Consider the following 115,343-nt stretch of genomic DNA (forward strand, 5'->3'; position numbering starts at 1 on the left):
TGAGGCTGACGTTGAACTGCGGATACTTGGCCAGCGCGTGAGCCGCCGCCTTGATCATGAACGGCAGCGGCGTGAGCTTGGCACCTGCCGCTTCCGCCTCGGCCTTCATGGACTTGCGGAAGGCCTCGAGCTCGGTGATATCGGCTTCATCGAACTGGGTCACGTGCGGGACGTTGAGCCAGCTGCGATGCAGATTGGTGGCACCGGCCTTCATCAGGCGGCCCATCTTCTTCTCTTCGATCTCACCGAACTGGCTGAAGTCCTGATCCGGCACCTGCGGGATACCGGCACCGCCGGAGGCCTGCGCGGCAGGGGCTGCCGGTGCGGACTTGGCCTTCTGCACCATCTGCTTGACGTAGGCCTGGACATCTTCCTTCACCACACGGCCCTTCGGACCGCTGCCGGAGACATCCGCCAGGTCGACACCGAACTCACGTGCCAGCAGGCGAACCGCCGGCCCTGCGTGGACCTTGGCACCCTTGCTCGGCTTGTGAGCGGCCATCTGGGCTTCCGGACTCGGCGCACCAGCCGGTGTCGGAGCCGGCTTCTGCTCGCTCTTTTCCGCCTTGGGCGCACCCGGCGCTTCGGACTTGGCAGCCTTCGGCGCAGGCGCGGCACCCGCGACCTCGATGTAACCGATCAGGTCACCCTCGGAGACGGTGTCACCTTCCTTGACGGAAAGCTCCACCACCTTGCCCTTGTAGGGGCTCGGGATGTCCATGGTCGCCTTGTCGGACTCGAGCGTGATCAGCGCGTCTTCCTCGTTGACCTCGTCACCGACGGCCACGGCCATCTCGATGATTGGCACGCTGTCGCTGCCGGACAGATCCGGGACACGCACTTCCTTGCGCTCCGGCTCACCGGAGGCCGGCGCTTCTTCAGCAGCCGGTGCCTCGGAAGACGCATCCTCAGAGGCGGACTCGGAAGAAGAGGCCTGCTCGGCCGGCGCAGAATCAGACGCGCTGTCACCGCCTTCACCGGCGATTTCCATCTGACCGATGACATCACCGGAGGAGACACTGTCGCCCTCCTTGACGGTCAGCTTGACGATCTTGCCCTTGTGCGGGCTCGGGACGTCCATGCTGGCCTTGTCGGATTCCAGCGTGATCAGCGCATCTTCGGCGTCGACTTCGTCGCCTTCGGAGACGGCCATCTCGATGATCGGCACGGCTTCGGAGTCGCCCAGGTCCGGCACGACGATGTCGACGGTCCGGGTGCCACCGGAAGCGGCCTTCGGTGCAGAAGCGTCTTCCTTCGGCGCTTGCTCAGAGGCTTCCTGCTTGGGCGCCTCTTCCTTCGGCGCTTGCTGCTCGTCAGAAGCGTCAGAGGAGGTGTCACCACCGCCTTCGGCTTCCAGCTCCAGGATATCGTCGCCTTCGGAGACGGTGTCGCCTTCCTTGACGAGAATCTTCACCACCTTGCCGCCCTTCGGTGCCGGCACATCCATGCTGGCCTTGTCGGACTCAAGAGTGATCATGGTGTCTTCGGCGGAGATGACATCTCCCACCGCCACCGCTATCTCGATGATCTCGACATCGGAACTACCGCCAATGTCGGGAACCTTGATGATTTCGCTGCTCAAGATCGTGCTCCTTCCAAAACGTGCACGGGGAGCGACACCCGAATCACCTGCGCATCATCATGATGTCGAGGAGGGAGTGCCGCTCGCCTGTTCCGCGATCTCCGCTCAGACGTTCAGCGGATTCGGCTTGTTGGGGTCGATGCCGTAGGTCTTGATCGCTTCCGCGACCACCTTGCGGTCGATCTCACCACGATCCGCCAGCGCCTTCAGGGCCTGGACGGTGACGAAGTTGCGGTCGACTTCGAAGAAGTGACGCAGCTTCTCGCGGGTATCGGAACGACCGAAACCGTCGGTACCGAGCACGTGATAGTCAGTCGGGACCCAGGCGCGAACCTGGTCAGCGAACAGCTTCATGTAGTCGGTGGCAGCCACGACCGGGCCGTCACGACCTTCCAGACACTGGGTGACGTGCGGCTTGGCCGGAGTCTCTTCCGGCTTGAGGAAGGCCTGGCGATCCAGTTCCAGCGCTTCACGACGCAGCTCGTTGAAGCTGGTGACGCTCCAGATGTCGGCATCGACACCGTAGTCTTGCTTGAGCATCTCGGCGGCTGCCTCGACTTCACGCAGGATGGTGCCGGAACCCAGCAGCTGAACGCGTGCCTTGCCGTCCTTGCCACCTTCCTTGAGCAGGTACATCCCCTTGATGATGTCCTCTGCGGGCACCGTCTCGAGTTCCGGCTGCTCGTAGTTCTCGTTCATCACCGCCAGGTAGTAGAAGACCGGCTCGTGCTGCTCGAACATGCGCTTCATGCCGTCCTGCACGATCACCGCCACTTCGTGAGCGTAGGTCGGGTCGTAGGTGCGGCAATTCGGGATGGTCGAGGCCAGGATATGGCTGTGGCCATCCTGGTGCTGCAGACCTTCACCGTTCAGGGTGGTACGACCGGCAGTACCGCCGACCAGGAAGCCACGTGCCTGCAGGTCACCTGCGGCCCACGCCAGATCACCGATGCGCTGGAAACCGAACATCGAGTAGTAGACGTAGAACGGCATCAGCGGCAGGTTGTGGTTGGCATAGGACGTTGCCGCCGCCACCCACGCAGACATGGCGCCTGCCTCGGAGATGCCTTCCTCGAGGACCTGACCCTTCTGGTCCTCGCGGTAATACATGATCTGGCCCTTGTCGACCGGCTCGTACTTCTGGCCTGCCGCGGTATAGATACCCAGCTGACGGAACATGCCTTCCATGCCGAAGGTACGCGCTTCGTCAGGAATGATCGGCACGACACGCTCGCCGAGGGTCTTGTGCTTGACCAGACCGTTGAGCACGCGCACGAAGGCCATGGTGGTGGACACTTCGCGGCCGTTGGAGCCCTTGAGCTGGGACGCGAAGATCTTGTCGTCCAGCGGCGGGATTTCCAGCGTTTCATACTCGGTGCGACGCTGCGGCAGGTAGCCGTTCAGACGTTCGCGCATGAGGTGCATGTACTTCATTTCCGGGCTGTCATCCGCCGGCTTGTAGTACGGCACTTCCTCGAGCTGCTCGTCGGTCAGCGGGATGCCGAAGCGGTCGCGGAATTTCTTCAGCGCTTCGTGCTCCATGGTCTTGACCTGGTGGGCTTCGTTGGCGGCTTCGCCATCGCCCATGCCCATGCCGTAACCCTTGACGGTGTGCGCCAGGATGACGGTCGGACGACCATTGGCGTTGTTGACCGCCTCGTGGTACGCCGCATAGACCTTGTACGGATCGTGGCCACCGCGGTTCAGACGCCAGATGTCGTCATCTGACATGTCCTTGACCAGTTCGGCCGTCTCCGGATACTTGCCGAAGAAGTGCTCACGGGTGTAAGCGCCGCCATTGGCCTTGTAGTTCTGGTAGTCGCCGTCGACCGCCTCGTCCATGCGCTTCTGCAGGATGCCTTTCTTGTCCTGCTCGAAGAGCGGATCCCAGAAGCGACCCCAGGTGACCTTGAGCACGTTCCAGTCGGCACCACGGAAGACGCCTTCCAGCTCGTCCATGATGCGGCCGTTGCCGCGCACCGGACCGTCAAGACGCTGCAGGTTGCAGTTGATGACGAAGATCAGGTTGTCGAGGTTCTCGCGACCCGCCAGCGAGATGGCACCCAGGGATTCCGGCTCGTCACACTCGCCGTCACCCATGAAGCACCACACCTTGCGGTCGTACATGGACTTCAACTCACGCGAGTTGAGGTACTTCATGACGTGCGCCTGGTAGATCGCCTGGATCGGGCCCAGACCCATGGAGACGGTCGGGAACTGCCAGTAATCCGGCATCAGCCACGGGTGCGGGTAGGAAGACAGGCCATTGCCGTCGACTTCCTGACGGAAGCTGTCCATCTGCTCCTGGCTGAGACGACCTTCCAGGAAGGAACGGGCGTAGATGCCCGGCGCCACGTGGCCCTGGATGTAGAGCAGATCGCCCTCGAAATCTCCTTCCGGTGCACGGAAGAAGTGGTTGAAACCTACGTCGTAAAGCGTCGCACTGGACATGAAGCTCGAGATGTGACCGCCCAGGCCCTTGTGGGCACGGTTGTTGCGGATCACCTGAGCGATGGCGTTGTAACGGATAAGCGAACGGATACGACGCTCCATGAACAGATCGCCCGGCATGCGCGCTTCGCGGTGCACGGGGATACTGTTGCGATGGGGCGTGGTCACCGAGAAGGGCACCTGATGGCCATCACGACGCAGACGATCTGCCAGACGTGACATCAGGTACTGGGCGCGATCCTCACCCTCACGATCCAGGACCGATTCCAGGGAGTCCAACCATTCCGTGGTTTCGATCGGATCGAGATCTTCTCTTGCCTCCAGACTCATAGACGTCTCTCCGAGTGAAGAAATTTTTTGTCAGACGTTTCGACGAACAGCGATATCGAAACCAGTGGCGCTCTTCAGTGTGGGCACGACCTTCTGGGTGGGTCGCATCTCCGATAAACCTGCCGTGACCGGGTCTTGCCGGCCGTCAATCTCGACGCGCATCCTGCGCCAAAGCAGGTCACAAGATGCGGTCATTTGGCGTGAAAGATACCGCAAACACCCCCGCGTGCCAATTCAGGGCAGCCAGACTCACCGGGCAGGTGCAACGCTTGGCTGCCCCGCGGCAGCACTGGCCTCATGCGCCTTGCGGTCGGGACTCATGCGCCAGACTGAGCCGACCTCGACAGCCATGATGTAGTAAAACTACCAACGCGGCCCGCCACTGGGCGTTTCCTGCTCGGCGACGCCGCATGATGCTGCAACGCACCATCGCGAGGCGCCTGCGATCTTAGTCCTGAATGCCACCCAGCAGGCGATCGAAGTAAGCCCAATCGAAGGCTGGGCCTGGATCCGTCTTGCGCAACGGCGCAATCCGCGCATGCGAGGTGATGCGCTCACGCGTCAGCGCGGGATAGCTCGCCATCAGGCCGGCCACGGTGCGTGCCAGGGTGCGGTACTGGACATCGCGATAGGGATGCACCTCATCGCCTTCGAGCTCGATGCCGATGGTGAAGTCATTGAGCTCGACACGTTCACGCTGACCGTCATGCCAGCGCGAGCGACCGGCGTGCCAGGCCCGACGATCAAAGGGTACGAACTGCACCAGTCGACCGTCGCGCTGGATCAGCACATGCGCCGAGACGCGCAGCTGATGGATATCGGCAAAATAGGGATGGGCACCGGGATCGAGCTGATTGGTGAACAGCTGCTCGATGGCCGGCCCGCCAAAGCGGCCGGGCGGCAAGCTGATGGAATGCAGCACCAGCGCCGAGATTTCTCCTTCGGGACGCGCATTGTGATTGGGAGACGGTACCTGACGGGCGCTCTCCAGCCAGTGCTCAGGGGTGACCGCCAGACGCGTCAGGTGACCCGAGCGCGGGGAAGAGGACAAGGGGGGCATCGAAGACTCCAGACGGGAAGGTCATCGCACGCGGGGACTGACCGCTCGCGTGGCTTTTCCTATAATGGCGCACATTATGGCATGCTCGGCAGCCACGGGTCTGTGCCACTGCCCCGGCACACGCACAGACCCCGGCTCCGGCAGCACTCTTCGTACAAGGATCAGACGCGCATGAACTTCCACGACGCCCTCGCCGAGGATATCCGTACCAGCGCCGCCCGCCTGCTCGCCGAGGATGTCGGCGGTGGCGATATCACCGCCGAATTGATTCCGGAGCGCCAGTGGGCCAAGGCACGCGTGATCAGCCGCGAGCCGGCCATCCTGTGCGGTGTGGCCTGGGTCGACGAGCTGTTTCGTCGTCTCGACCCGCGCGTCAGCCTCAAGTGGCTGGCCAGCGATGGCGATCGCCTCGAGGCCGACGCGCCCTTCCTGGAGCTGGAAGGCCCGGCCCGCTCGCTGCTGACCGGCGAGCGTGCGGCGCTCAACCTGCTGCAGACCCTCTCCGGCACCGCGACCCGCGCCAACCACTATGCCTCACTGGTCGAGGGCAGTGGCGTGCGCCTGCTCGATACCCGCAAGACCCTGCCGGGCATGCGGGTCGCCCAGAAGTACGCCGTCAGCTGCGGCGGTGGCCACAATCATCGCATCGGCCTCTATGACGCCTTCCTGATCAAGGAAAACCATATCGCTGCCTGTGGCAGCATCGCGGCAGCGGTGCGTGAGGCGCGCGACATCGCCTCCGACGTCACCTGTGAAGTGGAAGTCGAGAATTTCGAGGAACTGACCCAGGCGCTGGATGCCGGAGCCGACGTCATCATGCTCGACAACTTCGACAACGATCAGCTCATCGAGGCCGTGGCGCGCAACAAGGCGCATGCCAAGCCGGCCGTGCTGGAAGCCTCCGGCAACGTCAGCGAAGCGACCCTGCCGGGTATCGCCGCCACGGGCGTGGATTGCATCTCGATCGGCGCGCTGACCAAGGACGTGACCTCCATCGACCTGTCGATGCGCATCTACACTGTCGAGACCCGCTAGCCAACGACAGGTGAATGCCTTCCTGCTGGCCAGCTCCTGTCCTGCAGAAGTCGCCGCTGACGCCGGCCCCTCTGTCACGACGCATTGCCATGCCGCCAGGGAGGCGTCCCATGTCCCCGCCATCTCCTCATCAGCATCCGCCTGAAGCCCCCAGGGCATCAGGCGGATGCTGGCAGACGCGCCGATCTACGACCGTGTGGCCGCCCGTATCCTGCGCTCCGCGCGGCGGGAGGCCATCGCGACTCTCGATATCCAGGCGGGCACCCGCGTGCTGCTGCTCGGCGGCGGCACCGGGCTCGACCTGCCCTTCCTGCCCCGTGACATCGAACTCGAGGTGATCGACGCCTCCCCCGCCATGCTGCGCCGCTGTCGCGAGCGTGCCGAGACGCTGGGCTTCGATGCCAACGTCAAGCCGGGCGACGCCATGGCGCTCGACTTCCCCGATGGCTATTTCGATGTCGTCATCGCCCACCTGATCATCGCCGTGGTGCCCCGACCCCAGCGCGCCTTCGATGAAGCGCTGCGCGTGCTGGCCAGTGATGGCGAGCTGTCACTGCTCGACAAGGGCCTGCGCGGCAATCGCCCGGCCGGGCGGCTGCGGCGCCTGCTCAATCCACTGGCCCGGCTGGTGGCGACCAACCTCAATGTGCCGCTGGACAACCTGCTGGAGGGCCATGCGGTGCAACGACTCGAGGACCGCGACCTCGGCCCCGGCGGGGTGTTGCGCCACATGCATCTGCGCAAGCGCTGAGGCATCGACCGGCCATGTGGCCCCGATCAAGACACATCCCCCCATCAAGACACATGCCCCCGCCGGAGACCCGGCGGGGGCATGTCTGCCATCTGCCTTCACAGGAGGCGACGCTCACTGATCGAGACGCTTCTCGAAGCGCTCACGCTTGAGGCATACGTCATCGCGCTTGATGTGCTCAAGTCCCAGACTGTGCCAGCCACGGCGGGCCAGGCCCGGTGACAGCGTCAGACTGGCCTCCAGGCTCACCACCCGTACCTTGCGCTCGCGCAGGTCGCGCTCGGCCGCCGCCAGCAACTGGCTGCCGATGCCCTGCCCCATCAGACTCGGGTAGACGTAAAGCATCTCGATGCGTGCCAGCGGCCATTCGGGGGCGTACTCGCAGAAGCCGATACAGCGACCATCACGCTCCGCCACCAGCACCTCGAAGCGATGCTGACGCGCGGCCCAGCGTTCGGCGTCGCGCGGGACACGCGCGGCCCACTGCTGGCGCTGCGCCAGATCATAATGACCGGCAGCGCCCTGCATGACGGCCTGATAGAACACCTCGGCCTGATCCGCGGCATGCTCCGGCTGCGCCGCCACGATATGAACACGCTCCCTGGCCACTTCACGGCTATCGGTCTGGCTGTGCAATCGTTCGTCCTCCTTGTGTCCTCGAACGAGGACGCTGTATTCATGGAAAACCTGAAAGGCTTCACGGCTGACAACTGCCACTGAAGCGTCCTGCTCAGCCGCTGAAGGACACCTCATCGAAGCGGCTGGCCCGGGGATGATCTCCGGTGACCATGTCCGGCTCCCGCACCAGCTGCCAGGTATGGAAACCGGCGGCTGCGGCGGCGTCCAGCTCGGCGACGACATCCGACAGGAACAGGATCTCCGCGCCCGGAATGCCCAGCTGACCGGCGATACGGCGATAGCTCTCGGCTTCCTGCTTGGGGCCCGTGGTGGTGTCGAAGTAGCCGGCAAACAGCGGAGTCAGATCGCCGACATCGGAATGCCCGAACAGCAGCTTCTGGGCCTGGATGGAGCCTGAAGAGTAGACATACAAGGACAGTCCGCGCTCCTTCCAGTCACGCAATCCCTTCACGGCATCAGGATAGACATGGCCGGTAAAGTCACCGTCCGCGTAGCCCTGCGCCCAGACCATGCCCTGCAGCGCCTTGAGCGGCGTGGCCTTGCGGTCGGCGTCGATCCAGCCTTCCAGAATGGCGATCACGGCCTCGAGATCGGCCTTCGGTGCCTCGGCCAGCTCGCGGGTAGCAGCCAGCTGCTCGGCGACGTCCTCACGCTCGGCATTGGCGCGCACGAAATCGCCCAGATTGGCACGCGCATAGGGAAACAGCACCTGATGCACGAAGCGAATCGAGCCGGTCGTGCCCTCGATGTCGGTGACGATGGCGCGAATCATGCGGACTCCTGGGAATGCGGGGCGGCGGTCTGGGTAAAGTGCTCGGCCAGCGCTTCATGACGCGGGAAGCGGGCGGCGATGTCATTGTCGGTGAAGTTGGCGATCCAGCCTTCCGGATTGGTGAACAGACGGATGGCGGTGAAGTCCGGCGTCGGCCCCATGTCGAACCAGTGCGGCGTGCCGGCGGGCACGGCGATCAGGTCATCCTTCTCGCAGCCGACCGCCAGCACGCGCTCGCCCAGATGCAGATAGAAGATGCCGCTGCCGCGAACGAAGAAGCGCACCTCATGCTCCGCGTGGCGGTGCTCATCGAGGAACTTGCCGCGCAGGGCATCGCGGTCAGGGTGATCCGGCGTCAGGCCGATCACGTCGGCGGTGACGAAACCGCTCTCGGACTTGAGACGTGCGACGTCGTCGGCGTAGGCCGCCAGCACCTGGGCCTGGTCGGTGGGATCACGCATCTCGCAGCCCGCCGTCCAGCGCTCGAAGCGGATGCCTTCAGCCTCGAGTTCGCTGGCGATCTGCGCGCCATCATTGGTGATCAACTGCGGACGCGAGGCGTCCTGCTCGGCGTAGATGGCCAGAAAGCTCATCGCTGTCTCCTCAGTTCCAGTTCACAACCCATCAGGAAGTCGAGCGCTTCGACGTGGCGGCGGCAGGCCGCCATGCTGCTGGCCCAGGTATAGAGGCCATGGCCGCGGATCAGGTAGCCGTGCAGACCGGCATCGGCGGCCAGTCGGGCACGCACATCCAGCGCCAGCGCCTCGATATCCTGAGTATTGTCGAAGACGGCCAGACGTACCGCCGTCTCATGACTCTTGACGCCTTCCAGCGCCTTGTTGAGTTCGAAACCCTCCAGGCTCAGGGTGTCGCCCTCATGGCACAGCGACAGCACGGTGGCGGCCCGGGAGTGGGTATGCAGAATCGCCTGCGCGTGGGGCAGGTCTTCGTAGAGCTGGCCATGCAGGCGCGCCTCGTCAGAGGCCTTGCGGGAAGTGCCCTGCAGCCTGACGGCAAAATCGCTGACCAGAATGTCGCCGCTGGTCAGGCGGCCCTTGTGGCAGCCCGAGGCGGTGACCGCCATCAGACGATCACTGAGACGACAGGAGAAGTTGCCGCCGGTGGCCGGCACCTGTCCGGCAGCGTCCAGCGCCTGACCGGCCTCGATCAACTGTTGGCTCGCCAGTGCAAGGCGGTCGAGGTCCAGTGTCGACGGCAGGCCGTCGGCAGTGGCAATGGCGATGGGGTCTGACATGATCAAAGTTGCCCTCAAGAGTCGCGCGGGGCCTTCACGCCCCGTCGCCAGCATCACGATTCAGCGCCATGCAGCGCTGCTCTCGCGGCAGACTACACAAGCCGACCCAGTGAGACCAGTCATGCCGTGCGACGACGAGCATGGCATCATGGCGGCCTGGAATGTCACACGACATTCTGCGCCATCATCACTTCAGCCTCTGCCACGGTCCTGCCATGTCCTCTTCCGATCAGCCCGCCAGCCCCCACCCGACCGCCGACACGGCCGAGCGCCCGATGAGCGACGCCGCACTGGCCAGGCGCCTGCCGCTGCTGCCCCCTCATCTGCGTGAGCAGGCCGCGGCGCTGGGGCAACAGGCCATGCAGCCGGTGGGCATCATCGAAAGCTGCTACCCGGACAAGTTCGGCATTCCCCGCCAGCCGGGACTGGCGCGTCATGCGAGTGCCATCCTGCACCTGCTGCCACCCTTCGATGACCCGGACTGCGTGCGCGACATCGAGGGCTTCAGCCATCTGTGGATCCACTTCCTGTTCCACGCCAGCCCCACACGCTGGACGCCCTTGATCCGTCCGCCGCGCCTGGGGGGCAATGCGCGCACCGGCGTCTTCGCCTCGCGCAGCACCCACCGTCCCAACCGACTGGGGCAGTCGGTGGTCGAACTGGCAGGCGTCGAGACGGCGACCAATACCACGCCGGATGACAGGCAGCCGGGCAAGCGCAACGGCGTGCGCCTGCTGCTGCGCGGCCACGACCTGCTCGATGGCACACCGGTAATGGACATCAAGCCGTATCTGCCGTGGGTCGATGCGGTGCCCGAAGCGCGTGCCGGCTATGCGCCTGCGCCACCGCCGCGCCACGCCGTCGTCTTCTGCGCTCAGGCCGAACAGACACTGGCAACGCGGGCCGACAGCGCCACGCTGCGCGCTCTGATCGAGGAAGTGCTCGCCCAGGACCCGCGCCCCGCCTATCACGCCGCCAGGCCCGCCGATGGCAAGCGCCAGTATGGCGTACGGCTGGTGGACGTGGATGTGCGCTTCACGGCCCGCACACAACCCGATGGCCACTTGACGATGGAGGTCGCGGCCATCGTGGCCGTCTGATCAAGCCCCTGCGCGGACCAGAGCAGCGCCTTGGCCAGTGGGGGGCCACGCCTTGCATGAAGCGGATCGAAGGATTGCGCGCGCCAGATCAAGACAATGCCAGATTGAATTGGCAAACCGTCACGAGACCTGACCATACTGGGCGTGCGTTCCTTCATCTCCACTCGTTTCACCGGGAGTCCGCCGCATGAGTATCCGTCTGCTTGCCTTTGCCGCCAGTACCCGCAAGGCCTCCGTCAATCGACGCCTGATCGAGCGCTTGGCGCACCACGCCCGGCAGGAAGGTGCCGAGGTCAGTCTGCTCGATCTCAACGACTTCCCGATGCCGCTCTACGATGGCGACAGCGAAGAGGCCAATGGCCGTCCCGCCAGCGCCGACCGCCTGCAGGAGATGCTGGCCAGCCATCAGGGGCTGTTGCTGGCGACGCCGGAATACAACGGCTTCTTCAGTCCGCTGCTCAAGAACACCTTCGACTGGCTGTCACGCCCGGCGGCGGATGGCCAGAGCGGCATGGATGCCCTGCGCGGCATGCCGGTCGGCATCGTCTCAGCCTCACCCGGTGCCATGGGCGGCATGCGCGCACTGCCCTTCGTGCGCCTGTACCTGAACAATCTCGGCATGCTGGTCGCGCCCCAGCAGATCGCGGTCTCGCGTGCCGCCAGCGCCTTCCACGAGGATGGCAGCCTGGATGACGAAGGCCAGGACCACGCCCTCGCGGCTGTCGCCCGTCAGGTGATCGACCTGGCCAGCCTGCGCGCGTCCTGAGCGCCACGCCTCTTTCCTCACAGCTACGCTCCCGGCCAGACAATTGACGCCTACCAAACACGAACGGCCCCCTGCCACTGGCAGGGGGCCATTCCTTGATGCACTGTCTGCGTGACGTCGGGGCCTCAGGGCCCCTGTCTGTCACCCAGGCTCAGGCTCAGGCTCAGGCCGAGAAATCGATACCGATACGGCGACCGACTTCCTCGTAGGCTTCGATCACGCCGCCCAGCCCCTGGCGGAAACGGTCCTTGTCGAGCTTCTCGCGCGTCTCGGCATCCCACAGACGGCAGCCGTCCGGCGAGAATTCGTCACCCAGCACGACCTCACCCTTGAAGACGCCGAACTCGAGCTTGTAGTCGACCAGCAGGATGCCGCCGTCGAGGAACAGCTGCTTGAGGATGTCGTTGACCTGGAAGGTCAGTTCCTTGGCGCGCGCCAGGTGCTTGGGCTCTGCCCAGCCGAAGGTCTCGACCAGCGACTCGTTGATCATCGGGTCGCCCTTCTCGTCGTTCTTGAGGAACAGCTCGAAGGTCGGCGGATTGAGCTCGAGGCCTTCCTCGACCCCCAGACGACGCACCAGCGAACCGGCGGAGATGTTACGCACCACGCACTCCACCGCCATCATGTCGAGACGCTTGACCAGGCACTCGTTGTCGCTGACCAGACGCTCGAAGTGGGTCGGGATACCGGCCGCCTTGAGTTTCTCCATGATGAAGGCATTGAACTTGTTGTTGACCATGCCTTTGCGGTCGAGCTGCTCGATACGCTTGCCATCGAAGGCGCTGGTATCGTCGCGGAATTCCAGCAGCAGAAGATCCGGGTCGTCAGTGACGAAGACGGATTTGGCCTTGCCAGCGTAGAGCTCTTCACGCTTTTCCATGAGATTCCCCCTGATGACGCTAGACGCGTCGAGTGTTGAGGCGGTCGACGATGAATCGATCACGCTTGAGTCTGTCACGCCCAGCCGAGAGGGACTGTGGCGTTGGTGTATGACGTGATTCGAGAGCTGTCCATCTGGTCAGCTCATCCAGAATCACGAACGCCCGATCGCGAAGCGACCGGGCGTCATGAAAATCAGGCGATGGCCTGCCAGCCAAAGCCGCTGTCCTGCGCGGCGATGATCAGGCGACTATCGTCATCCGCAAGCCAGGGGGCCAGTGCTTCCCGGGCCAATGTCGGATGGTTGTTGCTCTCCGACAGGTGCGAGGCCACCAGCCGCTGCAGGCGCGCCAGCCCCAGATAGGGCAAGGCGGCGCACGCCTGGGCATTGGCCAGGTGACCGAGCCGCCCTCCGACCCGCCGCTTGAGGCTGGGCGGATACGGCCCGCTGGCCAGCATCTGCGGATCGTGATTGAACTCCATCACCAGCGCATCGCAATCGGCAAAGCACTGCAGCACATGCTCGCTGACATGGCCGAGATCGGTCAGCACGCCGAGGCGACGCGCGGCCGTCTCACCGCGCCGGTTGAACACGAACTGCACCGGCTCGCGCGCATCGTGGGGCACCGTGACCGGCAGAATCTCGAGATCCTTGATCGCGAATTCCTGCTGCGGCGTGATCAGATGCCGGCTCGGCAACGTGCCCAGCTTCTTCGCGCGCCCGGCAAGCCAGGTGCCGGTAGTCAGGTGCACCGGCACAGCGTGGCGACGCGCCAACGGCCCCACGCCGCTCAGATGATCACCATGTTCATGGGTGACCAGCACGGCGTCCAGCTGCGAGGGATGCACACCAAGGCGCGCCAGACGGGCCTCGGTCTCCTTGAGGGTGAAGCCGCAATCGACCAGCACCAATGCCTCGCGGGTGCGGATCAGCGTGCCGTTGCCCTTGCTGCCGCTGCCCAGCGAAGCCATCGCCATCACGCCCTGAGCGTCGTCACTCGGCCCACGGGCGGCCGTCAGGCCATCCGCCAGCGCCCCACTGCCTGCTACCGGGAGGGGGATCTGAAACGACGCAGCCGCCTCACCCGACGAGTCGTCAGATGAGGCGGCGCAAGGCGTGTCGAGCCACATGCTCAGCGCAGTGTCGACGCCACGGCGTCGAGCAGCTCACGCGCCAGTGCCGGCGTGGTCTCTTCACCATCGGCACGGGTCGCCGTGACCAGGGTGTGGTCATTCTCGGCGCGCAGCTTGAGTATCATCGGCACCGGATCACCATCGCCCCCGATACCCAACCAGCCGCCATCACGCTCTTCACGCGGGATGTAATCGACCATGAACTCGCCACGCGAGCGGTCCTGATCGGTCAGCGTCTGGTAGTCAGTGTTGAAGTTCTTCTGCAGCTGATAGAGCAGCTCGGCCCAGCTGCGCTCGATGTCCAGCGCCAGATCGACCTGCCAGGTGCCATCGCGGCCTTCCAGGCGCACGCGGTCATCACGACTGAGCGACTGGGCTGCCAGCGAGACACCGCTATCGGCGGAAGACGCGGCCAGATAGCCGCTCAGCGCGTTCAGGCAGCTGCCGGCGACATCGTCGCCCTGCTGACAACGCACTTCGGAGGCATCGGCACGCAGCCCCTGGCTGACGCTGATGATGCCCTGGGCCGTGGTGATCTCGCCCTTGCCGGCATCGATGCTCTGCACATCGAGGCCCTGGTCGCGCACGAAGGACTGCAGACGTGTCCACACCGCTGCCGGCGCGGCGTTCACGGCCAGCCAGCGGGCATCGCCGCTCTGACGCATGGCGACGAACTCTCGCCCGCCCTGCTCGCTGGTCGCCAGTGGCTGGGGACGCGGCGCCTCGAAGTCGTCGCTGGCCAGGAAGTCACTGCTGGCCTGCGGTACCGGCATGGAATCCTGGTAATCACCACGATTGATCGTGTCCGGCAGCTCCAGCGGCGGTGCGATGCTGGCATCGGCATACTCGCTGTTGCGATCGTAGTAGTAGCCATCACTGGAACAGCCTGCGACCGCGAGCGCCGTCAGCAGGGCCAGTGGCACGAAACGCTGACTCATCAGTTGAGCACCTCGGCCAGTTGCAGTGCTTCCTCGACCGTGGAGTGGTACTGCTCGGACAGCCAGGTCAGCGGCAGACGCACGCCGGATTCCGGCGACAGGCCCATGCGGTGCATGGCGAACTTGACCGGGATCGGGTTGGACTCGACACCCATCGCGGAGTGCAGCGGCATCAGGCGCGTGTTGATCTGGTGAGCGCGCTCGGCATCGCCGGCCACGGCGGCTTCACACATCTCGTGCATCAGGCGCGGCGCGACGTTGGCCGTCACGGAGATATCGCCGTGGCCGCCCATCAGGATGAAGTCACAGGCCGTGGGGTCATCGCCGGAGTAGAGCGCGAAGTCGGTGCCCTTGAGACGGTCGATCAGTTCCTGACCACGCTCCAGGTTGCCGGTGGCATCCTTCAAGCCGACGATGTTGTCGAGCTCGGCGAGGCGGAAGACCGTCTCGTTGTAGATATCGGAGCAGGTACGACCCGGCACGTTGTAGAGAATGACCGGAATACCGGCCTGCTCGGCGACGGCCTTGAAGTGCTGGTAGAGCCCTTCCTGGGTCGGCTTGTTGTAGTACGGCGCCACGGAGAGGCAGTAATCCGCACCGACTTCCTTGGCGTAGCGAGCCAGTTCGACCGCTTCGGAGGTGGCGTTGGCGCCCGTGCCGGCGATGACCGGAATCTTGCCGGCGACCGTCTCGACCACACAGCGGATGACATCGAAGTGCTCCGCGAAGGACATGGTGGTCGGCTCGCCGGTAGTGCCGGCGGCGACGATGGCATCGGTGCCATTTTCGAGGTGGAAGGCGACCAGCTGGCGCAGGGCGTCCCAGTCGATCTCGCCGGTGGCCTTCATCGGGGTCGCCAGTGCGACAATGCTACCTGTGATCATCCCTCGAATTCTCCTCTGGTGCCTGATGTGCCAGGCGTGTCCCTGCGCTGTTGAAACAACGGATCCCGGGGACAGACATCTGACATAAATTGGTTGACGCAGGACTCTGATTGCGTGGGCACGCCGACACGCGAGTCGCGACAAGGGTGATGATGTTACAAAGACCATCGAAGCCTGTACAGACGCCATCTGCACCCGTTGTGCAAAGCGGTGGATTCCCTCGCCTGTCCGCGGGGCAGATGCACGGTGGATGGCCACGATGGCGTTGGTCGCCAAGACGGTGAAACACAAGAGTTCTGCCCCGTCTTTGACAAGTCAGGACGCCCTGCGTGTAATGCAGGACACACCGCAGAAGCGGGCAAGCGCGATGCCCATCACTGCCGGTTTCTTTCATCATCCAGCACTGTCAGCCGCCACATGGCCATCAGTCATCGCCAGGAGAGCACGATGAGCGTCAGCCTCGGTCAGCCAATTCCCGACTTTACCGCCCAGGCCACCAGTGATACCGAAGTCACTCCGGCCAGCCTCAAGGGCAAGCAAGCCGTCATCTATTTCTACCCGAAGGACCACACGCCGGGCTGCACCACCGAAGGCGGTGACTTCCGCGACAACCTCGAGGCATTCGACGCGGCCAACACCGTGATTCTCGGCGTTTCCCGCGACAGCCTGCGCACCCACGAGAACTTCCGGGCCAAGCAGGGCTACCCGTTCGAGCTGATCAGCGACCCGGACGAGACCCTGTGCAAGATCTTTGACGTCATTCACATGAAGAAATTCATGGGCAAGGAAAGTCTCGGCGTGGTGCGCTCCACCTTTCTGATCGACGCCGATGGCAATCTGGCGCGCGAATGGCGTGGCGTGAAGGTCAAGGGCCACGTCGAGGAGGTGCTGGAAGCCGCCCGTGAGCTCAACGCTGCCCGCTAGTCTCGAGTGGCAGTAGCCCGCGTGACAGCAGCTCGTGGCGAAACAGCTGAGCAGAGAGCGCCTGCGCGCCAGCCGCCTCAGCCATGAAAAAGCCCCGCCGATTGGCGGGGCTTTTTCGATCAGGCGCTCTTGTCCGCGACCCGATTCTCCTCGGCGCGCGCCCGGCGCGGCCAGGCGTAGAGCAGCGACTTCATCAGGGTCGCCAGCGGGATGGCGAAGAACACCCCCCAGAAGCCCCAGATGCCGCCGAAGAACAGCACCGCGAGGATGATCGCCACCGGATGCAGATTGACCGCCTCCGAGAACAGCAGCGGCACCAGCACGTTGCCATCCAGCGCCTGGATGATGCCGTAGGCGATCATCACGTACATGAAGGTATCGCCTAGCCCGTAATGAAAACCGGCGACGGCGGCGACCGGCAAGGTTGCCCCTGCCGCGCCGATGTAGGGGATCAGCACCGAGAAGCCGACCACGATCGCCAGCAGCGCCGAATACGGCAACCCGAAGGCGACGAAGGTGACGTAGCTGACGCCACCGACGATGACGATCTCGATCACCTTGCCACGCACGAAATTGGCGATCTGATCATCCATCTCGTTCCAGACCCGGTTCATCAGCAGACGCTTGCGTGGCAGCAGCGCCAGCGTGAAGTCCACCAGCCGCTCGCGGTCCTTGAGCATGAAGAACACCAGGATCGGCACCAGCACCAGGTAGATCACCACCCCCATCAGGTTGCCCAGCGACGCCAGCGACAGCGATACCGCGCGCTGCCCGAACTGGGTCAGCTCTCGCCCGGCGGCGCCTACCCACTGCTGGACCTGCTCCGGCGTGATCAGGCCGGGGAAGCGCTCCTGCAGCTCGCCCAACCAGCGCTGTCCTGAAGCGAACATGCCGGGAATCTCCTGGATCAGATTGGCCAGCTGATGCCAGACCAGCGGCAGCAGAATCAGCGCACTGGCCAGCATGATACCCATGAACACCAGCGTCATCAGGCTGACCGCTGCCAGACGTGGCAGGCCGCGGCGCTCCATCCAGCTCACGCCGCTCTGCAGCAGGAAGGCGACGATCAGGGCGGTGAAGAATGGTGCCAGCATGCTGCCCAGCCAGATGACGGCGGCGAACACCAGCACCAGCACCAGAAACAGCACCACCGCTTCTTCGTCGGAGAAATAGCGCTCGATCCAGCCACGCAACAACGTCTTCATGGTCATGACGGATCTTCCTCGCACAGCGCCTTGATCACGAAGCGATAATCGCCCTCTGGCGTCTCTTCACGCGAGACCAGCGCGTGATCGCTCAGCGCCAGATAGGCAGGGATATCGCCCCAGGCGCCGGCGTCGCTGGCGAGGACCTCGAGTTGCTCGCCGGCACCCATGCCAGCCAGTGTGAGCTTGGTGCGCAGCAGCGGCAACGGACAGTGCAGGCCGCGCGCATCCAGCGTCTGCAGGTGGGTATCGGCCGTGGAGTCAGCCATCGGATTCGCAGTCTCAGCGCCAGGTCGTTCGAATGCCATCTGCCCTTCCGTTCTCGTTATGATGTTCTGCCGCACGCCGTGGAGAGTGCAGCTTGAAAACGCCCCGATTTAAGGGCACCTTGCCTGACAAAGCAACTTTCCGCCCTGCGCGGCTGCGTCTTGCCCGGACTCACGCAGGGTCGTCAACGCCAGTGCGGCGCCCGGCAATCCTGCGAGCCGACCGCACCTTGCGCCATATCGAAGAGGATTGCCTGCATGTCGTTGCTGCCCCCCTTGAGCGGACGCGTTCGCATCGGACGCCGCGGGCTTGCCACCCTGTCGAGCGCCCTGCTCGGCCTGTTGCTGATGGGCGCGCCGGTCGCCAGTGCACCAGCCGCATCCCAGAACGACTATGGACTGCCGGACCTGGGGAGTGCGAGTGGCGGCATCTCCAGCAACGATGAATATCGTATCGGTCGCGCCTGGCTACGTCAGTTCCGCGCCCATGTGCGTGAATGGGATGATCCCATCACTCTGGACTGGATCGGTAGCATCGTGCGTCAACTGGCGCCGTGGAGCGAGCTGGATGACCGCGATTTCATCATCACGCTGGTCGCCAGCAGCCAGCTGAATGCCTTCGCCGTGCCCGGCGGCGTGGTCGGCGTCAATACAGGGCTGTTCGCCTTTGCGCCGGACCGCGACGCCTTCGCCTCGGTGCTCGCCCACGAGCTGGGCCACCTCTCTCAGCATCACTTCGCGCGCAACATGGAGCGCCAGGCCGAGACACGCCTGCCGACACTGGCCGGCTTCCTCGCCGGCATGGTGATCGCGGCGGGCGGTGGCGGCTCAGCGGGCATCGCGACCATGGCCGGCACCCAGGCCGCTGCCATTTCCGACCAGCTGGCCTATTCGCGCCGCTTCGAGCAGGAGGCCGACCGCGTCGGTATCGATGCGCTGTCACGCGCCGGCTTCGACCCCGAGGCCATGCCGCGCATGTTCCGCGCCATGCAACGCATGGCCAGCCTGCAGGGCGGCAACGCACCGGAATTTCTGCTCACGCACCCGGTGACCGAGGCGCGTATCGGCGACACCCAGGCGCGTGCCGACGCCATGCAGAAGGTAACACCCGACCCGCTCGCGCAACTCGCCTACGCGATGATCCGTGCCCGCGCCCTGCTGGCACTCAATCTGCGCCAGCCCGAGCAGGGGCTGACGACACTACGCGAAGACAACCCCGACCCCGACGCGATTGCCTACTATCAGGCGCTGGCCGCGGCAGAGCACAACCAGGTCGACAAGGCACTGGCCGCGCTGGATCGCCTGCATGACAAGCATCCTGACCTGACCCTGATCAGCGCCAGTGCGGTCGAGGTCGCGCGGGATGCCCGGCGTTATGAGGAGGCGACCCGCCGCGCCAGACGCCTGCTGCGCCTGCAACCCGACTACCTGCCGACTCGCCTGGCCATGGCGGAAGTCGCGTTGCAACAGGACCCCGCCGCCGCGCGCCAGCAGCTGGAGGACATGCGCCGCGATCATCCCGATGACCCCAAGGTCTGGAGCCTGGCCGCCGAAGCCAGTGGGCGCAGCGGCCACACCGCCGAAGCCTTCCTGTATCGCGCCGAATTCGACCAGCTGGAGGGGCGCATGGACAAGGCCTTCGCGCAGCTCAAGCTGGCCGACGAGGCCGCGCGCAAGAACGGCGACTTCAGCATGGCCAACCGTATCAGTTCACGCCGGGAGGACTTCAAGCGCTACCGCAACGCCATCGAGGAGTTCTGAGGCACCTTCCCTCTCGCTGCACCAGGCAAACAAAACCGCCGCTCCGAGGAATCGGGAGCGGCGGTTCTGGTTCATGCAGGCAGCAATCGGTGGCGATCAGCGTCAGCGCTCAGCCGCGATTGAATTCCAGCATCCGCGTCAACGGCTTCAGGGCGCGCTCACGCAGGCCATCATCGACGAAGACTTCCTCGGCATTGGCTTGCGCCGGATCGCGACGCAGCACGGCGGCCAGATTCTCCAGGCCGTTCATCGCCATCCACGGGCAGTGCGCACAGCTCTTGCAGGTCGCGCCATTGCCGGCGGTCGGCGCCTCGTACAGCTGCTTGTGCGGCGCGGCCTGCTGCATCTTGAAGAAGATGCCACGATCGGTCGCGACGATCAGCTGCTGATTCTCGAGCTCGACGGCGGCCTTGATCAGCTGCGAGGTGGAACCGACCACATCGGCCAGCTCGACCACTGACTGCGGTGATTCCGGGTGCACCAGCACTGCGGCGTCCGGGTAGACCTTGAGCAGGTCACTGATGCCCTGGGCGCGGAACTCGTCGTGGACGATGCAGGCACCGTCCCACAGCAGCATGTCGGCACCGGTCTGCTTCTGCACGTAGGCACCCAGATGCTTGTCCGGCGCCCAGATCAGCTTCTCGCCCCGGGCATGCAGGTGCTCGATGACATCGACGGCGATCGAGGAGGTCACCACCCAGTCGGCACGCGCCTTCACGGCCGCCGAGGTATTGGCGTACACCACCACGGTGCGGTCGGGATGGGCATCGCAGAAGGCCGCGAACTCGTCTTCCGGGCAACCGAGGTCCAGCGAGCAGGTCGCCTCCAGCGTCGGCATCAGTACGCGCTTCTCCGGCGACAGGATCTTGGAGGTCTCGCCCATGAAGCGCACGCCGGCGACGATCAGCGTCGAGGCGTCATGGCGGGCGCCGAAGCGCGCCATCTCGAGCGAGTCGGCGACGCAGCCACCGGTTTCCTCGGCCAGCTGCTGGATGGCGTCGTCACAATAGTAATGCGCGACCAGTGCGGCATCACGCTCGATGAGCAGCTGCTTGATCTCGTCGATCAGCGCGACATCTTCGGCGGCAGGGCGTGTCGGGCAGTAAGCGCGGGCCAGATGCTCGCGCACCTGCTCACGGACGGCATTGTGGGCCTCACGACCCGGCATGGCATTAGTCAGGCTGTTCATGTGTCTCTCACCTAGCCCACAGGGGCTCCCCCTGTGCTGAGTGGGTCAGGACTCGGCCCGGACACGAACGGCCCGTGGCGGCCCTGCCAGCGCTGCAGCTGGGCTCCCCAGACTGCGGCGTGTGCCTTGGGCGTCTATCGCCCGCAGCGTCGTCCGCACTGGGCGGACATGAGCCTTGGCTCGCCCACAAGGATACGCCTGGCGCGATCGCGGCTCCAGTCGACTTGGGGGCAACGGACTCTTTCCTTTCGCGTAACAAAAATTGCCCCGCGCCAATGAAGGCACGGGGCAAGATCTGGTGGGTCGTGAGGGATTCGAACCTTCGACCAATTGGTTAAAAGCCAACTGCTCTACCACTGAGCTAACGACCCAAAACTGGGTGGCGGATGGTGGGTCGTGAGGGATTCGAACCTTCGACCAATTGGTTAAAAGCCAACTGCTCTACCACTGAGCTAACGACCCGCCGCCGGGTGCTTTGCAAGAGACCATTCCAGAGAATGGTGGGTCGTGAGGGATTCGAACCTTCGACCAATTGGTTAAAAGCCAACTGCTCTACCACTGAGCTAACGACCCTTGCGAAGCGGGACGTAAGATACCGCCGATCCCGTTTCGACGCAAGCCTTTTGCAAAAAAACTTCAAGTAAATGACCAGCTTGTCCGCTGGCACCCCACGAAACGCCCGCGCCAGCGCATGGACCAGCCCCTGTGACAAAGACACGCAAGCCCGCGATGGGCGCGGGCTTGCGGGCTACCACTTAGGTCGCACGAGCTTGTGGCAAGTCCACGATCTCATGCCATGTCAGTGAATGACGGCGCATCGCCGCCCTCACCGACTGCGCCATCAGCGCGGCTTGCGCGTACGCTGCGGCGGCTTTTTCATGGCGCGCACCGGACGACGCTTCTGCTTGTCGCGGCTCCAGCGGTTCTGCTCGTCCGGCGTCAGGGCCGGCGCCTTGCGATGCTCGAGACCTGCCAGCGTGGACAGTTCATCGATCTCGCTCTGCTCCATCTCTACCCACTCACCGGCGCGAGCGCGCTTGTCGAGGAAGATGTTGCCGTAGCGCACGCGCTTCAGGCGGCTGACGGTCAGCCCCTGGGAGTCCCACAGACGACGAACCTCACGGTTGCGGCCTTCCATGATCACCACGTGGAACCAGCTGTTGATACCTTCACCACCGAATTCCTGCACATCGGTGAAACGCGCCGGGCCATCTTCGAGCATCACGCCATTGACCATGTTGACGACGTGCTCGCGCTTGACCTCACCCATGACACGTACGGCGTATTCACGCTCGATCTGGGTCGAGGGGTGCATCAGACGGTTGGCCAGCTCACCATCGGTGGTGAACAGCAACAGACCGCTGGTGTTGATGTCGAGACGACCGATCGCGATCCAGCGCTCGCCTTTCAGACGCGGCAGGCGCTCGAAGACGGTGCGGCGGCCTTCCGGGTCCTTGCGCGTGCACAGCTCACCTTCCGGCTTGTTGTACATGATGACGCGACGCGCCGTCTCTTCCGCGCCTTTCAGGCTCTGCGGGCGATCATCGAGGCTGACCTGGTCACGCGGGCCGACGCGGTCACCCAGCTGGGCGACCTTGCCGTTGACCTTGACGCGGCCGGCGCTGATGGCGACTTCCATCTCACGGCGGGAGCCGAAACCGGAGCGCGCCAGCACCTTCTGCAGCTTCTCGTCCTCGACCAGCTTGTCGCCCTTGGCCTGCGGCGGCAGCGGACGCAGTTCCGGCGCATCACCGGCAGCCGGCTTCTTGCCGACATTGGCCTTGCTGCCGCGCGTGGACTTACCGGTCGCGGCCTTGCCACCGGCATGCTTGTTGCCTGCCTGGCTGCTACCGGGGAGAGAGGTCTTGCGCTTATCAGAGTCTGTCTTGCTCATGACATGAACCATTTCATCTATAGGAGTTTCGCCTACGCAGGGTCGTCATCATCGACGGTCCCGGCAGCGGAGGAGTCGTGCGGCTGCGCATCGGCAGCGTCGTCATCCTCGTCTGCACCGCGCAAACGTTGGCTGAGGCGCGCTTCAAGTGTGGCGAAGTCGAACCCCGAGCCGGTGGACGCCATCCCGGCGTGGTCATCTTCCGCCTGTGAGGCGGAGGGTGCTGCTGTGTTCGGTGTGTCAGCCGAGGCGCCGGCGGTATCGAGTGCGCGCGTCTTCAGCGCCTCTTCCAGCTGCTCGGCGGTGACGTCCGGCGGTTGCCAGTCGTCGGGCACCGGGGTGCCGGTGTCGGTCTCAAGACCTGACTCAAGACCTGATTCAAGACCTGTCTCAGCGCCTGATTCAGTCTTTTCCCCAGTCTCTGCGTCAGGTGCTGACTCAGCCGCTGTCTCATGCTCTGGATCAGCTCCTGCATCAGCGCCGTCCGCCGGTGCCTCCTCCGTCTCGCCGTCCGGGTCGTCCGGCAGCGGCAAGGTCTGAGAGGGCGGCACATCATACAGGTCTGCCTCGAGCTGTTCGAGTCCTTCGAAGCCTTTCAGTTCATGCACCGGCGGCAGCTCTTCCAGCGTCTTGAGCCCGAAGTCATCGAGGAACTGACGCGTGGTGGCGAATACCGCCGGACGCCCCGGCACATCACGGTGGCCGACCACTCTCACCCAGCCGCGCTCGACCAGGGTGCGCATGATCGAGGAGCTGACCGTCACGCCACGCACCTGCTCGATATCGCCGCGGGTCACCGGTTGACGATAGGCCACCAGCGCCAGGGTCTCCAGCAAGGCGCGTGAATAACGTTGCGGACGCTCTTCCCACAGCCGCGATACCCAGGGGGAGTACTGCTGGCGAACGCGCAGCCGCCAGCCACTGGCGGTCTCGATCAGCTCCAGCGCGCTCTTGTCGGCCGGGTGACGCGCCTCCAGCTTGCCCAAGGCCTCGCGCAGCGCGGGCCTGGTCGGGCTTGAATACTCATCGAACAGACCGGCCAGGCGCTCTAGCGTCAGCGGCTCGCCGGCGGCCAGCAGGGCCGCTTCGATGATCTGGTCCAGCGGGACATCGCGCAAACTCATGACGCCGCGTTCTCCTGCTCGTCGGATGGGGGTAAGGAAGGTGACGTCTGCGCATCATCGGACGCTGCGTCATCGTACGTTGCGTCATCGAACGCCCCCTGATCGGCCGCCACCTCGTCTTCGTCGGCGAATTCCAGCGCCAGCCAGTCCTCGTCATCCTCGGGGTCCGGTTCCGGCGTGCGGGCGCGCACGTGAATCGGTGACAGCGGCGCGTTCTGGACGATCTCGATCATCGATTCCTTGGCCAGCTCCAGAATCGCCATGAAACTGACCACCACACCGGCACGCCCTTCCTCGAGCGTGAACAGCTTCTCGAAGGGCGTGAAGTGCTCATGAGTCAACAGATTCATGATCGCCAGCATGCGCTCGCGGGTCGACATCACCTCACGCGAGATGGTGTGCGCCTGGACGAGGTCCGCCTGACGCAAGAGGCCGGACAGCGCGCCGAGCAATTCCGACAGATCGACATCAGGGTGCACCACACGCGTCTCGAGTTCGGGCAGGTCTGCCGTGGCCACGAACCAGTCGCGGCCCTGACGCGGCATCTCATCCAGCCCTTCGGCGGCCAGCTTGGTCTGCTCGTATTCCTGCAGGCGGCGAATCAGCTCGGCGCGCGGATCCTCTTCCTCGTCGCCATCACTCTCCTTCGGCTGACGCGGCAGCAGACTGCGCGACTTGATCTCCGCCAGCATCGCGGCCATCAGCAGGTATTCCCCTGCCAGATCGATCTGCATGGCATGCATCAGCTCGACATACTCGATGTACTGATGGGTGATGGCCGCGACATTGATGGCGAGGATATCGAGGTTCTGGCGACGGATGAGGTAGAGCAGCAGATCCAGCGGGCCCTCGAAGGTCTCGAGAAAGACACGCAGCGCCTCCGGCGGGATGTACAGGTCCTGCGGCATCTCGGTGAGCGCGGTGTCATTGACGCGCGCCAGCACCGTCGACGCCACTGTCGGGGGCGTGACGAGAGGTGCGGGCTTAAGCCCATCAGTGAGGGCAAAACTGGCGCCATCGAGCAGGTCGCTCATGACATCTCCTGCAGGAGGCGGGTGAAGGTGGGTCTGGGGGACGGGCATTCTAGCGGCTCGCGCCCCATCCCCCAAGTCTTTGCGCCGCCGGTGAGACGCCGGGGCCGCGCTCGACGCCGCCCGCGTCTAGCGATAGGTCAGGCCGATCACGCGCCGCAACTCATCCAGGGTGTCGCGCACGGTGTCGCGGGCCCGCTCGGCGCCTTCTGTCATCATGGTGCGCACCTTGCCATGCTCCCCTTCCAGCACCTCAGCACGCTCACGAATCGGCGCCAGCGCCGCGTCGACATGCTCGATCAGACAGCCCTTGCAGTCCAGGCAGCCGATGCTGGCATCGCGGCAACCCTCCTCTGCCCATTGGCGGTCCGAGGCGGGCGTGAAGCTTTCATGCAGCGTCCACAGCGGGCAACGCTGCGGGTCGCCGGGGTCCTTGCGGCGCACGCGCGCAGGATCGGTGGGCATCTCGCGCACGCAGGCCGCGATATCGTCGCGCCCGCTGCGCAGGAAGATGGCATCTTCACGCGCGGCCTTGTGCGTCTTGAGCTCCATGCCCAGCAGCGGCTCGACCTCCCCCTGCCAGTGTTCCGGCTCGCCGAGGATGCGCCGCCCGCCACCTTCCAGATAGCCGAGCAGCCGCTCCTGCTGGTTGCGGTTGAGCTTGCTGGTCTCGGCCAGCAGGCCACGCGCGCGCTCGAAGGCTTCCAGATCCCCCTCTTCCTGATAGTCCTCGCGCCATTCGCGGTACAGGCGACCACTCTTCTTGCCCAGGCGGGCGATGGCGCGCTCGGCCTGCTCTTCAAAGCCGGCATCGCGCCCATAGCGATGATTGAAGCGCCGGGCGACCTCACGGGTGAACTCGATATGCGCACGCTGCTCGGGGCCGGCGGGCACCACCTGCCCCCGCAGCGCCAGGATGTCGGCCGCCTGCATCAGGGGCGCACCGAGCATGGCCAGACTGGCGCCCTGCTGCTCACCGAGCCCGGCGACCATCTCGCGGTAGCTGGGCAGACGCTCCAGCCATGCCTTGGGCGTGACGCTGGCCAGGATCATGTGCACATCGGTCAGCTCCGGCACCCAGGACTGGATGAACAGGGTAGCGACCTTGGGGTTGACCCCACAGGCGAGACAGTCGATCACCATCGCCCAGCTGTATTGCTCGATCTCGTGAGGCGCGTGACCGCTGACCGCCAGCGCGTTCCAGTCGGCGACCAGAAAATAGGCATCGTGATGGTATTGCAGCTCGGTCCAGCGCCGGATCACTGATTGATAGTGTCCGAGTTGCAGGTGTCCGGTGGGGCGTAAGCCGGACACCAGCCTGGCCGAGGTATCGGTGGCACTCACCTTGTGAGTTCTCCCTGAGGCGTATGAAGCCGCCAGTCTAGCAACCCGAGGCCCCGCCCAGCATCCCCGCGACGTCGTGTCCCTGACAACATGCGCCACTCGACCGGATCACGCAGCGGCCAGCGCGCCCTCAGCCGGCGGCGATACCTGTGCGATAGCGCCCGGCGTAGTCGAACAGCTTGTCGCGGATCTGCCAGTAACGACCGCTCTTGCGCCCGATGACGAAGTCCGGCGCCTTGAGACGCTCCTCGCCTGCCAGCACCTCGGCGATGTCCTTCGGTGCCCAGTCACTGCCCGGCGCGCGCAGATGGCGCGCGAGAAAGCTCAAGCGAAAGGCATGGCGCTGGGCGGGGGTCTCGAGCGCGAACCACTCGGACAGATCGGTGCCATCCTCGTCGTAATAGGTCACCTTCAAGCGTGGCAGACCGCGCCCGTTGCGCGCCTCCTCCAGCTGCCAGCCGCTGACGCGCAGCACCCGCGCATCACGCAGCTTGAGCGCATCGCGCAGCTTGTCATCCGGGTCGACCAGTCGCGCCTGACAGGCATGACAATGGCGGGCGGCGATGTCGTTGGCCTCGCCACACTGCGGGCAGGCCTTGGCGCGATAGCGGAAGTCACACTGCACCAGCGGCCTGCCCTCGCCCTCCGGCGACTCGACCAGTCCCTGACACCGGCGCCCGAAGTGCTCGACCACCAGCTCGCCATCCTTGCGTCCCCAGAACAGATTGGCATTGCCGCATACCGGGCACTCGACCTGGACGATCTCGGTGTCACCGGCCGGTTTTGGCGTCGCTACCTCCGGCGCGTAGAGGTCCCAGGGATTGCCGGCGTAGTCGAGAATCAGACAGTCCGTCTTGCCGGGACTCAGACGCAGGCCACGCCCGACGATCTGCTGATAGAGACTGACGGATTCCGTGGGCCGCAGGATGGCGATCAGGTCGACATGCGGCGCATCGAAGCCGGTGGTGAGCACCGCGACATTGACCAGATACTTGAGCTGCTGGGCCTTGAAGGCATTGATCAGCCGCTCGCGCTCCTCGCCGGGGGTCTCGCCGGTGATCAGCGCCGCCTCGCCGTCAGGCAGGAGTGCGGTGACTTCCTCGGCATGCTCGACGGTGGAGCAGAACACCATCACGCCGCGCCGCTCGCGTGCCTGAGCGACGATATCCAGCACGATGCCCGGCGTCGCGCGCGAGCCCTGCACCACCTCGTTGAGCTCCGCCTCCTGGAAGCTGCCGCCGATGTCGGGCGCCAGCTGCGAGAAGTCATAGCGCGCCACCGCCACATCGACGCGCCGCGGCTCACTCAGAAAGCCTTGCCGGACCATCAGGCGCAGCGGCTGCTCGAAGACGCAATCACGGAAGAAGCAGTCATCATCCCCGCGCACCATGCCGTGATAGTGACGATGGAAGATGAAGCCCTGACCGAGACGATACGGCGTCGCCGTCAGTCCCAGCACCTTGAGGCGCGGATTGTGCTCGCGCAGATGATTGATGACCTTGCGATAGCTGGCGTCCTTCTCCAGCGAGACCCGGTGGCACTCATCGATCACCAGCAGCGTGAAGGGCGCCGCCTGAGCATCAGTCGCCTGCTCAGCCGGCGTGAAGGCATCGAGGTTGCGCACCACTGACTGCACCGAGCCGAACACCACCTGACGCGAGGCCTGCTTGCGCTTGAGGCCGGCACTGAAGATGTCGGCGTCCTTGCCATAGGATTCGTACTTGGCGTGGTTCTGCTCGACCAGCTCGCGCACGTGCGCCAGCACCAGCACACGCCCACGCGCGATACGCGCAAGCTCAGCGATCACCAGTGACTTGCCGCTGCCGGTGGGCAGCACGATCACCGCCGCCTCATCACTGCGGCGAAAGTGCTCGACGGTACGCCGCACGGCCTCCTGCTGGTACGGGCGCAGCTCAAACATTCAGCGCCGCCCAGCGAGACACGCGAGTGGGCGCGCTGCCGGCAGGCAGGCCCAGGGAAGAGATGGCTGACAGGGGCGTGAGGGCTGACAGGGCAGTGATGGCTGACAGGAACATTGACATCAAGGGGCCGCCGAATCGCAGGGGTGGACAATGTCCCCATTATCCGCATCAGCGACCGCAGCGGCAAAGTGGGTGTGGATAACCTGGCCCGCCAACCTTCGCCCGTCAAGCCAAGACCATCTCTCCCGGCCAGTCAGGGGCAGAAGCGCGGCGCGCGCCCCTCAAGCTTGGCCTTGATACATTCGGTCTGCTCCGCGCGTCCCAGCAGCGAGGACTGCAGCTCTGCCTCAAGCGCCAGTGCCTCGGCTTCCGGCGCATCAAGGGCCTCGTCGTAGAGACGCGTGATCGCGCGGACGGCGCTGGGAGAGCGCCCGGCAATCTGGCGCGCCAGGGCCAACGCTTCCTCCTGCGGGCTGGAGATGATGCGCGTGACCAGACCGGCGCTCTGCGCCTCGTTGGCCTCGACCTTGCGCCCGCTCCACGTCAACTCGTGCAGCCAGTCCGGTCGTACGCCACGCGCAGTGACGCTGATGCCCATGTCCGGAATGATGCCCCAGTCGATCTCGAGCACCGCCAGGCGCGCATCAGGATCACACAGGCGAATGTCCGCCCCCAGCGCGATCTGCAGGCCGCCCCCGAAGACGTTGCCATGCAAGGCGGCGATGACCGGCACCCCGACATCTCGCCAGCCCAGCGCCAGCTGCTGCACGGTATTGCGCTGTGGCGCACAGCCGTTGGCCCCCGCGACCAGCAACTGCGGTACGCGGGCGGCGTCGCCCATGATGGCGGCGATATCCAGCCCCGCACAGAAACTGGGCCCCTCGCCCGACAGCACGATGGCGCGCAGGCCTGATTCCCGAGCGCGGGCATGCAGCTCCTGCTGAACCGCCAGCAAGGCATCGATCATCTTCCAGTCGATGCCGTTGTGCTTGTCAGGGCGATTGAGGCGCACGTCGGCGACATGCTCACTGATCGAGAGGGTCACATAACGTTCAGGCGTGAGGTGGGTAGCGTCAGACATGGCGGTCTCCCTGGGACGGATAACGAGCAAGCACGCGCTCGAACGATTTCACGACAGTGCCGAGCGATGGCACTCATCCAGTGATAAACCCAAAAGGCGCAGGCAACCACACTGCGTTCGTCGAGCTGCCCGCGGGCATGACTCGTTACGTTTCAGTGTGACTGCCTGCGCCCGGTTGTTGAACGGTCGTTTGGTCGCAGAGGTGACGGTTGTCTACTCGCGCTTGGCCCCCGACACCTCTGACAGCGATCGCGGCTGGAAGCTCTCGGCCTGAGCCATGGCCCAGACACGACGATAGAAGGGGTAGTCGTCCCCTTGCGTCAGCAGCGCGCCCTTGGTCAGGAAGGGATGCAGGTGCGAGAACAGCTTGACCTCATTCTCGGAGACACGATGCACCAGGTGGTCCGGGGTGATCTGCCAGGGCGTGTGCAGGCCCGCCGCCGACAGGATCTCGGCCAGCGCATGCAGGGTGTTGTGGTGGAAGTGACGCACCTGATCGGCCTTGTCTTCCACAACCAGCGATTTCTGGCGCAGATCATCCTGGGTGGCGATCCCCGTCGGGCACTTGTTGGTGTGACAGCTCAGTGACTGGATGCAGCCCAGCGCGAACATGTAACCGCGGGCGGCATTGATCCAGTCCGCCCCCAGCGCCATCACGCAGGCGATATCGAAGGCACTGATGATCTTGCCGCTGACCCCGATGCGCACCTCATCACGCAGCCCTGCCCCCACCAGCGAGTTGTGGACGAACTGCAGCCCTTCGCGCAGCGGGGTACCGAGGTGATCGGTGAATTCGGTGGGTGCGGCGCCGGTGCCGCCCTCACTGCCATCGACGACGATGAAATCGGGCACGATCCCGGTCTCGAGCATCGCCTTGACGATGGCCATGAACTCCCACGGCTGACCGAGGCACAGCTTGAAGCCCACCGGCTTGCCACCCGACAGCTCGCGCAGGCGCTGGATGAAGCCCAACAGCTCAAGCGGTGTGGAGAACTCGGCGTGATTGGCGGGCGAGATGCAGTCCTTGCCCATCGGAATCCCGCGCGTCTCGGCGATCTCCGCGCTGATCTTGCTGGCCGGCAGAACGCCACCATGGCCCGGCTTGGCGCCCTGGCTGAGCTTGATCTCGATCATCTTGACCTGCTCGCTGGCCGCCTGACGGGCGAACTTCTCGCCATCGAAGCGCCCTTCCTCGTCGCGACAGCCGAAGTAGCCACTGCCCAGCTCCCAGATCAGATCGCCCCCGAATTCGCGGTGATAGGGGCTAATGCTGCCTTCTCCGGTGTCATGGGCGAAGTTGCCCAGCCTGGCGCCCTTGTTCAGGGCGCGGATGGCGTTGGCGCTCAAGGAGCCGAAGCTCATCGCCGAGATATTGAACAGCGAGGCATTATAGGGATGCGAGCACTGGGAGTTGCCGACGTTGAGACGAAAGCCCTTGGGGTCCGGCACGCTCGAAGTCTGCATGGAGTGACCGATGAACTCGTAGCTGTCGGAATAGACATCGAGCAAGGTGCCGAACGGCTGAGAGGAATTGTGCTGACGGCCACGCGCATAGACCAGCTCGCGCTGCTTGTGGGAAAACGGCAGCTGATCGGTGTCCGACTCGAACAGGTACTGACGCATTTCCGGACGCAGCGCCTTGAACAGATAGCGCATGTTGCCGATCACCGGATAGTTGCGACGCACGGCGTAATCCGCTTGCCGCAAGTCATTGAGACCAACCGCGACCAGCAGCACAAAGATGCTGGCCAACGGCCACAGCCAGGCATTCTGCATCGCCAGGGGAAGGCAGATGAGCGCTCCGATGATACAGAGCAGGAAGACGGAATAACGCGGCAACAGCGACCATTTCAGCTTCATCACGACATCCTTGTAATGTGTCAGGCAGACATTCACGACCTCAGGCATGAGGCCTGGCCTCCACCTTAAGCTACCCGGCGTCCGTCACCCAGCTCCCACCATGGAACGCCACGTTGAGCAAGCCAGACGCGACTCCCGTACCACTCGCCTTGAATCGGCCCCAACGCAAGACGCCCCCATGGCCTTTGCCATGGGGGCGTCTCTCATGCTGTCATCCCGTGATGACCGACCGAGGGATCAATCGACCCAGCGACGGGCATTGCGGAACATGCGCAACCAGGCGCCATCCTGCTGCCAGTCGTCCGGACGCCAGGAGTTGGTGACGGCACGCGCCACGCGCTCCGGGTGCGGCATCATGATGGTCACGCGACCATCATCGGTGGTCAGACCGGTGATACCGGACGGCGAGCCATTCGGGTTGGCCGGATAACGCGTAGTGGTCTGGCCGTAGTTGTCGACGTAACGCAGTGCGACCTGGCCGCTGCTCTGCATCTTGCGCAGGTGAGCGCTGTCGCGGAACTCGGCACGCCCTTCGCCATGCGCGATGGCGATCGGCAGGCGCGAGCCTTCCATGCCATCGAGGAACAGCGAGGCGCTCTTCTCGACTTCGACCATCGCGACACGGGCCTCGAACTGCTCGGACTCGTTGCGCACGAAGCGCGGCCAGGCCTCGGCACCCGGAATCAGCTCCTTGAGCTGGGAGAGCATCTGGCAACCGTTGCAGACGCCCAGCGCGAAGCTGTCGTCACGGTTGAAGAAGCGCTCGAACTGCTCACGCGCACGCGCATTTAACAGCACTGACTTGGCCCAGCCACCGCCGGCGCCCAGCACGTCACCGTAGGAGAAGCCGCCACAGGCGACCAGCCCCCGCATGGTATCCAGATCGACACGCCCTTCGAGGATATCGCTCATGTGGACATCGACGGCCTCGAAACCGGCGCGGTCGAAGCTTGCCGCCATCTCGAGCTGACCATTGACGCCCTGCTCGCGCAGGATCGCCATGCGCGGACGTGCGCCGGTGTTCAGGTACGGCGCCGCGATGTCCTCGTTGACGTCGAAGGTGGCCTGGACGGAGAGGCCCGGGTCACGCACATCGTTGATGGACTCGAATTCGCTCTTGGCGCAATCGGCGTTGTCACGCGCGGCCTGCATGCGATAGCTGGTCTCGGCCCACAGGCGCTCGGCGCTGGCGCGGGTGGTGGAGAGCAGGTTCTGGCCCAGCAGCGTGATGTTGATCTGCTCATCGGCACGCGGCGTGGCGATCACGCCACTGTGCTCGAGTCCCACGGCCTTGAGCTCGGCGAGGATGGACTCGGTATGCTCGCGACGTACCTGCACCACGGCGCCCAGCTCTTCGGCAAACAGTGCGCCAGTCGCCTGGCCCGGCTCGGCGGCGGTCCAGTCGAGGGAGATGTCGAGACCGACGCGTCCGGCGAAGGACATTTCCATCAGGGTGGTCAACAGACCACCGTCGCTGCGGTCGTGGTAGGCCAGCAGCTTGCCTTCGGCATTGAAGCGCTGGATGGCCTCGAAGAAGTGCTTCAGATCTTCCGGCCTGGCGAGATCTGGCGCTTCATTGCCGACCTGACCATAGACCTGCGCCAGCGCGGAGCCGCCGAGGCGGTGAGCACCGTGACCGAGATCGATCAGGATCAGGTCCGTCTCCACGGCCTCGCCATTCAGCGTGCGACGCAGCTGCGGCGTGAGGGTACGCATGGCATCGGTGACCGGCGCGAAGCCTGTCATCACCAGTGACAGCGGTGCGGTGATCGACTTGTCTTCGCCGTTCTCGTCCTGCCAGGCGGTGCGCATGGACATGGAGTCCTTGCCGACCGGAATGGTCAGGTCCAGCGCCGGGCACAGTTCCATGCCGACGGCGTGGACGGCATCGAACAGCGCCTGATTCTCGCCGGTATGATCGGCCGCGCTCATCCAGTTGGCGGACAGCTTGATGTCAGACAGCTTGGCGATCGGCGCGGCGGCCAGGTTGGTGATCACCTCGGCCACGGCCAGGCGCGCGGAGGCGGCCGGCGAGATCAGTGCGACCGGCGTACGCTCGCCCATCGCCATCGCTTCACCGACATGGCTGTCGAGGGAGCTGGTGGTGACGGCGCAATCGGCCACCGGCACCTGCCACGGACCGACCATCTGGTCACGTGCGACCATGCCGGTGATCGAGCGGTCGCCGATGGTGATCAGGAATTTCTTGGAAGCGACGGTGGGCAGCTGCAGCACACGGGTCATCGCTTCACGCGGATCGAGGTTGTCGAGACCCAGCGCCGGCAGTTCCAGCGTCTGGCGCTCGAAACTGCGTGACATCTTGGGCGGCTTGCCGAACAGCACATCCATCGGCAGATCGACTGGACGTGTATCGAAGTGACCATCCTTGACGATCAGCTCGTGCTCCTCGAGGGCTTCACCGACCACGGCGTACAGGCAACGCTCACGCTTGCACAGGGCTTCGAAGGTGGCCAGATTCTCCGGCGCCACCGCCAGCACGTAGCGTTCCTGGGATTCGTTGCACCAGATCTCCAGCGGGCTCATGCCGGATTCGGCGCTCGGCACGGCGCGCAGATCGAACAGGCCACCGCGACCGCCATCCTTGACCAGCTCCGGCAGGGCGTTGGACAGACCGCCCGCGCCGACGTCGTGGATGAAGCAGATCGGGTTCTTGTCATCCAGCGCCCAGCAGCGATCGATGACTTCCTGCACGCGACGCTCCATCTCGGCGTTGTCACGCTGCACGGAGGCGAAATCGAGGTCTTCACTGGAGCTGCCGGAGGCCATGGAAGAGGCCGCACCGCCGCCCAGACCGATCAGCATCGCCGGGCCGCCCATCACGATCAGCTTGGCACCGACCGGAATGTCGCCCTTCTCGACGTGTTGACTGCGGATGTTGCCGTAACCGCCGGCGAGCATGATCGGCTTGTGATAGCCGCGACGCTCGATGCCGCCGGCACCGAAGGCATCCTGCTCATAGGTACGGAAGTAGCCATTGAGGTTGGGACGGCCGAATTCGTTGTTGAATGCAGCGCCGCCGATCGGGCCTTCCAGCATGATGTCGTAGGCGGTCTTGATGCGCTCCGGCTTGCCGTAGTCGTGCTCCCACGGCTGTTCGAAGCCCGGGATACGCAGATTGGAGACGCTGAAGCCGGTCAGGCCGGCTTTAGGCTTGGAGCCGACACCTGTCGCGCCTTCATCACGGATCTCGCCGCCAGCGCCGGTCGCCGCACCCGGATAGGGAGCGATGGCCGTCGGATGATTGTGGGTCTCGACCTTCATCAGGATGTTGATAGGTTCCTGATGGTAGGCATAGATGTGGCCTTCGCCTGTCGGGAAGTAGCGCCCGGCGGTCGGACCTTCCATGACGGCGGCGTTGTCACTGTAGGCAGAGAGCACACCGTCGGAATGATTCTGGTAGGTGTTCTTGATCATCTTGAACAGCGAGTGCGTCTGCGCCTCGCCATCGATGGTCCAGTCCGCATTGAAGATCTTGTGGCGGCAATGCTCGGAGTTCGCCTGGGCGAACATCATCAGCTCGATATCGGCAGGGTTGCGGCCCAGAGTCTTGAAGGACTCGACCAGATAATCGATCTCGTCGTCAGCCAGTGCCAGGCCCAGGGTGCCGTTGGCCGTGACCAGGGCGTCGCGACCGCCGCCGAGGATATCGACATGGGCAAGCCTGGCGGGTGACTGATGCTGGAAGAGACGTGCGGCGTCCTGGGTTCGGGTCAGCACTGTCTCGGTCATGCGGTCGTGCAGTCGGGAGGACAGCGTGGCGAAGAGCTCTTCGCTCAGGGGAGCATCCAGCTTAATGCGGTAGGCGATGCCACGCTCGAGGCGGCGGACTTGCGGCAGACCGCAGTTGGCGGCGATATCAGTGGCCTTGGAAGACCAGGGAGACAAGGTACCGAGGCGAGGGACGACGAGGAAAAGATGTCCCTCAGCAGGGCTCTCGTCACGACTGGGGCCGTAGTCCAGCAGGCGCTCCAGGGTTGTCCGATCGGTACTGCTCAGTTCACCATCGACCTCGGCCAGATGAAGGTACTCGGCATGAAGAGATTCCACCTCCGGCACCAGCTCGCGCAACGAAGCCAGTAGACGGGTGTGACGGAAGGCGGAAAGGGCAGGCGCGCCTCGCAGTTCGAGCATGGTCAGGGAAAGCCTCTGAAGCAGCGTGAACGGACAACCGCCAAACGGCGGCAGCAAGCGCATATCATACGTGAAAGGCGAGCCTTAACGAAGCCCGCAGGCGACATGCGTTGGATGACAGTGTGTTGAGCTGCCGGTATGGTGGAAGCCCTGCCGTGAATGATGCTGACGCATGCTCAAGACCTCGCCCTTTTCTCTCATTCCGCCCGTGCGACAGCTGCTGCGCCACGCGCGGCGTTTTTTCGTCACGGCACTGGCCCTCGCCTTGCTGATACTGCCCGAGCGCACCCTCATCGAGATGCCTACGCGGCTGGACGATGTCCGTGCGCGCGACTTCATTCAGGTCGCCACACGCAACACCCCCACGACCTTCTATCGTGGCCGTCAGGGGCCTACCGGTTTCGAATACGAACTGGCACGTGACTTCGCCGATTATCTTGGCGTGAGTCTTTCGATGGATTCCGAGCACAATATCGAGAGCCTGACCCAGAGCGTGCTCAATGATCAGGCCGATCTCGCGGCCGCGACCCTACCGCTGGATCTCTCCGAACAGGGCCTGCGCTTCTCACGCCCCATCCTCGAATTGCAGGCGATGGTGGTCTATCGACGCGGCATGCACCCGCCCAAGGAATTGAAGGATCTGGTCGGCAAGCGCATCGGCGTCATCAAGGGCGCCGGCACCAGCCTGGTACTGAGGGAAGTCCAGCAGGACATCCCCGAGCTCAGCTGGAAGGAAACCGGCGAGCTTGAGGTGGCGGATCTGCTGCAACGCATCGAGGAAGACAAGCTGGATGCGGCGGTCGTCTATGCCCATCAATTCAAGCTCAACCGCCTGTTCTTCCCCAATGTGGAGAACGGCTTCGACGTGGGCGATCCTCTGACGCTGGCCTGGGCCTTCCCCGCGCATGGCGACATCTCATTGCTGACCGCCGCCAATGATTTTCTCGAGACACGCCGCCAGGATGGCACCCTCGATCGACTGGTCGAGCGCTATTTCGGCCATGATGACTATCTCGAGTATGTCGGCGCCCGTACCTTCATCCGCCAGGCACGCGATCGCCTGCCGCGCTATATCGATACCTTCAAGGAAGCCGCACGCGAAACCGGTATCGACTGGAAACTGCTGGCCGCCACGGGCTATCAGGAATCGCACTGGCAACCCGAGGCCACCTCTCCTACAGGGGTGCGCGGTCTGATGATGCTGACCAATGTGACGGCACGCGAAATGAAGATCGCCAACCGTTTGGACCCCGTTCAGAGCATCGATGGTGGCTCACGCTATCTTGTGAGTATAAAGGGACGCTTGCCGGACGAGATCAAGGAACCGGATCGCACCTGGATGACGCTGGCAGCCTACAATGTCGGCCTGGGTCACCTGTTTGACGCCAGACGGATCGTGAAGATGAAGGGCGGCGACCCGAATCGCTGGAAGGATGTCCGCGAAGCCCTGCCCTTGCTTCAGAATCGTGAGTGGTACCAGAAAGTCCGTTATGGTTATGCACGCGGCGGAGAACCTGTCATCTATGTACGCAATATCCGACGTTATTATGAAATACTGAATTATGTTTACCGTAGCCAGCAGCAGTTCTATCAGCTGGACGAGCGTCCGATTACCGACGACGAAGGCGACAGCAATCCCTTCGATACAGTGCCTCCGATTCTCTGAGGATGGAGTTCGGACCGTCAGCACTCCGGTGCCTCAAGTGCACGCATCTTCACCACACATCAAGAGCCTCTAAGGACAGGGAATGACACGCAGACTCGTCTTGATGTCGCTAAGCCTGATCGCGTTCGGCATCGCCTTGCTGGGGCTCTGGCCGTCTGCCGGCAATGAAGCCAATGCGCTACTGCTGATGATGTTGACCCTGCAAGCCGCCGGCCAGACTGCCTGGCACTGGCGAAATACCTTCCTCAGTCAGCTGTTTCTCAGCGCCTCATTGATCCTCAACATCCTGCTGATCTGTACCTTCCTGCTACCGGAGAGCTGGGTGGGGGTGGACCACTGGGGAGGCCTGCTGATCAATCTGCCGGGCGATTGGCATATCGCCAATATCCGCCCGCCTATCCTGATCCTGTTTGCCTGTTTCGGCCTCACGACCTGCGCCCTGTTGCGCATGCGACTGGGATTCGGCTCTGCCATCCAACTGACGCAAGTCACGCTGTTGCTGCTGTTTGCCATGACGACAGACGCCAGCCTTTCCGTCGCCAGCATGGTACTGGCAGGTCCGGAGCGCATCACGCTGACCAGTTTTGTCAGTCTGCTATTGCTCGCACAATGGATCGATGTGCAGCCGGCACTCATGCATATGTGGCGCCGTACTATCGTACCATTGGTCATCTCCTCCATGATCACCCTGATATGCCTGCTCGCCTGGCAACAGCAGAGCCAGGACGAGAACGATCGCATCAACCAGTCGACCTACGTACTGGGCGACAAGATCGCCACGGAGCTGTCTCGCGAGATCAACGACCAGCTCAATGCGATGCGGCGCTTCGCCGGTTTCTGGAGCCTGATGGGGCAGACACCGACGCGCGGAGAATGGCAGCGTCTGGCACGCAGCTATTACAAGGATTTCGATTACTTCCAGAACATCGCCTTCATCGATCCGGACAGCGTGGTTTCGCGCGTCTTCCCGGACAAAGGGCGCAATCATGACGTGCTGGGCGTACGCCTGCTGGATGCTCAACCGGACACGCCGCTGCGCAATCCGCTGGAACTCGGCATCGAGGGCCATACCGGCATCATCGACCTGATTCAGGGCGGCAAGGGCATGGTGTCCTACCTGCCGGTGCGTGACCCTCGTGATGGCACCATCCTGGGGGCGATCGCCATGGTGGTGGACCTGGCCCCTCTCCTCGACAGAGCCTTGGACACGGCACGCAATGAGGCATTTGCGGTCACCCTGTCAGAGCGTGGCAACATCTATATCCATGTCGGCCCCGAAAGCCGTCTGGCGCCCTGGGGACATCGCATTCCCATCGAGCTACCCGCCACCGACCTGACACTGGGCCTGCAGCCTACACAGCACTTCCTGGCAGCCACTCGTGGTCGTCTGCCGGAAGTGACATTGCTGACGGGGATTCTGTTGGCTTACCTGCTCTTTCTCGTGATCTACATGTATCGCCGCGTCTCGCAGGAGCACGGCATCGTCAAGAATGCCAACGATGCACTACGCGAAGAGATGGTGCGGCGAGAGCGACTGCAGAACGAGATCCAGTGGCTGGCGCGCCACGACGAGCTGACCCAGCTGCCCAATCGTCGCTATTTCCTCGAGCAGGTGCAGAGCTTCAGCGGCAAGATGCCTCTGACGGTCATGATCCTGGATATCGACTTCTTCAAGACGGTCAATGACAAACTGGGACACTTGGAGGGAGATCGCTACCTGCAGAAAGTTGCCGCCGTCTCACGGGCGCCCGTGGAGTCTGCCGGCGGCATACTGGCGCGCTTCGGTGGTGAGGAATTCGTGGTCTGCATCCCGGAATGTCCGCGTGCGGTCGGCCGCACGCTGGCAGAAGAGCTGCGGCGTGCCGTGCAGGCGGCAGGGTTGCCACAGCCCGCCACGGACAGCGTCGTCACGGTATCCGTGGGGATGGCATGCGTGGCGCGCGCTCCGTTGCGGCTGGATGCACTGCTGCAGGCAGCGGATGAGGCGCTGTATCGCGCCAAGTCCAGTGGTCGCAATCAGGTTCAGGTCGCTGCCTGACGATCCATGCTGAGGCCAACACGATGGCAACGCGAAGAGATCTGAACGGAAGGTTCAGCGCGAGAGGACCCTGCGCGGGCGGATCTGAGCGAAAGGATCAGCATGAAAGGTTCAGCGAGGAAGTTCACCGCGCCGCTCCGCGAAGAAGGACTTGAGCAAGCGCTTGGCGTGCGCGGCCAATAGCCCCCCTTCCACCTCGACGTGATGGTTGTGCCAGGGCTGTGCAAACAGGTTGGCACGCGATTCCACCATGCCGGTCTTGGGCTCGGCAGCCCCGTAGACGACCCGCTTCACCCGCGCGTGGATCAAGGCACCACTGCACATCATGCAGGGTTCCAGCGTCACATACAGCGTGCAATCGTCGAGACGATAGTTGCCGAGTCGGGCCGCCGCCGCGCGCAAGGCCTGCACCTCGGCATGTGCTGTCGGGTCGGGGGTGCTGACCGGCGCATTGTAGCCAGTGCCGATGATGTCGCCCTGGGGATTGACCACCACCGCGCCGACAGGCACCTCGCCAGCCTCGAATGCCAGCCGCGCTTGGTCCAGCGCGCGGTGCATATAGTAATGATCCCCACGTGGCCCACTCCGGGCCTGCGGCGCTATCGCCAACTCGTCACTCACCGTAGTTCTCCGGTATCCTGAGGCCATTGTTTCGCTCACCATGATAACGGCTTGGCGCTCGCGCTTCCTCCTGCATTGCCGCCCCGCGCGGGATGGCACTGCTCCGAGCGCCTGCCCCTCAGCACAAGGATAGATTCATGACCCAAACAGCTACTGCGCCTCTTGAGGCTCTGGTCACCCTGCTGGGTCTTGAGACCCTGGAAGAGAACCTGTTCAGAGGGCACAGTCAGGACCTCGGCTTCCCTCAGCTGTTTGGCGGACAGGTGCTCGGACAAGCGCTGTCCGCAGCGACACGCACGGTGCCGGTCGAACGCCAGGTCCACTCACTGCATGGCTACTTCCTGCGCCCGGGCGATGCCCACAAGCCCGTCATCTATCAGGTTGATGGCGTGCGTGATGGCGGCAGCTTCACGACCCGCCGCATCAGTGCCATCCAGAATGGCAAGACCATCTTCTTCTGCAGCGCCTCCTTCCATGGCAAGGAGGCGGGATTCGAGCATCAACTCGCCATGCCCGACATCGAATCGCCAGAGCAGTTGATCGAGCAGGGGGCACGCATCGAGCGCTACGAAGGCCACCCCATCGAGTTCCTGCGCCTAAAGGCGCCAAGCTCGGCGAGTGATGATGATGCCTGCCCCCCACCACGTCAGCGGCTGTGGTTCCGACTGGCAGGCGAGCTGCCGGAAGATGACGCCCTGCATCGCTACCTGCTGACATACAGCTCCGACTTCAACCTGCTGGCGACAGGCCTCGGCGGACATGGTGTGCGGTTCGGTTCGCCCGAACTGCAAATGGCGAGCCTGGATCACTCGCTATGGTTCCACCGCGATGTACGCGTCAATGATTGGCTGCTCTATGAGATGGACAGCCCATGGGCAGGAGGGGCACGCAGCTTCGCTCGCGGCAGTCTGTATAACCGGTACGGCGAGCTGGTGGCATCAAGCGCCCAGGAAGGCCTGACCCGCCTACGCAAACGTCCCTGAACGAATCGCTCTGTGCGAATTGTCCGAACAACAATGCCCCTCCTGAGACATTCTCAGGAGGGGCATTGTCATGTTTGCCTGCGTTTCTCTACAACCTACAATCTACAGCACTAAGAGTAGCGCACTGCGATTCACTATTATCGCGTCAATAGGGGGTCACTTCAGTGCTGTCCTGACACGCGTGCAGTTTTCATCTCGATAGCGTTGTTTGTAGTCATTACGCTGTGACTGCCAACTTCGCATCTGGCCCGACGACCCGCCGCCGCGACGCCTATCGGTATAATATTCGATCTTGTCCTTGATGAACTGACAGTGCTCTATCTTCCTCTCTCGCTCCCCGGCAGATACCATTTCTGATGACATAAGCCCCATCAAAAGAGCCATCATTCCTGCCAATAGAAGTCTTGATGAAGAACACGAAAGGTCCCTCGACATGTCGCCTCCTTGCGCCTGTATACGGATAGCTTCCAATGAGTGATATTCAATGACAGCGCAGACACCGAGCAGGTGCTGCAACAGAAAAGATATCTCTCGATAGCGTGGAATGCCTGTCGATCAAGTACACTCAATGGAAAGCCAGCGCGTTTTCCCAGTGATACTGATCCATATACAAAGATACCTCTATCACGATAATGATAGAGGTATCTTTGTATCATATAGCTCATATAGTTCATGTAGCCATGTCTTGGGCTGTACGCATTTACCCCAGCACGGCTGTTCTTTTGCGCCAATTTTCCTGCGCACCACTTTTCCTGAGCAACTTTTCTCACCACAAAGAGAACCGCCCCTGCAGCAAGGCTACAGGGGCGGTTCGGGATAAGTGCCTGACGATGACCTACTCTCACATGGAGAAACTCCACACTACCATCGGCGCTAAGCGGTTTCACTTCCGAGTTCGGCATGGGATCGGGTGGTTCACGCTCGCTATGGTCGTCAGGCGAAACGGTGGCATCTTGCGATGCCTGAGTCCCGAGGCTTGTGGCCTCGTGACTCGCAATATGAATCATGCTGACCGATATGTCTCGATCCTGTCGCAATCCCGGCGGTTTGCCTGCGCAAACCCCTTGGGTGTTATATGGTCAAGCCTCACGGGCAATTAGTACTGGTTAGCTCAACACATTGCTGTGCTTCCACACCCAGCCTATCAACCTTGTCGTCTTCAAGGGCCCTTCAGGAGGCGCAAGGCCTCAGGGAAGTCTCATCTTGAAGGGGGCTTCCCGCTTAGATGCCTTCAGCGGTTATCCCGTCCGAACGTAGCTACCGGGCAATGCCATTGGCATGACAACCCGAACACCAGAGGTTCGTCCACTCCGGTCCTCTCGTACTAGGAGCAGCTCTTCTCAAACTTCCGACGCCCACGGCAGATAGGGACCGAACTGTCTCACGACGTTCTAAACCCAGCTCGCGTACCACTTTAAATGGCGAACAGCCATACCCTTGGGACCGACTTCAGCCCCAGGATGTGATGAGCCGACATCGAGGTGCCAAACACCGCCGTCGATGTGAACTCTTGGGCGGTATCAGCCTGTTATCCCCGGAGTACCTTTTATCCGTTGAGCGATGGCCCTTCCATACAGAACCACCGGATCACTAGAACCTACTTTCGTACCTGCTCGACGTGTCTGTCTCGCAGTCAAGCACCCTTATGCTCTTGCACTCAATGCACGATTTCCAACCGTGCTGAGGGTACCTTCGTGCTCCTCCGTTACTCTTTGGGAGGAGACCGCCCCAGTCAAACTACCCACCATACACTGTCCTCGATCCGGATGACGGACCTGAGTTAGAACGCCAATGATGTCAGGCTGGTATTTCAAGGTTGGCTCCACCGCATCTGGCGATGTGGTTTCAAAGCCTCCCAGCTATCCTACACAGACAACATCAGCATCCAGTGTAAAGCTATAGTAAAGGTTCACGGGGTCTTTCCGTCTAGCCGCGGGTACACAGCATCTTCACTGCGATTTCAATTTCACTGAGTCTCGGGTGGAGACAGCGTGGCCATCATTACGCCATTCGTGCAGGTCGGAACTTACCCGACAAGGAATTTCGCTACCTTAGGACCGTTATAGTTACGGCCGCCGTTTACCGGGGCTTCGATCAAGAGCTTCGGACGAATCCTAACCCCATCAATTAACCTTCCGGCACCGGGCAGGCGTCACACCCTATACGTCCGCTTGCGCGTTTGCAGAGTGCTGTGTTTTTAATAAACAGTTGCAGCCACCTGGTATCTTCGACCGGTAGGAGCTTACGGAGCAAGTCCTTCACTCTAACCGGTGCACCTTCTCCCGAAGTTACGGTGCCATTTTGCCTAGTTCCTTCACCCGAGTTCTCTCAAGCGCCTTGGTATTCTCTACCTGACCACCTGTGTCGGTTTGGGGTACGGTCGCATGTGATCTGAAGCTTAGAGGCTTTTCCTGGAAGCGTGGCATCGATGACTTCCTGACCGTGGTCAGTTCGTCTCGCATCTCGACCTCAGAGGAACCGGATTTGCCTGATTCCTCGGCCTACATGCTTTCACCAGGACAACCAACGCCTGGCTCACCTAGCCTTCTTCGTCCCCCCATCGCAACCACATCCGGTACGGGAATATTAACCCGTTTCCCATCGACTACGCGTTTCCGCCTCGCCTTAGGGGCCGACTCACTCTGCTCCGATTAACGTAGAACAGAAAACCTTGGTCTTCCGGCGGGGGAGTTTTTCACTCCCCTTATCGTTACTCATGTCAGCATTCGCACTCGTGATACCTCCAGCAGACTTCTCAATCCACCTTCATTGGCTTACACGACGCTCCTCTACCGCTCATCCAGAGGATGAACCCGTAGCTTCGGTACCTGATTTAGCCCCGTTATATCTTCCGCGCAGGCCGACTCGACTAGTGAGCTATTACGCTTTCTTTAAAGGATGGCTGCTTCTAAGCCAACCTCCTAGCTGTCTGAGCCTTCCCACATCGTTTCCCACTTAATCAGGATTTTGGGACCTTAGCTGACGGTCTGGGTTGTTTCCCTTTTCACAACGGACGTTAGCACCCGCTGTGTGTCTCCCACGCTGCACTCACTGGTATTCGGAGTTTGCCTCGGGTTGGTAAGTCGGGATGACCCCCTAGCCGAAACAGTGCTCTACCCCCAGCGGTGATACGTGAGGCGCTACCTAAATAGCTTTCGAGGAGAACCAGCTATCTCCGGGCTTGATTAGCCTTTCACTCCGATCCACAGCTCATCCCAGCATTTTTCAACATACTTGGGTTCGGGCCTCCAATTGATGTTACTCAATCTTCACCCTGGCCATGGATAGATCGCCCGGTTTCGGGTCTATACCCTGCGACTGGTCGCCCAGTTAAGACTCGGTTTCCCTACGCCTCCCCTATACGGTTAAGCTCGCCACAGAATATAAGTCGCTGACCCATTATACAAAAGGTACGCGGTCACACCACGAAGGTGCTCCCACTGCTTGTACGCATACGGTTTCAGGATCTATTTCACTCCCCTCGCCGGGGTTCTTTTCGCCTTTCCCTCACGGTACTGGTTCACTATCGGTCAGCCAGGAGTATTTAGCCTTGGAGGATGGTCCCCCCATGTTCAGTCAGGGTTTCTCGTGCCCCGACCTACTCGATTTCACGTGACTCGGACTTCGACTACGGGACTATCACCCTGTATCGTCAAGCTTCCCAGCTTGTTCGCCTGTCGGTTGTCACGCTTAAGGGCTGGTCCCCGTTCGCTCGCCGCTACTTGGGGAATCTCGGTTGATTTCTTTTCCTCCGGGTACTTAGATGTTTCAGTTCCCCGGGTTTGCCTCTATAGGTTATGTATTGGCCTATAGATACTCACCTGATGGTGAGTGGGTTTCCCCATTCGGAAATCGTTGGGTCGCAGGGTATTTGCCACCTCGCCAACGCTTATCGCAGGCTATCACGTCCTTCATCGCCTCTGGCTGCCAAGGCATCCACCGTATGCGCTTAATCGCTTGACCATATAACCCCAAGGGGTCTGTCAAGGATTACGATTGTGTCGGACCTCTCCGACATATCGTTTGATGGAGATGTGCTTGGCGCACATTCCATCGTCAGCATGATTCACATTGTTAAAGAGCGGCTGTTCAGAGAACAGTGAGAAGTCACACAACCTTCTCGAGGAAGGCGATATGCTTGTCACTGTGGACTGTGTAGCGTTATCAGGTAGTAGCAGCTTGAACCGGAACTTGATGGTGGAGCCAAGCGGGATCGAACCGCTGACCTCCTGCGTGCAAGGCAGGCGCTCTCCCAGCTGAGCTATGGCCCCAAAAGTCGGCAAAACCGTGTCGACAAAAGCACGAAGCTTTTGGTGGGTCTGGGCAGATTTGAACTGCCGACCTCACCCTTATCAGGGGTGCGCTCTAACCAACTGAGCTACAGACCCGACACTACTACTCGATAAACTAACTTGATCAGGTAATTCGTTGTGAGCACTTGCCGCGAGCAGTAGACAGTGTCGATAAGGAGGTGATCCAGCCCCAGGTTCCCCTAGGGCTACCTTGTTACGACTTCACCCCAGTCATGAACCACACCGTGGTGATCGCCCTCCCGAAGGTTAGGCTAACCACTTCTGGTGCAGTCCACTCCCATGGTGTGACGGGCGGTGTGTACAAGGCCCGGGAACGTATTCACCGTGGCATTCTGATCCACGATTACTAGCGATTCCGACTTCATGGAGTCGAGTTGCAGACTCCAATCCGGACTGAGGCAAGCTTTATGGGATTGGCTCCACGTCGCCGTATTGCAACCCTTTGTACTTGCCATTGTAGCACGTGTGTAGCCCTACCCGTAAGGGCCATGATGACTTGACGTCGTCCCCACCTTCCTCCGGTTTGTCACCGGCAGTCTCCTTAGAGTTCCCGACATGACTCGCTGGCAAATAAGGATAGGGGTTGCGCTCGTTACGGGACTTAACCCAACATTTCACAACACGAGCTGACGACAGCCATGCAGCACCTGTCTCAGAGTTCCCGAAGGCACCAATCCATCTCTGGAAAGTCCTCTGGATGTCAAGGGTAGGTAAGGTTCTTCGCGTTGCATCGAATTAAACCACATGCTCCACCGCTTGTGCGGGCCCCCGTCAATTCATTTGAGTTTTAACCTTGCGGCCGTACTCCCCAGGCGGTCAACTTATTGCGTTAGCTGCGCCACTAAGTCCTCAAGGGACCCAACGGCTAGTTGACATCGTTTACGGCGTGGACTACCAGGGTATCTAATCCTGTTTGCTACCCACGCTTTCGCACCTCAGTGTCAGTGTCAGTCCAGAAGGCCGCCTTCGCCACTGGTATTCCTCCCGATCTCTACGCATTTCACCGCTACACCGGGAATTCTACCTTCCTCTCCTGCACTCTAGCCAAGCAGTTCCAGATGCCGTTCCCAGGTTGAGCCCGGGGCTTTCACACCTGGCTGACTTAGCCACCTACGCGCGCTTTACGCCCAGTAATTCCGATTAACGCTTGCACCCTCCGTATTACCGCGGCTGCTGGCACGGAGTTAGCCGGTGCTTCTTCTGCGAGTGATGTCTTTCTTGCGGGGTATTAACCCACAAGCGTTCTTCCTCGCTGAAAGTGCTTTACAACCCGAAGGCCTTCTTCACACACGCGGCATGGCTGGATCAGGCTTTCGCCCATTGTCCAATATTCCCCACTGCTGCCTCCCGTAGGAGTCTGGGCCGTGTCTCAGTCCCAGTGTGGCTGATCATCCTCTCAGACCAGCTACGGATCGTCGCCTTGGTGAGCCGTTACCTCACCAACAAGCTAATCCGACATGGGCTCATCCGATAGCGCAAGGTCCGAAGATCCCCTGCTTTCTCCCGTAGGACGTATGCGGTATTAGCCTGAGTTTCCCCAGGTTGTCCCCCACTATCGGGCAGATTCCCATGCATTACTCACCCGTCCGCCGCTCGACGCCTCCTAGCAAGCTAGGATCGTTTCCGCTCGACTTGCATGTGTTAAGCCTGCCGCCAGCGTTCAATCTGAGCCATGATCAAACTCTTCAGTTGAAAGCTTGATAGTCTGTTAAGCAGACCAAACTTGGTTCAGAGTCAAACTTCTCGTGAGAGGCTTGCTCCGATATTTGGTGACCTTGTCACCACTCATCGGCAAGCGCTCACACGAATTACCTGATCAAATTTTTAAAGAGCGTCGCTGTGAAGCGAGGAGGCATATTCTACTCGGAACGCTTGAGAAGTCAAGCACTTGATGATGAGTCAGTCGACTGCCTCTAAGCATCATCAAGCGGTGAGGAGCGTTGCTCGATCACCTGTTCCACAAGGAGTGCGGCGCATTCTAACGAATCGCCCGCGATTGTCAATCGATGATTTCGAAGCGGACTTCAAAAACATCAAGCAAAACAATCACCTGCAAACCTCTTTCACCGCTGGTAACGCCATGCGTCCCCGGCAGCGGATGCGTACTTTACGCACGAACCGCCGTGAGGGCAAGGGCTTTTTGGCAGTAATGCCCAAAAGAGTGCAAAGCGAGTCCATGCGTTTCTCTAGCACCAATCAGGATGACATCTCGAAAGACATCACACGAGAGCCCACTATATACCCCATTCCTCGACAAACGCTGTCAGCACTGTCCCATCAAACGCCCTCCACTATGCGATCCTCTCAACATGCTTCTCTTCTACAGGGACCCTGCAAGACATGTGAGTCGCTGCATGTGCGACGGCATCGGCCAATGCACTCTCTCTCCCCGCCGCCATCTGGCAGACACTGCCCACGATGATCAGGCACGGTGTCGGCAATGGATGCTCGGCCAGACGACTCACCATATTGCCGAGCGAGCCGTGCAGGGTCTGCTGCTCGGGAAGACTGGCATTGGCGACCAGCATCATCGGCCAGTCCGCCGGCAGCCCATGACGCTGCAACTCATCGCAGATCACCTCGAGACGATTGAGCCCCATGTAGAAGAGAATCGTTTCATCACGACGCGCCAACTGCTGCCATTCAGGCTGCTCGCTCTTGCTGCAGAGCTGAGCGGTCACGAAACGCAGACGCTGCGCATGCGCCCTGTCCGTCAATGGCATCCCCAGGGCAGCAGCCGCACCGGAAGCCGCGGTAATGCCCGGCACGATATGCCGCGTGATGGCGGCATCATCGAGAGCCGCGAGCTCTTCCCCCATGCGTCCGAAGACACCGGGATCACCGCCCTTGAGGCGCACGACCCGCATGCCCTCCCCCGCCAGGCGCACCATCAGCGCGCCGATCTCATCCTGCGGCACACTATGATTGCCGCAGGCCTTGCCGACGTAGTAGCGCTCACAGTGAACCGGCAGCTGAGCGAGAAGCTCATCGCCGACCAGACGGTCATAGACCACCGCATCCGCAGCATTCAGCATTCGCCATGCCTTGAGCGTCATCAGGTCCGGGTCCCCCGGCCCCGCGCCCACCAGCGCGACCTGCCCCGGAAGAAACGCCTCCCAGGCGGGAGAAATCCCGTTGGCATCGCTGCGCGTCGGCGCATGCCGATTCTCGCCACGCCACTCGCGCCGCGACATCAGACCGTCGGTCAGCCGTGCCATGAGAATCCCGAGAGACTCTGCACTGCTGGATACCGACATCAGGTCACGCCATTTCCAACGAATCAGTCCGCTCATCGGATCGCTCCTCTTCCACAAGACGTTTGAGTTCAGGCAGGCAGGAACCGCAGCGAGTGCCGCAGGCCAGTCGCGCGCCCAGTGCTTCCACGGAACCGTCACCGGACTGGATGGCCTGACGGATGGTCAGCTCGCCGACCTGATGGCAGGCGCAGATTATCGCCCCGACGTCCGCCTGCCCGGAGAGACGGCCGGACAGCAGGCTGCGGCGCTCATGCGCGGAGAGCTGCTCTGATGCGAAGCATTCGCCCAGCCAGGCAATATTGGGTTGGCGATCGAGGTGTGCGTCGCCCGGAATCACCTTCAGCCACCAGACAAGGCGCCCGTCACGAAAGCCCGCTGCGCTGATGCCACCTTGGGCGGCGTCCTGTGCCCAGAGCCCCGCCGGGGCACCCAGATGGCTTTCGCACCAATGCTGCCAATCCGGCTGACCCTGACCTGCCAGCTGGTAGCGCACCAATGCTGATTGCGGAATACGTGCCCAGTAGCGCCCATCGAGCTGGGCCACGGCATCCGCCAGATCCTCACGCCCGGCCAGGATGGCGGGGGCGATCAACAAGGTGGCCTGCCACTCGCATGGCAATGGCGCGACCTCGACCGCGCCATGCTTGGATTCCGGCTGACCGGAGAAGGGGTCGACCAGCCCCGCCAGCAACGCACCGGCCCGGGCGTGACTCGCGAAGTGATCATTCCAGTGCATCGGAATGAACACCTCCCCGCGGCGCTGCGCATTGCTGATGCGTACACGGGCTCGATAATCCCCACGTAGCCCGCCCTGCTCATCACGCCCCTTGAGTTGCGCGAGACCGCCATCCTGCAGGCCGCGAGCCGCGGCATCCTGAGGATGGATCTCCACGAAAGGCTCGGCCCGGTGATTCATCAGGCGAGCACTGCGCGCGGTACGCGTCATGGTGTGCCACTGATCACGGATACGTCCGGTATTGAGACGCAGAGGCGCCGCATCGCTCAGCGTCTGTTGAGGCAACTGCGGTACCACGGGCACCAGCCGTGCGCGCCCATTGGGGGTATTGAAGGTGGCATCCTCGAACAGGCGCGACGTGCCGATCAGCTCGCCCTTGTCCCCGCGGCGTACCGGCCACTGGATCGGCTTGAGCGCGTCGTACCCCGCGCGATCCAGCTCCGCCAGCGGCGCGATGTTGAACAGCCGCTTGACCGAGGAAGTCGCCGATGGCTTGCGACCGGCCTTGAGACGCGGCGCAGCATTGCGGAACCCCGAGAGGCGGGCGTGCTCACGGAAGATCGCGTGGGGGCCCGAGTAGCCAAAGGCCGTCTCATACCCCATGCGCTTGCCGACCTCCGCCAGCTGCCACCAGTCATGACGCGCCTCACCCGGCGGAGTCAGCAGGCCACGCTGACGCGAGATGCAGCGCTCGGAGTTGGTGACGGTGCCATCCTTCTCGCTCCAGCTGCTGGCCGGCAGCACCACATCGGCGTAATCCAGGGTGTCACTGTCGGCCATGCACTCGGAGACGATCACCAGCGGGCAGGCCGCCAGCGCCGCACGCACTCGTGCGCTATCCGGGAGGCTCACCGCCGGGTTGGTCGCCATGATCCACAGTGCCTTGATCTCGCCGCGCCCCAGCGCCGCAAACAGCTCGACCGCCTTATGACCTGGCCTCTCGGGCAGGTTCGGGGCCTGCCAGAATTCGCTGACCAGCGCCCGCGCGCCCGGCGTGTCGTAATCCATATGTGCCGCCAGCTGGTTGGCCAGGCCACCGACTTCGCGACCGCCCATCGCATTGGGCTGCCCGGTGATGGAGAACGGCCCCGCCCCCGGCAGCCCGATCTTGCCGCCCGCCAGATGGCAATTGATGATCGCATTGCCCTTGTCGGTGCCACTGGTCGATTGATTCACGCCCTGGGAGAACAGCGTGACCACGTGCAGCTGGGTGGCGAACCAGTAATAGAAGGTCTCGAGACGCTCCACATCGATATCGCAATCCCGCGCAATCGCGGAAAGCGAGCAGTCGTCACGCTTCGCCTGCTTGAGCGCCGCATCGAACCCCTGGGTGTGGGCCTCCAGATAGAGGCGGTCGGTGCGTCCGCGCTCAGCCATATAGGCCAGCAAGCCATTGAAGAGGCGCGCGTCGCTGCCGGGGCGAATACCCAGATACAGGTCCGCGATCTCGCAGCTGTCGGTCAGGCGCGGGTCGATCACCACGATACGCAGCAGCGGATTGTCAATACGTGCCTGCTTGAGACGCTGGAACAGCACCGGGTGGTTCCATGCCAGATTGCTGCCGACCAGCACCACAAGCTCGGCACGCTCGAGATCCTCATAGCTGCAAGGCACGGCGTCTGCCCCGAAGGCACGCTTGTGCGCCACGACCGCTGAGGCCATGCACAACCGCGAATTGGTATCCAGGTGCGGCGTACCGATGAAGCCCTTGAACAGCTTGTTGGCGAGGTAATAGTCCTCGGTCAACAGCTGCCCCGACAGATAGGCGGCGATACTGTCCCCACCATGAGTGCTGCGCAGCTCACCGAAGCGAGCGGCGATCAGGTTCAGCGCCGTATCCCAGCTCACCTCTCGCAGCACGCCTGCGGCGTCGCGTATCTGAGGCTGCGTCAGACGGCCGCTAGGTGACAGTGTCTCGGCAAGCGCAGACCCCTTGACGCACAGACGCCCGTAATTGGCCGGATGGTCGTTGTCGCCGCTGACGGCGGTGATCCGGCGCTTGAGCTCACCGCCCTCCTGCACCCGGGTTTCCAGCTCAAGTGACACGCCACACCCGACACCGCAATACGGGCAGGTCGTCGAGGCGCTGCAGGGGAAAGACTCACTTGTGCTCTGGGGCTTGCTGGCCTGCATCGACATCACTCCCTGGTGCAGTAAGCATGAAAAAAGGCGCCTGATGACCCGCCACGTAATGTGCGGTCATCAGGCGCCTTTGCCTGTCGTGGTCAGTCCTGGTCTACCCTGCAGACTGACAATGGAAACTGACGGTGGATACGGTCTCGTCATGCCGATGGGTGCGCAATCTCGTCTTCGAGACGTCGACATGGCGTGTATGCATGATTGAAGAGCCGCCGTTGGCCGGTTCGCGAGTCTCGCAACAGTGAAGCTTGCGGAGTCACGAACCCTCAATCAGGTATCACACCAATGACCTGACAGACGCACTTAACAGACCAACCCTGACCAATCATCAGAAATAACAATCACTTGGCCGTCATAAGCTACCGAAGCAGGAGGCGAACAGCGCGAGACGGCCAGCGCCAGGCACCGCTGACGCACCAGCCATGTGCATCAGCGCATGCGACTGCACCAATCCCTGCCTTGATGCCTCCCACAACCGCAAACGACTCTGCCATGGCAGGACAGTGCCTCAGCATCTGCAAATGCAAGTGAATGAAAAATAGCGACTTTCTCTGAAGCGGCACCGAATTCGCATGAGTATCGGCAGGTTGGGTCAATGACGACCCCGAATCGCAGGTCTCGCAGCGCATCACTCCGATGAGTGACATGCCGCAGCCAACGGTCCGCCAGACCTGCCGCAGTTGCGGGTGACAGCGACATCGTCACCTGACGCTGCAACTCGCTATCCAATGCTTAGCCCTCATCTTCCAGGCAAAGGCGCCTGCTTGACGTCGTGAACATCACGGCGGCAAGCAGGCGCTTTTTTTATGCATCTTTTTCATGCGTCAGAACATCAGCGCAAGGAGGCAGCATGCACGCACCACCTCTCACCCGCGAGCCTACGCCAGCACTGGTCATCATCGGCCACGGCATGGCGGCGCAGAAGCTGTTGGAGCAGCTGGTCTCGCTGAGCCCTGATCAGCAGCTGCCCTGGCCGACCACGGTGATCGGCGAGGAGCCCCACCTCCCCTACAACCGCATTCAGCTCTCGCCGCTATTGGCCGGCGAGACACACGCCGAAGGCCTGATCAGCCAGCAGGCTGACTGGTTCTTGCGGCACGGCATCACACGAATCAGCGGCGACCCCGCCAGCCAGATCGATCGCGCCGCTCGCTGTGTCGAGACCGCCAGCGGTGGCCGCATCCCCTATCAGCGGCTGGTGATCGCGACCGGCTCACGTCCAGCGCTGCCTCTGCCGCTAACCGCTCACCTGCCAGAGGCGTCGTCCGCCAATGACTGGCCGTCGGGGCTGATGGGCTTTCGCGATCTGAAGGATGTCGAGCAGATGCAGGCCGCCTGCCTTGCCGGACGGCGGGAGGGCGCCGGCGCACTGGTCATCGGTGGCGGGCTGCTCGGGCTCGAGGCCGCCGAGGGCCTGCGCAAGGGTGGCCTTGAAGTGACGCTGCTGCAACGCAGCGAGCGCCTGATGAACCGTCAGCTGGATGATGTCGCGGCCGGACTGCTGGAGCAGGAACTTCGCGAGCGTGGCCTCGACATCATCACTGGCGCGCATCTCGAAGAGTGGCTCGAGACCCCGGCGGGCCGCATCACCGGCGTGCGCCTCAAGGATGGCCGCAAACTTCACGCCGGATTGACCATCGCCGCCACCGGCATTCGTCCCGAAATCGAGCTGGCGCGTGCTGCAGGGCTGGCCTGTCAGCGCGCCATCCAGGTCGATGGCCACCTGCTCACGAGTGATCCGCACATTCATGCGCTGGGCGAATGCTGTGAGGTGGATGGCGAGACCTTCGGCCTGATCGAGCCCATCTGGGCACAGATCGAAGTGCTCGCCCGCCAGCTTCTCGCGCAACCGACTCCTCCCTATCGCAATGCGCCACTGGCGACGCGCCTCAAGATCAGCGGCATCGACCTCTATAGCTGCGGCGAGCTTGCCCCACAGCCGAATGACGAGGTGCTGATCTATCAGGACCACGCCCTGGGCGACTACCGCCGACTGCTGCTGCGCGAGGAGCGCCTGGTCGGTGTGGTGCTCTACGGCGACGTCAGTGCCGGCAATGCCCTGTTCGAAGCGCTCAAGGCCGGCATACCACTGACCAGAATTCGCGAAGACCTCCTGCTGATGCCGGCAGAAGCCCTCGCATGTCTAACCCAGGACGGCCCGCCGGCGGCGCCTGATGACCCCGGTGGCAAGCCAGGCACTCAAGACACTTCTTTTGACAAGACCGACAACACCCCTGACACCTTCGAGGAGGCCGCATGAAACACCTGATCATCATCGGCAATGGCATGGTTGGCCATCACTGCGTCGAACAGCTGATCGCACTGGGTGCCACCGCGCACTACCAGATTCATGTCTTCGGCGAAGAACGCCATATCGCCTACGACCGCGTGCACCTCTCGGAATATTTCACTGGGCGTGATGCCGAATCTCTCGCGCTCGGTAGCGTCGAGGATTACGCCAGCGCCGGTATCACGCTTCATCTGGACGAATGCGTCACGGCGATCGATCGCGATGGTGGCCATGTCATCACTCCGCGCGGGCGCTATCCCTACGACAGCCTGGTGCTGGCGACCGGCTCAACCCCCTTCGTGCCGCCCATCCAGGGCCTCGGTGAGCCGGGAAGCGAGGCCGCTGCCAGCAATCGTCTGGTCTACCGTACCCTAGAGGATCTTGATCAGATTCGCGCTGCCGCCGATGGCAAGACACGTGGCGTGGTGGTCGGCGGTGGCCTGCTGGGACTTGAGGCCGCCAATGCCCTCAAGTCACTCGGCCTGGAAGCGCATGTCGTCGAATTCGCGCCACGCCTGATGCCGGTCCAGCTGGATGAGGATGGCGGCCTTGCGCTCAAGCAACACATCACCGCGCTGGGCGTGGGGGTGCACCTCAATCGCGCCACCACCGACATCGTGCCCGGCGAGCACCATCAGTGGCGGATGAACTTCTCCGATGGCGAGTATCTGGAGACCGACCTGATCGTGTTCTCCGCCGGCATCCGTCCTCAGGACGCGCTGGCACGCAGCGCCAGCCTCGAGATCGGCGAGCGCGGCGGCATCATCATCGATGACGAATGCCGCACCTCGGACCCGGAAATCTTTGCCATCGGCGAGTGTGCCCTGTGGCACTCGCGCATCTTCGGGCTGGTCGCGCCGGGCTATCAGATGGCCCGCGGCGTGGCGTCCCTGCTGGCTGCCAGCGCTGGCGATGCCACAAGCGATGCGCAGGAGAGCTTCCGCTTCCAGGGCGCCGACATGTCCACCAAGCTCAAGCTGCTGGGCGTGGACGTCGGCTCCATCGGCGACGCCCACGGCAAGAGCGAGGGCGCGATCAGCTATCGCTACTGTGACGAGGCCGACGGCGTCTATCGTCGCCTGATCGTCTCGCAGGACCGCAAGCAGGTGCTGGGCGCGGTGCTGATCGGCGACAACTCGCGCTACGACACCCTGCTGCAGTACGTCACCAATGGCATCGCGGCGCCCAAGGACCCGGCGGCACTCATCCTGCCGGATGCCAGTGGCGAAACCATCACGCTGGGCGCGGATGCCCTACCCGACAGCGCCACGCTGTGCTCCTGCCACAACGTCTCCAAGGGCGATGTCTGCAACGCCATCGATGCCGGCAACAGTGATCTGGGCGCCATCAAGGCCTGCACCAAGGCCAGCACCGGCTGCGGGGGCTGTGCGGCGCTGCTCAAGAAGGTGGTGGACGCCGAGCTGGAAAGTCGTGGCGTCGAGGTCGATCGCTCACTGTGCGAGCACTTCGCCCACACGCGTCAGGAGCTCTACTCGCTGGTGCGCGTCGAAGGCATCGAGACCTTCGCCGAGCTGATGGCCCGCCACGGGCGACATCCCGATGCTCTGGGCTGCGAGGTCTGCAAGCCGGCGGTGGGCTCGATTCTGGCCTCGTGCTGGAATGCGCCGATCACCGAGTCCTCGCACATTCCGCTGCAGGACACCAATGACACCTTCATGGCCAACATGCAGAAGAACGGCACCTATTCCGTGGTGCCGCGCATCCCCGGCGGCGAGATCACGCCGGACAAGCTGATCGCCATCGGCGAGATCGGCAAGCGCTACAACCTCTATACCAAGATCACTGGCGGTCAGCGCATCGACCTCTTCGGCGCCCAGCTGCATGAACTGCCGGACATCTGGAGCGAGCTGATCGCCGCCGGCTTCGAGACCGGCCACGCCTACGGCAAGTCCACCCGCACGGTGAAATCCTGCATCGGCAGCACCTGGTGTCGCTATGGCGTGCAGGACAGCATGGCGATGGCGCTGACGCTGGAAGACCGCTACAAGGGTCTGCGTTCCCCGCACAAGCTCAAGTTCGCCGTCTCCGGCTGTACCCGCGAATGCGCCGAGGCCCAGAGCAAGGATGTCGGCGTGATCGCCACCGAGAACGGCTGGAACCTCTATGTCTGCGGCAACGGCGGCATGCGTCCGCGTCATGCCGAGCTGTTCGCGACCGACCTGGATGACGAGAGCCTGATCCGCACCATCGACCGCTTCCTGATGTTCTACATCCGCACCGCCGACCGCCTGCAGCGCACCTCCGTCTGGCGCGAGGGCCTCGAAGGCGGCCTCGACTATCTGAAAGAGGTGATTCTCGAGGACAGCCTGGGGCTCGGCGAGACGCTCGAAGAGCAGATGCAGCAGGTGGTGGACCGCTACGAATGCGAATGGGCCAATGCGCTCAAGAGCCCCGAGAAACTCAAGCGCTTCCGCAACTACGTGAATGACCAGCGCCCGGACCCTGACGTGGTCAATATCGTCGAGCGCGACCAGATCCGCCCCGCCAGCCGCGATGAACTGGCCAGTGGCAATCTGATCATCAGCGACGGTGGCGCCCGCGAAGCAGTGGCAGAACATCAACCTCAGTCAACGACCCACCTGGCCACGGAGGTACGCTCATGACATCGCCCGCGCTCGCCACGACATCTTCCACTCCGCTCTCCAGCCCGTCCTCTGCAACGCAGGACACCTCTGCCGCGACACAGTCGCCGCTACGCTGGGTGACACTCTGCCAGCGCGAAGACCTGGTGCCGGGCTCCGGCGTGGCCGCCTGGCTTGAGGCGGACGGCCAGGCCTGCCAGATCGCCCTGTTCACGCTGCCGGCCACCGCCGACAGCGATGACCTCACGCTGTTCGCCATCGACCATCATGACCCGGTGTCAGGCGCCAACGTGATTGCCCGCGGCCTGCTGGGCGATCACGCCGGAGAGCCACTGGTGATCTCGCCACTCTACAAGCAGCGCTATCGACTCAGTGATGGCCAATGCCTGGACGACGACACTCTTGCCTTGACGGTGTGGCCTGTGTGTCTGGCAGGCGGCGAGGTACAGATACAGTGCCAGCGGGCAGACGATGCCTGCTATCCACACCCGCAAACCACATCTGCAAGCCACATAAGTGATTGATGACGTACGCATATGCTCGAAAAACGGCACATATTTGGTGCACAACCATGCTGCAACGCACCATGAATCGTCCAGCAGCGCGCACGCCTCGAGTCATCTGACCGCCAGCTGGCAGCCCAAAAACAGGTATCAATATCTCAAGCCACTGTTTTTATTGAGGATACTGAAAAACTGGCATCGGAAATGCAATCTATATAGCGAGATGGCAAATGGCGGCTATCTCGCATGGCGTGCTCATTGCTGAGTCGAGGATCCGGGACCGGCGTATCCCCCTCGATATACAATGGCATTTAAGTCCACCCTATCTGGGGTGGACTTTTTTTATGCCTGTAGACAGCGACAAGCCATTGATTTCTTTGATTTAGAACAGGATGGGCCGCTCACTTCTTCTTGCTGACCTCCCATCTTGCTTCTCGCTTTTCCTTCTTGCCCCTCGCCCCCTTACCCCCTCGCCGCTCATTTTTCTTCCCGCTGCTGACGACGCGCGATCCAGCGCTGACATTCCCCGATGATGCCGCTGCGGAAGCTGAGCACGCAGACCACGAAGATGGCGCCCAGAATCACGCTGACCCAATCGCCCAGCGCGGATTGCGCCAACTGATGTTGCAGCCCGATGACCAGCCCGGAGCCTACCAGTGGCCCGAGCAGCGTACCGACGCCGCCCAGCAACGTCATCAGGATCACCTCCCCCGACATGTGCCAGCTGGCATCGCCCAGCGAGGCGAGCTGGAATACCAGCGTCTTGGTCGCACCCGCCAGGCCTGCCAGCCCCGCCGACAGCACGAAGGCCACCAGCTTGTAGGCATCGGTGTGATAGCCCAGCGAGATGGCTCGCGGCTCGTTCTCGCGGATGGCTTTCAGCACCTGACCGAAGGGGGAATGCACCACGCGCCGGATCAGGGCAAAGGCCGCCACGAAGATCGCGAACACGAAGTAATAGAGGGTGTGGTTGTTCGCCAGATCGAACATGCCGAACAGCTCACCGCGCGGCACGCCATGCAGGCCATCCTCGCCGTGGGTGAACGGCGCCTGGATGAAGAAGAAGAACATCATCTGGGCCAGGGCCAGCGTGATCATCGCGAAGTAGATGCCCTGCCGCCGGATGGCCAGCGCCCCGAACAGCGTCCCCAGCACTACCGCGCCGAGCGTACCGGCCACGATACCCAACGCCGGACTCAGGCCCGGGTATTCCGCGAGCAGGAAGCCGGTGATATAGGCGCCCGTGGCCAGGAAGGCGGCATGCCCGAAGGACAGCAGCCCCACGAAGCCGAGCAGTAGATTGAAGGCGCTGGCGAACAGCGCAAAGCACAGAATCTTCATCAGAAAGACGGGATAGGCGACCCAGGGTGCCAGCAACCCGAGCAGGAACAGCACGAGATACAGCATGCCCAGCGGGGTGATTCTGCGCGGCGAGCTGCCTGCACGCGCGGCCTGGTGATCCTGTTGCAGTACGGCCATGTCAGGCCTCCTTTCCGAACAGCCCGGCAGGGCGAAGCATCAACACCATCACCATCACCACGAAGATCACGGTATTGGCGGCTTCGGGATAGAACACCTTGGTCAGCCCCTCGATCAGCCCCATCGCGAGCCCGGTAAGAATGGCGCCGAGAATCGAGCCCATCCCGCCGATGACCACCACCGCGAACACCACGATCAGCAGGCTCGAGCCCATGGTCGGCGAGACGGGATACAAGGGCGCTGCCAGCACGCCGGCGAAGGCGGCAAGCGCCACGCCGAGCCCGTAGGTCAGCGACACCATCAAGGGCACATTGATGCCGAAGGCCTGCACCAGCTCGGGATTCTCGGTTCCCGCGCGCAGATAGGCACCGAGACGCGTGCGCTCGATCAGGAACCAGACTCCGAAGCAGACCACCAACGCCGCCACCAGCACCCAGGCGCGGTAGGTGGGCAGGAACATGAAGCTCAGCTTGAAGCCTCCACTCAGCGCCTCGGGGATCGGATAGCTCGACCCCGAGACACCGAACAGATTCACCAGCGTGCCCTCGAAGATCAGCGCCAGCCCGAAGGTCAGCAACAGGCCATAGAGGTGATCAAGATGCTGGATGCGCCGCAGCAGTAGACGCTCGACCACGATGCCCAGGGCGCCCACCACCAGCGGCACCACGATCAGCGCCGTCCAGTAGTTGAGCCCCAGATATTGCGCTCCCAGCAGCGCCGCGAAGGCGCCCAGCATGTACTGGGCACCATGCGCGAAGTTGATGATGCGCAACAGACCGAAGATCACCGCCAGCCCAAGGCTCAGCAATGCATAGAAGGCACCGTTGATCAGCCCCAGCATCAGCTGACCGAACAGCACCATCAGGGGTATTCCAAAAATCATGGTCATCCGCCCATTCCTTTTCAGCGCCCATTCGCGTCAGCCGCTCGGCGCTGCCGATCATCCGGCCGGCAGCGCCATGTCATACGCCTCAGCGACTCGACTGATGTTCGGCTTCAGCCCTTGACCAGCTCGCACTGGCTGTCCGCCAGCGGTCGGTAGGCTTCAGCGCCGGGAATGGTGCGGATCACGTCATAGACATCCCACTCGCCTTGGGACTCGGAGGGCGCCTTGACCTTGACCAGATACATGTCGTGCACCATGCGCCCATCGGCACGGATGGTGCCGTTGCTGGCGAACATGTCGTTGACCGGCGTCTCACCCATTCTGGCGCGCACGGTGGCGGTGTCATCGCTTCCGGTGGCCGCGACCGCATTCAGGTAATGCAGGGTGCTGGAGTAGATACCGGCCTGCACCATGGTCGGCATGCGCTCATTGCGCTCGTGATAGCGCTGGGACCAGGCACGTGTCTCGTCATTGAGGTCCCAGTACCAGCCGGTGGTGAGCTGCAGCCCCTGCGCCACCTCAAGCCCCAGGGCATGCACGTCGTTGAGGAAGATCAGCAGCCCCGCCAGCGACTGCCCGGCCTGCACCACGCCGAACTGACTCGCCGTGGTCAACGCATTGACGGTGTCCGACCCGGCATTGGCCAGCCCGACGATCTTGGCCCCGGAGCCCTGCGCCTGCAGGATGTAGGAGGAGAAATCACTGGTCGGGAATGGATGACGTACCTTGCCGACGATGGTGCCGCCGTTCTCGTTCACCACCTTTTCCACATCGCCTTCCAGGGCATGACCGAAGGCGTAGTCCGCGGTCAGCAGGAACCAGCTGTCGCCGCCTTCATCGACGATCGCCTTGGCCGTGCCATGCGCCAGCGGATAGGTGTCGTACACCCAGTGGACATGATTGGGCGTGCAATGCTCATTGGTGATGCTGGAAGCCGCCGAGCCGGAAACGATTCCCAGCGTGTCCTGTTCGGCGAGAATCCGCGTCACCGCGATGCTCACCGATGAGGCCACCAGCCCGGCGACCATGTCGACATTCTGCTGATCGATCCAGCCGCGCACCGTATTGGCACCGACATCGGCGCTGTTGCGGTCATCGGCACTCAATACCTCGATCGGCATGCCGTTGACGCTGCCGCCGAAGTCCTCGACCGCCATCTTGAGTGCATCGAGGCCGCCCGGGCCTGCCAGGTCACGATAGGTGCCTGACATGTCGGCCAGGTAACCGATCTTGATCACGCCGTCGCTGATATCGGCCTGCGCGATTCCCGCCGACAGCAGTGATCCCACCATGAGCGCGGACAGCGGCAACAGGCGCCGGCGTGTTGCCGCCGTGATGCGGCGTGACAACGGTAACGCGACGGGGATGGCACTGGATGAAACGGTGGCACTGGATGAAACGGTGGCGCTGGATGTAGCAGTGGCGTTGGATGAAGCGGTGGCGTGCATGACATCTCCAAGCCGGATTACCCGGCAATATTGTGATTGTTGTGGCGAGACGTGCGGACTTCAGATTGGCGAGTGCAAAGGCCGTGCATGGCGGCCAGCCTGTGCAGCTCATCCCGAGCGGGAGCTCAGACCCCCAGTACCTTGTGCAGATATTCGTGGCGGGCCGGCAATTCAGCCGCGCTGATCTCTTCCAGAATGGTGCCGTGCTCCATCAGGTAATGACGGTCGGCCAGCGGGGCGGCAAAGCGGAAATTCTGCTCCACCAGCACGATGGTCATGCCGCGCGCCTTCAGCATCATCAGCACTTCGGCCAGCTTCTGGTTGATGACCGGCGCCAGCCCCTCGGTGATCTCATCCAGCAGCAGCAGGTCCGCCCCGGTGCGCAGGATGCGCGCCAACGCCAGCATCTGCTGCTCGCCACCGGAAAGGCGCGTGCCCTGACTGGTGCGCCGCTCATGCAGATTGGGGAACAGGGCATAGAGCTCATCCAGCGACATGCCCCGGCTCTGATCCTGGCTCCGGCCCTGGTCATGTCCTGTGCTCTTGACCAGCGGTGGCAGCAGCAGATTCTCCTCGACGCTCAGACTGGCGAAGATGCCGCGCTCCTCTGGGCAGAAACCGACACCGAGATGAGCGATGCGATGCGGTGCCAGCCCCATGCTGTCCTGCCCCTTGATGAGGATCTCGCCGCTGCGCCGGCCGACCATGTTCATGATCGCGCGCAGCGTGCTGCTGCGTCCGGCCCCGTTGCGCCCCAGCAAGGTCACCAGTTCACCGCGCCGCACCATCATATTGACGCCATGCAGCACATGGGACTCGCCGTACCAGGCGTTCAGCTCGCGCAGGCAGAGCTGCTCTTCCCCCAGCGGCGAGTCGGCCGCCGAGGCTTGCCTGTCCGTCGCCTGCTCCATAACCACCGTCATGAAACCTCCTTGTGCGCATCCGCCGTGGACTCGGGCGCTTCACTGCCCAGATACGCCTCGCGCACCTCGGGGTTGGCCGACACGCTGGCGTAATCGCCTTCCGCCAGCACCCGTCCGCGCGCCAGCACGCTGATGCGATCGCACAGACGGCTGACCACGCTCAGATTGTGCTCGACCATCAGCACCGTACGGCCCCGCGCCGCGACACGAATCAGCTCGACCACACGGTCCACATCCTCGGCGCCCATGCCTTGGGTCGGCTCGTCCAGCAGCATCAGCGTGGGCTCAAGCGCCAGCGTGGTCGCCAGCTCCAGCGCCCGCTTGCGGCCATAGGGCAGACTGGCGGTCACACGGTGGGCGTCATCGCGTAGCCCTACCTGATCCAGCAGGTGCAGCGCCTGCTCGTTCAAGCTGTCGAGGCTGCGTTCCGGCTTCCAGAAATGAAACGAGGTGCCCTGGGGGCGTTGCAGGGCGACCCGCACGTTCTCGAGCACCGTCATCTGGGAAAACACCGCCGATATCTGGAAAGAGCGCACCAAGCCCAGGCGCGCGATCTCATGCGACTTCATGCGGGTGATGGATTTGCCGCGGTAGAGAATCTCGCCGCGAGTGGCCGGCAGAAAACGTGTCAGTAGATTGAAGACTGTCGTCTTGCCGGCGCCATTGGGGCCGATCAGGGCGTGGATATGCCCTTCCTGCACCTGGAGATTGACGTCATCGACGGCCGTGAAACCTCGAAAGTCCTTGCTCAAGCCACGCGTCTCGAGAATCGGGGCTGTCGCGGATGCGCCCCCGCTGGCACGCGGCCCCTGAATGGGCGGTGATGGCATGTCAGTACTCCGTCCTGACCGGCAAGCCGGTGGTCTGTGTCTTCCAAGAGACATGGGGGCTGTTCGTCAGCGCTGATGCCCGCAACGTCCGCCCGCAATGTCTGCCCGCAACATCACGGCTCGTCGTCGACACGCAGTATCAACAGGAGGCGCTATCCACAGGCCTTGGTCACAGACCCTGTCCACTGGCCCTGGTCAAGGCGCAATCTACAGACAGCTCTGCCAGGCCTTCGATACGATCCATCGTTACGATCCATCGTTGCGATCAGCGCAACTGACGTTAACGTAAACTAGAATAGCAAGAGGCGCGCTGCCAGCGGCAAGCGCGCTCACTCGACCAATAGCCGATATATCAGCGACTTCTTTACAAGGCAGCCATCCCGAGACATCTCAAAGCCGGCAGATACCCCACCAGCCCGAGCCGAACAGTCGAGATGAGCGTAACTCCCGCCATAAAAAAGACGCCTGTCCGTCGCGGAATACCGCGCCGAAGAGGCGTCAACGAGGGTTGCCGAGATCATGACCTCTGGCCGGAGATCACGTACCTGACAAGAGACAACGGGTTTGGCCGGAGGCGGCAGGCCTCCGGCGGAAAGTCATATCAGCTCATATTGGAGTGGCGACCGGTCGAATCAGCATTCGATGGCGTTGACCGCGAGACCGCCCTTGGAGGTCTCCTTGTACTTTTCCTGCATGTCACGGCCGGTATCGCGCATGGTGCGGATCGCCTTGTCCAGCGAGACGAAGTGATCGCCATCGCCACACATCGCCATCTGGGCGGCATTGATCGCCTTGACCGAGGCAATCGCATTGCGCTCGATGCAGGGAATCTGCACCAGGCCGCCGATCGGGTCACAGGTCAGCCCCAGATTGTGCTCGAGACCGATTTCCGCCGCGTTCTCGACCTGCTCCGGCGTCGCGCCCATCAGCTCGGCAAGCCCGGCAGCCGCCATGGCGCAGGCGGAGCCCACCTCGCCCTGACAGCCGACTTCCGCGCCGGAGATGGAGGCGTTCTTCTTGCACAGGATGCCCACCGAGGCTGCCGTGAGCAGGAAGTCGACCACGTCCTCCTCACGAGCATCCTCCTGGAATTTCATGTAATAGCTGAGCACCGCCGGAATGATGCCGGCCGCGCCATTGGTCGGCGCCGTCACCATACGACCACCTCCCGCGTTCTCTTCATTGACCGCCAGCGCGAACAGGTTGACCCAGTCCATCGCCGAGAAGGTCGAGGTGATGATTGACTTGCTGGATTCCACATCCAGCAGACGCGCATGCAGACGCTTGGCACGGCGCTTGACGTTGAGCCCGCCGGGCAGCACGCCTTCGTGCGTCAGGCCGTTGTCGATGCACTCGTTCATCACTTCCCAGATGCGCCATAGCCCACGACGCACCTGGGTCTCGCTGCGCAGCGCACATTCGTTGGCCATCATCAGCTCGCTGATGCGCATCTTGTGCATACGACACAGCGCCAGCAGCTCATTGGCGGTGTTGAATTCATACGGCAGACGCAGGCTTTCGTCTTCCAGCAGCGGGTCACGCGCGGCCTCGACCTCGTCGACCACGAAACCGCCACCCACCGAGTAATAGACATTGCGATACAGCTCATCGCAGTGGCCGTAGGCGATCAGACGCATGGCATTGGGGTGATACGGCAGCGGCGCATCGTGCCACTGCATGTCACGCACCCATACGAAGGGCACCGCGATGCGGTTGTCGAGCAGCAGTGTCTGGGACTCCAGCAGCTCTTCGATGCAGGGGTCGATGATCGCAGGGTCGATCGTTTCCGGCAGCTCGCCCATCAGGCCGAGGATGGTCGCCTTGTCGGTACCGTGGCCTACGCCGGTGGCAGACAGCGAACCATGCAATTGCACCTCGATGCGCGCCACGCGCTCCAGCTGGTCGCGCGAGCGCAGGGTCTCGACGAACTGCGCGGCAGCACGCATCGGGCCGACGGTGTGCGAGCTGGAGGGGCCGACACCGACCTTGAAGAGATCAAATACACTGATGGACATGAAACACCTCATCTCGGAAACTCGCCGCGCCTGAGCGCCTGCCAGTGGATGAGGCAATGATGATGGATGGGGGCGGGACGCGACAAACCATAAAAATTGGTCGTGGGTTTAGCCTGACTAAACCCTATGCATCAAAAACGGCGTAAACTATGCGCTTTGCGCCACCTTGTGCCGTGATGCCTTTAGCTACCACCGCCATCTGCGTCTGGCCATCGCGGTTTCTCCCTCACTATCTGCCTCCAGCGCTTGCATGAGACCCGCCCATGACGTCTTCCCTCGACAACACGCCTGGTACTGGCCCCGTCGTGCCGCCGACGGCGACCGGCACGCCCGCCACCACACCGAGCCTGCGCCACCTGAATGGTCAGACCCATGCCTGGCTGCAGGTATTTGCCTGCGCCGCACGTCATGGCTCCTTCACGCGTGCGGCGGAAGAACTGCACGTCACCACCGGCGCGGTGAGTCAGCAGATCAAGCAGCTGGAGGAGCGGCTGGGCTTCAAGCTGTTTCTGCGTCGTTCACGCGGACTCGAGCTGACAGGGGAAGGCGCGCGACTGGCGCGCGTGGTGGAGCAGTCCTATAGCGCGGTGGGACTGGAGGTCAAACGGCTGCGCAGCGGCTTGATGAGCGGTGTGCTCAGGTTGCGTTCGGTGCCGTCATTTCTCTCCAAATGGCTGGCGCCCCGACTGCCACGCCTGCAGGCACGCTTTCCGGATATCGAGCTGCACGTGCGCGCCGAGGACAGTGACTCGCCGCTGCGCGAGGGCGATTTCGAGCTGGCGGTCGACCTCAACGACGGCCACTACCCGGGGATGCAGGTCACCGACCTGATGGAAGAGGAGATCTTCCCCGTCTGCCATCCTGGCCTGATGCGCGGACGCCCACCGCTGCGCAGCGCAGAGGACCTCGCCTGGTATCCGCTGCTGCATGACATCACCGCCTGGCGCGGCAGTCACGATCACGCCGAGTGGGAATTCTATCTGGCCAGCATCGGCGCCCCCGAGATCAACGTTCAGCGTGGCTATACCTTCAACCGCAACCATCTGTCGATGGAAGCTGCCATCGCCGGCATGGGAGTCGCGATGGCAAGGCGCACGCTGATCACCGACGAGCTGTCCCGCGGCACACTGATCGCGCCCTTCACACAGCGGGTACTGACCGGCAAGCGCTACGTCATCGTCCACCCCCACGGCACCCTGGATGATGGCCGTATCCAGGCCGTGCATGACTGGATCGTCGAGGAGGCCGAGCGTGATCGGTTACGTAAGGGCTGACGTAGATTTGCGCTTTACGCAACATCGATGCTGAATTGGAATCTCACAGTTTTCTTACCAGAATATTAACTGGCCACCTTTGCACCGTTATAATGAGCAGGCAAACAAGATTTCCATCCTGACAGGCAGTCCATGGACTGTCCGGAGAGCCCCATGTCCCGCCTGACTTCGCATACCCGACATCACCAGACTGTCCCACTCCCCATCAGCGCCGAACAACCGCTGTATGGTGGCAAGCCCACCTCGCTCTTCATGCAGGCCTGCCTGCGCCTGGCCATCTATGCGCCGCTGGTGGCTGCGATGATGTCGCTGGTCATGCATGATGCCTACCACTTCGGTGATGTCGGCTTCAGCGAAGCCAGCTGGACAGAACACATGCAGAGCACTCTGCTGGCGTTGAGCGCAGCCACCATGTGGTTGGTGCATTCACGCCTGCCGGACCTGCGCACCATCAGCCTGCTGCTGTTCGGCCTGTTCGCGGCGTCCCTGATCCGTGAACAGGATGCCCTGCTCGACGACATGATCGGCGATGGCAGTTGGCAGTTCCTGGTCAGCGTGGTCGCGATCCCGGTCATCATCGGCGTATGGCGCAACCGCAGCCGCTTCATCGCCGAGTTCGAGCACTTCGGACGCAGCTTCGCGTTCGGCCTGTTCGGCGCCGGCTTCCTGGCGACCTACGTCTTCTCACGCCTCTACGGTCGCTCGGAATTCTGGGAAACCCTGATGGGGGACTCCTACCTGCGTTCGGTCAAGAATGCCGCCGAGGAAGTCACCGAACTGTTCGGCTACACCCTGATGGCCATCGCCGTAATCGAGATCGTGCTGCTGGCGATCCGCATGGGCCGCCAGCGCCGCGCCCTGCTGCGTGAGCTCAAGGCCAACGACTGAGCCCGGCAACAAAACCTTCTTGCCGAGCTGCACGCAAGACCTGTCGCACGACCGTCACTTCGCCCTGCCCCATGAAACAACGCGAAGTGACGTGACATGAAGCACAGCGTGAAGCACAGGAGACAGACCCGTGACTCTCCCAAAAGCCGCTGCTCACCTGAGCCGCGGCTTTTTTCGTTTCTACTCTCAACAGGCTTCGCGAGACAGTCTCTGCTCGACAGCCTTCTCTCGACAGGCTGCGCTAGACAGCCGTCTCTCGATAGCCATTGCGCGAGGCAGTGACCGGAAACGGCTGGACACCAAATGAGAATGATTATATTTTACTAAGCAGTGGATACAATTCAACTATCGCCACTGCCACAGGAAAGCACCGACAGGATCTTGACCGTGTCATGCCCTCATTCTCAAGGAGCCTCACATGCGCTGGTTCAGTAGCTACCGCTTGCACGGTCATAGTCTTGCCCCCAGTCTCCCGCAGCACAGCCTCATCATCAGCATGCGCTGGCCCAGCCGCTGGCGATTGACGCCCGGCGCCACCGTCGTGGTGGAACATCCCAGGCTCGGCCAGCTGGTCAAGCGCCTGCATCGCATCGATGACAATGGTCGCCTGTGGCTACGTGGCGAGCACCCCGACGGCTTGAGCAGCGAGCAGATGGGGCCAGTCTCCCGTCAGTGCATCAAGGGCCGTGTCATCTTCAGCGTGGCGGCGACGCCCTCGTCTCACCAGTTGCGCCACGGCGCCTGATAGCCCCCCCAGGGCACATCACGCAGCTCTGGAACGACATAGTTCGAAGGTGGCAAGATCCGTAAAGACAAGCCTGAAGGCGGCCAACCCCGCAGAGAAAGACCCGTAACGTAAAGCCCGCAAACGACAACGCCCGCCTCCCATTCACATGGGGGCGGGCGTTGTCTTGTCAGCGGGGCCAGCAGTCGAGGCGTGGCCCCGAGCGCTTCAGATCACTCTTCCATGAAGGAACGCAGTGACTCGGAGCGTGACGGGTGACGCAGCTTGCGCAGCGCCTTCGCTTCGATCTGACGGATACGCTCACGGGTGACATCGAACTGCTTGCCGACTTCCTCGAGGGTATGGTCGGTGTTCATGTCGATACCGAAGCGCATGCGCAGCACCTTGGCTTCACGTGCGGTCAGGCCAGACAGGATACCGCGGGTCGCTTCGATCAGACCTTCGCCTGTGGCGGAGTCGATCGGCGAGACCATGGTGCCGTCCTCGATGAAGTCACCCAGGTGCGAATCATCATCGTCACCGATCGGCGTCTCCATGGAGATGGGCTCCTTGGCGATCTTGAGTACGCGACGCACCTTGTCTTCCGGCATCTCGAGACGCTCGCCCAGCTCTTCCGGCGTCGGCTCGCGACCCATTTCCTGCAGCATCTGACGCGAGACACGGTTCAGCTTGTTGATGGTCTCGATCATGTGTACCGGAATACGGATGGTGCGTGCCTGGTCCGCGATGGAGCGGGTGATCGCCTGACGGATCCACCAGGTGGCGTAGGTCGAGAACTTGTAACCACGACGGTACTCGAACTTGTCCACGGCCTTCATCAGACCGATGTTGCCTTCCTGGATGAGATCCAGGAACTGCAGACCACGGTTGGTGTACTTCTTGGCGATGGAGATGACCAGACGCAGGTTGGCCTCGACCATTTCCTTCTTGGCACGACGCGCCTTGGCTTCACCGATCGACAGGCGACGGTTCACTTCCTTCAGCTCGCTGACCGGCAGCTGGACCATGTCCTGCTCGAAGGCGATCTTGCGCTGGGCACGCAGCACGTCGGCACGGAACGGCTCGAGCTTGTCGGCGTACTTCTTGCTGCCGCCGATGAAGCTGTCGAACCACTCCATGTCGGATTCGTGGCCCGGGAAGGCCTTGATGAAGCTCTTGCGTGGCACCTTGCCGCGCTTGACGAAGATCTGCAGGATGACCTTCTCCTGCTCACGCACCTGCTCGACAGATACGCGAACCTGACCGACCAGACGCTCGAAGTGCTTGGGCACCAGCTTGATCGGCGAGAACAGCTCGGCAAGACGCTCCTGCTCGGCCTTCGCCTCGGCAGAGCCGGAGCCGTACTTCTCGATGGCGGCCTTGGTCGCATCGTTCTGCTCTCGGATCTGCTCGAAACGGACACGAGCCAGCTCGGGGTCCGGACCGCCTTCGGAAGCGGTGTCGTCATCTTCGTCTTCGTCGTCGCCCTCGGACTCTTCGCCCTCGGGAATCTCCTCGACTTCCTCGACTTCGACTTCCGCGACACCCGGGACGCCCTCGTCAGGGTCGATGAAACCGGAGAAGAGATCGGACAGACGTCCACCGTCTTCGCCCAGAGTGCCGTCGTAAGCTTCCAGAATGGAGTCGACTGCCCCCGGCAAGAATGCCAGCGACGACATCACCTCACGCGTGCCCTCTTCGATCCGCTTGGCGATCTTGATTTCGCCTTCGCGAGTCAGGAGTTCCACGGTGCCCATCTCACGCATGTACATGCGCACGGGGTCGGTGGTGCGTCCCACATCGCTTTCCACCGCGGCGAGAGCGGCAACGGCCTCTTCGGCGGCAGACTCGTCAGTGGAGGAATCAGACATCATCAAGGTATCGGCATCGGGCGCTTCTTCCGCGACCTTGATGCCCATATCGTTGATCATGCTGATGATGTCTTCCACCTGTTCGGGATCAGCGATATCCTCGGGCAGGTGATCGTTGACCTCGGCATAGGTCAGGTAACCCTGTTCCTTGCCGCGCGCGATCAACTCCTTGAGACGCGACTGCTGCTGCGCATTACCAGCCATAGAACCCCTATCTCGACGAAGAAGAATGAAACACCTGGACGCGACGCGGCTCAGCGAGTGAGCATGGCGCCGGTATAGGGACGAAGAGAGCATCAAGCGCACCAGTATAGCGTGCCATCAGGAGATGCTGCCAGCGGCGTATTTGCCGGACCATCCAGGTGTGTTAGCGTTATCGGTTACGTTGCGGCAGTCCGCATCGGGAGCTACCTCATTAAATAGTGGGCATGAGTGCGTCTTTCAAGGCCATGGGGCGTATTTTCCTGCGCCATCGCCTCAGCTCTCACGGCATTTCCACCATTGTCGGCCTTCCTGGCACCGAGACTGCGTCAGCGCCGTGTTGCCAGCTCCATCAGCAGGGCCATCAGCCGCTGCTTCTCTTCTGCCGACAACTTCTCGCCACGCTTTTCCTTGGCCAGCAAGGCCTGATATTCCGCTTCCGGCGTGGTGCGCGCCTGCTGATGCTGGCAATGCTCCACCAGCCCCTTCAGTTCTTCGCTGCGCACGTCACGCGGAATCAGCAATTCACGGGCTGCCAGCTGCTCAAGTCTCGGCCCCTGTGCGGTACCGAGGAAGTGCGCCAACAGCACCTGAGGCGAACGATACTGCCCCGCCTTCAGGAGACGCACCACATCCTTCAACAGTTGCGCATCCTCGCTGTCGGCCGGCTCACCCGCCCCCTCTATCCACTCATTGGAGTCAGGCAGCTCAGCGACCAGCTGAGGCTCGTGCACCAGAAGATGCAACAGGCGCGTCAGCATGCTGACCGAGGTGCGCTTCTGAGGCCTGGCCGGCGTCGCGCGCGAAGCTTGAGCGCCCTGGCCCGCAGGCATCTCGCCATGCGACTGCCAGTCATCCGGCTGCCAGCCATCGGGCTCGCCATCGCCGAAGCCGGCATCTGCCATCGCCTCCAGCGACGACCACTCGTCCTGCGCGTCGCTCAGCGTCGCACCGTCCTGAGAACTGGCAGCAGGCGTTGAGCGCGGTGCCGAGTGTGTCGCGCCGGGCTGACGTTGCTGCTGTTGCAAACGCTGCTGCGGTTGCTGACGTAGTTGCTGGTGCTGACGCAGCCGTGCCTGCTGGGCTTCACGCGCCGCGGCGCGCTCCACCAGCATGGCATCCAGCCGCTCACGCTCCAGACCACTGCGTCGTTCCAGCTCCTTGAGCAGCAGCGAGCGCAGCACCCCTTCGGGCACGCGCGAGATCCACTCCAGCGCCTGGGTCACGAACCGCTCGAGCTGCTCCATGCGCTTGAGGTCGCGTCCTTCCGCGGCCTGCTCGAACAGGAACTCGGAGAGCCCGGAGGCGCAGGTGACACGCTTCTCGAACGCCTCCTGACCCTCGCTGCGCACCAGGGAATCCGGGTCCTCGCCTTCCGGCAGGAACAGGAAGCGCGCCTGACGGCCATCGATCATGACCTCGAGCACGGTTTCCAGCGCGCGCCGCGCCGCCTGCCGACCGGCCTTGTCGCCGTCGAAGCAGAACACCACCTCATCGACCAGGCGATAGAGCCGCTTGAGGTGCTCCTCACTGGTCGCGGTGCCAAGAGTCGCGCAGGCATTGCGAATCCCGTACTGCGCCAGCGCCACCACGTCCATGTAGCCTTCGACGATCAGCATGCGTTCCAGCTTGCGATTCGCCTCACGGGCTTCATACAGGCCGTAGAGCTCGCGCCCCTTGTGGAAGACGGGAGTCTCGGGAGAATTCAGGTATTTGGGCTTGGCATCGCCCATCACGCGACCGCCGAAGGCGATGGTGCGGCCTTTCCAGTCACGGATCGGGAACATCACGCGATCACGGAAGCGGTCATAGCGGCGGCCGCTTTCCTCGTGGTGGATCAGCAGACCGTATTCAATCTGCACATCCTCGCTGACACCCAGCTTGCTCAGGTGATGCTTGAGGTGCTCCCAGCCTTCCGGCGCGAAGCCGATGCCGAAGTCACGCATGACCTCGCGCGACAGACCCCGCCCTTCCAGATATTCACGTGCCGGCTGCGCGGCCGGTTCCGTCAGGCGCTGACGATAGAAGTCCGCGGCCGCCTCGAGCAGATTGACACCCTCTTCACGGGCCTGCTCGCGACGCTGCCGCTCACGGCGCTCGTGCGGACTCTGGTTGCCACCTTCGCGCGGCACTTCAAGCGCCAGCCGCGAAGCCAGCTGCTCCACGGCCTCGGGGAACGGCAAGCGATCGAACTCCATCAGGAACTTGAGCGCACTGCCGCTCGCCCCGCACCCGAAGCAGTGATAGAACTGCTTGTCCGGGATGACGTTGAACGAGGGAGAGTTTTCCTGATGGAACGGGCAGAGGCCGACATAGCTCTTGCCGGCCTTCTTCAGCTGGACGCGCTCACCCACTACCTCGACCACGTCGGTGCGGGCCAGCAGATCGTCAATGAAGCCTTGGGGGATGAGACCAGCCATGATTCGCCAGAAGTCGTGGAAAAACGGACTGACCGCAAGATAGTGCCGGCTCAGCAAAGTGAGCGGCTACCTTCGGGTCAGGCCATTCCTCGAGTTAGCGACATGTGCCAGTGGCGGCACATGGCTCGAGAACGAACGGACCACTAGAGACAAAAACAAGCGGCCACCGTGAGGCAGCCGCTTGGTGTCCTTCCAGAGAGCAGAATATCACTCCCCAAAAGTACGGATCAGTAGAGACGCTCGAAACGCTTGCGCTCACGCTGAACCTTCTTGGCGTGGCGCTTTACAGCGGCCGCCTGCTGACGCTTGCGAACAGCTGTCGGCTTCTCGTAGTGCTCACGACGACGCACTTCGGAAAGAACACCGGCTTTTTCGCAGGAGCGCTTGAAACGGCGCAGGGCGACGTCGAACGGCTCGTTGTCACGTACTTTAACTGAAGGCATTAAACACTCACCTACCTTGAGATCATGAGTTCGGTTTGAACGCACATCCGGTGCAGCCACTCCTCAGGAGCCACCAGCCAGCGACGGTAAACCGCCACCTGCAGGTCGATCCAGCATCAATCAGTCGTCTGCGACACCACCGGTGAGGGTAGCCGTAGCTGGCTGGAATCATGATTCGGGGAGCTTTTGCGGGGTGGTCGGATGCACGACCCAGTCTTGCAGAGTGCCATATTCTAGACACCCGCCCCCGGCTTTGCAAACGCGGAAACCGGAAATCCTCTCTCCCTCAACGCCAGCTGGCGCGACACTCGTGCCCACAGCCAGTAGAATGTCGCGCATTCACGGCACACACGCCTCTCGGGCTCGCTCAGGCAGCCTCGCTGGCCGTGCCGCCCTCTACTTCTGATACTTCCTGAGAGTCAGCCATGCGTGTGCTCGGCATCGAGACTTCCTGCGACGAGACCGGCGTCGCCATCTACGACACGGACCAGGGCCTGCTTGCAGATGCCCTCTACAGCCAGATCGCCATGCACGCCGAGTTCGGCGGCGTGGTGCCGGAACTGGCGTCGCGTGATCACACTCGCAAGCTGCTGCCGCTGATCCAGCAGGTGATGGATGAAGCGCAGCTCAAGGCTGCCGACATCAATGCCATCACCTATACCGCAGGCCCGGGCCTGGTCGGTGCGCTGATGGTCGGCGCGTCCACCGCACATGGGCTCGCCAAGGCGTGGAAAGTGCCAGTGCTCGGCGTCCACCACATGGAAGGCCACCTGCTGGCACCGATGCTGGAAGACGATGCGCCCGAATTCCCCTTCGTGGCGCTGCTGGTCTCCGGCGGACACACCCAGCTGGTCGCGGTGCGCGGACTGGGCGAATACGAGCTGCTCGGCGAGTCCGTGGATGACGCCGCCGGCGAAGCCTTCGACAAGGCCGCCAAGATGCTGGAACTGCCCTACCCCGGCGGCCCACAGGTCGCGAAGCTGGCCGAACAGGGCGATCCCAAACGCTATCGCTTCCCGCGCCCGATGACGGACCGCCCGGGCCTCGACTTCAGCTTCTCCGGCCTCAAGACCCACACCATGGTCACGCTCAAGAAGGCCAAGGCCGCGGATGACCTGGATGAGCAGCACTGCGCCGATATCGCACGCGCCTTCGAGGAAGCCGTGGTCGACACCCTGGTCATCAAGTGTCGTCGCGCGCTGGACCAGACCGGCCTCAAGCGCCTGGTCGTCGCCGGTGGCGTGAGTGCCAACACCCGCCTGCGTGAACGCCTGAGCCATGAGCTGACCAAGCGCAATGCCCGCGCCTACTACCCGCGTGGCCGCTTCTGCACCGACAACGGCGCGATGATCGCCTACGTGGGCGCGCAGCGCCTGAATGCCGGCGAGCAGGACACCGGCCCGATGAAGGCCGTGCCGCGCTGGCCGCTGGACAGCCTGGCGGCCCCGAGCACAGCGCAGGACTGAGGCTCAGCCCTGCCAGACGCCAGCGCCCTGCCAGGCGACAACGGCCTGCCAGACGACAACGCCCTGCCGATGAGAATCGGCAGGGCGTTGTCGTTGAGGGGCCGGTCACACTCACCGCCGGACACTGACACCAGCAATATGGCGCCTGATGGCGTCAGGCTGGGGCATCAAGAGCAGTGTCAGACCGTGGCATCAGCGCGAGAGATCATGCGGCAACGCCAGCTGAAGTCCACCGGCCACAACGGCTGCTGTTCGGCGCGCCCGGCGGCCACGAACGCCTTCCACAGCGAGGCGTAATCCTCGCCGGTGACGGGGTGGCGCTCTTCGCCGAACGACTCGGCCAGCGGCAGCAGCACGAAGGCATTGCGATTGACCTCATCGCGCGGCAGCATCACGCCATCGACCTCCCCGGTCAGGGTACCGACGGTCAGCAGGTCCAGATCCAGGGTACGCGGGCTGAACTTGGCGCTGTTCTTGAGGCGGCCGTTGGCCAGCTCGAGCTGCTTGCACCAGGCCTGCAATTCGCCGACGCTCCAGTCGCTCTCGAAACCTGCGACCAGATTGAGGAAGTTGCGCCCGTCGACGAAGCCCACCGGCTCGCTCTCGTAGACGGAGGACAGCGTCAGGTTGCCGAAGGTCGCTTGCAGCGCATCCAGGCAGACCCGCACATGATGCTCACGCTCGATATTGCTACCGATGGAGATCAGTACCAGACTCATGCCGGCGCATCCGAGGCGGCATCGAGGCTACCGCGCACGATACGCACGCCAACGGCGGCGGCTTCCGGCACGGCGCCTGGCTTGCGCACCGTCATGGTCAGCCAGGGGATGCCGAATTCTTCACGCAGCAGGGCTGCCAGGCGCTCGGCGAAGGTTTCCACCAGCTCGAAACGGCTATCTTCGGCAAAGGTCTGGATGCGCGCGCTGATGGCGGCATAGTCCAGGGTGTGCGTCAGGTCATCGTCGGCAGCTGCGGCACGAATATCCGTGGCCATTTCCAGATCCATCACCAGACGCTGGCGAATGGTACGCTCCCAGTCATAGACACCAATCACGGTTTCCACGACCAGAGCCTCGATCAGCACACGATCCACGGCGTTACCTCTATGCTTGTCGAATGAACGAATAAAAACGACGCCCAAGGCCCCGCCATCATGCGACTGATTCTACTGCACCCGGCCCCTGCTTGGCCAAGCCGCCTGCCCCTCTCTCCCTGCCTGTGTGCGACACCCCGGACACTCAGCGAGTCGGCATCATGTTGACGGGCCTGATCGAGTGGGGTGCGCAACTGGCCACCTGGCAACAGTTGAGCCTGCTGATCGCCGTGGCCTACGCCAGTGGTTCGGTGCTGGGCGCGGTGTGGATCTGTCAGCGACTGGGGCTGCCCGACCCACGCCTGGCGGGCTCCTTCAATCCGGGCTTCTCCAATGTGCTGCGGCTGCATGGCGCACTGCCCGCCGCCCTGGTGCTGACCTTCGATGCCGCCAAGAGCATCCCGGCACTCTGGCTGGGGCTGGCGCTCTCGCTGCCGCCCTGGGCTCTGGGATTGATCGGGCTGGCCGTGCTGGTCGGCCACAGCCTGCCGCTGTGGCACCGTGGCCATCGCGGTGGCAAGGCCGTGGCCGCCGCCTTTGGCGTGCTGCTGATGCTGGCGCCAGGCGTCGCCTTGAGCTGCGCCGCATTATGGGTCGGGCTGGCATGGCGACTGCGCACGGCAGCCATCGCCTCGCTGGTGGCCGGACTGGCGGCACCCCTGTTCAGCCTGTGGCTGGCACCGCAGATGAGCGGCGTGATTCTGGTCTTCGCCAGTCTGATCGTGATTCGTCATGCGCTGAATCTGCGCCGCCTGAGCGATGGCAGCGAACCGCGCCTGTAAGCATGCTCTGCTCGCACGCACGCAGCGCACTGCTCATGAAAAACACGCTCTGCTCAAACGCACGCTCCGCCTCACAAAGCCCCCTCCTGCGGTCAGGACGCAAAAGCCCCGGCGCAGGGCCGGGGCTTTCGGGGTCATATGCTCAGCAGCGGGCAGGCGATCAGTGACTGTGTCCGCAGCCGCAATGAGGCGCGTGCACTTCCGGCATGGCCTGCCATTCGCTCAGCGCCTGCTCGATGGCCTGCTGGCGCTGCTCGCTGAGCGCACGCCCGATCTCAGCCCCTTTCAGGCCCTGTTCGACCAGAGATTGCGGCGACACCGCCGTCGCGGCTTGCCAGACGGCATTGCCCAGCCTTGCCAATCCCTTGTCCTCGACGGCCAGCAGGGCCACCAGCACCGACTGGCGCTCGCCACGCCGCCAGGCATCGACACCATCCAGCCAGGCCTTGAGATCGGCTGCGCTCACGCCACCTTCCCGCCGCGAGGCCTCGTTCAATTCCCGGCACAGACGTGCCTGCTGGGCGGCGTCACGCACGGCGCTGGGCAGGCGCAGGTCCTGCGCCAGGGCATCGATCTCATCGCGTGACAGGTGCTCCACCAGGCGCGCCATGCGCCAGCAGACCATCTCCGCCTCATCGACCAGCTGACGCGGCAGGCGATCCAGACGTGCCAGCGCCGCTGTGAGCTGTTCGGCATCGCGGGTCAGTGGCGGCATCAGCACCGCCAGCGCCCCCAGCTCATCAAGCAGCTGGAAATAGGCCTCGGGGCTGGCCTCGCCCAGCGCCTTCTCGGTCTCCTTCCAGACCCGCTCGGCCACCAGATGCGAGACCTCGCCGCTCTCGACCATGGCGACCATCATCTGCCGTGTCTCATCCGCGACCGTGAAGCCGAGCCCCTGATAGCGCGCCAGAAAGCGTGCCACGCGCAATACGCGCAGCGGGTCTTCGCTGAAGGCGCTCGAGACGTGACGCAACACGCGCGCCTCGAGATCCGTCAGGCCACCATAGGGGTCGATCACCTCACCCTGCCCCGGCGTGCTGTCGAGCGGTTCGGCCATGGCATTGATGGTCAGGTCGCGACGAATGAGGTCATCTTCCAGCGTCACATCGGGGCTGGCATGCACGCTGAAGCCGACATACCCGTGGCCGGACTTGCGCTCGGTACGCGCCAGCGCGTACTCCTCCTGGGTCTGCGGATGCAGGAAGACCGGGAAGTCCCGCCCGACCGGCCGAAAGCCCCGCGCCTGCATGTCTTCCACCGTCGCGCCCACCACCACGAAGTCGCACTCGTGCCACGGCCAACCCAGGCGCGCATCACGCACCGCGCCGCCCACGCGATAGACCTCAAGCCCGCTCAACAGGCGGTCACGCGAATCGGTCAGTGAAGAAGGCGTCGTCTGAGTCATGCGAATGTCCTTGCCCTGCGGCACGAGATACAAAGCTGAATGAGGAAAGCGAGGAAATACGACCAGTGATGGCAGTCACGTGCAGGCGGCGTCAGCTACCGCTCTCGACGTCATCACCATGCGTCAATTGGTACTGGGTAAAGCCACCGTCAAGGGAATAGACCTTCTCGAAGCCCTGCCCCGCCAGCCAGGCGGCCGCCTGCTGACTGGAATGGCCGTGATAGCAGACCACCACCAGCGGCTTGTCGCGCGGGGTGTCTTCCAGAATGGCACCGGCACTGGCGTTGTCCAGATGACGGCTGCCCGGGATACGCCCCTGCGTGAAGCTGAGCGGATCGCGGATATCGAGTACCACGAGCGACGGGTCGCGTTGGCGCCAGTCACTGAGGGTGGCGAGATCAAGATGTTCGAAACTCATGCGGACTCCGCTTGTTGAGTAAGGGGAAAGGCATTCGCCAGCGACGGCAGACCTGCTGTCACTGGCGATGTGAGGTCGCTCAGCGCGAGGACAGCGCCGGCTCGAAGACGCGCTCTTCCGTCTCGAGATTGAGCGCCGTCAGGCCACCGCCCCACACGCAGCCGGTGTCCAGCGCCTCGACATCTTGGCGCGCCGCCGGCGTCTCGCCTTCCAGAGCAGCCCAGTGACCGAACAGCAGGCGCGGCGAATCATCCCAGGCCCCTTCGGGACGCGGGTACTGGAACCAGGGGCGACATCCCTCCGGCGCGCTGTCCAGCCCTTCCTTGGCCGCGAAATCTAGTCGACCATCACTGTGCAGAAAGCGCATGCGCGTGAAGACATTGACGATGCAGCGCAGGCGCGGCGTGCCTTCGAGATCCTCCCGCCAGCGGTCCGGCGTATTGCCGTACATCTCGCCGAGAAAGCCTCGATAGTCGTCGCCCGCCAGCACGGCGTGCGCTTCGCGGGCATAACCGGCCGCCTGGTCCAGCGTCCAGCTCGGCAACACGCCGGCATGGCTCATCACCGTGCGGCGATTGCCGACCAGCGCATCCACCATCAGCGGCTGACGACGCAGCCAGTCCAGCAGTTCCTCACGGTCCGGCGCCTCGAGAATCGGCGTCAGCGTATCGGAGCGCTTGTGACGGCTGAAACCTTCGGCCACCGCCAGCAGGTGGAGGTCATGGTTGCCCAGCACCACCCGCGCATCATCGCCCAGCGACTTGACCAGACGCAGGCACTCCAGCGAGCCCGGCCCGCGATTGACCAGGTCTCCCGCAAGCCACAGCACATCGCGCCCCGGCGTGAAATCGAGGCGCTGCAACAGAAGTTCAAACTCTTGATGGCAGCCCTGCAAATCGCCAATCGCCCACTGCGTCATGCCCACTCCCTGACCGCCGTGGCGGCCTGACTTGCTGTCTTGAATACGAAACGCTGCGCCACGCGGCCACCCTAGTGAACCTGATGCGGACCGGCGAGACGGAACGGTGCGATGGCGACCTCGAAGGTGCGCGCATGGGTCGCGTCACAGAAGGTATAGGCCCCCTGCATCACGCCGACCGGCATGTCGAGCACGGCACGCGAGGTATAGCGAAAGCTCTCGCCGGGCGCGATCAGCGGCTGCTTGCCGACCACGCCCTTGCCACGCACTTCCTGCTCGTCGCCGCTGCCCTGGGTGATCTTCCAATAGCGCGCCAGCAGCTGCACGGTCTCATCCGTTCCGTTGTGCACGGTGATGGTGTAGCGGAACACGTGTCGGTTCTCGCTCGGACGACTCTCGTCGGCGCAGTACTCGGGTACGGCGTCGATACGGATGTCCGCCACGCTACTCATGCGTCGTGGTCGCTGGCGTTGCGGGCGTCGCCCTTGGCATCGTTCTCGGCATCGAGACGTTCGCCACTGTCACTATCACGATGACTATCACTGGCGCTGTCGGCTGCCGGCGCACCGTGGCCGACATTGCTGCGCGGACGCTTCTTCGGGGCCTTGTCGGCCTTGTCCACCGTCATGCCCTGCTCACTGAGGTGGTTGCTGATCATCACCAGCTCAGCGACGGTCAGCGTCTGCGGGCGACGCGAGGGATCGATGCCCAGCGCGGTCAGCTGGTCGGCATCGATGCGGCCCTTGAAGTTGTTGCGCAGCGTCTTGCGGCGCTGGGAGAAGGCCTCGCGCACGATGACGGCGAGCAGCTTCTCGTCCTTGGCCGGATGCGGCAGTTCACGGTGCGGCACCAGACGCACGATGGCGGAATCCACCTTCGGCGCCGGGAAGAAGGCGCTCGGCGGCACCAGGAACAGATTTTCCACTGCGCAGTAATACTGGGTCATCACCGACAGGCGGCCCCAGTCGGTGCCACCCGGCTCGGCGGCCAGACGCTCGACGACTTCCTTCTGCAGCATGAAGTGCATGTCGGAAATCGCGCCGCGTGCTTCCAGCAGGTGGAAGATCAGCGGGGTAGAGATGTTGTATGGCAGGTTGCCGACCACACGCAGCGCCGGGCCGTCACCGACCAGCTCCGGAAAGTCGAAGCGCAGGGCATCGCATTCATGGATCACGAAGTCCGGGTAGTTGAAGAACTGCACGCGCAGCCCCGGGATGAGGTCACGGTCCAGCTCGATGACTTCCAGCTTGCCTGCCGCTTCCAGCAGCGGGCCGGTCAAGGCACCCTGCCCCGGGCCGATCTCGACCAGGCGCTCGCCTTCCGCGGGACGAATGGCATTCACGATGCGAGAGATGACGCCAAGGTCCTGCAGAAAGTTCTGACCGAAACGCTTGCGAGCGCGATGCGCGGGGAAATGCTGGGACATGGGACTGACCTTCCTCCGGGGAATCCGTCGGGATTCCCGACAACAAGACGCCGCCATGGCCTGCAGGGACACAGGCAGACCGGGGCGGCGAGACCATCCTCGATGGTCGAATGACTGGGGTAGCGAGACGCCACGCTGTGGCGCACGCCTGACGTGCCGCCATGCGGACACGCCCGAGTGATGCGGGGATTATCTCAGGCTCGCGCGGCGGCTGCCATCTCGATGGCGACACGCACGGCCTGCAGCAGGCTGCCGACGTCGGCGCGCCCGCTACCGGCAAGGTCCAGCGCCGTGCCGTGATCCACGGAGGTACGCACGATCGGCAGGCCCAGCGTGATGTTGGCAGCCTCACCGAAGCCGGCATACTTGAGCACCGGCAGCCCCTGGTCGTGGTACATCGCCAGTACCGCATCCACGCCATCGAGATGCCGCGGCGTGAACAGGGTGTCGGCCGGCAGCGGGCCATCCAGCTGCATGCCGGTCGCGCGCAGGGCATCGAGCGTCGGGGAGATCACCTCGATCTCCTCATGCCCCAGGTGCCCGCCCTCGCCGGCATGCGGGTTGAGCCCGCATACCGCGATGCGCGGTACGGCACAGCCGAAGTAGCGCGTCAGGTCCTTGGCGAGGATCTTCATCACTCGCGTCAGGCCCTCGGGCGTGATGGCATCGGCCACCTCGCGCAGCGGCAGGTGCGTGGTGGCCAGCGCCACCCGCAGCCCGGGGCACGCCAGCATCATGACCACTTCCTCAACCCCGCAGACATCGCGCAGGTATTCGGTGTGGCCGGTGAAGCCCGCATGCCCGGCCTCGATCACGGCGGCCTTGGACAGCGGCGCCGTCACCATCGCGCTGGCATGCCCCGCCTGGCAGGCGGCGATGGCGACATCCAGCATTGCCAGCACATGATCGCCGTTGCGCGCATCGATCACGCCCGGCTCGCTGGGCACTGCCAGCGGCACCGGCCACACGGCCAGTTCACCATTGCGGGCCGGCGGCAGCGGGTCGCCTGGCGACAACTCATGCACCACCAGCGGCAAGCCCAGCAGGCGAGCACGACTGACCAGCAAGGCGGGGTCCGCCACGGCGACCAGCTGCGCGGGGAACGCTTCCGCCTGACCGGCCAGCATGACCAGCAGTTCCGGGCCGATGCCCGCTGGCTCGCCGGCGGTCAGGGCGATGATGTCGGGCGCAGTCTCTTCGCGACGATTCATGGCGGTGTCTCGCTGCTCCACTCGGACTTACCGTTCATCGAGACGGTTGTCGACGTAGGCCTCGGCACGCACCTGCTGCTGCCAGGCTTCGAGCTCATCATTGAGCTTGCGCTGGAACAGGGTCTTGCGCACCTTGTCACGCCGGCTGGAGTTGGTCACATCCTGCTGGCGACGCTCCTCGACTTCGATGATGTGGTAGCCGAAGCGGCTCTTGACCGGCTGGCTGATCTCGCCCACGTCCAGACCATTCATGGCCGTCTCGAAGGAGGAGACCGTCTGGCCCGGGCTGACCCAACCCAGCTCGCCGCCCTTGAGAGAGCTACCCTTGTCATCGCTGAATTCCTGAGCCAGCGCGGCGAAGTCCTCGCCCCCCAGCAGACGGCGGCGAATGGACTCGGCACGCTCAAGCGCCTGCTGATCGCTGAGGTTCGGGTTAGGCTGGATCAGGATGTGGCGTGCGCGCGTCTGGGAAATCAACGCCTTGCCCGCGCCACGCTTCTCGATCAGCTTGACGAGGTGATAACCGCTGGCACTGCGCAGCGGCTCGGAGACCTGACCGGCCTGCATGCTCGGGATGACATCGGCGAACACCGTCGGCAGCTCGCCGCCGGAACGCCAGCCCAGGTCACCGCCGCTCAATGCCTGACTGCCGGCCGATTCGGCGGCGGCCAGCTGGGCGAAATCGGTGCCCTGCTCGATCTGCTGGCGCAGGCTGTCGGCCTTGGCGCGCGCGGCCTTGACCTGGTCCGGCGTCGGCTCCTGGGGCAGTGCCACCAGCAGGTGGGCCAGATGGTACTGGACGTCGCTGCCGACATTCTGCTGATTGAGATAGCGGTCTATCTCACGATCGGAGATCCGCACCCGACTGGCGACGCTGCGCTGCTGGATCTGCTGCACCAGCAGCTCACGACGCACCTGATCACGCACCTGGGCCAGTGACATGCCGTCCTGCTCGAGCTTGTCCGCGAAGGCTTCCAGGCTCATGCCGTTGTCCTTGGCGATGCCGCGCAGGGTGGCGTTGAGCTGGGTGTCATCGATGCTGAGATTGGCCTGCTCCGCCAACTGCAGCTGAATCTGCTCGTTGACCATACGATCAAGAACCTGACGCTCCAGCACGTCGCGCGGCGGCAGGTTGATGCCACGGCTCTGCAACTGCTGACTCGCCTGGGTGACGCGCTGCTCCATGTCGCTTTGCATGATGGCGTCCTTGTTGACCACGGCAACCACGCGGTCGAGCAACTCGGCGGCACCGGCCGGCAGACTCGCCAGCACAAATGCCAGCCCCAGCGGGGCAATCAGGGTCTTGCGCATCACATGTTCTCTCGGCGTAAAAATGTTGATGGCGCCGCCCTGCGGCGGCGCCTTGGCGTCATTCACGGCCTGGCGCGGCGACTCAGAAGCCCGCGTTGCGATAGCCCGGTACAGCCTGCTCCAGGTAGCTGTCAGCACTCTGGCCAACGCCTCCCAAACCCTTGAATTCAAAGGTCAGGAAGATGCCATTCTTCTCTTCGTCATCCGAGATGGTGTTGGCGGTGTCGTTGTCATCCTGCCATTCACGCCAGGTGACCTGCACGCCGTAGCAGCAATCGTTGTACTGCACGCCCAACACCTTCTCCAGTGAACGGGAATTGGTGCTGTCATACATGTAGCGGCCCAGTAGCGACCAGCTCTCGCTCATCGGCGTCGCGAAGGAGAAATCCCACTCGTTGCGGGTATAGCCCAGCACGTCATCCGCGTCCTCATCGTCGTAAGGCACGAAGCCTTCGATCTCACGATTGAAGCCAAAGTTCAGTACCGTGCCTTGTTCCGCGCGATAACGCAGCGAGGTCTGGGCACTTTCGGTCACGCCACGATCGAAATCCTGGAACACGGCCTGGGAGGCGGTCCACTGGTCGTTGAGCACCACATCGGCCTGGAAGACCACCGGCGAGCGGTCACGCGTCGCACGATAGTAGTCGGAGTAGCTGTCGAAGTCGGAGCGTGAGGTCTTGTCCGGATCACCGTCCATGTCGATGTTGCGGTCCGACAGATAGCTCGACTGGCCGACCCCCAGCTTGAGGCGTTCACGGCCGCTTTCATCGCTGATGAAGCGCGACGACACGCCGTAGGAGACCTTGTTGGTATCGCCGACGCGGTCACCCCCGCTGAAGCGGTACGGAGACCACAGCTGATTCCAGCTGAAGGCGTCTTCCGAGGTGTCGAAGTCGGGTAGATCGGACTGGTCGACCTCTGGCACATAGGCGTAGTAGAGGCGCGGTTCCAGTGTCTGGGTATAGCCATCGCCGAACCATTCGGTCTCGCGATCGAAGATCAGGCCGCTGTCCAGTGACAGCACCGGGATGGTGGCGGACGGGCTGGTGCTGCGGTCCGTCTCGCGGTCACCGTAATCCAGGCTATATGACAGGCTGACCAGCTGGGCGCGCGGCTCAATGAAGCTCCAGCTCAGATCCCTACGCCAGCCCAGTGCCGGCGCCAGACGCAGGCGCGAACCATTGGCAGCCTGGTCTTCGTCGATATCGGTATCCGTCTCATCGACATCACGCCAGAAGTATGTCGCGTTGGAATTCCACTCTTCGTAGAAGCCGTTGGACTGACTCCAGCGACCATTCGCGGTCAGGCTCGGCAGACGGTAGAACGGCTTGTCATCGTTATCCAGCGGGTAGTCCATGCGCTGGTAGCCCTGCGCCTTGAACTGCAGGTCCCAGGCATCGCCGTGGTAATCGAGCTGTGCCAGACGCTCGAGGCTATCGGTTTCCGTTTCCCCGAAGTTGCGCCCGAAATCATCGAAATAATTGCCATCGGAGGCGGCACCGTACTTCAACTGGTAGTCGGTACGGGCGTCATAGCGGCCAGCATGCTGGTAGTTGATGTACCAGCGGTCCTCGCCGATCAGGTCTTCCTCGTCATCGTCGGGGTCGCTTCCGCCGTCGTCATCGGCGAGCCAGGCGCCCTCGATGCTGCCTTCATCGCCACGCGGCAATAGATAGCGGAACTCGCCTTCCAGCATCTCGCCACGCTCGGAGATGTAACGCGGCGTGAGGGTGGCATCGTAATTGGGGGCCAGATTCAGGTAGATCGGCTGTGCGTAGTCGAAGCCGCTGGAGCTGGTGTAGCTGAACTGCGGCCACAGCAGGCCCGTGTGGCGCCGGTCATCGACCGGGAAGCGCACGTAGGGCCAGTAGAAGACCGGCACGCCGCCCATTTCCATGCGCGCATGCTTGGCCGTCCCCCACCCGGAGTCCTGATCGATGGTGATGTCGCTGCCGACCAGGCGCCACAGGCTGTTGCCCGGCTCGCAGGAGGTGAAGCTGGCATCCTTCAGGCGGTAGCGGCCATCCTCGAGACGCGCCAGCTGCACCGCATCGCCGCGCACATGCTGCTCGTGAAAGACGTAGTGGCCGTTGTCGACGCTGGCCGCATCGCTGTTGAGCGAGACCCGCGCATCGTCGCCACGCAGCAGGACTCCGGGCTGGCGATAGGTGACAGGGCCCTTGGCGGTGGCGGTGTCACGCGCCTCGTTGACGCTGACCTCGGGCGATTCCAGCTGGGAATCGCCGCGGCGCAGCACCACCTCCCCCATCAGGGTGGCGACGCCATCGTTGCCGTAGTTGGCCTTGTCGGCCGAGGTCGTGACCTGCTCCGGCGTGTCGCCCGCCTCGATACGGTAGGCCGGCGTGACATAGCGCCCGGAGCACAGCTGGCCCTGCGGCACCTCATCATAGGGCTGCCAATCGAGCTGACTGGCTGACAGGGGCTCGGGCGGCGCGGCCTGTGCCATCAGAGGAGCGCCGGCGGCCAGTGGCGCCAGGGTCCACAACAGACGAAAAACCAGTGGCTTGAGCTGCCAGACCGGGCGGCCATCGCCCAATCGGGCTGTCGATACCTGCCGGGAATGAGCAGACAGAGAGAGAGTCGCGACGCGACGCTGACGTCGCCCGGGAGCGGTCATCGGCTTGCCCGGATGGGATGAATGGCTGCGCTGGGCCATGGCTGCTCTGTGTCCTTGGCTGGGGGAATCGGTATTATACAGGCCCAGCAACCGGCCTTCCTGCTTGCCGGTTCCGCCTGCCTTCTCGTCACCACACGACAGCATGCGGGGCCGCGGCACAGGCGTCAACTGACAGCCGGCCCCGCACACGCCGACAGGAGCCCAAGCCCCATGACATCCGACGCCCGCCGCCAGGCGCTGCACGCCTGGGCCGCCGCCCGCCACGACCTCACGCCAGAGGCCGTGCGCATGAGCGCCGTGGCTGACGACGCCAGCTTCCGCCGCTATTTCCGCCTGCATCTCGAGGAACTCGACCCGACCACGCCGGCGCGCATCCTGATGGATGCTCCGCCCGAGAAGGAAGACAGCCACGGCTTCGTCGCCATCGCCCGCCAATGGCGTGACGCCGGCCTGCCGCTGCCCGAGGTCTTCGCCTTCGACGAGTCGCTTGGCTTCCTGGAGCTGGAAGACCTCGGCGACATCCCGCTGATGACCGCCCTGACCAGCACCGAGCACGCCGACCACTACTATGGCGAAGCCATCGGGCTACTCGAGCAGCTGCATCAGCTGCCACCCGGCAACCTGCCTGCCTATGACGACACCCGGCTGTCCGCCGAGCTGGAGCTGTTTCCGGAGTGGTGTCTCGGCCAGCTGCTCGACATGCCACATGACCGCCGCTACGCCGCCTGGGGCAAGCTGACTGACCAATTGCTCGCGGCCGCCAGCGCGCAACCGGTGGTGAGCGTGCATCGCGACTTCCATGCCCAGAACCTGTTCCTGCATCAGTCGGCATCTCAGCACCAGCCCCGGCTGTGGATCATCGACTTCCAGGACGCCGTCAGCGGCCCCGAGAACTATGACCTGATCTCGCTGCTGCGTGACCGTCACTGGCGATGGCCGGAACCCGCCATGGCGCGCTGGATCGAGCAGGCACGCCTGGCCGCCTTGCCACGCTACGCCGCGGCCGGCTTGCCGGCACCAAGCCCGCTCGAGTACCGCCAGGGCGTCGAGCGCATGGGCGTGCAGCGCAATCTCAAGATTCTCGGCATCTTCGCGCGCCTGACGCTGCGGGACGCCAAACCCCGCTACCTGACGCTGATGCCGCGCTTCCTCGGCCATCTGCGCGAAGGCCTGGCCTTCTGCCCGGAACTGATCTCCTTCACCCACTGGCTGGATGAGGTGTTGACGCCGGCGCTGTCGCTGCGCCTGGCCGAGGAATGCGAGGCGCGCGATCTGCGTCTCGCCAATGGCGAGCGCCCCGAGATCAACCTCGATGATTACGATGAGCTGGCGGCACTCGCCGATCGCGCCGCCCGCCTGCAGCGCAATGCGGCCGCCGCTGACACCGCGAAGAGTGCTGCGGCAAGTGGGGAAAGCAAGAGAAGCGCAGCAAATGCCGATAACCAGCCGGGGAGCCACTGATGCGCGCGATGATTCTGGCGGCCGGTTTCGGCACGCGCATGCGCCCGCTGACCGACCACACCCCCAAGCCGTTGCTGGAAGTCGCCGGGCTGCCGTTGCTGGAGCACCATCTACTGCGTCTGGAAGCGATCGATGTGGACAAGGTCGTCATCAATGTGGGCCACCTGGCCGGCAGGATTCTGAGCCACTTCGCCGCGAAGCCGAATGCCCAGGGCCAGCTCGAGGCTTGCTGGCAGGGGCGCAAGCGCTCCCTGACACTAATCTTCTCACACGAGAAGACGCCACTGGAAACCGGCGGCGGCATCGCTCGCGCCCTGTCACTCTCCGATGCGTTGACGCAGGACGCAGGCGATGACACGCCCTTCCTGCTGATCAATGGCGATGTCTGGTGTGACATCGACCTCACGCTGCTGACCATCCAGGCGCTGGCGAGCCATTCACTGGCTCCGCACGCCGACCAGCCGCAGGCGCTGGCGGGGCTGGTGCTGGTGGACAACCCGCCGCACCATCCTCAGGGCGACTTCCTGCTCACCCCGACGGGGATAGTGAAGGATGAAGTCTGCGCCGAGCGCGACGAACAGGGCGAGAAAGACGTGCAGACCGGCAGCCGCCTGACCTTCTCCGGTGTGTCGTGGCTTTCCCCCCACCTGATTCGCCGCGCCATCGCCGAGACACCGGCCTATCAGGCGCCCGACAGCGTCTTCAAGCTGGCGCCGCTGCTGCGCGAGGCCATGCAGCAAGGCGAGGTGCGCGGCCTGCATCATCGCGGCGCCTGGATCGATGTCGGCACCCCACAGCGTCTGGCCGAGCTGGATGAGCTGCTGAGTCACGCCAGGGCCTGAGCCAACGCGATATAAGCTCAGCGCTGGACGTTCCTCCGGGCACGTCGATGACAATGCTACCCTGTGCGCCATCATGCTCACCGCACCCTTATGCCTATAGCCCCTGGCCTTATATAGCCACTAGCTCCGGGCCGGTGGCGCATCAACGACTTATCAGAAGGAGAAGTTCCGACATGGCAATGAACGCCAGCATCAAATGGACCGATGGTCGCCAGTTCCTCGCCGAATCCGGCAGCGGCCACAGCGTGGTCATGGACGGCAATCCGGACAACGGCGGCCGCAACACCGGGCCGCGTCCGATGGAAATGCTGTTGATGGGGCTGGGCGGCTGCACCAGCTTCGATGTCATCCAGATTCTGGAAAAGGCCCGCCAGCAGGTCACCGACTGCCACGCCGAACTGAGCGCCGAGCGCGCCGATAGCGTGCCGAGTGTATTCACGAAGATTCACGTCAAGTTCGTGGTCAGCGGTCGCAACCTCAAGGAATCCCAGGTCAAGCGTGCCGTCGAGCTGTCCGCCGAGAAGTACTGCAGCGCCTCCCTGATGCTGAGCGCCGGGGGTGTCGAGATCACTCACTCCTACGAAGTCATCGACATCGCGGCCTGATCACGCCTGGCCCTCCCGCCGCTCAAGGCCCCGCCAACGGCGGGAGGGAGCGCACCACTGACGACGACTCGCCAGGATCGGCGGGAATTGACGCTGGCGTGTCAGCCCTGCCTGTGCATAATACGCCCCTCAAACCGGTCGTCTCACCGGTCGTCTCGTGGCAAGGATGGTACGCAATGCTCCCTGTGAGTCATGCTGCCAGCGGCCGGGACGGACCTTTCGAGATGTCCTCTTCGGCCCGATGCTAGCCTCTGCCCCATTGCGATGGCGCATCGGATGTCATACCACCCTCCCATCTCAAGGAGGCCTGGACGTGAGCGATCAACTCCGCCTTCACGGGTTCAACAACCTCACCAGTTCGTTGAGCTTCAATATCTACGACATCTGCTACGCGCAGACCGAAGAGCAGCGCACGGCGTATATCGATTATATCGATGAGCTCTACAATGCCGAGCGTCTTACCCAGATCCTCAAGGATGTCACCAACATCATCGGTGCCCACGTGCTGAACATCGCACGCCAGGATTATGAGCCGCATGGTGCCAGCGTGACCATCCTGATCGCCGAGCACGAGCTGGAAGAGCAGGACGTGTCCCAGACCGCGCCGGGCCCGGGCCCGCTGCCGGAAACGGTCGTCGGCCATCTGGACAAGTCTCACGTCACGGTACACACCTATCCCGAGTCCCACCCGGACAACGGCATCAGCACCTTCCGTCTGGATATCGATGTCTCGACCTGTGGCATGATCAGCCCGCTGAAGGCGCTGAACTATCTGATCCACAGCTTCGATTCCGATATCGTGACCATGGACTACCGCGTACGTGGCTTCACGCGCGACGTGGATGGCAAGAAACTGTTCATCGATCACGACATCACCTCCATCCAGGATTACCTGGCGGAAGACACCAAGCGTGCCTATCAGATGGTCGATGTGAACGTGTATCAAGAGAACATGTTCCACACCAAGATGCTGCTCAAGGACTTCGAGCTGGACAACTACCTCTTCGGCACCTCGCGTCGCGAGCTGACCTTCGAGGAAGCCACCAACATCGAAGGTCGTCTGCGTCGTGAAATGCTCGAGATATTCTACTCGCGCAACTTCGGCTGAGCGTCATCTACATCATGCGCGGCGCAGCGCCCTGCTTGTCCGACGCCTGATGACAGTCCGAAAAAAGCCCCTGACACCTCACGGTGCCAGGGGCTTCTTGTTGGCTGTCTGGCGACTCAGCGCTCGCCAGCGGGGCCCTCCCCGTCTGGCGGGGCGGCATCCCCCAGGCGCTGTTCCATCTCCTCATTCACCTGGCGCTGCAGCGCCTCACGGTGGCGCTCACGCTCGACAAGCGACTCGCCCCGCTCCTGAGCGACCTGATCCAGCCGTTCTCGCAACTCGCGCACCTCCGTCGTCAGCTCGCTGATCTGATGATAGAGCGCCCGCGTCATGTCGCGCTGGGCACGCGCCGCCCGGGCCTCCTGCTCGCTGTCATCCTCGATGAAGATCGAGCCGATATAGGCGGCGAAACTCCCGAACAGCCCCACGCCCCCGACCATCAACAGCACCGCCACGACGCGACCGAGCGTCGTGATGGGATAGTAGTCGCCATAGCCGACGGTGGTCACCGTCACCACCGCCCACCACAGCGCCTCCTCGGCGGTATTGATGGGACTGTCAGGATTGGGGGTCTCCACCATCAGCATGGTCAGGGCGCCGAACACCACCAGCAGCACCGTGGCGGTGGCCGCCGAGGCGAAGACTCCCTCGGCTCGGTTGCGGAACAGCAGCTTCCAGATCATTTCCATCGACTTGATGGCGCGCAGCACCCGCAGTACCTGCACCACGCGAAACAGCCTCGCGCCCTGGAAGAGCCCCGCCGGGATACAGGCCAGCAGGTCGATCCAGCCCCACTTCATGTACTCGCGCTTGCTCTTGGCACTGGCGAAGCGCTTGCAGAAATCGATGAAGAAGAACAGGCAGACCACGTAGTCCATGTACTCCAGCAGCCGCTGGACCTGCGGTGACAACTCAAAGACAAGGTCCACCACCATGGCGCCGATCACATAGATCGACAGCACCAGGATGAACAACTGAAAGGGCGTGACGCGTTCCTGCATCCGAGGGTTCTCCGTGAATGGGCTCTGCAAAGCCTACCCCATCCTCGACACCCTGACAGTGTGAAGACACCGCTGTCATGCTTACGATGATGCATGCGCCCGGTGATTCGTGCGACCGGGACTTCATGCATCCGATGGTTCATGCATTAGCTTCATGCGCCCGCATTCACGAAGCCTTGTTGCGCGACTCCTCGTCACTCGGGGGCTGGAAGGTGGACTGCTCGCTGATGTCTTCCCCACTGATGCGCTCCAAAAGCTTGCGCAACTTGTGACGCTGCCTGCGTGATGACAGGCGATTGGAATCCCAGCGCTCCGGTACCAGCGCACATTCTCCACCGGCATCGTGCAGACGGAAGGCACGCTCGACGCCGATCGGGTGGTCCTCACTGCCGTAGATGCCAATGATGCGCAGTGTCAGACGCTGGAATTTCAGTTGCTCATTGCTGGGCCAGTGCCCCTCGAGCGAGATGCCATTGCGGCGCGCCATGCGCTCGATGACTTCAGAGAAAGTCCCGATATGCAGGAAGTCGCCCGAGCCCAGCGGCCCCTGACGCGTGGTATCGGAGATGCGCCATTCACTGCTGCTGGAAGCCTCCTGCGCGGACTGCTCACTCTCATCGTTCTGCGCATCCTTGCGCTGCTCGTCACCTACCTGGTAACTGCGCTCGAACTCGGTGACATCCATCAGCAGGCTGCCGTGACTGGTATCCAACCTGGCGATGATGTGCTCGATGAAGATCGATTCGGCACTCATGTTGCTGACGATGCACAGACTGTCGATGCCCTTGGACTTGCCGCGATTGATCAGCACGCGCGGGCGACGCTGGCGACGGAAGTTGTGATACAGCAACTGCGCATAGACCAGCCAGATGAAGAACGAGCCGATACTGGCTATCGCCGAGATGGTTTTCGAGTGATTCGCGATCCACTCCATCATGCTGACCTCCCCTGTCAACGTTGTCTGATGCCCCTTTCTTGGGGATAGCGACAGGGGATTGCGAGCATTGATTTGACGTTAAACTCCCTCGTGACCGACCTGATCTTCGCCCAGCAGTGACTGCCAGAGGGTGATGACCCGCTCACGGTGGGCAGCAATCAGCGGGTGCTGCTCCAGCCGCATCAGGCTGCCGTGCTTTTCCAGCGCCAGGCGATGGCTGACATCGCGATAGGCCAGATAGGCCTCGCGCAGCTCACCGGCCTGCTCACCCGGCAGCCGTCCGCAGGACTCGAGGGTTTCCAGCAGTCGCATGTTGTCGCTCCACTCGAGCAGAGCAGGCACCTGATGACTCAGCGCCAGCACGCAGTACTGGGCGAGAAACTCGATGTCGACGATGCCGCCGGCGTCCTGCTTGAGATGGAACTGGCCGGCCTCGCGGTCCCTGGCGCTGCTGCCCAGATGATCACGCATCTTGTGGCGCATGGCGATCACCTCCTGACGCAGCGTCTTCTCGTCACGCTGCTGACCGAGCACCTCACGGCGCACCTCCTCGAAGGCCAGCGCCAGCGCCGGATCCCCCGCCACGGCCCGCGCGCGTACCAGCGCCTGATGCTCCCAGGTCCAGGCTTGCGTGAGCTGATAGTCCCGGAAGGCCGCCAGACTCGAGACCAGCAGCCCCGAATTGCCTGAGGGGCGCAGGCGCATGTCGACCTCGTAGAGCGCACCGGCCGGCGTCACTGCCGTCAGCAGGTGGATGATGCGCTGCCCCAGTCGCGTGAAGAACAGCGGGTTGTCCAGCGGCCGCGGGCCATCCGTCTGGCCCTTGCTGGCCGCATCATGCAGGAAGACGAGATCCAGATCCGAGCCATAGCCCAGCTCGATGCCGCCCAGCTTGCCGTAGCCGACGATCACGAAGCTGCCACTCAGGCTGTCGCCGGTGATCGGCTGGCCATCGCGTCCGATGGGGAAGCCATGCTTGCGGGTCAGGGTCTTCCACGCCATCGCCAGCACCTGTTCCAGCACCACCTCGGCGATGAAGGTCAGATAGTCGCTGACCTTCATCAGCGGGCGGGCACCGGCGATATCGGAGGCCGCCACGTGTAAAACCTGGGCATGGCGGAACACCCGCAAGGCCTCGAGCAGCGCCTCTTCATCATCCTCCGGAATGCGAGACAATGCGGTGCGCAGCTCATCGGCGAGGCGCGTCTTGTCGGCGGGTGAATAGAGGTTGTGGGGATGCAGCAGCTCGTCAAGCAACACCGGATAACGCGCCAGCTGTTCGGCGATCCAGGGGCTTGCCGCACACAGGCGCATCAACTGCGTCAGCGCATCCGGATTCTCGCGCAGCAGCGCCAGATAGGCCGTCCGCCGCAATACCGCCTCGACCAGCGGCAAGACGCGCTCCAGCACTCGGCTGGCATCGTGCTCGGCGGGCTTCTCGGGGTCGCCCGCCGCCGAGCACAGCGCCTGCAGCAATGGCGGCATCAGTGCATCGAGGCGATCAAAGCCGATGCGCTGCATGCCCTGCACCGCACGCGACCGCCGCAGGCTATCGAGACGGCGGAAACTCTCGGCCGCACTCTTGAAGCCGCTCTCGGCGAGCAGTGCCTCGCCCTCCTCCGCCGTCAGCTCGCCGCGCCACAGCGCTCGCCACTCATCCAGCGCCTGCTGGCCTTCGCCCTGCTCGGCCTCGTCGTCTTCCGGCGCGGCGATCACGTTGTCGAAGTGATGGCGGATGCGCATACGCACCTCTTCCAGACGCGCGGTGAGTGCCTCCCAATCGGGCAGTTTCATGGCCAGGGCGAGACGCTCTCGGCCCAGCGGATCCAACGGCAATGTCTGGGTCTGACGGTCGGCCTGGGCCTGCAGGGCGTGCTCGAGATCGCGCAGGAAGACGTAATCCGGCACCAGCTCATCTACGACCGCCTGCGGCAGCAAGCCCAGGGCTGGCAGGCGCGCAAAGGCCTGCTTGAGCGAGGTAACCTGCAATTCCGACTCACGCCCGCCCCGAATCAGCTGGAAGGCCTGGGCGACGAACTCCACCTCGCGAATGCCGCCGGAGCCGAGCTTGATGTTGTCGGACAGCCCGCGCCGTTTGACCTCGCGGTTGATCATCGCCTTCATCTCGCGCAGCGACTCGATGGCACCGAAATCCAGATACTTGCGATAGACGAAGGGGCGCAGGTGCGCGATCAGGCGCTCGCCGGCAGCGACGCTGCCTGCCACCGGGCGCGCCTTGAGCATCGCGTAACGCTCCCATTCGCGGCCCTGATCCTGATAGTAGCTGGCCAGCATCGAGAAACTGCCGACCAGAGGCCCGCCGTCCCCCAGCGGACGCAGCCGCATGTCGACGCGAAACACGAAGCCATCGGCGGTCATCGCGTCCAGCGCGGCAATCAGCTTCTGGCCGAGACGCGTGAAATATTCCTGATGATCCAGAGACTTGCGGCCACCGGATGTCTCGCCCTTGTCGGGAAAGGCGAAGATCAGGTCGATATCGGAGGAGAGGTTGAGCTCGCCGGCGCCCAGCTTGCCCATGCCGAGCACCACCAGCCGCTGCGGCTCGCCGAAGCGGTCCGGCGCGGGGCGGCCATAACGCAGCTCAAGCGAGGCTTCCAGCCAGCCAAGCGCGCCCTCGAGAGTGACTTCGGCGAGGCGCGAGACCGCCGCCGCGGTCTGCCACATTTGGGCGCCGTTGAGGTCGCGCCACACGATGCCCAGCATGCGCAGCTGGCGGAAGCGCCGCAGCACCTGCTGCATCGCCTTCTCGTCTTCGGCGCTGGCGAGGCCGGCGGCGAGACGCTCAGTGAGCTGGGCGACCGGCAAGGCGCGCTCCAGCTCGCCACTCTCGAGCAGCTCGGACAGCAGTTCTGGGCGACGGCACAGCGTCTCCAGCGCGAAGTCGGAGAGCGTGATCAGACGTCCCAGCTGGCTGCGCTGACGCTCATCGAGGGCCAGGAAGGTCGCTAGCGGAGAGCTGTCATCGTCACGTATCTCGCTGAGATTCTCAGCCTGGGTCAGGCTCTCTTCGAGATGCTCCTGCGCGGCGTGCAGGGCGCTCTCGAGCGTGGCACGGCTGTCAGCCGACTGCTCGGCCAGCAGCGATGACGGTGCAAGGAAATCAGCGGGCAACAGTGGGCGGGACTGCGCGGGGGATGGCTGGGGCATGGTCGTCTCCTTCGATCCAGCCCTCAGCATAACGGAGGCCGCAGGCACATGACACGGCCCTGCCCGCCGCCCCTTTCATTGATGTGGTCGGGGCTTGGGCACTCAGCCGAACAGCTTGTCGTAGAGCAGGGTGCCCCAGGTCAGGCCAGCGAAGATCAGGCTGATCATGACCGCCGCCGAGCCCATGTCCTTGGCGCGCCCGGACAGTTCATGGAATTCCGGGCCGATGCGGTCAATCGCGGATTCCACCGCCGAGTTGAGCAGTTCGACCATCAGCACGATCAGCGTGGAACCGACCAGCAGCAGCCATTCGACATGCGAGTCACCGATCCACCAGGCAAACGGCAGCAGCAAGGCGCACAGCACGATCTCCTGGCGGAAGGCCTCTTCGTTGCTCCAGGCGGCCTTGAGGCCCTTGAGCGAGTAACGCGCGGAATGCTTGAGATGGGTCAAGCCGGTATGCCGTGATTTCATCTTCGGGTCTCGTACAGAAGCAGCACGGAGGCTGCAAAGGCCGATCTTTCAATCGGACGACGTCTGCCAGCAACGCGCCTCGGGAGAGCTCGCAGCACACCGGCCAGCGACAGCGCAGCGCTGCCTGCGCGAATTTCACGACCAAAGGCTACCCGAGACCTCATCGACGGGCGTGCTCTAATACCGCCAGGCGCTCGATGACGGCGGCGATGATAGCAAAGCACGCGCTGAAGCGGCATTGCCGATCCCGTCCTCCAACAACAACAAATCAACGCCGGGAACTGCCCATGCCTTCGCTATCACACGACACACGCCAGACGCTCAGCCGCGGACTGGCGCGCAACTTCCTCGGCCAGTCGCCACGCTGGTACAAGCAGCTGATGTGCCTGTTTCTGATCACCAACCCACTACTGCTGTGGTTCAGCGGCCCGCAAGGTGGCGTGATCGTCGGCTGGCTGCTGCTGGGGGAATTCATCTTCACGCTGGCGATGGCGCTCAAGTGCTATCCCCTCCAGCCGGGCGGTCTGCTGGCGCTGGAGGCCGTCGTCATCGGCATGGCCTCACCGGAGGCCATCATGCAGGAGATGGAGCGCAACCTGCCGGTGATCCTGCTGCTGATGTTCATGGTGGCCGGCATCTACTTCATGAAGCCGCTGCTGCTGTATGCCTTCACCAAGATCATCCTCGGCGTGCGCTCCAAGACATGGCTGTCGCTGATGTTCTGTCTCTCCAGCGCCCTGCTGTCCGCCTTTCTCGATGCCTTGACGGTGACGGCGGTCATCATCGGCATCGCGGTGGGCTTCTACTCCGTCTACCACAAGGTGGCCTCGGGCAAGCATTTCGATACTCAGCATGACCATGCCAACGATGTCAGCGTCGAGGCCGTGCACAGTGAAGACCTTGAGGATTTCCGCGGCTTTCTGCGCTCGCTGCTGATGCATGGCGCGGTGGGAACCGCGCTGGGGGGCGTCAGCACCATGATCGGCGAGCCGCAGAACCTGGTGATCGCCAAGGCCGCTGAATGGGACTTCATCGACTTCTTCCTCGCCATGGCGCCGGTCACCGTGCCGACCTTCTTCGCCGGCCTCGCCCTGTGTGTGCTGCTGGAGCGCGGCCGTTGGTTCGGCTACGGCCAGCGACTGCCCGCCAGCGTGCGACGCATTCTCGAGGATTATGATCATCATCAGGATGCACGGCGCACGCCGCGGGAACGCGCCGCGCTGATCGTGCAGGCCGTGGTGGCCGTGCTGCTGGTACTGGCGCTTGCGCTGCACATGGCAGAGGTCGGGCTGATCGGGCTGGCGGTGATCATTCTGCTGACCGCCGGCAACGGCATCACCGATGAGCACCAGATCGGCCGCGCCTTCCAGGAATCACTGCCCTTCACCTCGCTGCTGGTGGTGTTCTTCACCATTGTCGCGGTCATCCACGAGCAGCACCTGTTCCAGCCATTCATCCAATGGGTACTCAGTCTGCCCATCGAGGAACAGGCCGGCGCGTTGTTCCTGGCCAACGGGCTGCTCTCGGCCATCTCGGACAATGTCTTCGTGGCCACGGTGTACATCACCCAGGTCAAGAACGAGTTCGTGGCCGGCAATATCAGCCGCGAACACTTCCATGCGCTGGCGGTCGCGGTGAACACCGGCACCAACCTGCCCAGCGTTGCGACCCCCAACGGCCAGGCAGCGTTTCTCTTTCTGCTCACCTCCGCCATCGCGCCACTGGTCAGGCTCTCCTACGGGCGCATGGTATGGATGGCATTGCCCTATACGGTGCTGATGACGCTGGTCGGGCTGGCCACCGTGCGCAGCTTCATCTAGCCAGCGTCTTGACGAGAACCTTAGCAAGAGGCCTGACGAGAGCCTTCCACCAGCGCCTCCTGTTACCGGGGCCAGCCGCACACCCGGCTGGCCCCGGTTGCGTCAGTCTCATCCCAATGTCGATAGCGCGAGGCTTCCCCACAGCGTCGCTTGCAGGCACTGTGAGGTGACGCGTCTCGATCAGACGCCGTGACACCTTCACGCAGGAAGACCGCCAACACCCACGCCATCCACAAGGAGACAGCCATGTCCCGCGCACTGATGCTGCACGACGAGACCCCACGCGCCCGAGTCGTCGAACTCTCCGATGATCAGCTGCCTGACCTGCCTGTCACGGTGGCCATCGAGCGTTCCGGACTCAACTACAAGGACGCGCTGGCCATCACCGGCCGTGGCAAGATCGTCCGTGAGCTGCCCTTCGTGCCGGGCATCGATTTCGCGGGTCGCGTCGAGGCCTCCGACTCGCCGGACTATCAGCCGGGCGACGAGGTCCTCCTGACCGGCTGGGGCGTGGGCGAGCGCCATTGGGGCGGCCTGGCCGAGCGCATGCGCGTCAAGCCCGAGTGGCTGGTCAAGCGCCCTGCCAATCTGAGCGCCGAGCAGGCCATGGCCTTCGGCACCGCCGGCCTGACCGCCATGCTGTGCGTGATGCGCCTCGAGGAGGCCGGCCTGACGCCCGAGCAGGGCCCGGTGATCGTCACCGGCGCCACCGGCGGGGTCGGCAGCTGGGCCGTGCAGATGCTGGCCAAGCAAGGCTTCGAGGTTCACGCGGTCAGCGGCAAGGCCGAGCAGCGCGAATGGCTCGAGTCACTGGGCGCGAGCGAAGTCCATCTGCGCAGTGATTTCGAGGACAAGGGCCGCCCGCTGGAAAAGAGCCGCTGGGCAGGCGCCGTGGATACTGCCGGTGGCCAGGTGCTGGCCAATCTGCTGGCGCAGATGAATTACGATGGCAAGGTGGCGGCCGTGGGCCTCGCGGCGGGCGCCGACCTGCCCACCAGCGTGATGCCGTTCATCCTGCGCGGCGTCTCGTTGCTGGGCGTCGATAGCGTCATGATCAATGCCGAACGTCGTCGAAAGGTCTGGCAGCGTCTGGCCGACCTGCCGGGCGAGATGCACGCCCAGATGCAGCTCGAGACGGTCGGCCTGGAAGGCCTCGCCGAACGCGCCGAGGCGATGATCGACGGACGCGTCAGCGGTCGCGTACTGCTCGACCCGACGCGCTGAAGACACTCGACGCACGACCCGCGACGGAAAATTTGCCCTCGCAGCGCCAAAAACGCTTCAAGTCCTTGATTGTTGCGGTGCAATAGCGATTTTGGCGTTAGCCAACGCCGTCACACAACGCTATGCTCTTGTTATCTCGTTGCGCCCTGTCGAGCGTCCCGAGTGCCCTCCCCTCAGCCATGCCGGGCGTGTGGAGGACCACCCCGCCTTCGGGCGGGGTTTTTTGTGTCTGCCACTCAGGCCATGAACACGAAAGCCCCGCCGATTGGCGGGGCTTTCGTGCCATGCGCTCGCGATCAAGGAGCTCAGTTGCGCTCGATCATCGCGGTCAGGTCCTCGGCGACCGGATCCAGCACCTGCGGCCAGGACAAATAAGGCACCGCCGCCCGGCCGTTGACCATCACCGCGAAGGCGCCCCAGCGGCCACTTTGCGTGCGGAAGTATCCCGAGATGGCGCGCACCGGCACCGGGTTGTTGAGCGTGCCCGTCTTGACCATCACGTGATTGCGGAAGGTCTCGCTGCCACGGCGGATGAAGCGCATCGGGCCATTGACCGGTGCCTGCAGACCCGCCACGAAGGTGGGGAACAGCGCCGGGCGGTGATACATGCTGTCGAGCAACGCCATCAGCCCACTGACGCTGGTGCGGTTCTGTGAAGTCAGGCCGCTGCCGGAGTACATCGTCAGCGGGCCGTGACCGGGAATCGCGCTGGCGAAGGTCTCGAGCTTGGCGCCGCCCTGGCGCAAGGTGGCCTGACTGCCGCCGACCAGCGCCAGCGTCAGCTGGTCCGCCATGAAGTTGTTGGAGTAATTGAGCATGCGCGTCAGCAACTCCTGCATCGGCTTGCCTTCGACGCTACCGAGCTGCGCGGCGCTGGAGGGCGGCGCCGTCGAGGTGATGTCCACCCCACCGGTCACCGTTATCCCGGCGCGTGCCAGGATGTCGCGCATCAGCTCACCGGTGTACAGCGCAGGATTGGAGACGGCGCGATAGATACTGCGCGGCTGGCTGTCGGCGGCGATGGTGCCGGTGACGACCAGCGTATCGCGACCGTTGCTGGTGGTGCGCCGGGCATTGATGGCGCTCTTGCCCCCCGCGCCGACCGTGGTGACCTGGTTGTCGAAGATCTCGGTGGGCTGGGTGGTGTCGCAGCTGGCCAGTCGCGCCGGCGCCTGACTGCCCGCCCCCGGCATCACCTTCACGCACCAGCTGGCATAGTTGCTGGCCGCGGACGACAGCAGCGCATCATAAGCATTGCTGGAACGCCGCGAGGCATTGCAGCGATCGGTACTGATGCAGGGCACCGGCCCGAAACGCCACTGGCTGATCAAAAGGCGCCCTTCGACGCGGCGGATGCCCCGAAAGCGCAGCTCCTCGGTCAGCCGCCACAACTCTTCACTGGTCAGCGCCGGGTCGCCGCTGCCCTCGAGCACCAGGTCACCGGTCAAGACGCCGCCGCTGATTGTGCCCGTGCTGCGCAGACGCGTGGAGAAACGGTACTGCGGGCCGAAACGGTCCAGCGCCGCACCGGCGATATAGAGCTTGGACAGCGAAGCCGGCGTCAGCTGCTGGTCGGGATTGACCGAGGCCAGCGTCTCGCCGGTATCGAGCATGCGCGCCTGGGCACTGACGATGAAGCCCTTGTCAGTCAGGCGCGTCAGGTTGTCAAAGCCCGCCGCCTGCGCCGGGCCCGCCACGACAAGCGTCGCTCCGGCCACCATGGCCAGTCGGCGCAGCGAGCGCGTGAAACGCAGCGACTTGCCCGCTCCTGAGGGGCGCGCCGCCTTCAGCAAAGGCAACAGGGGAGACAGTCGGGAGGGTCGCGCAGAGGTCGGTGCAGTGCGAAATAGAAGCATGAGGCATCCAGTGACGTCGTCGGTGAGCATCCATGTCACAGCCGGGAGGCGCCGTGATGCCCCTAGCTTAATGAGGACTGGCGCTGGAAAACAGATGCAGGACGGCGACACCGCCCACGATCATCGCCAACCCCAGGATGGCCGGCAGGTCCGGCATCTCGCGATAGACCACCGCACCGAACACGGTGACCAGCACGATGCCGAGCCCGGACCACACCGCATAGGTCACACCCAGCGGCAGATCACGCAACACCAGCGTCAGCAGATAGAAGGCAATACCATAACCCACTATCACGATCAGGCTCGGGCCGAGTCGCGAAAATGACTCGGAAGCCTTGAGTGCGCTGGTCGCGATGACCTCCGCCAGTATGGCAAGTGCCAGGAAGACATAACTCATCGAATCACCTTGTGTTGTGTGGTGCGGCATGGTGTTGCTCACGGGCGGCCCTGCGCGCCAGCAGGCGACGCATCACGGCATCGAACAGCGGATTGAAGATCATCGCCCAGACCAGGAAGAAGGCAACGAAGCCCAGATCCAGCAGCAATGCCTGCCACAGCCCCAGGTCGAGCCAGGCGGCCACGATGAAGACGGTTACCAGTACCAGACCGAGTTCGAAGCCGAGTGCCTGAGCGATGCGCTGGGTCACGCTGCGCTGGCGGGTCGGCACCCAGCGATCGAACATCCAGTTCCAGACCGTACTCCAGATCACCGCCAGTGTGGACATCACCACCGCCAGGCTGCCCATGCTCGCCAGATCATGCCCCGTGACCAGTGCCGACAGCGGCGCCACGAGCAGAATACCGCCCAATTCCAGCAATCCAGCCTGGGCCAGACGTTCTTTCTTGGAACGCATGTCATACCTCCTCTCGATCACCGCGTGTGATGCCATAGGGCTGAATGACGCGGATGGAGGAGGCATTCTAGAGAGATACAAGATGGTTTAAAGTTGGTACCCATCTACTGTTCAGATAGATCAAGGTGAGGCGAGGCAATGAACTGGACACTGGAGCAACTGCAGACACTGCGCTGCGTGGCGGAGACGGGCTCGTTCTCGGCGGCGGCGCGGCGTCTGGGTCGCGCGCAGTCCGCGGTCAGCACCGCCATCGCCAATCTGGAGCTGGACCTGGGCTGCGAGCTGTTCGATCGTCGCCCTCGCACGCCGGTGCTGACGCCCGCGGGCGAGGCCATGCTGCATGAAGCCAACAGCGTGCTGATGCAATGCCAGCGCCTGGAGGCACGCGCCCGCACTCTCAGCCAGGGGCTGGAAGCCAGCCTGACGCTGGCGATCGATGAGGCGCTGGTAGAAATGCCGCCGGTGATGGCGGTACTGGAAAAGATGGCGGTGCAATACCCGACGCTGACGCTGAATCTGCTCAATGGCGCGCAGGATGAGGTGGCCCGCTGGGTGGAGCAGCACCAGGCCAATCTCGGCATCCTGTTCTATCAGCCACTGGGTGTCATGGCGCTGGAGCGCGAGGCGCTGGGGAGACTGGAGCAGGTGCTGATCGTGGCACGCAACCATCCGCTGGCGCAGCTTGAGAGCCCGACCCACAGCGACCTGGCGGATCACCGCCAGCTGATGATCGGTCAACGCCAGCAGCTGGAACCCGGCCACGAGGGGCCACGCTCACAGCGCTTCTGGAAGCTCAACAGCTTCTATGCCATGGCAGAGCTGACGACGCGCGGACTGGGCTGGGCGCAGGTTCCGCGCCATATCGCCCACTACCCGCCCTTCCAGCAGCGTTTGAAGATTCTGGACATGAGCGCACTGGGCGCCACCGCCGACATCGATATCGAACTGATCTCGCGTCGCGACAGCCCTCGTGGCCCCGCGGCAAGCTGGCTGCGCCAGTCCCTGCGCGACACCTTCCACAACAGCCACGCCGCTATCGCCAACCAGAACCTGCCACCAGCGTGATTCGCGTCAGACCTGCAGCGGGTAGCGCTCGGGCGTGTGTTCAAGCTGGCATTCGAGTCGCCACAGCGCCTGGCCAGACTCGTGATACTTGCGCTCGAAGTGCGTCAGATAATCGCCCTGCGGTTCGAAGGCGTGCGCCGTCACCTCGATACCGGTGGCATGCCCGATGCCCTGGGCGAATTCCCGGGCGTAGATCTCCCAGTTGGTGCGCAGCTCAAGCTGACCGCCCAGCGCCATGATGATAGGGAATACCGGGTGGCCCTGCCAGCGCATCTTGAGATGACGCGCCTTGGGATAAGGATTGGGGTACAGCAGGGTATGATGCGCAGGTGCCCAGCCAGCGGCAAGCGCCAGGCGCCAGAAGTCGACGAGGTCCGCGCGGACCAGCAGGGCGTTGTCCGGCAACTCACCATGCTTGCGGCTGAGACGGTCTTCGCTGCGGTCCACGCCGATGACGGCATGGTCCGGGTGCGCCAGTGCCAGCTGGCGAGTCGATCGCCCGACGCCGCAGCCGCTGTCCAGCCACAGGGGCCTGCCCTGAGCCGACAACCACTGTTGCGCTTGCAGAAACGCTTCGCGGGTATGCTCCGCGACGGGTTTGCGCAGCGGATGCGCCATCGCACGGCGCACGCGACGCTCGACATCCTCGTGGGGGCCGGTCTGGGGAGAATCGATCTGGCGGGAGTTGGCGTACATCAGCAGTTCCGATAGCAACGGGCAGGAAAATCACGCGCGGAGTCTAGCAGATGCGCCTGCATCGGGCTGCGCCATATGGCGTACAGCCCATCTGGGGTCGGCGGCGCAGGAAGGCCTGGGCACAAAAAAAGGCGCCTGCCTCGCGGCACGCGCCTACACCAACTCAAACAGCCAAGACAGAATGTCAGCTTGCCTCTCGGAAATCAAACAAACGTTTAATCACGATTATATCGTGTCATGACAAGTATAAAACAGGCCAGTGGGACTCGCGCTGAGCGCAGAGATATCGCACAGTGTTCGCAGCAAGCGCTCGCTGGCGCGCCCGCGTATAGGCGGGGGTGCATGACGCCTGTATTGAGGGGGTGTTATCATCCGCTCATCATTTGGACGAATATCCGCAGAGGTATCGCCCAGACCAACGACTCACAGTATTTTTACGAGGAAAGCGGCTTGTCACACTTACCGGTGATCGTCGGCATGGGCGGCGTCAATGCCGCCGGCAGAACTTCGGGCCATCAGGCGTTTAGACGCACGGTGCTCGACTCCCTGCCGGAGACAGACCGTCAAGAGACCCTGCTGGGTCTCGCGTCGCTCATGAACCTCGCCCGCTGCGATGATCAGGGCCAATGGTTCGATGCCGAAGGCCAGCCCGCCGAGGCTCAAGCGCTTGCGGAGCGTCTGGCAGATCAGGTGCTGTCCCACACCCTGATTCGTCGCATTGAAGACGAGCGCTTCAACGCGACCGGCATTCCTGCCAATCGTCAGTCAAAGCTGACGCTGGGCCAGGACTTGACCTTCACGCTGCGCAGCCGCCAGCTGCCGGAACAGCCGCCCGCTGACTGGCAGATCCGCGAGCTGGACAACCGTCATGTCGAAGTCACGGTACCGGCCGGCGAATTCGAGGTCCTGCTGCCCGATCATCGTCAGGCGCTGGTGCGCGCCGCGGGTCAGCTGCCCAGCGGCTTCGCACCGGAGCAGCTCTATCGCAGCGTGCATCACCCGCGCGGCCTGTCGATGACCATCTTCGGCGCCAGCGACTGCCTCGGCGACAGTGGCCTGGACTGGGATGCGCTGCGCGATAGCCTCGATCCGGACGATATCGCCGTCTACGCCGGCAACTCCATCGGCCAGATGGATGCTGAAGGCTGGGGCGGGTTGATGAAGTCCTTCGTGGCCGGCGAGCGCGCCACTTCCAAGCAGATGCCACTGGGCTATGCCCAGATGCCCGCCGACTTCCTCAATGCCTATGTGCTGGGCAATGTCGGCGGCGCCGGTGCCGCGATGGGCGCCTGTGCCAGCTTCCTCTACAACCTGAAGTTGGGCCTGAACGACATCCGCAGCGGCCGTCGCCGCGTGGTGATGGTCGGCACCGCCGATGCGCCGATCACGCCGGAAGTCATCGAGGGCTTCCGCAGCATGGGTGCTCTGGCCGATGACGAGAGCCTCAAGGCCCTCGACGCGCTGGAAGTGCTCACCGACAGCGATTACCAGAAGGCCTGTCGCCCGTTCGCGCGCAACTGTGGCTTCACCATCGCGGAAGCGACCCAGTTCGTGATCCTGATGGCGGATGATCTGGCGCTGGACACCGGCGCTCGCATCATCGGCAGCGTGCCGGACGTGTTCGTCAATGCCGACGGCTGGAAGCGCTCCATCTCGGCGCCCGGCGTCGGCAACTACATCACCCTGAGCAAGGCGGTGGCACTGGCCCGCGACATCGTCGGCGATGAAGGCGTGCGCCAGCGCAGCTTCGTGCACGCCCATGCCACCTCCACGCCGAAGAACCGCACCACCGAGTCACACGTGCTCAATGAAGTGGCTCGCGCCAACGACATCCAGGCCTGGCCTGTGGTGGCGGTAAAATCCTTCGTCGGCCACAGCCAGGGCAGCGCAGCGGGTGATCAGGCAGTATCGGCGCTCGGCAGCATGGCGACCGGCATCCTGCCAGGTATCCCGACGCTGGATGCCATCGCCGATGACGTGCATCACAGCCACCTCGACATCCGCCGCGAGGCGCGCGAATTCACCGCAGACGTCGCCTTCATCAATGCCAAGGGCTTCGGTGGCAACAACGCCAGTGGCGTGGTGCTGTCGGCTGACGTCACCCTGAAGTTGCTGGCGGCGCGGCATGGTGAGGAGGCACTGGCTGCCTGGCGTGAGCGCAGCGGTCTCTGCGAGCAGCGGCGCGCCGACTATCTGGACAAGGCACAGCGCGGTGAATTCACGCCGACCTATCGCTTCGGTGAAGGCGTGCTCGAAGGTCCGGAACTGGAGATCACGGATCGCGAGATCCGCATCCCCGGCTATGCGAAGCCCGTCTCGCTCAAGGTCGATAACCCCTTTGGTTCGCTGTAAGCCAGGTTCGCTGTAAGCCAGGCTCGCTGCAAGACCGGCTCGCTCCCCCTCCCGGGTTGTGCATCCGGTGACGAATCCCCTCGCTCGACTGGCAAGCCGCGCGAGGGGTTCTACACTCGGCGGACCGGAGGAGCCGTCGGCGCGACAGCCATTGCGTTACGGCCTTCTAAGGCTCCTCATCCTTCGTCGTCCACTGCAGCCGGCCACCAGGCTGACCCGCTGCCGACAGAGCTCGAGTTCGTCATGCCCAAGAACATTGCCGTCTATCCCGGCACCTTCGACCCGATCACCAATGGCCATACCGACCTGATCGAGCGCGGCGCCCGCCTGTTCGACAAGGTGGTGGTCGCGGTAGCTTACAGCCCCAGCAAACGCCCCGCGCTGCCGCTGGAGATTCGCATCGATCTGGCGCGCCGGGTTCTGGCGCATCTCGACAATGTCGAGGTCATCGGTTTCAGCTGCCTGCTGACAGAGCTGCTTGAGCAGCAGAATGCGCGTATCATTCTGCGCGGCCTGCGTGCGGTCTCCGACTTCGAGTATGAACTGCAGCTGGCCAACATGAACCGGGCCCAGGCACCGCACGTCGATAGCCTGTTCCTGACACCGGAATTACAGAACTCCTACATTTCATCGACCATCGTGCGCGAGATATCGCGTCATGGCGGTGATGTGTCGCGTCTGGTGCATCCGCTGGTGGCCGAGACCCTCGCCCGGCATTTCTCCGCTACCGACGACGACACCGCCACAAGCTGAGGACAGCATCATGGCCCTGATCATCACTGATGAGTGCATCAACTGCGACGTCTGCGAGCCGGAATGTCCCAATGGGGCCATCTCGCCGGGGGAAGAGATCTACGTCATCGACCCGGATCTGTGCACCGAATGCGTCGGACACTTTGATGAGCCGCAATGTCAGCAGGTCTGCCCTGTCGACTGCATCCCGCTCGACCCGGACAACAAGGAAAGCCAGGAAGAGCTGATGGACAAGTACCACATCATCACGGCCGCTCTCGGCAACTGATTACCGCCTGCTCCGGCAGCCGTCATGGCGATGATATGGCCTGTACTGCGCCACATCCATCGTGACGGCTGCTGCTTGCTTATTGCCTGACACCTCCTGCTCTCCCCGCAAGCCCTCACTGCAAACCCTCTTCTCAAGCTAACCCCGATAGACCTTCCTGTAGCCCCTTTCCTCAAGCTCTCTCTTCATGCCCTTCCCTCAAGCACGGCCCTGACTGACGCTTCAGCGCCTGACTCGCCAACGCGGTGCCTCTTGCTGCAAGAAACCAACGGGTAACGTAGTCGACTGGCACTAACACCGACTGGCAATACACTTCGCTCACTATCAGGACCTTTCCCGGCGCGCTGCCCGCCATTGCCTACTCCCGTCGGCCCCGCTGCTGGCCTCACTGCTGACATGGCCAGACAGAATCGTGGCTACCAACCTGCTCTCGCCCCCTGCATAAACGGCTACTCAATCAATATCAAACGCTACACCAGGTTATTTTCTGTTAGCATAATGTAAGCAAACTGTTCTATCCTGTAGTTGTCCATTCACCGGTCATCCCCTTTTCACGCGCACGGATTGCCCATGTCCTCTCACTCTCTCTCTACTGCTCTCAAGCACTCCTTTTTGGGGACACGCACACAGCTGCCCAATGCCGGCACAGGGATGCTGCTTGTCATGCTGGCGATCATGGTGGTCTTGATCGTGGTGCCGCGTCCGCAGCTGTTCAGCTCGGTCGAACAGTACCTTGTCCCGCATTCACTGCTGGAAATGGGTGCGATACTGGTCGCTCTGATGTCTGCCGTCTCCATCTTCCAGGGGCACCGTCGGACATTGCCGACCAGCTTTCTGGTCATGGGGTGCGCCTTCATGCTCTCCGCTTTCTTCGACATGGTGCATATCTTCAGCTACGACGGCATGCCGGACTTCGTCAGCGAGGCCTCCGTCAGCAAGGCCATCCACTTCTGGCTGGCAGGACGGACCGCCTTCATCATCGCCCTGTTGGCTCCCTGTCTGCTGACGGCACGCCCCGTGCCGCGTCGCTATCTGCCCGTGGCCTTTGGCGTGACACTCGCCATCGGGCTAATGGTGAGCTGGATAGGCCTCTTTCATCTCGACTTCCTGCCAGAGACCTTCATCGTCGGCAGCGGCCTGACCGCCTGGAAGATCGGCTATGAATGGGCCCTGGCGCTGAGCGCTGCGCTGGCCGCGGTACTTCTGCTTGGCGCGCGCCGACTGCCTGAAGGCACCAATGCCGGCTGGCTGGCGATCGCTGCGCTGGCCACGGGGATATCCGAGCTTTGCTTCACGCTCTATGCCACTGCCTTCGATGTCTTCAATCTGCTCGGCCATCTGTACAAGGTGGTGGCCTACGCGATGATCTATCACGCCATCTACTCATCGCGCATGGTCTACCCCTATCAGCAGCTGCAGAAGATGAGTGACGCCCTGGGCGAGGCCGAACAACGCTGGCAGTTCGCGCTGGAAGGCTCAGGCGCCGGCGTCTGGGACTGGAAGCAGGATACCGATCATGTCTTCTACTCTGCGCAGTGGAAGGCGACGCTCGGCTTCCAGGAACACGAGATCGGCAGCAGCTTCGATGAGTGGAAGTCACGCATCCATCCGGATGACATGCCGCGCACCCTAGACGACCTGAAACAGCACTTTGAAGGTCACAGCGCTGAATATCGCAACGAGCACCGCATGCTGACGCGCAACGGTGAATGGAAGTGGATTCTCGATCAGGGACGCGTGGTGGAACGTGCCGAGGATGGCAGACCCCTGCGCATGATCGGCACTCACAGCGATATCGACTGGATCAAGGAACAGCAGCAACGCCTGATCAGCAGCCGCGCCCGTCTGCGCTCCATCTATCATTCCGCCCCAGTGGGCATCATCGTCGCCAACGGGGATGGCACCATCGCGGATGCCAACTCGACCATGCATGCCCTGCTGGGCAAGAGTGATACCGAGCTTTTCCAGCAATCGCTGTGGGGGCTGTTCTCACTGGATGAGATCAGTCGCATGAAACGTGCCTGGGGCCAGCTGCAACGCGAAGGCGGCAGCTTCCAGGACGAATACCACATGCAGACTGACACGGGGCAGATGTTCTGGGCGGAAGTCACCCTCACCCCGCTGGAGGGCGAAGAGCGCACCCTGGTATTGATCAACAATATCGAGGACCGCCGTCGCGCCATCGAGCTGCTCGAGGAGAATGCAGCCCTGTATCAGGAAGTCTTCAGCACCGGCAACGCCATCAAGCTGCTGATCGACCCGGAGCTTGCCGAGATCATCGATGCCAATCCGGTCGCCGCCGACTTCTATGGTTACAGCATCGGCGAAATGTGCGGTATGCCATTGGGCCGTATCAACGTGCTGGCCAGCCAGTCGCTCTCCAAACGCATCCGTGCGGTCGTCAATCGTACCGACAACCACTTCGAGGCCAGCCACCAGCTTGCCAACGGTGAATTGCGTGATGTCGAGATCTTTACCGGCCCGGTGGACCTGAACGGCCGCACCCTACTGTTCTCCATCGTTCACGACATCACCGATCGCAAGCGTGCCCAGCGCGACCTGCAGATCGCCAACCTCAAGCTGTCGCGACTTTCAGAGAGCCGCAGCCAGATCCATCACCTCGCGGAATCCCTGCTGACCTGCTCCCAGCTCGATGAGGTCATCACCCAGCTTAATGTTCGTCTGCCCAGCCTGTTCGCCGGCTGCGAAGGCAGCGTGACCCTGCATGACCCAAACGACATCCATCAGACGATGCATATCAACTGGGGGACACCACCCACCGACGCTCGTCACCTCAAGCAGACGCTGACGGTCGGTGATGGCCAGGCGGGGGAATTCGTGCTGCTGATCCCGCCGGAAGAGGACAGCCTGGAGCGCTTTCAGTCCCTGGCGGAAGATGTCAGCAACCTGGTGATGCTGGCACTGGCCGACCTGCAGCTGAAGCGGGGCCTGGCACACGAGGCGCGCAAGGATACGTTGACGCGTCTCTTCAATCGCCGTCACCTCGATGAAGTGCTGCCCCAGAAACTGGCAGAGGCCAGCATCGGCAACCCACTGTCCCTGGTGGTGCTGGATCTCGACCACTTCAAGCAGGTCAACGATACCTACGGCCACGAGATGGGTGATCAGGTCCTCACGCGTCTGGCCAACCTGATACGTGAGTCGCTGCGCAGCTCCGATGAAGCCTGTCGCTACGGCGGCGAAGAATTCGTGATCCTGATCCCCGGTGCCAGCGCAGCGGTGTCACGCGCTCGGGTCGAGGCCATTCTCGAAGCCTTCCACGAAGAAGTCTTCGAGCATGAGACGCTGGGGCCGCTGACCGGCCTGAGCTTCTCCGCGGGGGTCGCCAACGCGCCGCATGACAGCCAGGCCACCGATGCGCTGTTCAACATGGCCGACAATGCGCTCTATGAGGCGAAACGCGCCGGACGCAAACGCGTGCTGTGCTTCAACTCACTGCCGCCCCCTGCCGATAGCCATGCCAGACACCCCGCGCATTGACCGCCGCTCTCACCGCCCCTTCAGACACGACAACGCCGACCCTCGAGGTCGGCGTTGTCGTGTCCAGACTTGAGCGGCGCATTCTTACCAGCCGCGATCAGGAGATATTCAATCCCAATCGACCCGCGTGGTCTTGCACCCCAGGCAGCGAGCGAAGGTCGCCTGCGCCGGGGTCGCGACCAGTACGCGCGCCGTCTCATCGATATTCTGCCCCATGGCCGCGAAGGGAGCCGACACGACGAAGATGGCAGCACCGACGACGGTCGTGGCCAGCAACAGTGGACGTCCGATAAGAGCATCGGCCACCATCATGCCTGCGCTGGGTGTGTCGTCACCCTGCTCGCTGGGCAGCTCGATGGCCTGCACCGGCGACACCAGCATCAGCGTCATGCCAGCTGCTGCAAGCCCAGTGCGCAATCGCGTGCTTCGCTGAAGAATCGTGCGTTTCATAGTCAGTTCCCTTGCGTACGGACGCTCCATGCGTCCCTGTTATGGGGCTTCGCGCCAGTGGATCTCTCGGCTGGCGCATGGCAGGCCTTGTCATCAAGTCACCAGAACTAGATTAGCGCTCCAGCGCCATTACGCCCAGCCCTGCCAGGCCTTATCCTGATCAACGCGACCGCTCCCGGCTGACGTTACCTTCTCCCCTCATTCGGACCCAACATGCCCACCCCTTCCCTGAAGACCGCCACACTGCCTTCCGCCGATCGCCATATGTGGCGCCTGGCCTGGCCCATCATCCTTTCCAACATTTCCGTGCCGTTGCTGGGGCTGGTGGATACCGCCGTGGTCGGGCATCTCGAGGATGCGGTGTATCTGGGTGCGGTCACGCTGGGCGCGGTCCTCTTCAGCTTCCTGTACTGGGGCTTCGGATTTCTGCGCATGGGCACGACCGGCATGACGGCACAGGCTCATGGCCGTGAAGACCACGATGGCCTGCGCACCCTGCTGGGCCAGGGCATCGGGCTGGCGCTGGCCATCGGGCTGGTGTTGATCATCGCCGGCTCGCCGCTGATCACCCTGGGGCTATCGCTGATGGAGGCAAGCGAGACCACGCGCGCCCTGGCCCATGACTACGCCAGCATCCGGCTGTGGTCGGCACCGGCCGTGCTGATCAACTACGTGATTCTGGGCTGGTTCCTGGGGCTGGGGAATTCGCGCGTCACGCTCGGCATCCTCGTGCTGACCAATGGCGTCAACATCCTGCTCGATCTTGCCTTCGTGCCCGGGCTGGGCATGACCAGCGATGGCGTGGCGCTGGCCAGCGTGATCGCCGACTACTGTGCGCTGGCCACGGGCCTGTGGCTGGTCGCCCGCCAGCTCAGACGCATGCCGGGGCGCAGTGATCGCGCAGCGCTGCTGTCTCTGCCCGCCTGGGGCGCGCTGATCCGCGTCAATCAGCATCTGTTCGTGCGCACCCTGTGCCTGCTGGGCGCGACGGCCTATTTCACCTCACAGGGTGCCAGCTTCGGGGATGATGTTCTGGCGGCCAATGCGGTGTTGCTGCAGTTCGTGATGATGACGTCCCATGCACTGGACGGCTTCGCCCAGGCAGCGGAGTCAGAGGTCGGGCGAGCCGTCGGCCAGAACGACTGGCAACGCTTCGCGCGCAGCGTGGGGGCGGCAACCCGTTTCTCCTTGATCACCGCGACAGCGGCCAGCGGCCTGCTCTGGCTCTGCGGGCCGGCGTTGATCCACCTGCTGACCGACATTCCCGAAGTGCGCGCCCTGGCCACCCTCTATCTGCCCTGGATGGTCGCCCTGCCCCTGGTCGCTGTGTGGAGCTACCTGCTGGACGGCATCTTCATCGGTGCCACGGCGACGAGTGAAATGCGCAATACGCTGGTGATATCCCTGCTGGCCTTCATCGGCCTGTGGCCGCTGCTCGAAGGCTTCGGCAATCATGGACTGTGGCTGGCCTTCCTGCTGTTCACCAGCGTGCGTTCTGCCGTGCTCGGCGGCTACTACCTGCATCATCGCCGCCATGATTGGCGCTGATGCCTTGCCAGTTGGCTGAAGTCTCCAGCAGGTTGATGCAGCGCTGAAAGGCTTGCCGCTGGCATTGGCGTGCCACTCGACCATCGCGCGATATTCTCCTGCCATCGAATGGACTAATGTAAGCGTGCCAACCCGTTTCCCATACTGATAAAAAGCCAACAGGGACTCTCACATGCTGCAATCGCTATCACGGCCAGCCGTCAAGCTGGTTGAGCGCTATCTGCCTGACCCCTATATCTTCGTCCTGTTGCTGACTGTCGTTGCAGCAGCAGCCGCCATGCTCATCGAACAGCGCTCCCCCACTGAGGTGATGCGCTATTGGGGCGATGGTTTCTGGAATCTGTTGACCTTCTCGATGCAGATGCTGCTGGTGTTGATCTCAGGCTTCATGCTCGCCAACACCCCGCCGGTGAAGAAAGGCCTGGCCAGCATCGCCTCGCTGGCCAGAACGCCGGGCAGCGCCATCATGCTGGTCACCTTCGTATCGCTGATCGCCAGCTGGATCAACTGGGGCTTCGGGCTGGTGATCGGGGCACTGTTCGCCAAACAGCTGGCCAGGATGATCAAGGTCGATTACCGCCTGCTGATCGCCAGTGCCTACTCCGGTTTCGTGATCTGGCATGCGGGCATCTCGGGCTCGATTCCGCTGACCATCGCCACCGCTGGCCACTTCACCGAGGAAAGCATCGGTATCGTGCCCACCTCGGACACCATCTTCGCCTTCTTCAATATCGCCATCGTCGCGGCGCTCTTGATCATCATGCCGCTGGTCAATCGCGCCATGATGCCCTTCGAGAAGGAAAGCGTGTACGTGGACCCGGCCCTGCTCGAGGAGAAGCACACCGAGATCAGCGACCAGCCTCGTCCCGCCGAGCGTCTCGAGAACTCGCCGATTCTCGCCTGGGTCGTCGGTCTGTTCGGCCTCGCCTGGCTGGTGGATCACTTCGTGATCCGTGGCGGCGGGCTGAACCTGAACGTGATCAACTTCAGCTTCCTGTTCCTGGCCATCGTGCTGCATGGCACGCCGCGCAAGCTGCTGGACAGCCTGAATGAAGCCATCAAGGGTGGCGCAGGCATCGTCATCCAGTTCCCCTTCTACGCCGGCATCATGGCGATCATGGTGCAGTCGGGACTGGCCGCCACGCTGTCCGAAGGCTTCGTATCGATTGCCACCGCCGACAGCCTGCCGTTCTGGTCCTTCATCAGTGCCGGTATCGTCAATCTGTTCGTGCCCTCCGGTGGCGGTCAGTGGGCCGTGCAGGCACCGGTCATGATTCCCGCCGCCCAGGCATTGGGGGCCGACCTGTCACGCGTCGCCATGGCCGTCGCCTGGGGCGATGCCTGGACCAACATGCTGCAGCCCTTCTGGGCATTGCCGGTGCTCGCCATCGCCGGCCTCAAGGCCAAGGACATCATGGGCTTCTGCCTGGTGCAGCTGCTGGTGACCGGCATCATCATCTCGCTGGGTCTGACGCTGCTCTAATACCTGGCTGACGGCGGCGTCAGCCAGCCTTTTCAGCCTGCCATTCAGATAGCCTTACCGATAACCCCGCAAGCTCCTTGCCCCCACAGGCGACTGTGGGGGCAAGGTCGTTTATAGATAGCTGATATGCCGCTCACGGGGTGCCAAGACGTCACGAATCCCGCAGACTAGCCATTATCCCTCTCTGCGCGGCATGCCAGAGTCATTGCTTCACCTGAGAGCCCCTGACAGCTCCCACTCACCTGACAGGCCCGTGCCTGAAGGACGCCCCAATGAGCGAGAACCAGCCAGAACAGACCGCCCTCAACGAAGCTCTGCCCGGCCAGCATCAGTTGATCATGACCGAGCTGATGACCCCCGACATGGCCAACTTCAGTGGCAAGGTGCACGGTGGCGCCATCCTCAAGAAGCTGGATGAAGTCGCCTACGCCTGCGCCAGTCGCTATAGCGGCAGCTACGTCGTCACCCTCTCGGTCGACCAGGTGCGCTTCAAGCAGCCGATTCACGTCGGCGAGCTGGTCACCTTCCTGGCCTCGGTCAATCATGTCGGCCGCTCCTCGATGGAGATCGGCATCAAGGTGGTCGCCGAATCCATCCAGGGTCGCCTGATTCGTCATACCAACAGCTGCTATCTGACCATGGTCGCGGTCGACTCCAACGGCCAGCCGGTGCCGGTGCCGCCACTCAACCTGGAAACCCAGGAACAGAAGCTGCGCTTCCACAAGGCCGCCATCCGCAAGAAGCTGCGCAAGCAGGCCGAAGAAGAAGAGAAGCGCCAGGAATCCATCGAGTTCTGAGCGACTCCCGGCAAGCGCTGCGAGCGCAATCCTGACAGTCAGCACAAGATACGGAGTGCACAGCCCCGAGCGGATGGCGATACTGAGCGTGAACCTTGCACAGCGAGATGAACGATGACATCAGTGTCCGGCGAAAAGACAGCGGCGGGGATGACGGCACCACCTGCCGCTGGCGACGCTCAAGGGTGCGATGAGGCCATCTGGCAGCGCCTGCTGGCGCGCCAGCCAATCGCCGGGGAGGCGCTGCGCTACGGCGTGATCACCACTGGCATTTTCTGTCGCATCGGCTGCCCATCCCCGGCGCCACGCCGCGACAACCTGCGCCTGTTTGCCGATTGTCACGCGGCGCGAGCCGCAGGCATGCGCGCTTGTCGGCGCTGTCATCCTGAGCAGTCCGAAAAGCCTGATCGCCCTCAGGCCGTCGAGCGGACTGGCCACCCCGTCAGGGCCACGCCTGGAGCACCGATGATGCCGGAATCGAACGCCCCACTTTCACGCGCCTCCACTGCCGCCCGCTCGACACCTGAAGACGCTGCCTCAACCCCCGCCACGCCTTGGCCGCTGACGGTGTGTCGGCAGTTGGAGCAGGCCGTCGCCGCAGGCGAGCCCACCCCGCCACTCGCAAGTCTGGCGGCGGAGCACGGGATAAGTGCCTCGCATCTTCAGCGCCGCTTCACGGCACTGCTGGGCCTGTCACCTTCCGAGTACTCGGCGGGTCTGCGCCAGATGCAGTTCCATGCGCTGCTGGAGGAGGGCCATGGCGTGACCGAGGCGATCATCGCCGCCGGCTATCGCTCCAGCAGCCGTGCCTATGCACGCAGGGACGGCATCACGCCCAGCGCCCGCCGCTCCGGCGGACAGGGAGAAGACCTGCTGGCATTGCATTGGCCGTGTCGCTTCGGGGTCCCGGAACAGTCCTGCTGGCTGAGCGCAGGACTCAGCGCGCGTGGCGTGGTCGTCATTCAGCTCAGCGACAGTCGTGAGGCGGGCCAGCAGGCGCTGGAAGCACGCCTACCCAAGGCCAGTTGGCAGCAGATGGAGACAGAGACAGACGGGCAGGACGGCAGCGCTCACACGGCCAGTCGTCTGCTGCATGCCTCACTGGGGGCACGGTTGCTCGCCCTGTGTGAGCAACCGGAGACCAGCCATGCACTGCTGCTCGAACTGCCGCTGGATGTGCGTGGCACCGCCTTTCAATTGCGCGTCTGGCAGCAGCTCAACGCTACCGTGAGTGGCGATACCCTGACCTATCGCCAGCTGGCCGAGGCGCTTGAGCGGCCGACCGCCAGCCGCGCCGTCGCCAATGCCTGTGGTGCCAACCCGCTGGCTCTGCTGACGCCTTGTCATCGTGTGGTACGCGGTGATGGCGGGCTCGGCGGCTATCGCTGGGGCGTGCCGCTCAAGCAGGCCAGATTGGCGCAGGAATCCGGCGACCGCCGGGAGTGAGCGCGGCGAAGCGCTAGAGCGTCATGGGACGCAGCGCAGGCGGCGCCTGCAGCTGCTCGCGCACGATTTCCAGCGCGTGGGTCAGCGCCTCACGGCTCTCGGCGGCGCTCAGGCACAGCCGGATGGCCTGCGGTGGCGGCTCATTGCCGACACAGAAGGGCTCGGCGCTGGTGACGTGCACACCCCGCTCGGTCAATGACGCGACCATCGCCTGACTGCGCTGCCCTTCGGGCAGCTCGAGCCACAGATCGAACGAAGACGGTCGCGCCGCCGGCGACCACTCCGCCAGCAGCGTGCGGGCCAGTTTCTGGCGCGCGCGCATCTCTTCCGTCTGCCACGCCACCAGCTGTGTCGCGTTGCCGCTGGTCAGCCAGGCGCAGACCGTCTCCATCAACAGCGGCGCCACCATCCAGCTGTGGCTGCGCAGCACTGCGCCGATGCGAGTCAGCACCTCCACCGGCGCCCGCAATACGCCCAGGCGCAGGCCCCCGGCCAGCAACTTGGAGGTACTGAAGACATACAGGGTGCGCTCCGGCGCCATCTGATAGAGCCGCGTGCCGCACTCCTCGTCGGGCAGATATTGTACCCCGTCTTCCAGAATCCAGAAGTCATGCTGGCGCGCGAGGGCGACCAGGGCCTTGCGCCGTGCATAAGACAACTGCGCCGCGCCCGGATTGTTCTGCTCGGCCATCACATAGACCATCCTGGGCGCCTGCTGACGGCACAGCCGCGCCAGCGCCTCGACATCCATGCCGTCCTCGTCAAGCGGCACCCGCAACAGCTTGAGGCCACGTTCGGCGCTGGCGACGATCAGCCCGGGATAGGTCAGCGCGCCGGTGACCACGGCATCCCCGGGCGCCAGCAGCGCCGACAACGCCAGCGTGATGCCATTCTGGCCGCCCTGGGTCAGCATCAGCTCCTCGGGGTCGACCGGCATGCCGAGCTCACCCATCCAGCTCGCCAGCAATTGCCGGTGGCTGCCGTCCCCGAATTCATTCTGATACTCGACACTGCGCAGCAAGGCCTCGGGTGACTGGCTGATCGCGGCCAGCGCCGCTGCCATTCCCTGCTGCCGCGCGGGGTGA

General features: G+C 63.3%; 85 protein-coding genes, 5 tRNA genes, 3 rRNA genes and 1 pseudogene (2 of these 94 cut by a window edge). 32 read left to right on the forward strand and 62 right to left on the reverse strand.

What is annotated here, in order from left to right:
- The 3 genes from aceF to ampD form a co-directional block, all read right to left on the reverse strand.
- Nucleotides 1–1,582 carry the 5' portion of a pyruvate dehydrogenase complex dihydrolipoyllysine-residue acetyltransferase gene (gene aceF / locus AC5WNJ_RS14400; protein ID WP_495930033.1) on the reverse strand. Its footprint begins 449 nt before the window's first position, so 1,582 of the gene's 2,031 nt are visible here — the first part of the coding sequence; its start codon is at nucleotides 1,580–1,582; its stop codon lies beyond the left edge, outside the window.
- A 105-nt stretch (nucleotides 1,583–1,687) separates the two neighbouring features.
- The gene (gene aceE, locus AC5WNJ_RS14405) at nucleotides 1,688–4,363 is read right to left on the reverse strand and encodes a pyruvate dehydrogenase (acetyl-transferring), homodimeric type (protein WP_495930034.1); all 2,676 of its coding nucleotides are present in this window, start codon (nucleotides 4,361–4,363) and stop codon (nucleotides 1,688–1,690) included.
- 448 nt (nucleotides 4,364–4,811) lie between these two features.
- Nucleotides 4,812–5,423: a 1,6-anhydro-N-acetylmuramyl-L-alanine amidase AmpD gene (gene ampD, locus AC5WNJ_RS14410; RefSeq protein ID WP_253064586.1), complete on the reverse strand. Its 612-nt coding sequence runs from the start codon at nucleotides 5,421–5,423 to the stop codon at nucleotides 4,812–4,814.
- A gap of 171 nt (nucleotides 5,424–5,594) precedes the next feature.
- Here ampD and nadC point away from each other — a divergent pair, with 171 nt between their 5' ends.
- Together nadC and AC5WNJ_RS14420 are read left to right on the forward strand one after the other, a co-directional pair.
- Nucleotides 5,595–6,458 (forward strand): carboxylating nicotinate-nucleotide diphosphorylase, encoded by an 864-nt coding sequence (gene nadC / locus AC5WNJ_RS14415; protein ID WP_495930035.1) that lies wholly within the window; start codon nucleotides 5,595–5,597, stop codon nucleotides 6,456–6,458.
- 166 nt (nucleotides 6,459–6,624) lie between these two features.
- Nucleotides 6,625–7,209 (forward strand): class I SAM-dependent methyltransferase, encoded by a 585-nt coding sequence (locus AC5WNJ_RS14420; RefSeq protein WP_495930036.1) that lies wholly within the window; start codon nucleotides 6,625–6,627, stop codon nucleotides 7,207–7,209.
- A gap of 114 nt (nucleotides 7,210–7,323) precedes the next feature.
- Here the strand turns inward: AC5WNJ_RS14420 and AC5WNJ_RS14425 are convergent, their stop codons facing one another.
- The 4 genes from AC5WNJ_RS14425 to AC5WNJ_RS14440 form a co-directional block, all read right to left on the reverse strand.
- Nucleotides 7,324–7,845: a GNAT family N-acetyltransferase gene (locus AC5WNJ_RS14425; protein WP_495930037.1), complete on the reverse strand. Its 522-nt coding sequence runs from the start codon at nucleotides 7,843–7,845 to the stop codon at nucleotides 7,324–7,326.
- A gap of 94 nt (nucleotides 7,846–7,939) precedes the next feature.
- Entirely contained in the window at nucleotides 7,940–8,620 is a 681-nt protein-coding gene (gene mtnC, locus AC5WNJ_RS14430; RefSeq protein ID WP_107335985.1) for an acireductone synthase, read from the reverse strand.
- A complete protein-coding gene (locus AC5WNJ_RS14435; protein WP_176677942.1) occupies nucleotides 8,617–9,213 on the reverse strand; it encodes a 1,2-dihydroxy-3-keto-5-methylthiopentene dioxygenase in 597 nt (198 codons plus the stop codon). Before AC5WNJ_RS14435 ends, mtnC begins: the two co-directional genes overlap by 4 nt.
- Nucleotides 9,210–9,875: a methylthioribulose 1-phosphate dehydratase gene (locus AC5WNJ_RS14440; protein ID WP_495930038.1), complete on the reverse strand. Its 666-nt coding sequence runs from the start codon at nucleotides 9,873–9,875 to the stop codon at nucleotides 9,210–9,212. Before AC5WNJ_RS14440 ends, AC5WNJ_RS14435 begins: the two co-directional genes overlap by 4 nt.
- A 359-nt stretch (nucleotides 9,876–10,234) precedes the next feature.
- Here AC5WNJ_RS14440 and tsaA point away from each other — a divergent pair, with 359 nt between their 5' ends.
- Nucleotides 10,235–10,975, forward strand: coding sequence for a tRNA (N6-threonylcarbamoyladenosine(37)-N6)-methyltransferase TrmO (gene tsaA, locus AC5WNJ_RS14445; RefSeq protein ID WP_495931059.1), 741 nt, complete (start codon nucleotides 10,235–10,237; stop codon nucleotides 10,973–10,975).
- Nucleotides 10,976–11,162: 187 nt separating this feature from the next.
- Nucleotides 11,163–11,741, forward strand: a complete 579-nt coding sequence (locus tag AC5WNJ_RS14450; protein ID WP_043333775.1) for an NADPH-dependent FMN reductase — start codon at nucleotides 11,163–11,165, stop codon at nucleotides 11,739–11,741.
- A gap of 163 nt (nucleotides 11,742–11,904) precedes the next feature.
- On the opposite strand, the gene purC is transcribed toward AC5WNJ_RS14450, so the two are convergent.
- The 4 genes from purC to dapA form a co-directional block, all read right to left on the reverse strand.
- The gene (gene purC / locus AC5WNJ_RS14455) at nucleotides 11,905–12,621 is read right to left on the reverse strand and encodes a phosphoribosylaminoimidazolesuccinocarboxamide synthase (RefSeq protein WP_175089098.1); all 717 of its coding nucleotides are present in this window, start codon (nucleotides 12,619–12,621) and stop codon (nucleotides 11,905–11,907) included.
- Nucleotides 12,622–12,815: 194 nt separating this feature from the next.
- Complete coding sequence (locus AC5WNJ_RS14460; protein ID WP_495930039.1) at nucleotides 12,816–13,598, reverse strand: MBL fold metallo-hydrolase; 783 nt, start codon at nucleotides 13,596–13,598, stop codon at nucleotides 12,816–12,818.
- A gap of 155 nt (nucleotides 13,599–13,753) precedes the next feature.
- A complete protein-coding gene (locus AC5WNJ_RS14465) occupies nucleotides 13,754–14,692 on the reverse strand; it encodes a hypothetical protein (protein WP_176677945.1) in 939 nt (312 codons plus the stop codon).
- The gene (gene dapA / locus AC5WNJ_RS14470; protein WP_043336386.1) at nucleotides 14,692–15,576 is read right to left on the reverse strand and encodes a 4-hydroxy-tetrahydrodipicolinate synthase; all 885 of its coding nucleotides are present in this window, start codon (nucleotides 15,574–15,576) and stop codon (nucleotides 14,692–14,694) included. The genes AC5WNJ_RS14465 and dapA overlap by 1 nt, the downstream gene beginning before the upstream one ends.
- Nucleotides 15,577–16,023: 447 nt before the next feature.
- On the opposite strand from dapA, the gene AC5WNJ_RS14475 reads away from it, so the two are divergent.
- Nucleotides 16,024–16,500, forward strand: a complete 477-nt coding sequence (locus AC5WNJ_RS14475; protein ID WP_253064600.1) for a peroxiredoxin — start codon at nucleotides 16,024–16,026, stop codon at nucleotides 16,498–16,500.
- A 119-nt stretch (nucleotides 16,501–16,619) separates the two neighbouring features.
- Here the strand turns inward: AC5WNJ_RS14475 and AC5WNJ_RS14480 are convergent, their stop codons facing one another.
- Both AC5WNJ_RS14480 and AC5WNJ_RS14485 read right to left on the reverse strand, forming a co-directional pair.
- Nucleotides 16,620–17,711: an AI-2E family transporter gene (locus AC5WNJ_RS14480; RefSeq protein WP_176677946.1), complete on the reverse strand. Its 1,092-nt coding sequence runs from the start codon at nucleotides 17,709–17,711 to the stop codon at nucleotides 16,620–16,622.
- Nucleotides 17,708–17,974 carry a sulfurtransferase TusA family protein gene (locus AC5WNJ_RS14485; RefSeq protein WP_495930040.1) on the reverse strand — a complete coding sequence of 89 codons (267 nt, stop codon included), beginning with the start codon at nucleotides 17,972–17,974 and terminating at the stop codon, nucleotides 17,708–17,710. The genes AC5WNJ_RS14480 and AC5WNJ_RS14485 overlap by 4 nt, the downstream gene beginning before the upstream one ends.
- A gap of 255 nt (nucleotides 17,975–18,229) precedes the next feature.
- Between AC5WNJ_RS14485 and AC5WNJ_RS14490 the strand changes: the two genes are divergently transcribed.
- A complete protein-coding gene (locus AC5WNJ_RS14490) occupies nucleotides 18,230–19,732 on the forward strand; it encodes a M48 family metalloprotease (protein WP_495930041.1) in 1,503 nt (500 codons plus the stop codon).
- A 109-nt stretch (nucleotides 19,733–19,841) separates the two neighbouring features.
- Here the strand turns inward: AC5WNJ_RS14490 and nadA are convergent, their stop codons facing one another.
- From nadA to purL, 12 genes are all read right to left on the reverse strand, one after another.
- Nucleotides 19,842–20,900 carry a quinolinate synthase NadA gene (gene nadA, locus AC5WNJ_RS14495; protein ID WP_495931060.1) on the reverse strand — a complete coding sequence of 353 codons (1,059 nt, stop codon included), beginning with the start codon at nucleotides 20,898–20,900 and terminating at the stop codon, nucleotides 19,842–19,844.
- A gap of 317 nt (nucleotides 20,901–21,217) precedes the next feature.
- Nucleotides 21,218–21,292: transfer RNA gene (locus AC5WNJ_RS14500), tRNA-Lys, on the reverse strand.
- Nucleotides 21,293–21,308: 16 nt separating this feature from the next.
- A tRNA-Lys gene (locus AC5WNJ_RS14505) sits at nucleotides 21,309–21,383 on the reverse strand.
- Between the two features lie 36 nt (nucleotides 21,384–21,419).
- Nucleotides 21,420–21,494, reverse strand: a tRNA-Lys gene (locus tag AC5WNJ_RS14510).
- A 268-nt stretch (nucleotides 21,495–21,762) separates the two neighbouring features.
- Nucleotides 21,763–22,815: a 23S rRNA pseudouridine(2605) synthase RluB gene (rluB, locus tag AC5WNJ_RS14515; protein WP_495930042.1), complete on the reverse strand. Its 1,053-nt coding sequence runs from the start codon at nucleotides 22,813–22,815 to the stop codon at nucleotides 21,763–21,765.
- A gap of 32 nt (nucleotides 22,816–22,847) precedes the next feature.
- Nucleotides 22,848–23,939, reverse strand: coding sequence for an SMC-Scp complex subunit ScpB (scpB, locus tag AC5WNJ_RS14520; RefSeq protein ID WP_495930043.1), 1,092 nt, complete (start codon nucleotides 23,937–23,939; stop codon nucleotides 22,848–22,850).
- Nucleotides 23,936–24,973 (reverse strand): segregation and condensation protein A, encoded by a 1,038-nt coding sequence (locus AC5WNJ_RS14525; protein WP_495930044.1) that lies wholly within the window; start codon nucleotides 24,971–24,973, stop codon nucleotides 23,936–23,938. The genes scpB and AC5WNJ_RS14525 overlap by 4 nt, the downstream gene beginning before the upstream one ends.
- Before the next feature lie 126 nt (nucleotides 24,974–25,099).
- A complete protein-coding gene (locus AC5WNJ_RS14530; RefSeq protein ID WP_495930045.1) occupies nucleotides 25,100–26,314 on the reverse strand; it encodes a nucleotidyl transferase family protein in 1,215 nt (404 codons plus the stop codon).
- Nucleotides 26,315–26,444: 130 nt separating this feature from the next.
- Complete coding sequence (gene radD / locus AC5WNJ_RS14535) at nucleotides 26,445–28,235, reverse strand: DNA repair helicase RadD (protein WP_495930046.1); 1,791 nt, start codon at nucleotides 28,233–28,235, stop codon at nucleotides 26,445–26,447.
- 254 nt (nucleotides 28,236–28,489) lie between these two features.
- Nucleotides 28,490–29,317: a crotonase/enoyl-CoA hydratase family protein gene (locus AC5WNJ_RS14540; protein WP_495930047.1), complete on the reverse strand. Its 828-nt coding sequence runs from the start codon at nucleotides 29,315–29,317 to the stop codon at nucleotides 28,490–28,492.
- Nucleotides 29,318–29,530: 213 nt separating this feature from the next.
- The gene (locus tag AC5WNJ_RS14545) at nucleotides 29,531–31,225 is read right to left on the reverse strand and encodes an FMN-binding glutamate synthase family protein (protein WP_495930048.1); all 1,695 of its coding nucleotides are present in this window, start codon (nucleotides 31,223–31,225) and stop codon (nucleotides 29,531–29,533) included.
- A 189-nt stretch (nucleotides 31,226–31,414) separates the two neighbouring features.
- The gene (purL, locus tag AC5WNJ_RS14550) at nucleotides 31,415–35,329 is read right to left on the reverse strand and encodes a phosphoribosylformylglycinamidine synthase (RefSeq protein ID WP_495930049.1); all 3,915 of its coding nucleotides are present in this window, start codon (nucleotides 35,327–35,329) and stop codon (nucleotides 31,415–31,417) included.
- Nucleotides 35,330–35,501: 172 nt separating this feature from the next.
- Here purL and mltF point away from each other — a divergent pair, with 172 nt between their 5' ends.
- Both mltF and AC5WNJ_RS14560 read left to right on the forward strand, forming a co-directional pair.
- Nucleotides 35,502–36,995, forward strand: coding sequence for a membrane-bound lytic murein transglycosylase MltF (mltF, locus tag AC5WNJ_RS14555; RefSeq protein ID WP_290441798.1), 1,494 nt, complete (start codon nucleotides 35,502–35,504; stop codon nucleotides 36,993–36,995).
- Between the two features lie 82 nt (nucleotides 36,996–37,077).
- Nucleotides 37,078–39,033, forward strand: a complete 1,956-nt coding sequence (locus AC5WNJ_RS14560; RefSeq protein WP_495930050.1) for a GGDEF domain-containing protein — start codon at nucleotides 37,078–37,080, stop codon at nucleotides 39,031–39,033.
- Between the two features lie 111 nt (nucleotides 39,034–39,144).
- Here the strand turns inward: AC5WNJ_RS14560 and tadA are convergent, their stop codons facing one another.
- Nucleotides 39,145–39,591, reverse strand: coding sequence for a tRNA adenosine(34) deaminase TadA (tadA, locus tag AC5WNJ_RS14565; protein ID WP_054556831.1), 447 nt, complete (start codon nucleotides 39,589–39,591; stop codon nucleotides 39,145–39,147).
- A gap of 200 nt (nucleotides 39,592–39,791) precedes the next feature.
- Here tadA and AC5WNJ_RS14570 point away from each other — a divergent pair, with 200 nt between their 5' ends.
- Nucleotides 39,792–40,637, forward strand: coding sequence for an acyl-CoA thioesterase (locus tag AC5WNJ_RS14570; RefSeq protein ID WP_495930051.1), 846 nt, complete (start codon nucleotides 39,792–39,794; stop codon nucleotides 40,635–40,637).
- Nucleotides 40,638–41,459: 822 nt separating this feature from the next.
- On the opposite strand, the gene rrf is transcribed toward AC5WNJ_RS14570, so the two are convergent.
- The 7 genes from rrf to AC5WNJ_RS14605 all read right to left on the reverse strand — a co-directional run bounded on the left by rrf (nucleotide 41,460) and on the right by AC5WNJ_RS14605 (nucleotide 51,076).
- A 5S ribosomal RNA gene (gene rrf, locus AC5WNJ_RS14575) occupies nucleotides 41,460–41,575 on the reverse strand.
- A gap of 137 nt (nucleotides 41,576–41,712) precedes the next feature.
- Nucleotides 41,713–44,600 (reverse strand): 23S ribosomal RNA (locus AC5WNJ_RS14580).
- Nucleotides 44,601–44,832: 232 nt separating this feature from the next.
- Nucleotides 44,833–44,908, reverse strand: a tRNA-Ala gene (locus AC5WNJ_RS14585).
- Nucleotides 44,909–44,948: 40 nt separating this feature from the next.
- Nucleotides 44,949–45,025, reverse strand: a tRNA-Ile gene (locus AC5WNJ_RS14590).
- Between the two features lie 76 nt (nucleotides 45,026–45,101).
- A 16S ribosomal RNA gene (locus AC5WNJ_RS14595) occupies nucleotides 45,102–46,642 on the reverse strand.
- The 16S, 23S and 5S rRNA genes sit together here with 2 tRNA genes alongside, the layout of an rRNA operon.
- Nucleotides 46,643–47,241: 599 nt before the next feature.
- Nucleotides 47,242–48,243 carry a uroporphyrinogen-III C-methyltransferase gene (cobA, locus tag AC5WNJ_RS14600; RefSeq protein WP_495930052.1) on the reverse strand — a complete coding sequence of 334 codons (1,002 nt, stop codon included), beginning with the start codon at nucleotides 48,241–48,243 and terminating at the stop codon, nucleotides 47,242–47,244.
- A complete protein-coding gene (locus AC5WNJ_RS14605; protein ID WP_495930053.1) occupies nucleotides 48,212–51,076 on the reverse strand; it encodes a nitrate reductase in 2,865 nt (954 codons plus the stop codon). Before AC5WNJ_RS14605 ends, cobA begins: the two co-directional genes overlap by 32 nt.
- 856 nt (nucleotides 51,077–51,932) lie before the next feature.
- Between AC5WNJ_RS14605 and AC5WNJ_RS14610 the strand changes: the two genes are divergently transcribed.
- The 3 genes from AC5WNJ_RS14610 to nirD are packed head-to-tail and all read left to right on the forward strand — an operon-like array spanning nucleotide 51,933 to nucleotide 56,499.
- Nucleotides 51,933–53,342: an NAD(P)/FAD-dependent oxidoreductase gene (locus AC5WNJ_RS14610; RefSeq protein WP_495930054.1), complete on the forward strand. Its 1,410-nt coding sequence runs from the start codon at nucleotides 51,933–51,935 to the stop codon at nucleotides 53,340–53,342.
- Nucleotides 53,339–55,996, forward strand: coding sequence for a nitrite reductase large subunit NirB (gene nirB / locus AC5WNJ_RS14615; protein ID WP_495930055.1), 2,658 nt, complete (start codon nucleotides 53,339–53,341; stop codon nucleotides 55,994–55,996). The genes AC5WNJ_RS14610 and nirB overlap by 4 nt, the downstream gene beginning before the upstream one ends.
- A complete protein-coding gene (nirD, locus tag AC5WNJ_RS14620; RefSeq protein WP_495930056.1) occupies nucleotides 55,993–56,499 on the forward strand; it encodes a nitrite reductase small subunit NirD in 507 nt (168 codons plus the stop codon). The genes nirB and nirD overlap by 4 nt, the downstream gene beginning before the upstream one ends.
- 456 nt (nucleotides 56,500–56,955) lie before the next feature.
- On the opposite strand, the gene AC5WNJ_RS14625 is transcribed toward nirD, so the two are convergent.
- The 6 genes from AC5WNJ_RS14625 to AC5WNJ_RS14650 all read right to left on the reverse strand — a co-directional run bounded on the left by AC5WNJ_RS14625 (nucleotide 56,956) and on the right by AC5WNJ_RS14650 (nucleotide 64,059).
- Entirely contained in the window at nucleotides 56,956–57,885 is a 930-nt protein-coding gene (locus tag AC5WNJ_RS14625) for a branched-chain amino acid ABC transporter permease (protein ID WP_217485862.1), read from the reverse strand.
- Between the two features lie 73 nt (nucleotides 57,886–57,958).
- Nucleotides 57,959–58,846, reverse strand: a complete 888-nt coding sequence (locus AC5WNJ_RS14630; RefSeq protein ID WP_043334657.1) for a branched-chain amino acid ABC transporter permease — start codon at nucleotides 58,844–58,846, stop codon at nucleotides 57,959–57,961.
- A gap of 107 nt (nucleotides 58,847–58,953) precedes the next feature.
- A complete protein-coding gene (locus AC5WNJ_RS14635; protein WP_495931061.1) occupies nucleotides 58,954–60,135 on the reverse strand; it encodes an ABC transporter substrate-binding protein in 1,182 nt (393 codons plus the stop codon).
- Between the two features lie 281 nt (nucleotides 60,136–60,416).
- Entirely contained in the window at nucleotides 60,417–61,214 is a 798-nt protein-coding gene (locus AC5WNJ_RS14640) for an ABC transporter ATP-binding protein (RefSeq protein ID WP_495930057.1), read from the reverse strand.
- A complete protein-coding gene (locus tag AC5WNJ_RS14645) occupies nucleotides 61,211–62,044 on the reverse strand; it encodes an ABC transporter ATP-binding protein (protein WP_495930058.1) in 834 nt (277 codons plus the stop codon). The genes AC5WNJ_RS14640 and AC5WNJ_RS14645 overlap by 4 nt, the downstream gene beginning before the upstream one ends.
- A gap of 632 nt (nucleotides 62,045–62,676) precedes the next feature.
- Nucleotides 62,677–64,059 (reverse strand): L-serine ammonia-lyase, encoded by a 1,383-nt coding sequence (locus AC5WNJ_RS14650; protein ID WP_495930059.1) that lies wholly within the window; start codon nucleotides 64,057–64,059, stop codon nucleotides 62,677–62,679.
- Between the two features lie 263 nt (nucleotides 64,060–64,322).
- On the opposite strand from AC5WNJ_RS14650, the gene AC5WNJ_RS14655 reads away from it, so the two are divergent.
- From AC5WNJ_RS14655 to AC5WNJ_RS14665, 3 genes are all read left to right on the forward strand, one after another.
- On the forward strand, nucleotides 64,323–65,333 hold the full coding sequence (locus AC5WNJ_RS14655) for a LysR substrate-binding domain-containing protein (protein WP_176677967.1): 1,011 nt from the start codon (nucleotides 64,323–64,325) through the stop codon (nucleotides 65,331–65,333).
- A 153-nt stretch (nucleotides 65,334–65,486) separates the two neighbouring features.
- A complete protein-coding gene (locus tag AC5WNJ_RS14660; protein WP_253064062.1) occupies nucleotides 65,487–66,221 on the forward strand; it encodes a hypothetical protein in 735 nt (244 codons plus the stop codon).
- Between the two features lie 418 nt (nucleotides 66,222–66,639).
- Nucleotides 66,640–66,966, forward strand: coding sequence for a S24/S26 family peptidase (locus tag AC5WNJ_RS14665; RefSeq protein WP_176677969.1), 327 nt, complete (start codon nucleotides 66,640–66,642; stop codon nucleotides 66,964–66,966).
- Between the two features lie 212 nt (nucleotides 66,967–67,178).
- Here AC5WNJ_RS14665 and rpoD read toward each other — a convergent pair whose 3' ends face one another.
- The 3 genes from rpoD to rpsU form a co-directional block, all read right to left on the reverse strand.
- Nucleotides 67,179–69,020 (reverse strand): RNA polymerase sigma factor RpoD, encoded by a 1,842-nt coding sequence (gene rpoD / locus AC5WNJ_RS14670; protein WP_495930060.1) that lies wholly within the window; start codon nucleotides 69,018–69,020, stop codon nucleotides 67,179–67,181.
- Between the two features lie 326 nt (nucleotides 69,021–69,346).
- Nucleotides 69,347–71,437 (reverse strand): DNA primase, encoded by a 2,091-nt coding sequence (gene dnaG / locus AC5WNJ_RS14675; protein WP_495930061.1) that lies wholly within the window; start codon nucleotides 71,435–71,437, stop codon nucleotides 69,347–69,349.
- Between the two features lie 227 nt (nucleotides 71,438–71,664).
- Nucleotides 71,665–71,880 (reverse strand): 30S ribosomal protein S21, encoded by a 216-nt coding sequence (gene rpsU / locus AC5WNJ_RS14680; protein WP_024951433.1) that lies wholly within the window; start codon nucleotides 71,878–71,880, stop codon nucleotides 71,665–71,667.
- A gap of 425 nt (nucleotides 71,881–72,305) precedes the next feature.
- Between rpsU and tsaD the strand changes: the two genes are divergently transcribed.
- Complete coding sequence (gene tsaD, locus AC5WNJ_RS14685; protein ID WP_495930062.1) at nucleotides 72,306–73,346, forward strand: tRNA (adenosine(37)-N6)-threonylcarbamoyltransferase complex transferase subunit TsaD; 1,041 nt, start codon at nucleotides 72,306–72,308, stop codon at nucleotides 73,344–73,346.
- Nucleotides 73,347–73,525: 179 nt separating this feature from the next.
- Here tsaD and folK read toward each other — a convergent pair whose 3' ends face one another.
- Together folK and folB are read right to left on the reverse strand one after the other, a co-directional pair.
- Nucleotides 73,526–74,065, reverse strand: a complete 540-nt coding sequence (gene folK / locus AC5WNJ_RS14690) for a 2-amino-4-hydroxy-6-hydroxymethyldihydropteridine diphosphokinase (RefSeq protein ID WP_495930063.1) — start codon at nucleotides 74,063–74,065, stop codon at nucleotides 73,526–73,528.
- Entirely contained in the window at nucleotides 74,062–74,439 is a 378-nt protein-coding gene (gene folB / locus AC5WNJ_RS14695; RefSeq protein ID WP_175089595.1) for a dihydroneopterin aldolase, read from the reverse strand. Before folB ends, folK begins: the two co-directional genes overlap by 4 nt.
- Before the next feature lie 161 nt (nucleotides 74,440–74,600).
- Between folB and AC5WNJ_RS14700 the strand changes: the two genes are divergently transcribed.
- Complete coding sequence (locus tag AC5WNJ_RS14700) at nucleotides 74,601–75,221, forward strand: glycerol-3-phosphate acyltransferase (RefSeq protein WP_495930064.1); 621 nt, start codon at nucleotides 74,601–74,603, stop codon at nucleotides 75,219–75,221.
- A gap of 160 nt (nucleotides 75,222–75,381) precedes the next feature.
- On the opposite strand, the gene AC5WNJ_RS14705 is transcribed toward AC5WNJ_RS14700, so the two are convergent.
- The 8 genes and pseudogenes from AC5WNJ_RS14705 to AC5WNJ_RS14740 all read right to left on the reverse strand — a co-directional run bounded on the left by AC5WNJ_RS14705 (nucleotide 75,382) and on the right by AC5WNJ_RS14740 (nucleotide 84,378).
- Complete coding sequence (locus AC5WNJ_RS14705) at nucleotides 75,382–76,626, reverse strand: tRNA nucleotidyltransferase/poly(A) polymerase-related protein (protein ID WP_495930065.1); 1,245 nt, start codon at nucleotides 76,624–76,626, stop codon at nucleotides 75,382–75,384.
- Nucleotides 76,627–76,717: 91 nt separating this feature from the next.
- Nucleotides 76,718–77,044 carry a thiosulfate sulfurtransferase GlpE gene (gene glpE, locus AC5WNJ_RS14710; protein WP_054557228.1) on the reverse strand — a complete coding sequence of 109 codons (327 nt, stop codon included), beginning with the start codon at nucleotides 77,042–77,044 and terminating at the stop codon, nucleotides 76,718–76,720.
- A gap of 79 nt (nucleotides 77,045–77,123) precedes the next feature.
- The gene (locus AC5WNJ_RS14715; RefSeq protein WP_495930066.1) at nucleotides 77,124–77,963 is read right to left on the reverse strand and encodes a symmetrical bis(5'-nucleosyl)-tetraphosphatase; all 840 of its coding nucleotides are present in this window, start codon (nucleotides 77,961–77,963) and stop codon (nucleotides 77,124–77,126) included.
- A gap of 71 nt (nucleotides 77,964–78,034) precedes the next feature.
- A complete protein-coding gene (gene apaG / locus AC5WNJ_RS14720; RefSeq protein ID WP_043334633.1) occupies nucleotides 78,035–78,415 on the reverse strand; it encodes a Co2+/Mg2+ efflux facilitator ApaG/CorD in 381 nt (126 codons plus the stop codon).
- 185 nt (nucleotides 78,416–78,600) lie between these two features.
- Nucleotides 78,601–79,389, reverse strand: a pseudogene (gene rsmA / locus AC5WNJ_RS14725) (16S rRNA (adenine(1518)-N(6)/adenine(1519)-N(6))-dimethyltransferase RsmA); the annotation flags it as partial.
- A gap of 194 nt (nucleotides 79,390–79,583) precedes the next feature.
- The gene (gene pdxA, locus AC5WNJ_RS14730) at nucleotides 79,584–80,600 is read right to left on the reverse strand and encodes a 4-hydroxythreonine-4-phosphate dehydrogenase PdxA (protein WP_495930067.1); all 1,017 of its coding nucleotides are present in this window, start codon (nucleotides 80,598–80,600) and stop codon (nucleotides 79,584–79,586) included.
- A 27-nt stretch (nucleotides 80,601–80,627) separates the two neighbouring features.
- Nucleotides 80,628–81,911 (reverse strand): peptidylprolyl isomerase, encoded by a 1,284-nt coding sequence (locus tag AC5WNJ_RS14735; RefSeq protein ID WP_495930068.1) that lies wholly within the window; start codon nucleotides 81,909–81,911, stop codon nucleotides 80,628–80,630.
- An 82-nt stretch (nucleotides 81,912–81,993) separates the two neighbouring features.
- Nucleotides 81,994–84,378, reverse strand: coding sequence for an LPS-assembly protein LptD (locus tag AC5WNJ_RS14740; protein WP_495931062.1), 2,385 nt, complete (start codon nucleotides 84,376–84,378; stop codon nucleotides 81,994–81,996).
- Nucleotides 84,379–84,759: 381 nt separating this feature from the next.
- On the opposite strand from AC5WNJ_RS14740, the gene AC5WNJ_RS14745 reads away from it, so the two are divergent.
- The 4 genes from AC5WNJ_RS14745 to speD all read left to right on the forward strand — a co-directional run bounded on the left by AC5WNJ_RS14745 (nucleotide 84,760) and on the right by speD (nucleotide 88,565).
- Entirely contained in the window at nucleotides 84,760–86,010 is a 1,251-nt protein-coding gene (locus tag AC5WNJ_RS14745; protein ID WP_495930069.1) for an aminoglycoside phosphotransferase family protein, read from the forward strand.
- A complete protein-coding gene (locus tag AC5WNJ_RS14750) occupies nucleotides 86,010–86,852 on the forward strand; it encodes a nucleotidyltransferase family protein (RefSeq protein ID WP_495930070.1) in 843 nt (280 codons plus the stop codon). Before AC5WNJ_RS14745 ends, AC5WNJ_RS14750 begins: the two co-directional genes overlap by 1 nt.
- Before the next feature lie 179 nt (nucleotides 86,853–87,031).
- On the forward strand, nucleotides 87,032–87,457 hold the full coding sequence (locus AC5WNJ_RS14755; RefSeq protein WP_176678480.1) for an OsmC family protein: 426 nt from the start codon (nucleotides 87,032–87,034) through the stop codon (nucleotides 87,455–87,457).
- Between the two features lie 313 nt (nucleotides 87,458–87,770).
- Nucleotides 87,771–88,565, forward strand: coding sequence for an adenosylmethionine decarboxylase (speD, locus tag AC5WNJ_RS14760; protein ID WP_176677981.1), 795 nt, complete (start codon nucleotides 87,771–87,773; stop codon nucleotides 88,563–88,565).
- 116 nt (nucleotides 88,566–88,681) lie between these two features.
- Here the strand turns inward: speD and AC5WNJ_RS14765 are convergent, their stop codons facing one another.
- The 4 genes from AC5WNJ_RS14765 to AC5WNJ_RS14780 form a co-directional block, all read right to left on the reverse strand.
- On the reverse strand, nucleotides 88,682–89,566 hold the full coding sequence (locus tag AC5WNJ_RS14765) for an ion transporter (protein ID WP_495930071.1): 885 nt from the start codon (nucleotides 89,564–89,566) through the stop codon (nucleotides 88,682–88,684).
- Between the two features lie 166 nt (nucleotides 89,567–89,732).
- The gene (locus AC5WNJ_RS14770) at nucleotides 89,733–90,503 is read right to left on the reverse strand and encodes a hypothetical protein (protein WP_176677983.1); all 771 of its coding nucleotides are present in this window, start codon (nucleotides 90,501–90,503) and stop codon (nucleotides 89,733–89,735) included.
- Nucleotides 90,504–90,581: 78 nt separating this feature from the next.
- Nucleotides 90,582–93,671 (reverse strand): bifunctional [glutamate--ammonia ligase]-adenylyl-L-tyrosine phosphorylase/[glutamate--ammonia-ligase] adenylyltransferase, encoded by a 3,090-nt coding sequence (gene glnE / locus AC5WNJ_RS14775; RefSeq protein ID WP_495930072.1) that lies wholly within the window; start codon nucleotides 93,669–93,671, stop codon nucleotides 90,582–90,584.
- A 102-nt stretch (nucleotides 93,672–93,773) separates the two neighbouring features.
- Nucleotides 93,774–94,145 (reverse strand): diacylglycerol kinase, encoded by a 372-nt coding sequence (locus AC5WNJ_RS14780; protein WP_043334615.1) that lies wholly within the window; start codon nucleotides 94,143–94,145, stop codon nucleotides 93,774–93,776.
- A 287-nt stretch (nucleotides 94,146–94,432) separates the two neighbouring features.
- Here AC5WNJ_RS14780 and nhaB point away from each other — a divergent pair, with 287 nt between their 5' ends.
- Nucleotides 94,433–95,965 carry a sodium/proton antiporter NhaB gene (nhaB, locus tag AC5WNJ_RS14785; protein WP_175089608.1) on the forward strand — a complete coding sequence of 511 codons (1,533 nt, stop codon included), beginning with the start codon at nucleotides 94,433–94,435 and terminating at the stop codon, nucleotides 95,963–95,965.
- 246 nt (nucleotides 95,966–96,211) lie between these two features.
- Entirely contained in the window at nucleotides 96,212–97,189 is a 978-nt protein-coding gene (locus AC5WNJ_RS14790; protein WP_495930073.1) for an MDR family oxidoreductase, read from the forward strand.
- A 305-nt stretch (nucleotides 97,190–97,494) separates the two neighbouring features.
- On the opposite strand, the gene dacB is transcribed toward AC5WNJ_RS14790, so the two are convergent.
- The 3 genes from dacB to AC5WNJ_RS14805 form a co-directional block, all read right to left on the reverse strand.
- Entirely contained in the window at nucleotides 97,495–99,045 is a 1,551-nt protein-coding gene (dacB, locus tag AC5WNJ_RS14795; protein WP_495930074.1) for a D-alanyl-D-alanine carboxypeptidase/D-alanyl-D-alanine endopeptidase, read from the reverse strand.
- 67 nt (nucleotides 99,046–99,112) lie between these two features.
- The gene (locus tag AC5WNJ_RS14800) at nucleotides 99,113–99,442 is read right to left on the reverse strand and encodes a DMT family transporter (protein ID WP_253064088.1); all 330 of its coding nucleotides are present in this window, start codon (nucleotides 99,440–99,442) and stop codon (nucleotides 99,113–99,115) included.
- A 4-nt stretch (nucleotides 99,443–99,446) separates the two neighbouring features.
- Nucleotides 99,447–99,899 (reverse strand): PACE efflux transporter, encoded by a 453-nt coding sequence (locus tag AC5WNJ_RS14805; protein WP_253064090.1) that lies wholly within the window; start codon nucleotides 99,897–99,899, stop codon nucleotides 99,447–99,449.
- A 138-nt stretch (nucleotides 99,900–100,037) separates the two neighbouring features.
- On the opposite strand from AC5WNJ_RS14805, the gene AC5WNJ_RS14810 reads away from it, so the two are divergent.
- Nucleotides 100,038–100,964: a LysR family transcriptional regulator gene (locus AC5WNJ_RS14810; RefSeq protein ID WP_495930075.1), complete on the forward strand. Its 927-nt coding sequence runs from the start codon at nucleotides 100,038–100,040 to the stop codon at nucleotides 100,962–100,964.
- A 6-nt stretch (nucleotides 100,965–100,970) separates the two neighbouring features.
- On the opposite strand, the gene trmB is transcribed toward AC5WNJ_RS14810, so the two are convergent.
- Complete coding sequence (gene trmB, locus AC5WNJ_RS14815; RefSeq protein ID WP_495930076.1) at nucleotides 100,971–101,660, reverse strand: tRNA (guanine(46)-N(7))-methyltransferase TrmB; 690 nt, start codon at nucleotides 101,658–101,660, stop codon at nucleotides 100,971–100,973.
- A gap of 477 nt (nucleotides 101,661–102,137) precedes the next feature.
- On the opposite strand from trmB, the gene AC5WNJ_RS14820 reads away from it, so the two are divergent.
- The 4 genes from AC5WNJ_RS14820 to AC5WNJ_RS14835 all read left to right on the forward strand — a co-directional run bounded on the left by AC5WNJ_RS14820 (nucleotide 102,138) and on the right by AC5WNJ_RS14835 (nucleotide 108,534).
- A complete protein-coding gene (locus AC5WNJ_RS14820; protein WP_176678482.1) occupies nucleotides 102,138–104,012 on the forward strand; it encodes a beta-ketoacyl synthase N-terminal-like domain-containing protein in 1,875 nt (624 codons plus the stop codon).
- A 243-nt stretch (nucleotides 104,013–104,255) separates the two neighbouring features.
- On the forward strand, nucleotides 104,256–104,765 hold the full coding sequence (gene coaD, locus AC5WNJ_RS14825) for a pantetheine-phosphate adenylyltransferase (RefSeq protein ID WP_176677990.1): 510 nt from the start codon (nucleotides 104,256–104,258) through the stop codon (nucleotides 104,763–104,765).
- Between the two features lie 10 nt (nucleotides 104,766–104,775).
- Nucleotides 104,776–105,033 (forward strand): YfhL family 4Fe-4S dicluster ferredoxin, encoded by a 258-nt coding sequence (locus tag AC5WNJ_RS14830; protein ID WP_176677991.1) that lies wholly within the window; start codon nucleotides 104,776–104,778, stop codon nucleotides 105,031–105,033.
- 570 nt (nucleotides 105,034–105,603) lie between these two features.
- Nucleotides 105,604–108,534 carry an MASE3 domain-containing protein gene (locus AC5WNJ_RS14835; protein WP_495930077.1) on the forward strand — a complete coding sequence of 977 codons (2,931 nt, stop codon included), beginning with the start codon at nucleotides 105,604–105,606 and terminating at the stop codon, nucleotides 108,532–108,534.
- 108 nt (nucleotides 108,535–108,642) lie between these two features.
- On the opposite strand, the gene AC5WNJ_RS14840 is transcribed toward AC5WNJ_RS14835, so the two are convergent.
- Nucleotides 108,643–108,924 (reverse strand): hypothetical protein, encoded by a 282-nt coding sequence (locus AC5WNJ_RS14840; protein ID WP_495930078.1) that lies wholly within the window; start codon nucleotides 108,922–108,924, stop codon nucleotides 108,643–108,645.
- Nucleotides 108,925–109,197: 273 nt separating this feature from the next.
- Between AC5WNJ_RS14840 and AC5WNJ_RS14845 the strand changes: the two genes are divergently transcribed.
- The 4 genes from AC5WNJ_RS14845 (at nucleotide 109,198) to AC5WNJ_RS14860 (ending at nucleotide 114,258) form a co-directional block, all read left to right on the forward strand.
- Nucleotides 109,198–110,532 (forward strand): MATE family efflux transporter, encoded by a 1,335-nt coding sequence (locus AC5WNJ_RS14845; RefSeq protein ID WP_495930079.1) that lies wholly within the window; start codon nucleotides 109,198–109,200, stop codon nucleotides 110,530–110,532.
- A gap of 172 nt (nucleotides 110,533–110,704) precedes the next feature.
- On the forward strand, nucleotides 110,705–112,015 hold the full coding sequence (locus AC5WNJ_RS14850; RefSeq protein WP_495930080.1) for a short-chain fatty acid transporter: 1,311 nt from the start codon (nucleotides 110,705–110,707) through the stop codon (nucleotides 112,013–112,015).
- A gap of 272 nt (nucleotides 112,016–112,287) precedes the next feature.
- Nucleotides 112,288–112,812 (forward strand): acyl-CoA thioesterase, encoded by a 525-nt coding sequence (locus AC5WNJ_RS14855; protein WP_043332919.1) that lies wholly within the window; start codon nucleotides 112,288–112,290, stop codon nucleotides 112,810–112,812.
- A gap of 114 nt (nucleotides 112,813–112,926) precedes the next feature.
- A complete protein-coding gene (locus AC5WNJ_RS14860; RefSeq protein WP_495930081.1) occupies nucleotides 112,927–114,258 on the forward strand; it encodes a bifunctional transcriptional activator/DNA repair enzyme AdaA in 1,332 nt (443 codons plus the stop codon).
- A gap of 13 nt (nucleotides 114,259–114,271) precedes the next feature.
- On the opposite strand, the gene AC5WNJ_RS14865 is transcribed toward AC5WNJ_RS14860, so the two are convergent.
- On the reverse strand, nucleotides 114,272–115,343 hold the 3' portion of the coding sequence (locus tag AC5WNJ_RS14865) for an aminotransferase-like domain-containing protein (RefSeq protein ID WP_495930082.1). The gene runs 380 nt beyond the window's last position; 1,072 of the gene's 1,452 nt are visible here — the last part of the coding sequence; its start codon lies off the right edge, out of view — the gene reads right to left on this strand; it ends in the stop codon at nucleotides 114,272–114,274.

The organism is Cobetia sp. PDI-23MA, from assembly GCF_059507735.1.

Bases quoted from the DNA above. Each gene is read 5' to 3' on its own strand.
- rpoD (WP_495930060.1), bottom strand. From the start codon at position 69,020: ATGGCTGGTAATGCGCAGCAGCAGTCGCGTCTCAAGGAGTTGATCGCG.
- AC5WNJ_RS14540 (WP_495930047.1), bottom strand. From the start codon at position 29,317: ATGTCTGACGCTACCCACCTCACGCCTGAACGTTATGTGACCCTCTCG.
- purL (WP_495930049.1), bottom strand. From the start codon at position 35,329: ATGCTCGAACTGCGAGGCGCGCCTGCCCTTTCCGCCTTCCGTCACACC.
- AC5WNJ_RS14630 (WP_043334657.1), bottom strand. From the start codon at position 58,846: ATGACCATGATTTTTGGAATACCCCTGATGGTGCTGTTCGGTCAGCTG.
- ampD (WP_253064586.1), bottom strand. From the start codon at position 5,423: ATGCCCCCCTTGTCCTCTTCCCCGCGCTCGGGTCACCTGACGCGTCTG.
- nhaB (WP_175089608.1), top strand. From the start codon at position 94,433: ATGCCTTCGCTATCACACGACACACGCCAGACGCTCAGCCGCGGACTG.
- AC5WNJ_RS14740 (WP_495931062.1), bottom strand. From the start codon at position 84,378: ATGGCACAGGCCGCGCCGCCCGAGCCCCTGTCAGCCAGTCAGCTCGAT.
- AC5WNJ_RS14780 (WP_043334615.1), bottom strand. From the start codon at position 94,145: ATGAAATCACGGCATACCGGCTTGACCCATCTCAAGCATTCCGCGCGT.
- AC5WNJ_RS14800 (WP_253064088.1), bottom strand. From the start codon at position 99,442: ATGAGTTATGTCTTCCTGGCACTTGCCATACTGGCGGAGGTCATCGCG.
- AC5WNJ_RS14700 (WP_495930064.1), top strand. From the start codon at position 74,601: ATGTTGACGGGCCTGATCGAGTGGGGTGCGCAACTGGCCACCTGGCAA.
- dnaG (WP_495930061.1), bottom strand. From the start codon at position 71,437: ATGGCTGGTCTCATCCCCCAAGGCTTCATTGACGATCTGCTGGCCCGC.
- AC5WNJ_RS14485 (WP_495930040.1), bottom strand. From the start codon at position 17,974: ATGGCTGACTCCACGGCCGATACCCACCTGCAGACGCTGGATGCGCGC.
- AC5WNJ_RS14645 (WP_495930058.1), bottom strand. From the start codon at position 62,044: ATGCCATCACCGCCCATTCAGGGGCCGCGTGCCAGCGGGGGCGCATCC.
- AC5WNJ_RS14765 (WP_495930071.1), bottom strand. From the start codon at position 89,566: ATGCAGGAACGCGTCACGCCCTTTCAGTTGTTCATCCTGGTGCTGTCG.
- nirB (WP_495930055.1), top strand. From the start codon at position 53,339: ATGAAACACCTGATCATCATCGGCAATGGCATGGTTGGCCATCACTGC.
- tsaA (WP_495931059.1), top strand. From the start codon at position 10,235: ATGCAGCCGGTGGGCATCATCGAAAGCTGCTACCCGGACAAGTTCGGC.
- rluB (WP_495930042.1), bottom strand. From the start codon at position 22,815: ATGAGCAAGACAGACTCTGATAAGCGCAAGACCTCTCTCCCCGGTAGC.
- dacB (WP_495930074.1), bottom strand. From the start codon at position 99,045: ATGCTTCTATTTCGCACTGCACCGACCTCTGCGCGACCCTCCCGACTG.
- cobA (WP_495930052.1), bottom strand. From the start codon at position 48,243: ATGAGCGGACTGATTCGTTGGAAATGGCGTGACCTGATGTCGGTATCC.
- AC5WNJ_RS14830 (WP_176677991.1), top strand. From the start codon at position 104,776: ATGGCCCTGATCATCACTGATGAGTGCATCAACTGCGACGTCTGCGAG.
- AC5WNJ_RS14610 (WP_495930054.1), top strand. From the start codon at position 51,933: ATGCACGCACCACCTCTCACCCGCGAGCCTACGCCAGCACTGGTCATC.
- AC5WNJ_RS14835 (WP_495930077.1), top strand. From the start codon at position 105,604: ATGTCCTCTCACTCTCTCTCTACTGCTCTCAAGCACTCCTTTTTGGGG.
- AC5WNJ_RS14755 (WP_176678480.1), top strand. From the start codon at position 87,032: ATGAACGCCAGCATCAAATGGACCGATGGTCGCCAGTTCCTCGCCGAA.
- AC5WNJ_RS14440 (WP_495930038.1), bottom strand. From the start codon at position 9,875: ATGTCAGACCCCATCGCCATTGCCACTGCCGACGGCCTGCCGTCGACA.
- AC5WNJ_RS14845 (WP_495930079.1), top strand. From the start codon at position 109,198: ATGCCCACCCCTTCCCTGAAGACCGCCACACTGCCTTCCGCCGATCGC.
- AC5WNJ_RS14650 (WP_495930059.1), bottom strand. From the start codon at position 64,059: ATGTCCATCAGTGTATTTGATCTCTTCAAGGTCGGTGTCGGCCCCTCC.
- AC5WNJ_RS14810 (WP_495930075.1), top strand. From the start codon at position 100,038: ATGAACTGGACACTGGAGCAACTGCAGACACTGCGCTGCGTGGCGGAG.
- AC5WNJ_RS14660 (WP_253064062.1), top strand. From the start codon at position 65,487: ATGTCCCGCCTGACTTCGCATACCCGACATCACCAGACTGTCCCACTC.
- AC5WNJ_RS14480 (WP_176677946.1), bottom strand. From the start codon at position 17,711: ATGACCATGAAGACGTTGTTGCGTGGCTGGATCGAGCGCTATTTCTCC.
- coaD (WP_176677990.1), top strand. From the start codon at position 104,256: ATGCCCAAGAACATTGCCGTCTATCCCGGCACCTTCGACCCGATCACC.
- AC5WNJ_RS14525 (WP_495930044.1), bottom strand. From the start codon at position 24,973: ATGAGCGACCTGCTCGATGGCGCCAGTTTTGCCCTCACTGATGGGCTT.
- AC5WNJ_RS14770 (WP_176677983.1), bottom strand. From the start codon at position 90,503: ATGATGGAGTGGATCGCGAATCACTCGAAAACCATCTCGGCGATAGCC.
- AC5WNJ_RS14450 (WP_043333775.1), top strand. From the start codon at position 11,163: ATGAGTATCCGTCTGCTTGCCTTTGCCGCCAGTACCCGCAAGGCCTCC.
- AC5WNJ_RS14635 (WP_495931061.1), bottom strand. From the start codon at position 60,135: ATGGTGGGATCACTGCTGTCGGCGGGAATCGCGCAGGCCGATATCAGC.
- nadC (WP_495930035.1), top strand. From the start codon at position 5,595: ATGAACTTCCACGACGCCCTCGCCGAGGATATCCGTACCAGCGCCGCC.
- AC5WNJ_RS14460 (WP_495930039.1), bottom strand. From the start codon at position 13,598: ATGGCGATGGCTTCGCTGGGCAGCGGCAGCAAGGGCAACGGCACGCTG.
- AC5WNJ_RS14545 (WP_495930048.1), bottom strand. From the start codon at position 31,225: ATGCCTGAGGTCGTGAATGTCTGCCTGACACATTACAAGGATGTCGTG.
- AC5WNJ_RS14490 (WP_495930041.1), top strand. From the start codon at position 18,230: ATGTCGTTGCTGCCCCCCTTGAGCGGACGCGTTCGCATCGGACGCCGC.
- AC5WNJ_RS14465 (WP_176677945.1), bottom strand. From the start codon at position 14,692: ATGAGTCAGCGTTTCGTGCCACTGGCCCTGCTGACGGCGCTCGCGGTC.
- mtnC (WP_107335985.1), bottom strand. From the start codon at position 8,620: ATGATTCGCGCCATCGTCACCGACATCGAGGGCACGACCGGCTCGATT.
- pdxA (WP_495930067.1), bottom strand. From the start codon at position 80,600: ATGAATCGTCGCGAAGAGACTGCGCCCGACATCATCGCCCTGACCGCC.
- glnE (WP_495930072.1), bottom strand. From the start codon at position 93,671: ATGCCCCAGCCATCCCCCGCGCAGTCCCGCCCACTGTTGCCCGCTGAT.
- AC5WNJ_RS14715 (WP_495930066.1), bottom strand. From the start codon at position 77,963: ATGACGCAGTGGGCGATTGGCGATTTGCAGGGCTGCCATCAAGAGTTT.
- dapA (WP_043336386.1), bottom strand. From the start codon at position 15,576: ATGATCACAGGTAGCATTGTCGCACTGGCGACCCCGATGAAGGCCACC.
- AC5WNJ_RS14625 (WP_217485862.1), bottom strand. From the start codon at position 57,885: ATGCTGTATCTCGTGCTGTTCCTGCTCGGGTTGCTGGCACCCTGGGTC.
- AC5WNJ_RS14560 (WP_495930050.1), top strand. From the start codon at position 37,078: ATGACACGCAGACTCGTCTTGATGTCGCTAAGCCTGATCGCGTTCGGC.
- AC5WNJ_RS14570 (WP_495930051.1), top strand. From the start codon at position 39,792: ATGACCCAAACAGCTACTGCGCCTCTTGAGGCTCTGGTCACCCTGCTG.
- AC5WNJ_RS14840 (WP_495930078.1), bottom strand. From the start codon at position 108,924: ATGACGCTGATGCTGGTGTCGCCGGTGCAGGCCATCGAGCTGCCCAGC.
- glpE (WP_054557228.1), bottom strand. From the start codon at position 77,044: ATGAGTTTCGAACATCTTGATCTCGCCACCCTCAGTGACTGGCGCCAA.
- nirD (WP_495930056.1), top strand. From the start codon at position 55,993: ATGACATCGCCCGCGCTCGCCACGACATCTTCCACTCCGCTCTCCAGC.
- nadA (WP_495931060.1), bottom strand. From the start codon at position 20,900: ATGCCGGGTCGTGAGGCCCACAATGCCGTCCGTGAGCAGGTGCGCGAG.
- aceE (WP_495930034.1), bottom strand. From the start codon at position 4,363: ATGAGTCTGGAGGCAAGAGAAGATCTCGATCCGATCGAAACCACGGAA.
- AC5WNJ_RS14790 (WP_495930073.1), top strand. From the start codon at position 96,212: ATGTCCCGCGCACTGATGCTGCACGACGAGACCCCACGCGCCCGAGTC.
- AC5WNJ_RS14475 (WP_253064600.1), top strand. From the start codon at position 16,024: ATGAGCGTCAGCCTCGGTCAGCCAATTCCCGACTTTACCGCCCAGGCC.
- AC5WNJ_RS14750 (WP_495930070.1), top strand. From the start codon at position 86,010: ATGCGCGCGATGATTCTGGCGGCCGGTTTCGGCACGCGCATGCGCCCG.
- AC5WNJ_RS14850 (WP_495930080.1), top strand. From the start codon at position 110,705: ATGCTGCAATCGCTATCACGGCCAGCCGTCAAGCTGGTTGAGCGCTAT.
- mltF (WP_290441798.1), top strand. From the start codon at position 35,502: ATGCTCAAGACCTCGCCCTTTTCTCTCATTCCGCCCGTGCGACAGCTG.
- folK (WP_495930063.1), bottom strand. From the start codon at position 74,065: ATGAGTCTGGTACTGATCTCCATCGGTAGCAATATCGAGCGTGAGCAT.
- AC5WNJ_RS14735 (WP_495930068.1), bottom strand. From the start codon at position 81,911: ATGCGCAAGACCCTGATTGCCCCGCTGGGGCTGGCATTTGTGCTGGCG.
- AC5WNJ_RS14665 (WP_176677969.1), top strand. From the start codon at position 66,640: ATGCGCTGGTTCAGTAGCTACCGCTTGCACGGTCATAGTCTTGCCCCC.
- AC5WNJ_RS14860 (WP_495930081.1), top strand. From the start codon at position 112,927: ATGACATCAGTGTCCGGCGAAAAGACAGCGGCGGGGATGACGGCACCA.
- rpsU (WP_024951433.1), bottom strand. From the start codon at position 71,880: ATGCCTTCAGTTAAAGTACGTGACAACGAGCCGTTCGACGTCGCCCTG.
- AC5WNJ_RS14605 (WP_495930053.1), bottom strand. From the start codon at position 51,076: ATGCAGGCCAGCAAGCCCCAGAGCACAAGTGAGTCTTTCCCCTGCAGC.
- AC5WNJ_RS14420 (WP_495930036.1), top strand. From the start codon at position 6,625: ATGCTGGCAGACGCGCCGATCTACGACCGTGTGGCCGCCCGTATCCTG.
- scpB (WP_495930043.1), bottom strand. From the start codon at position 23,939: ATGAGTTTGCGCGATGTCCCGCTGGACCAGATCATCGAAGCGGCCCTG.
- AC5WNJ_RS14435 (WP_176677942.1), bottom strand. From the start codon at position 9,213: ATGAGCTTTCTGGCCATCTACGCCGAGCAGGACGCCTCGCGTCCGCAG.
- AC5WNJ_RS14640 (WP_495930057.1), bottom strand. From the start codon at position 61,214: ATGACGGTGGTTATGGAGCAGGCGACGGACAGGCAAGCCTCGGCGGCC.
- AC5WNJ_RS14805 (WP_253064090.1), bottom strand. From the start codon at position 99,899: ATGCGTTCCAAGAAAGAACGTCTGGCCCAGGCTGGATTGCTGGAATTG.
- AC5WNJ_RS14745 (WP_495930069.1), top strand. From the start codon at position 84,760: ATGACATCCGACGCCCGCCGCCAGGCGCTGCACGCCTGGGCCGCCGCC.
- AC5WNJ_RS14705 (WP_495930065.1), bottom strand. From the start codon at position 76,626: ATGACTCAGACGACGCCTTCTTCACTGACCGATTCGCGTGACCGCCTG.
- trmB (WP_495930076.1), bottom strand. From the start codon at position 101,660: ATGTACGCCAACTCCCGCCAGATCGATTCTCCCCAGACCGGCCCCCAC.
- tadA (WP_054556831.1), bottom strand. From the start codon at position 39,591: ATGCACCGCGCGCTGGACCAAGCGCGGCTGGCATTCGAGGCTGGCGAG.
- AC5WNJ_RS14855 (WP_043332919.1), top strand. From the start codon at position 112,288: ATGAGCGAGAACCAGCCAGAACAGACCGCCCTCAACGAAGCTCTGCCC.
- purC (WP_175089098.1), bottom strand. From the start codon at position 12,621: ATGGAAAAGCGTGAAGAGCTCTACGCTGGCAAGGCCAAATCCGTCTTC.
- AC5WNJ_RS14820 (WP_176678482.1), top strand. From the start codon at position 102,138: ATGGGCGGCGTCAATGCCGCCGGCAGAACTTCGGGCCATCAGGCGTTT.
- AC5WNJ_RS14655 (WP_176677967.1), top strand. From the start codon at position 64,323: ATGACGTCTTCCCTCGACAACACGCCTGGTACTGGCCCCGTCGTGCCG.
- radD (WP_495930046.1), bottom strand. From the start codon at position 28,235: ATGTTTGAGCTGCGCCCGTACCAGCAGGAGGCCGTGCGGCGTACCGTC.
- apaG (WP_043334633.1), bottom strand. From the start codon at position 78,415: ATGAGTAGCGTGGCGGACATCCGTATCGACGCCGTACCCGAGTACTGC.
- tsaD (WP_495930062.1), top strand. From the start codon at position 72,306: ATGCGTGTGCTCGGCATCGAGACTTCCTGCGACGAGACCGGCGTCGCC.